The 84,607-nt window shown below is 72.3% G+C and carries 82 protein-coding genes and 2 pseudogenes; 47 read left to right on the forward strand and 37 right to left on the reverse strand.

The features are described from left to right. Window positions 1-223: 223 nt before the first annotated feature. From ACZ4VT_RS29495 to ACZ4VT_RS29510, 4 genes and pseudogenes are all read right to left on the reverse strand, one after another. A complete protein-coding gene (locus tag ACZ4VT_RS29495; protein WP_467954186.1) occupies window positions 224-1,099 on the reverse strand; it encodes an alpha/beta fold hydrolase in 876 nt (291 codons plus the stop codon). A 165-nt stretch (window positions 1,100-1,264) separates the two neighbouring features. After that, complete coding sequence (locus ACZ4VT_RS29500; protein ID WP_467954322.1) at window positions 1,265-1,981, reverse strand: SAM-dependent methyltransferase; 717 nt, start codon at window positions 1,979-1,981, stop codon at window positions 1,265-1,267. Window positions 1,982-2,020: 39 nt separating this feature from the next. Next, window positions 2,021-3,211: pseudogene (locus ACZ4VT_RS29505) on the reverse strand (glycosyltransferase); the annotation flags it as partial. Window positions 3,212-3,632: 421 nt separating this feature from the next. Continuing rightward, window positions 3,633-4,274, reverse strand: a complete 642-nt coding sequence (locus tag ACZ4VT_RS29510) for a hemerythrin domain-containing protein (protein WP_467954188.1) — start codon at window positions 4,272-4,274, stop codon at window positions 3,633-3,635. 130 nt (window positions 4,275-4,404) lie between these two features. Here ACZ4VT_RS29510 and ACZ4VT_RS29515 point away from each other — a divergent pair, with 130 nt between their 5' ends. Then, entirely contained in the window at window positions 4,405-5,298 is an 894-nt protein-coding gene (locus ACZ4VT_RS29515; RefSeq protein WP_467954190.1) for a LysR family transcriptional regulator, read from the forward strand. Between the two features lie 353 nt (window positions 5,299-5,651). Here ACZ4VT_RS29515 and ACZ4VT_RS29520 read toward each other — a convergent pair whose 3' ends face one another. The 3 genes from ACZ4VT_RS29520 to ACZ4VT_RS29530 all read right to left on the reverse strand — a co-directional run bounded on the left by ACZ4VT_RS29520 (window position 5,652) and on the right by ACZ4VT_RS29530 (window position 8,336). Beyond that, window positions 5,652-6,011 carry a hypothetical protein gene (locus ACZ4VT_RS29520; protein ID WP_467954192.1) on the reverse strand — a complete coding sequence of 120 codons (360 nt, stop codon included), beginning with the start codon at window positions 6,009-6,011 and terminating at the stop codon, window positions 5,652-5,654. Window positions 6,012-6,093: 82 nt separating this feature from the next. After that, on the reverse strand, window positions 6,094-7,449 hold the full coding sequence (gdhA, locus tag ACZ4VT_RS29525; RefSeq protein WP_467954194.1) for an NADP-specific glutamate dehydrogenase: 1,356 nt from the start codon (window positions 7,447-7,449) through the stop codon (window positions 6,094-6,096). 242 nt (window positions 7,450-7,691) lie between these two features. Further along, window positions 7,692-8,336 (reverse strand): dihydrofolate reductase family protein, encoded by a 645-nt coding sequence (locus ACZ4VT_RS29530; RefSeq protein ID WP_467954196.1) that lies wholly within the window; start codon window positions 8,334-8,336, stop codon window positions 7,692-7,694. 181 nt (window positions 8,337-8,517) lie between these two features. Between ACZ4VT_RS29530 and ACZ4VT_RS29535 the strand changes: the two genes are divergently transcribed. Next, window positions 8,518-9,609 (forward strand): PP2C family protein-serine/threonine phosphatase, encoded by a 1,092-nt coding sequence (locus tag ACZ4VT_RS29535; protein ID WP_467954198.1) that lies wholly within the window; start codon window positions 8,518-8,520, stop codon window positions 9,607-9,609. Window positions 9,610-9,631: 22 nt separating this feature from the next. Here ACZ4VT_RS29535 and ACZ4VT_RS29540 read toward each other — a convergent pair whose 3' ends face one another. The 6 genes from ACZ4VT_RS29540 to ACZ4VT_RS29565 form a co-directional block, all read right to left on the reverse strand. Continuing rightward, window positions 9,632-10,615 carry an NHL repeat-containing protein gene (locus tag ACZ4VT_RS29540; RefSeq protein ID WP_467954200.1) on the reverse strand — a complete coding sequence of 328 codons (984 nt, stop codon included), beginning with the start codon at window positions 10,613-10,615 and terminating at the stop codon, window positions 9,632-9,634. Window positions 10,616-10,802: 187 nt separating this feature from the next. After that, complete coding sequence (locus ACZ4VT_RS29545) at window positions 10,803-12,524, reverse strand: PKD domain-containing protein (RefSeq protein WP_467954202.1); 1,722 nt, start codon at window positions 12,522-12,524, stop codon at window positions 10,803-10,805. A gap of 105 nt (window positions 12,525-12,629) precedes the next feature. Then, window positions 12,630-13,016, reverse strand: coding sequence for an ArsR/SmtB family transcription factor (locus ACZ4VT_RS29550; protein ID WP_467954204.1), 387 nt, complete (start codon window positions 13,014-13,016; stop codon window positions 12,630-12,632). Window positions 13,017-13,180: 164 nt separating this feature from the next. Beyond that, window positions 13,181-13,555 carry a hypothetical protein gene (locus ACZ4VT_RS29555; protein WP_467954206.1) on the reverse strand — a complete coding sequence of 125 codons (375 nt, stop codon included), beginning with the start codon at window positions 13,553-13,555 and terminating at the stop codon, window positions 13,181-13,183. 165 nt (window positions 13,556-13,720) lie between these two features. After that, on the reverse strand, window positions 13,721-13,909 hold the full coding sequence (locus ACZ4VT_RS29560; protein WP_467954208.1) for a hypothetical protein: 189 nt from the start codon (window positions 13,907-13,909) through the stop codon (window positions 13,721-13,723). Between the two features lie 117 nt (window positions 13,910-14,026). After that, a complete protein-coding gene (locus ACZ4VT_RS29565; RefSeq protein ID WP_467954209.1) occupies window positions 14,027-16,345 on the reverse strand; it encodes an ADP-ribosyltransferase domain-containing protein in 2,319 nt (772 codons plus the stop codon). Window positions 16,346-16,631: 286 nt separating this feature from the next. On the opposite strand from ACZ4VT_RS29565, the gene ACZ4VT_RS29570 reads away from it, so the two are divergent. Further along, window positions 16,632-18,122, forward strand: a complete 1,491-nt coding sequence (locus ACZ4VT_RS29570) for an MFS transporter (RefSeq protein ID WP_467954211.1) — start codon at window positions 16,632-16,634, stop codon at window positions 18,120-18,122. Between the two features lie 17 nt (window positions 18,123-18,139). On the opposite strand, the gene ACZ4VT_RS29575 is transcribed toward ACZ4VT_RS29570, so the two are convergent. The 4 genes from ACZ4VT_RS29575 to ACZ4VT_RS29590 form a co-directional block, all read right to left on the reverse strand. After that, a complete protein-coding gene (locus ACZ4VT_RS29575; RefSeq protein WP_467954213.1) occupies window positions 18,140-19,294 on the reverse strand; it encodes a mechanosensitive ion channel family protein in 1,155 nt (384 codons plus the stop codon). Window positions 19,295-19,489: 195 nt separating this feature from the next. Next, the gene (locus ACZ4VT_RS29580) at window positions 19,490-20,764 is read right to left on the reverse strand and encodes a pyroglutamyl peptidase (RefSeq protein WP_467954215.1); all 1,275 of its coding nucleotides are present in this window, start codon (window positions 20,762-20,764) and stop codon (window positions 19,490-19,492) included. A gap of 215 nt (window positions 20,765-20,979) precedes the next feature. Beyond that, window positions 20,980-21,165 carry a hypothetical protein gene (locus tag ACZ4VT_RS29585; protein ID WP_467954217.1) on the reverse strand — a complete coding sequence of 62 codons (186 nt, stop codon included), beginning with the start codon at window positions 21,163-21,165 and terminating at the stop codon, window positions 20,980-20,982. Between the two features lie 85 nt (window positions 21,166-21,250). Then, window positions 21,251-22,168, reverse strand: a complete 918-nt coding sequence (locus ACZ4VT_RS29590; protein WP_467954218.1) for an NAD(P)-dependent oxidoreductase — start codon at window positions 22,166-22,168, stop codon at window positions 21,251-21,253. Between the two features lie 83 nt (window positions 22,169-22,251). On the opposite strand from ACZ4VT_RS29590, the gene ACZ4VT_RS29595 reads away from it, so the two are divergent. Beyond that, the gene (locus ACZ4VT_RS29595; protein ID WP_467954220.1) at window positions 22,252-22,614 is read left to right on the forward strand and encodes a winged helix-turn-helix transcriptional regulator; all 363 of its coding nucleotides are present in this window, start codon (window positions 22,252-22,254) and stop codon (window positions 22,612-22,614) included. Between the two features lie 88 nt (window positions 22,615-22,702). On the opposite strand, the gene ACZ4VT_RS29600 is transcribed toward ACZ4VT_RS29595, so the two are convergent. Further along, complete coding sequence (locus ACZ4VT_RS29600) at window positions 22,703-23,308, reverse strand: hypothetical protein (RefSeq protein ID WP_467954222.1); 606 nt, start codon at window positions 23,306-23,308, stop codon at window positions 22,703-22,705. 378 nt (window positions 23,309-23,686) lie between these two features. Between ACZ4VT_RS29600 and ACZ4VT_RS29605 the strand changes: the two genes are divergently transcribed. From ACZ4VT_RS29605 to ACZ4VT_RS29615, 3 genes are all read left to right on the forward strand, one after another. After that, window positions 23,687-24,172, forward strand: coding sequence for a hypothetical protein (locus ACZ4VT_RS29605; RefSeq protein ID WP_467954224.1), 486 nt, complete (start codon window positions 23,687-23,689; stop codon window positions 24,170-24,172). 440 nt (window positions 24,173-24,612) lie between these two features. Then, complete coding sequence (locus tag ACZ4VT_RS29610) at window positions 24,613-25,311, forward strand: hypothetical protein (RefSeq protein ID WP_467954226.1); 699 nt, start codon at window positions 24,613-24,615, stop codon at window positions 25,309-25,311. A gap of 49 nt (window positions 25,312-25,360) precedes the next feature. Beyond that, complete coding sequence (locus ACZ4VT_RS29615; RefSeq protein ID WP_467954228.1) at window positions 25,361-26,326, forward strand: GNAT family N-acetyltransferase; 966 nt, start codon at window positions 25,361-25,363, stop codon at window positions 26,324-26,326. 7 nt (window positions 26,327-26,333) lie between these two features. Here ACZ4VT_RS29615 and ACZ4VT_RS29620 read toward each other — a convergent pair whose 3' ends face one another. From ACZ4VT_RS29620 to ACZ4VT_RS29635, 4 genes are all read right to left on the reverse strand, one after another. Further along, complete coding sequence (locus ACZ4VT_RS29620) at window positions 26,334-26,978, reverse strand: response regulator transcription factor (RefSeq protein ID WP_467954230.1); 645 nt, start codon at window positions 26,976-26,978, stop codon at window positions 26,334-26,336. Continuing rightward, on the reverse strand, window positions 26,930-28,231 hold the full coding sequence (locus tag ACZ4VT_RS29625; RefSeq protein ID WP_467954232.1) for a sensor histidine kinase: 1,302 nt from the start codon (window positions 28,229-28,231) through the stop codon (window positions 26,930-26,932). The genes ACZ4VT_RS29620 and ACZ4VT_RS29625 overlap by 49 nt, the downstream gene beginning before the upstream one ends. Window positions 28,232-28,253: 22 nt before the next feature. Next, on the reverse strand, window positions 28,254-29,120 hold the full coding sequence (locus ACZ4VT_RS29630) for a lysostaphin resistance A-like protein (RefSeq protein ID WP_467954234.1): 867 nt from the start codon (window positions 29,118-29,120) through the stop codon (window positions 28,254-28,256). Window positions 29,121-29,295: 175 nt separating this feature from the next. Continuing rightward, a complete protein-coding gene (locus ACZ4VT_RS29635; protein WP_467954236.1) occupies window positions 29,296-30,045 on the reverse strand; it encodes an SDR family NAD(P)-dependent oxidoreductase in 750 nt (249 codons plus the stop codon). Between the two features lie 60 nt (window positions 30,046-30,105). Between ACZ4VT_RS29635 and ACZ4VT_RS29640 the strand changes: the two genes are divergently transcribed. Beyond that, on the forward strand, window positions 30,106-31,044 hold the full coding sequence (locus ACZ4VT_RS29640; RefSeq protein ID WP_467954238.1) for an NAD-dependent epimerase/dehydratase family protein: 939 nt from the start codon (window positions 30,106-30,108) through the stop codon (window positions 31,042-31,044). A gap of 47 nt (window positions 31,045-31,091) precedes the next feature. Here the strand turns inward: ACZ4VT_RS29640 and ACZ4VT_RS29645 are convergent, their stop codons facing one another. After that, entirely contained in the window at window positions 31,092-32,078 is a 987-nt protein-coding gene (locus ACZ4VT_RS29645; protein WP_467954240.1) for a ScbA/BarX family gamma-butyrolactone biosynthesis protein, read from the reverse strand. A 459-nt stretch (window positions 32,079-32,537) separates the two neighbouring features. On the opposite strand from ACZ4VT_RS29645, the gene ACZ4VT_RS29650 reads away from it, so the two are divergent. From ACZ4VT_RS29650 to ACZ4VT_RS29685, 8 genes and pseudogenes are all read left to right on the forward strand, one after another. Beyond that, window positions 32,538-33,827 carry a cytochrome P450 family protein gene (locus tag ACZ4VT_RS29650; RefSeq protein ID WP_467954242.1) on the forward strand — a complete coding sequence of 430 codons (1,290 nt, stop codon included), beginning with the start codon at window positions 32,538-32,540 and terminating at the stop codon, window positions 33,825-33,827. 194 nt (window positions 33,828-34,021) lie between these two features. Then, window positions 34,022-34,696 carry a ScbR family autoregulator-binding transcription factor gene (locus tag ACZ4VT_RS29655; RefSeq protein ID WP_467954244.1) on the forward strand — a complete coding sequence of 225 codons (675 nt, stop codon included), beginning with the start codon at window positions 34,022-34,024 and terminating at the stop codon, window positions 34,694-34,696. A gap of 235 nt (window positions 34,697-34,931) precedes the next feature. Then, complete coding sequence (locus ACZ4VT_RS29660) at window positions 34,932-35,594, forward strand: TetR family transcriptional regulator (RefSeq protein ID WP_467954246.1); 663 nt, start codon at window positions 34,932-34,934, stop codon at window positions 35,592-35,594. A 260-nt stretch (window positions 35,595-35,854) separates the two neighbouring features. Further along, complete coding sequence (locus ACZ4VT_RS29665; RefSeq protein WP_467954248.1) at window positions 35,855-36,739, forward strand: AfsR/SARP family transcriptional regulator; 885 nt, start codon at window positions 35,855-35,857, stop codon at window positions 36,737-36,739. 151 nt (window positions 36,740-36,890) lie between these two features. Beyond that, a complete protein-coding gene (locus ACZ4VT_RS29670) occupies window positions 36,891-37,631 on the forward strand; it encodes a ScbR family autoregulator-binding transcription factor (RefSeq protein ID WP_467954250.1) in 741 nt (246 codons plus the stop codon). After that, window positions 37,621-37,809, forward strand: coding sequence for a hypothetical protein (locus ACZ4VT_RS29675; protein ID WP_467954252.1), 189 nt, complete (start codon window positions 37,621-37,623; stop codon window positions 37,807-37,809). The genes ACZ4VT_RS29670 and ACZ4VT_RS29675 overlap by 11 nt, the downstream gene beginning before the upstream one ends. 340 nt (window positions 37,810-38,149) lie before the next feature. Then, complete coding sequence (locus tag ACZ4VT_RS29680; protein ID WP_467954254.1) at window positions 38,150-38,986, forward strand: AfsR/SARP family transcriptional regulator; 837 nt, start codon at window positions 38,150-38,152, stop codon at window positions 38,984-38,986. A 64-nt stretch (window positions 38,987-39,050) separates the two neighbouring features. Next, window positions 39,051-39,490, forward strand: a pseudogene (locus ACZ4VT_RS29685) (nucleotidyl transferase AbiEii/AbiGii toxin family protein); the annotation flags it as partial. Between the two features lie 28 nt (window positions 39,491-39,518). Here the strand turns inward: ACZ4VT_RS29685 and ACZ4VT_RS29690 are convergent. Continuing rightward, the gene (locus tag ACZ4VT_RS29690; protein WP_467954256.1) at window positions 39,519-39,809 is read right to left on the reverse strand and encodes a hypothetical protein; all 291 of its coding nucleotides are present in this window, start codon (window positions 39,807-39,809) and stop codon (window positions 39,519-39,521) included. A 441-nt stretch (window positions 39,810-40,250) separates the two neighbouring features. Here ACZ4VT_RS29690 and ACZ4VT_RS29695 point away from each other — a divergent pair, with 441 nt between their 5' ends. The 4 genes from ACZ4VT_RS29695 to ACZ4VT_RS29710 all read left to right on the forward strand — a co-directional run bounded on the left by ACZ4VT_RS29695 (window position 40,251) and on the right by ACZ4VT_RS29710 (window position 45,712). Beyond that, on the forward strand, window positions 40,251-41,543 hold the full coding sequence (locus tag ACZ4VT_RS29695) for a helix-turn-helix domain-containing protein (protein WP_467954258.1): 1,293 nt from the start codon (window positions 40,251-40,253) through the stop codon (window positions 41,541-41,543). A 64-nt stretch (window positions 41,544-41,607) separates the two neighbouring features. Continuing rightward, on the forward strand, window positions 41,608-42,570 hold the full coding sequence (locus ACZ4VT_RS29700; protein ID WP_467954260.1) for an SRPBCC family protein: 963 nt from the start codon (window positions 41,608-41,610) through the stop codon (window positions 42,568-42,570). Window positions 42,571-42,649: 79 nt separating this feature from the next. Beyond that, window positions 42,650-43,561 (forward strand): 4'-phosphopantetheinyl transferase family protein, encoded by a 912-nt coding sequence (locus ACZ4VT_RS29705; protein ID WP_467954324.1) that lies wholly within the window; start codon window positions 42,650-42,652, stop codon window positions 43,559-43,561. Window positions 43,562-43,621: 60 nt separating this feature from the next. Beyond that, complete coding sequence (locus ACZ4VT_RS29710; protein ID WP_467954262.1) at window positions 43,622-45,712, forward strand: condensation domain-containing protein; 2,091 nt, start codon at window positions 43,622-43,624, stop codon at window positions 45,710-45,712. 43 nt (window positions 45,713-45,755) lie between these two features. On the opposite strand, the gene ACZ4VT_RS29715 is transcribed toward ACZ4VT_RS29710, so the two are convergent. Both ACZ4VT_RS29715 and ACZ4VT_RS29720 read right to left on the reverse strand, forming a co-directional pair. Further along, window positions 45,756-46,577, reverse strand: a complete 822-nt coding sequence (locus tag ACZ4VT_RS29715) for an AfsR/SARP family transcriptional regulator (RefSeq protein WP_467954264.1) — start codon at window positions 46,575-46,577, stop codon at window positions 45,756-45,758. Between the two features lie 129 nt (window positions 46,578-46,706). Beyond that, complete coding sequence (locus tag ACZ4VT_RS29720) at window positions 46,707-46,880, reverse strand: hypothetical protein (protein ID WP_362810283.1); 174 nt, start codon at window positions 46,878-46,880, stop codon at window positions 46,707-46,709. 387 nt (window positions 46,881-47,267) lie between these two features. On the opposite strand from ACZ4VT_RS29720, the gene ACZ4VT_RS29725 reads away from it, so the two are divergent. From ACZ4VT_RS29725 to ACZ4VT_RS29740, 4 genes are all read left to right on the forward strand, one after another. Next, a complete protein-coding gene (locus ACZ4VT_RS29725) occupies window positions 47,268-48,482 on the forward strand; it encodes an aminotransferase class V-fold PLP-dependent enzyme (protein ID WP_467954266.1) in 1,215 nt (404 codons plus the stop codon). A 199-nt stretch (window positions 48,483-48,681) separates the two neighbouring features. After that, the gene (locus ACZ4VT_RS29730; protein ID WP_467954268.1) at window positions 48,682-50,256 is read left to right on the forward strand and encodes an acyl-CoA carboxylase subunit beta; all 1,575 of its coding nucleotides are present in this window, start codon (window positions 48,682-48,684) and stop codon (window positions 50,254-50,256) included. Continuing rightward, window positions 50,253-50,474, forward strand: coding sequence for an acyl-CoA carboxylase epsilon subunit (locus ACZ4VT_RS29735; RefSeq protein ID WP_362810292.1), 222 nt, complete (start codon window positions 50,253-50,255; stop codon window positions 50,472-50,474). Before ACZ4VT_RS29730 ends, ACZ4VT_RS29735 begins: the two co-directional genes overlap by 4 nt. A 65-nt stretch (window positions 50,475-50,539) precedes the next feature. Then, a complete protein-coding gene (locus ACZ4VT_RS29740; protein ID WP_467954270.1) occupies window positions 50,540-51,346 on the forward strand; it encodes an SDR family NAD(P)-dependent oxidoreductase in 807 nt (268 codons plus the stop codon). Between the two features lie 97 nt (window positions 51,347-51,443). Here the strand turns inward: ACZ4VT_RS29740 and ACZ4VT_RS29745 are convergent, their stop codons facing one another. Further along, window positions 51,444-52,442 (reverse strand): AMP-binding protein, encoded by a 999-nt coding sequence (locus ACZ4VT_RS29745; protein WP_467954272.1) that lies wholly within the window; start codon window positions 52,440-52,442, stop codon window positions 51,444-51,446. Window positions 52,443-52,773: 331 nt separating this feature from the next. Here ACZ4VT_RS29745 and ACZ4VT_RS29750 point away from each other — a divergent pair, with 331 nt between their 5' ends. From ACZ4VT_RS29750 to ACZ4VT_RS29765, 4 genes are all read left to right on the forward strand, one after another. Then, entirely contained in the window at window positions 52,774-53,592 is an 819-nt protein-coding gene (locus ACZ4VT_RS29750; RefSeq protein ID WP_467954274.1) for an NAD(P)H-binding protein, read from the forward strand. A gap of 179 nt (window positions 53,593-53,771) precedes the next feature. After that, complete coding sequence (locus ACZ4VT_RS29755) at window positions 53,772-54,407, forward strand: hemerythrin domain-containing protein (protein WP_467954276.1); 636 nt, start codon at window positions 53,772-53,774, stop codon at window positions 54,405-54,407. Next, complete coding sequence (locus ACZ4VT_RS29760) at window positions 54,404-54,895, forward strand: anthrone oxygenase family protein (protein WP_362812954.1); 492 nt, start codon at window positions 54,404-54,406, stop codon at window positions 54,893-54,895. Before ACZ4VT_RS29755 ends, ACZ4VT_RS29760 begins: the two co-directional genes overlap by 4 nt. A 184-nt stretch (window positions 54,896-55,079) precedes the next feature. Further along, window positions 55,080-56,078 (forward strand): AraC family transcriptional regulator, encoded by a 999-nt coding sequence (locus ACZ4VT_RS29765; RefSeq protein WP_467954279.1) that lies wholly within the window; start codon window positions 55,080-55,082, stop codon window positions 56,076-56,078. A 72-nt stretch (window positions 56,079-56,150) separates the two neighbouring features. Here the strand turns inward: ACZ4VT_RS29765 and ACZ4VT_RS29770 are convergent, their stop codons facing one another. From ACZ4VT_RS29770 to ACZ4VT_RS29795, 6 genes are all read right to left on the reverse strand, one after another. After that, window positions 56,151-56,852, reverse strand: coding sequence for a 4'-phosphopantetheinyl transferase family protein (locus ACZ4VT_RS29770; protein ID WP_467954281.1), 702 nt, complete (start codon window positions 56,850-56,852; stop codon window positions 56,151-56,153). Further along, window positions 56,849-57,685, reverse strand: coding sequence for an alpha/beta fold hydrolase (locus ACZ4VT_RS29775; RefSeq protein WP_467954283.1), 837 nt, complete (start codon window positions 57,683-57,685; stop codon window positions 56,849-56,851). Before ACZ4VT_RS29775 ends, ACZ4VT_RS29770 begins: the two co-directional genes overlap by 4 nt. Next, on the reverse strand, window positions 57,682-58,155 hold the full coding sequence (locus ACZ4VT_RS29780) for an SRPBCC family protein (protein ID WP_362812966.1): 474 nt from the start codon (window positions 58,153-58,155) through the stop codon (window positions 57,682-57,684). Before ACZ4VT_RS29780 ends, ACZ4VT_RS29775 begins: the two co-directional genes overlap by 4 nt. Window positions 58,156-58,249: 94 nt before the next feature. Next, complete coding sequence (locus ACZ4VT_RS29785) at window positions 58,250-59,776, reverse strand: FAD-binding protein (RefSeq protein WP_467954285.1); 1,527 nt, start codon at window positions 59,774-59,776, stop codon at window positions 58,250-58,252. A gap of 12 nt (window positions 59,777-59,788) precedes the next feature. Next, on the reverse strand, window positions 59,789-61,351 hold the full coding sequence (locus ACZ4VT_RS29790; RefSeq protein ID WP_467954287.1) for a flavin-containing monooxygenase: 1,563 nt from the start codon (window positions 61,349-61,351) through the stop codon (window positions 59,789-59,791). 10 nt (window positions 61,352-61,361) lie between these two features. Then, complete coding sequence (locus ACZ4VT_RS29795; RefSeq protein WP_362812974.1) at window positions 61,362-62,258, reverse strand: class I SAM-dependent methyltransferase; 897 nt, start codon at window positions 62,256-62,258, stop codon at window positions 61,362-61,364. A gap of 205 nt (window positions 62,259-62,463) precedes the next feature. Between ACZ4VT_RS29795 and ACZ4VT_RS29800 the strand changes: the two genes are divergently transcribed. The 3 genes from ACZ4VT_RS29800 to ACZ4VT_RS29810 are packed head-to-tail and all read left to right on the forward strand — an operon-like array spanning window position 62,464 to window position 64,465. Continuing rightward, window positions 62,464-62,718, forward strand: a complete 255-nt coding sequence (locus tag ACZ4VT_RS29800; protein ID WP_030390264.1) for a hypothetical protein — start codon at window positions 62,464-62,466, stop codon at window positions 62,716-62,718. Between the two features lie 11 nt (window positions 62,719-62,729). Beyond that, complete coding sequence (locus tag ACZ4VT_RS29805) at window positions 62,730-63,716, forward strand: 3-oxoacyl-ACP synthase III family protein (protein WP_362812977.1); 987 nt, start codon at window positions 62,730-62,732, stop codon at window positions 63,714-63,716. Beyond that, window positions 63,713-64,465 carry an SDR family NAD(P)-dependent oxidoreductase gene (locus tag ACZ4VT_RS29810; RefSeq protein ID WP_467954290.1) on the forward strand — a complete coding sequence of 251 codons (753 nt, stop codon included), beginning with the start codon at window positions 63,713-63,715 and terminating at the stop codon, window positions 64,463-64,465. Before ACZ4VT_RS29805 ends, ACZ4VT_RS29810 begins: the two co-directional genes overlap by 4 nt. Before the next feature lie 210 nt (window positions 64,466-64,675). On the opposite strand, the gene ACZ4VT_RS29815 is transcribed toward ACZ4VT_RS29810, so the two are convergent. Continuing rightward, window positions 64,676-65,593, reverse strand: a complete 918-nt coding sequence (locus tag ACZ4VT_RS29815) for an AfsR/SARP family transcriptional regulator (protein ID WP_362812983.1) — start codon at window positions 65,591-65,593, stop codon at window positions 64,676-64,678. Window positions 65,594-65,888: 295 nt separating this feature from the next. Between ACZ4VT_RS29815 and ACZ4VT_RS29820 the strand changes: the two genes are divergently transcribed. The 12 genes from ACZ4VT_RS29820 (at window position 65,889) to ACZ4VT_RS29875 (ending at window position 77,034) form a co-directional block, all read left to right on the forward strand. Further along, the gene (locus ACZ4VT_RS29820; RefSeq protein WP_351301108.1) at window positions 65,889-67,100 is read left to right on the forward strand and encodes an aminotransferase class I/II-fold pyridoxal phosphate-dependent enzyme; all 1,212 of its coding nucleotides are present in this window, start codon (window positions 65,889-65,891) and stop codon (window positions 67,098-67,100) included. A 43-nt stretch (window positions 67,101-67,143) separates the two neighbouring features. Continuing rightward, window positions 67,144-68,397: a beta-ketoacyl-[acyl-carrier-protein] synthase family protein gene (locus ACZ4VT_RS29825; RefSeq protein WP_467954292.1), complete on the forward strand. Its 1,254-nt coding sequence runs from the start codon at window positions 67,144-67,146 to the stop codon at window positions 68,395-68,397. Continuing rightward, window positions 68,394-69,251: a MaoC/PaaZ C-terminal domain-containing protein gene (locus ACZ4VT_RS29830; protein ID WP_467954294.1), complete on the forward strand. Its 858-nt coding sequence runs from the start codon at window positions 68,394-68,396 to the stop codon at window positions 69,249-69,251. The genes ACZ4VT_RS29825 and ACZ4VT_RS29830 overlap by 4 nt, the downstream gene beginning before the upstream one ends. Continuing rightward, a complete protein-coding gene (locus ACZ4VT_RS29835; RefSeq protein ID WP_467954296.1) occupies window positions 69,248-70,861 on the forward strand; it encodes an AMP-binding protein in 1,614 nt (537 codons plus the stop codon). Before ACZ4VT_RS29830 ends, ACZ4VT_RS29835 begins: the two co-directional genes overlap by 4 nt. After that, window positions 70,858-71,115, forward strand: coding sequence for an acyl carrier protein (locus tag ACZ4VT_RS29840; RefSeq protein WP_362812995.1), 258 nt, complete (start codon window positions 70,858-70,860; stop codon window positions 71,113-71,115). The genes ACZ4VT_RS29835 and ACZ4VT_RS29840 overlap by 4 nt, the downstream gene beginning before the upstream one ends. Window positions 71,116-71,159: 44 nt before the next feature. Further along, window positions 71,160-72,203, forward strand: coding sequence for a hypothetical protein (locus ACZ4VT_RS29845; RefSeq protein WP_467954298.1), 1,044 nt, complete (start codon window positions 71,160-71,162; stop codon window positions 72,201-72,203). Continuing rightward, a complete protein-coding gene (gene trpA / locus ACZ4VT_RS29850; protein ID WP_467954300.1) occupies window positions 72,196-73,098 on the forward strand; it encodes a tryptophan synthase subunit alpha in 903 nt (300 codons plus the stop codon). The genes ACZ4VT_RS29845 and trpA overlap by 8 nt, the downstream gene beginning before the upstream one ends. A gap of 75 nt (window positions 73,099-73,173) precedes the next feature. Next, the gene (locus ACZ4VT_RS29855) at window positions 73,174-73,548 is read left to right on the forward strand and encodes an ectoine synthase (RefSeq protein ID WP_030721055.1); all 375 of its coding nucleotides are present in this window, start codon (window positions 73,174-73,176) and stop codon (window positions 73,546-73,548) included. A gap of 57 nt (window positions 73,549-73,605) precedes the next feature. Continuing rightward, window positions 73,606-74,751, forward strand: coding sequence for an acyl-CoA dehydrogenase family protein (locus ACZ4VT_RS29860; protein ID WP_467954301.1), 1,146 nt, complete (start codon window positions 73,606-73,608; stop codon window positions 74,749-74,751). Further along, window positions 74,748-75,485, forward strand: a complete 738-nt coding sequence (gene trpF, locus ACZ4VT_RS29865; RefSeq protein ID WP_467954303.1) for a phosphoribosylanthranilate isomerase — start codon at window positions 74,748-74,750, stop codon at window positions 75,483-75,485. Before ACZ4VT_RS29860 ends, trpF begins: the two co-directional genes overlap by 4 nt. Continuing rightward, the gene (locus ACZ4VT_RS29870; protein WP_467954305.1) at window positions 75,482-76,204 is read left to right on the forward strand and encodes a beta/alpha barrel domain-containing protein; all 723 of its coding nucleotides are present in this window, start codon (window positions 75,482-75,484) and stop codon (window positions 76,202-76,204) included. Before trpF ends, ACZ4VT_RS29870 begins: the two co-directional genes overlap by 4 nt. Continuing rightward, window positions 76,201-77,034 carry an alpha/beta hydrolase gene (locus tag ACZ4VT_RS29875; protein ID WP_467954306.1) on the forward strand — a complete coding sequence of 278 codons (834 nt, stop codon included), beginning with the start codon at window positions 76,201-76,203 and terminating at the stop codon, window positions 77,032-77,034. Before ACZ4VT_RS29870 ends, ACZ4VT_RS29875 begins: the two co-directional genes overlap by 4 nt. 89 nt (window positions 77,035-77,123) lie before the next feature. On the opposite strand, the gene ACZ4VT_RS29880 is transcribed toward ACZ4VT_RS29875, so the two are convergent. The 3 genes from ACZ4VT_RS29880 to ACZ4VT_RS29890 form a co-directional block, all read right to left on the reverse strand. Then, on the reverse strand, window positions 77,124-77,759 hold the full coding sequence (locus ACZ4VT_RS29880; RefSeq protein ID WP_467954308.1) for a DUF6875 domain-containing protein: 636 nt from the start codon (window positions 77,757-77,759) through the stop codon (window positions 77,124-77,126). Next, on the reverse strand, window positions 77,756-78,358 hold the full coding sequence (locus tag ACZ4VT_RS29885) for a hypothetical protein (protein WP_467954310.1): 603 nt from the start codon (window positions 78,356-78,358) through the stop codon (window positions 77,756-77,758). Before ACZ4VT_RS29885 ends, ACZ4VT_RS29880 begins: the two co-directional genes overlap by 4 nt. Before the next feature lie 171 nt (window positions 78,359-78,529). After that, a complete protein-coding gene (locus ACZ4VT_RS29890; RefSeq protein ID WP_467954312.1) occupies window positions 78,530-79,924 on the reverse strand; it encodes a pyridoxal phosphate-dependent decarboxylase family protein in 1,395 nt (464 codons plus the stop codon). A 316-nt stretch (window positions 79,925-80,240) separates the two neighbouring features. On the opposite strand from ACZ4VT_RS29890, the gene ACZ4VT_RS29895 reads away from it, so the two are divergent. The 4 genes from ACZ4VT_RS29895 to ACZ4VT_RS29910 all read left to right on the forward strand — a co-directional run. Beyond that, window positions 80,241-81,704, forward strand: a complete 1,464-nt coding sequence (locus ACZ4VT_RS29895) for a multicopper oxidase family protein (protein WP_467954314.1) — start codon at window positions 80,241-80,243, stop codon at window positions 81,702-81,704. 198 nt (window positions 81,705-81,902) lie between these two features. After that, window positions 81,903-83,111: a methionine adenosyltransferase gene (metK, locus tag ACZ4VT_RS29900; RefSeq protein ID WP_467954316.1), complete on the forward strand. Its 1,209-nt coding sequence runs from the start codon at window positions 81,903-81,905 to the stop codon at window positions 83,109-83,111. 132 nt (window positions 83,112-83,243) lie between these two features. After that, entirely contained in the window at window positions 83,244-84,224 is a 981-nt protein-coding gene (locus ACZ4VT_RS29905; protein ID WP_467954318.1) for a carbohydrate kinase family protein, read from the forward strand. After that, window positions 84,221-84,607 (forward strand): homocysteine S-methyltransferase family protein (locus ACZ4VT_RS29910; protein ID WP_467954320.1); only part of this gene is annotated, 387 nt, incomplete at its 3' end. The genes ACZ4VT_RS29905 and ACZ4VT_RS29910, both read left to right, overlap by 4 nt.

Here is an 84,607-nt window from a genome sequence, read left to right on the forward strand (position 1 = left end):
GCGGCCGAGACGGCGAACATCGAGAAACGCTGCTTCCGAGAAGTGCGAGCCATGAGGATTACTCCAAATAAAGGGGGGTGGGGGGAAGATTCGAAAGACTGTGCCGAAATGTCTGGTTTGTCCTTCTGTTAAAAGACTGACCTCCGCACTTCACGACGCTGTCCGCCGACTGTCACAGCCGCGTGACAGGCCCCCTCCCCCTCCCCCCTTCACCCGGTTCCGGTCACGCCTGAGCGGACGGGGTCTGGGCCGGGAGCGTGGCGAGGTCGCCCAGGGCGCGGGCCGCCGGCGCCGGGTCGACCAGCCACTTCAGATGGCTGCCCTCCAGCGTGCGGACGTCGTACGGGTTGTCCGGCGTCAGCTCGTCGCCCTCGCGGATCAGCCGGTCCTGGAGGGCGAGGGGCAGGCTCGCGTCGTCGGCCAGGCGGATGTAGGTCCTCGGGATACGGCCCCAGGTGGCGGCCTGGGCCCGGTCGGCGGAGCCGCCGGCGTCCAGGTTCTCGTCGGGCTGGAAGGTGTTCAGGAAGGCGAGGAACTGCTCGTCGGTGCCGTCGGCGAAGAAGGCCGCCTTGAACGCCGCGAGCGAGTCCGGATTCGCGGTGCGGAAGTTGACGCGGAGCAGGCCGAGGTCGGCGGGGTTCCCGGCCAGCGCCGAGGCGAAGGCGGCGGGGTCGACCCCGGCCATCTCCGGCTCGGCGTAGTAGTCGCCGACGTCGAGGCGGACCGGGCACCAGGCCGAGACGTAGACGATGCGGTCGATCAGGTCCGGGCGCGCGTTGGCCGCGGCCGTGGCCGTGATGCCGCCGCGGCTGTGGGCGACGAGGATCACGGGGCCGTTGCGCTTGGCCCGCTCCAGGATCCCGATCAGGTGCGCGGCGTTGTCGGCGAGCGTGACGCCCTTGATCGAGCCGGGGGCGGTGGCGAGGCCTTCGGGGTTCTGCGGCGCCTGGTAGGCGGGGGTGAAGGTCGCCCGGAAGCCGTGGCCGGGCAGGTCGACGGCGACCGAACGGTGCCCGAGGAGGCCGAGCTCGGCCTGGAGGGGCGCGAAGGAGAAGGAGTTCGCGAAGGCTCCGTGGACCAGTACGTACGTCGGTTGCATCTGTGTGCTCACTTTCCGGCCGCCGCGGTTCGGCGTCGGCCATGGCGGGTTCCCGGCTCGGCGAGCCGGCTCAGGGCCGAGGAGCGGGTCGCTCGGCCCTGTGCGGTCAACGGCTGCGCCGGGCGGGCAAGGGGGTGGGACATCGTTGCCGGCGGCCCTACGCGATCAGTGCGATGTCCGGCGCAGGACCAGGCAGAGGAAGCCGAAGCTGTCCCGGTAACCGTGCAGCCACTCCGTGCGCTGGGTGGTGGCCGTCTCCAGTACCTGTGCGGCGGCCGGATCGTCGGGGTGGTCCAGAGCCCATGCGGCGAGCGTGCCCCAGCAGGCCCACTCGTAGGCGTCCAGCTCACTGCGGGTGCTGACATGGCCGTGGACGGGGGTCCATCCGTCGGCGACGACGAGGTCCACCGTGGTCGCCAGGTCGGCGAGGTCGCCGAACATCTCGACGGCCTCGGGTGACGGGGTACGGTCCCAGAACGACTCGCCGATCAGGACGCGGCCGCCGGGAGCCAGGTGCTCGCGGGCCGCCGCGAGGGTGGGGAGAAGACCGCCGAAGGCATGCGTGGCGCCGACGCTGATCACCAGGTCGAACGGCTGTGCGGAGACGTGGTCCGCGGCCTCCCGCAGGTGGAGGACCAGGCGCTCGTCGACTCCGAGTGCGCTCGCCGTCCGGCGGGCCCGTGTCAGGGCGGCTTCGGAGACGTCGACGCCCTCGGCGTGCAGCCGCGGGCGTGTGGCCAGGGCGCGCAGGAGCCATTCCGCGGTGCCGCATCCGAGGTCCAGGACGCGCTCGTCGCCCCGCGGCAGGCCGCGTTCGAGCAGCAGGGCCACCGATTCGTCGGCGAGCGGCGACTTTATCGGGTGGTCGGCGTGGGCGATCATGGAGATCAGTTCGCGGCTGACCGGCGCGGCGTGCCCCGTGTCGAGGAGCAGCTTCGCGGCGACCGCCGCCCCGTCGGTGCGGATCGTGTCGGCGACGGCTTTGGCCCGTGCTTGCGTCTCGGGGGTCAGGGCCGTGGTGAGTGCGGCCGACAGGGATGCGAAGGTCGGGGTGGGGCCGTCGTGTGCCGCGCCGATGCCCAGGTCGGCCACGCGGGCGGCCCAGTGCGGCTGGTCCACGAACTGGGGTACCACCACCTGGGGTGCACCGGCCTGGGCGGCGGTGGTCGTGGTGCCCGCGCCGCCGTGGTGGACGACGGCCGCGACCCGGCGGAACAGGCGCTGGTGGTTGACGTCGCCGACGGCGAAGCAGTCGTCCGCGTCGTCCGCCGGGCCCAGGTCTGCCCAGCCGCGGGAGACGAGCACGCGGCGGCCCTGCGCGCGGGCCGCCTCGACGGTGGTCCGGGCGATGTCGGTGGCCGTGCTCATGGGCATGCTGCCGAACCCGACGTACACGGGTGGGGTGCCGGCGTCCAGGAACGCCTCCAGGTCGGCGGGCAGGGGGCGTTCGTCGGGCAGGATCCACGCGCCGGTCTGCAGGAGGTCGAGGTTGGTCAGGTGCTGCCACGGGCCCAGGACCGGGTCCGCCGCCAGCCACGGCTGTTCGGTGAAGACGTGGTCGCGGACGTTGTCCACCGGGGCGAGGCCGATCGCCGTGCGGTGGGCGTTGAGGGGCTTGAGGTAGAGGGCGTTGACCTTCTGGGCGTCCAGGTCCCACAGGGCCTGGTGGTCGGTCAGGTCGGGCGGAGCCGGCGGGCCGGGGCGCGGCGACGGCCGGTAGTGCGCGGAGGGCATCTCGAACGGGTGGAAGCCGGCGTACACGTAGCGGATGCCCAGTTTCTCGGCCACGGAGCGGGCGCCGGCCGGCATGAGACCGCTCGCCACCAGCACGTCACAGCCCTCGGCCGCCCTGGCGACCGTGTCGAAGTGCGCGGCGACGAGCTCGGCCGCGAACGCGGCCGCGTCCGAGGGCGGTGCTCCCGTGCGCAGCGCGCGCACGTCGCGCCCGAAGGGCACCAGTTCCGCGCCGACGCCGGCCAGCAGTTCCGCGAACTCCTCGTCCGGTGGTGCGCACACGCGTACCTCGGCGCCGAGTGTGCGCAACTGGGCCGCCAGGGCCGCCAGCGGCGCGATGTCGCCGCGCGATCCGTACGCCATCAACAGCACGCGCATGTCGTGTTCCTCGTTTCTGTGGTGGGGGGAAGTGGCCTGTGGGTGAGGTCAGGTCGTGGGCAGGTCGAGCTGGAACTCGCGGGTGCGCCGGTAGGAGCGGAATGCACGCCGTCCGCCCCGGTGGCCAGCCAGGTCCGCCGGCGGCTGCCCGGGGCGGGCTGGGTGAGCTGGGCGTGGATCTGTCCGGGGGCGGGGGGCGGTGTTCCGGGCAGGTCGTGGGCCGTCGAGGCGGCGACGACCCGATGCCCTGCGGCGGCCTCGGCGGCCGAGGCGTGCCGGAGCTCGATGACGTGTACGGATTCGGGCAAGGTGAGGGCTTTCGTGGTCGGGGCGGGCCGGGGCGGTCGTCAGTCCGGCGGGGCGGCCGGGCGGTGGGGCGGTGGGGCGGCGGGGCGGCGGGGCGGCGGCTGATGAGGCGGTGTCAGGCCGTGGTGCCCGGACTCCAGCGGTCGAGCACGGCGTACGCCGGGATCCACCGGGTGGTGCAGGCGGTGTACGCGGGTGCGGGCAGTCGGGCGAGGAGCCTCTTCGCTGTCGGTGTGTCGGCGCCGTCCAGCAGCCACGGCAGCAGCAGCGGTGCGTCCCTGCCGATGTGCCGGGCCTGGACCCGGCCGAAGTGGCTCCCCTGCTCGGCTGTCAGCTCCCGTCGGACCAGCGGGAGGGCCGCTTCCTCCTCGTGCTTGAGGTGGCCGGCCAGGCCGCGGGTGAGCGCGTCGGCGAGCTGGCCCAACCGCAGCGAGCCGGCGCCGGGGTCGGTCAGCGCGCCGTCGATGGCCTCGATCACCGGGGTGATGGCGGCGTGTTCGGCCTCCATGACCTCCAGCAGCGCCAGGTCCTTCGGCCGGCCGGCCAGGTTCTGCCGCAGCGGCGGCCACAGTGCGTCGTCCTGGGCCGTGTGGTGGGCGTGGAGGGCCTTCTTGAAGAGCGTCCAGCCGGCAGCGGTGGCCAGCACCTGCCGCGGGTCACGGTCCGCGGCGGTGGTGACCCGGTCCAGGTGGGCCAGTTCCCGGCGCAGGGCCGTGTGCATCGCGTACGTCACGGTCAGGTCGATGACGTCGCTCATGGGCACACGAAGGGAGGGTCTTGCACGCGTGACTGCATGCCTTAAACGATCTTCCGGTTCGCACGTAAGATCAAGGAACACTTGTGCGCGGTTCGATAACCGCCGGGTTATCGATGGAGGGCCGGGGCCGGTGGAGCTGCGGGACATCGAGATCTTCCTGGTGCTGGCCGAGGAGCTGCACTTCGGCCGGACCGCGCAGCGGCTGCACGTCTCCCAGGCGCGCGTCAGCCAGGCCGTCAAGAAGCAGGAACGGCGCATCGGTGCCGAGCTGTTCGCCCGTACCAGCCGCACGGTGCGCCTGACGGAGGTCGGCCGCCAGTTCCGCGACGATCTGCAGCCGGTCTACGCGGGCCTGCACGAGTCGCTGGAGCGGGCCCAGTTGGCGGCCCGCGGCATCACCGCACAGCTCCGCGTTCACCTGATGCCGTTCAACGTCGTCGATCTGCACCCCTATTGGAAGGTGTTCCGGGCGCGGTACCCGCACTGGGGACTCCAGATCCGCCAGGCGACCTTCACCGATGTGTTCGGCCAGCTCCGCAGCGGTGCCATGGACGTCATCGTCGCCTGGCTGCCGGTGGAGGAACCGGACTTCACCGTCGGGCCGACCCTGTGCACCGATTCGCGGATCCTCGCGGTGGCCGCCGACCACCGGCTCGCGGAACGGGAGTCGGTGCCTCTGGAGCTGCTCGCCGACTTCCCTCACGGCACCGCCCGCGGCCTGCCGGACTACTGGGAGGACAGCTACCTGCCCTTCCACACCCCGCGGGGCCGGTCGATCGAGCGCATCTCGTCCGCGGCATCGGACAATGCCGATCAGCTGATCAACCACGTCGGCATGGGCGAGATCATCCACACCTTTCCCGGTCATGTCACCAGGCACTGGGGCATGCCGAACATCCGATGGCTTCCCCTGCCCGACATGGCGGCCATGCGCTTCGCCCTGGTGTGGCGGACCGAAGCCGAGAACGACCTCATCCGCGCTCTGGCCGGCACGGTACGAGACCTCGGCGTGTTCCGCTTCTGACGGGGCGGCTCATCCCTCCGGCGCCGCGGTCCCCCGGTCCAGTGCTGCCGAGACCGCGGCCATGAGCCTGTCTCCCGCGCGGTCGACGCTGCCGTTCTGCGCGCTGATCCGGGGCGCCTTCCAGGAGGAAGGCGATCTCCGCGGAGACGTCGTCGGGCGGGTGCGCGCCGGCCCGTGCGCACATGGCCGTGAGGCGGCGCCGCTGATCGGCCTTGTGGTTCTCGATCAGCCGGCGGGCCGGATGGCCGGGCTCGCCCAGGCCGGCGAGGGAGTTCACGAACGGGCAGCCTCTGCGGACGCTGTCCGGCAGCCCTTCGGTGACGAAGCGTGCCACGCCGAGCAGGAAGAGTTCCTCACGCCCGGCCCCGGCGACGCAGGGTGTGCAGGGCGAGGGCGGCGGTGGCCGCGGTGAGGATGCCCGCCGTCATGAATCCGTCGCGTGAGCGCCAGGAGAGCACCGACCAGCGGGACTGTGCGGACAGCATCGAGCCGGTGCTGAGCCAGGAGCCGGCGGAGAGCAGGGAGAGGGAGGAGCCGATGGACGCGGCGGAGAGGGCCGAGCCCACCGAGCCGACCGACAGGACCGAGCCGACGGATCCGATCGACAGCACCGAACCCACCGACCCGATCGACAGGATCGAGTCCTTGGACCAGAGGGAGAGGAAGGACCTGTCCTTGCGGCACCACGGGTTCGCCGACGCGTGTGGGAGCACGACATCCAGTGTGTCACGCGAGCGGTCCTGCGCATGTGCTGCCGCCGGGTGCGGCAGCACATCGGGTGGTGTGATCGTCGGGTCAGATGACGCCCTGTGCCAGCATGGCGTCCGCGACCCGTTCGAAGCCGGCGATGTTCGCGCCGGTGACGTAGTCGCCCGGGGCGCCGTACCGTTCGGCGGTCTCGTGGGCGACGGCGTGGATGGAGCGCATGATGGCGGCGAGCTCGTCCTCCACCCGCTGCGCGCTCCAGGCCACCCGGCCGGCGTTCTGGCTCATCTCGAGGGCGCTGACCGCGACGCCGCCCGCGTTGGCGGCCTTGCCGGGCCCGAACGCGACCCCGGCGTCCCGCAGGATCCGTACGGCCTCGGGGGTGGTGGGCATGTTGGCGCCCTCGGAGACCGCCTTGACGCCGTTCGCGACGAGTGTGCGGGCGTCCTGGGCGTCGAGTTCGTTCTGTGTCGCGGAGGGGAAGGCCACGTCCGCGGGGACCTCCCAGACGCTGCCGCCGGGCACGTAGCGTGCCGAGGACCCGCGCCGCTCGGCGTACTCGCTGACGCGCCCGCGCTCGACTTCCTTGATCTGCTTGAGCAGCGCGAGGTCGATGCCCTTGTCGTCGACGACGTAGCCCTGGGAGTCGGAGCAGGTCAGCGGGTTCGCGCCGAGCTGCTGGAGCTTCTCGACGGTGTAGAGGGCGACGTTTCCGGAGCCGGAGACCACTGCGGTCAGGCCGTCGAGGGATGCGCCGCGGACGTGCAGCATTTCGGCGGCGAACAGGACGCTGCCGTAGCCGGTGGCCTGGGGGCGGATCGCGGAGCCGCCCCAGCCCTGCCCCTTGCCGGTCAGGACGCCGGCCTCCCAGCGGTTGGTGATGCGCCGGTACTGGCCGAAGAGGTAGCCGATCTCGCGGCCGCCGACGCCGATGTCGCCCGCGGGCACGTCGGTGTGCTCTCCGATGTGCCGGTGCAGTTCGGTCATGAAGGACTGGCAGAACCGCATGACCTCGGCGTCGGAGCGGCCGCGCGGGTCGAAGTCGCTGCCGCCCTTGCCGCCGCCGATCCCGAGGCCGGTCAGCGCGTTCTTGAAGATCTGCTCGAAGCCGAGGAACTTCACCACGCCGATGTCCACCGAGGGGTGGAAGCGCAGGCCGCCCTTGTACGGGCCGAGCGCGCTGTTGAACTCGACGCGGTAGCCGCGGTTGACGTGGACCCGGCCCCGGTCGTCCTGCCAGGGGACACGGAAGAGGATCTGCCGCTCGGGCTCGGTGAGCCGCTCCACCAGGGCCACGGCCGGGTCGGCGTACTCGGGCCGGGCGGTGAAGACGGGGGCCAGGGTCTCGAGGACCTCCCGTACCGCCTGGTGGAACTCGGGCTGTGCGGGGTTGCGGCGCTCGATCTCGGCCCGCAGTGCTTCCAGCCTGTCCTTCGAGTCCTTCACGTGTGTCCCTCCAGGAAGTGCGCGGTGCGCGGACGACGGCAGGTGCATGATGCCCACGGGGCCGCGAGTTCCGGTCGATTTCGGGTGCAGCGCGCCCCGAACACGCACTTTCGGAAAAGTTTTTCCGGAGGGCGGCCCCCTTTGCGGAGGCTATCGCGCACGGCGCCGCTCTGGGGAAAGCTTCTGTCCCGCGGACAAAAACGTCCCCCCGCGCCGGTGCCCGTGCGGGCTGCCGTGAGCGCTCAGGCGCCGCTGGCGACGCCGCGGTCGGGTGCGCTCATGTCCCCAGTGGCGGGGATGCCGTCGGCGAGCCCGTAGCGCAGGTAGACGGTGCCCTTCGGGCCGGCTGCCGGGGGTGCGAGGAGCGTGAGGTTGGCGGGCACCGCGCCGTCCTCGAAGACCTTCTTCCCGACGCCGAGCACGATCGGGTGCACCCAGAGGTCGAGACGGTCGAAGAGCTTCTCGCGCAGGAGGGTCTGCACGAGGTTCAGGCTCCCGACGACCTTCACGTGCTCGTGCCGGTCACGGATCTCGCGCACCGCGCCGGCGAGGTCCGGGCCGAGCCGGGTGGACCCGGCCCACGGCAGGTCGGGCCTGCCGCGGGAGGCCACGTACTTCGGGACGCTGTTGAAGAGCGCGGCGATCTCGCCGTCCTCGCCGCCCTTCTGGCGGGGCCAGTAGGCGGCGAAGATGTCGTACGTCCGCCGGCCGAGCAGGAGGGCGTCCGTGCCCTCGTACGCGGCCCCGACCTGCGCCCCGGCGACCTCGTCCAGCAGGGGTGCCTGCCAGCCGCCGAAGGGGAACCCCGCCGGGTCCTCGTCGGGGCCGCCGGGCGCCTGCCCGACGAGGTCGAGGGTCGCGAACAGCTCGATTTCGATGAGGCCCATGGCGTGCTCCCGGTGAGTGGGTTGTCTCCGTCAAGAGACAGACCCGCGGTCGCCCGCGTACTCATCGCCGCGACGGGCCCCGGTTTCACCCGGCCGGAGGGCCCGGCCGGGGAGCGGGGGCGGGCGGCCGGCTCTGTTCGCCAAAGCGCTATGCCCTCATTGCGCACATATTCTGGGAAGTGTGATCGAGTCTGGACGGCCGCGGCCGCGTCGGCGCTACGGCCGGGGGTGGCTTGTACGGCTGTCGCCGGTCATTCTGACCGTCGTGATCGCCAGCCTGGCCTACGGCACTCCGCGGGAGATGGCCTTCAGCCGGCTCCTGCCCGCGGCGCCGGCCCTGGCCGCCGCCATGTGGCCGGTCCTGCCCACCGTCCTGCTCGGGACGGTCTGCCTCTTCCTGATGATCGGCCTCGGCTTCCTCTTCCCCGATCTGGGCACGTGGTGGACGGCCGCGGGCATCATCGCGGTCACCGTGGCCGCCGCGTACGGAAGCCACGTCCGGCTCCAGCGGGAGCGCACCCTCTTCCAGGTACGGCTCGTCGCCGACGCGGCGCAGCAGGTGGTGATGAGCCCCATGCCGCGCCGCCTCGGGAACATCGAGATCGAGTCGCTGTACCTGGCGGCCGCGGCGGAGGCCCGCATCGGCGGGGACTTCTACGAGGTGGTCGACACGCCGTTCGGGGTGAGGCTGCTCATCGGTGACGTGCGGGGCAAGGGCCTGCCGGCGGTGGGGGCGGCCGCGGCGATCGTCAACGCCTTCCGGGAGGCGGCCTACGGCGAGGTCGACATGGTCGACGTCGCGCGCAGGATGGATGCCAGCAGTACCCGTTACAACGCCGCCTTCGCCCCCGACGGGCCGCTGGAGCGCTTCGCCACGGCCCTGCTCGTCGAGGTTCCGCGCGAGGGCGGTCGTATCCACATCCTCAATTGCGGGCACCCTCCGCCGCTTCTTCTGAACCGGGGCAAACTCCGTGTCCTGGAGTCCGCCACCCCTTCGCCGTTGCTCAGCCTCGCGGAGCTGATCGGTGATCATTACACCGTCGACACCTTCGATTTCTCCTCCGGTGACCTGCTGCTCCTCTATACCGACGGGATCGCCGAGGCCCGCGCCCGCGACGGCGAGTTCTTCCCGCTGGCGGCGTGGATGGGCCGGCAGCCCCCGACACCGCCCCGTGAACTGCTCACGGCTCTTCACGGCGACCTCCTGCGCTACAGCAGAGGACGCCTCGACGACGACATCGCCGCCCTCGCCGTACGCCTGTGCGATCCCTGAGGGGTGGGGTCGCGGTGCACGGTCACCGGGCCGGGGCGGCCTGTGGGGTGCGGGGGCGGGTGCGGGTGTCCGGGGGGAGGGCCAGGCCGGTGGGGGTGTTGAGGCCGGTGGAGTTCAGGGTGCTCTGGGTGCCGTCGGGGCGGACGCGCAGGACGCGGTTGTTGAAGCCGTCGGCGACGTAGAGGGTGGCGTGGCGGTCGACCGCGAGGCCGAGCGGGCTGCTCAGGCCGGTGGTGGGGACGGTGGTCTGGGTGCCGGTGCCGGCGGCGATCCTCACCACGCGGTTGTTGCCGCTGTCGGAGACGTAGAGGTCTCCGGTGGCGCTCAGGGCCAGTCCGGTGGGCTGCGAGAGGCCGGTGGCGGGGACGGTGGTCTGGCCGGTGCCGTCGGCCGGCACCTTCACCACGCGGTCGTTGACGAAGTCGGAGACGTAGAGGTCGCCGTCGGGTTCCAGGGCCAGGCCCCAGGGGTGCAGCAGGCCGGTGGTGGGGACGGTGGTCTGGCCGGTGCCGTCGGCGGGCACCTTGACCACGCGGTCGTTGAAGCTGTCGGCGATGTAGAGGTCGCCGACGGGGTCGAGGGCCAGGCCCAGGGGGCGTGAGAGGCCGTCGGTGGGGACGGTGGACTGGCCGCCCCCGTCCGGGAGGAGCCGCACCACGCGGTTGTTGCCCGTGTCGGAGACGTAGAGGCTGCCCGTACGGTCGAAGGCCAGGCCCGTCGGGCGGACCAGGCCGTCCAGGGGGAGGGTGCTCTGGCCGCCGCCGGTGGGCAGGGTGACCACGCGGTCGTTGCCGTAGTCGGACACGTACAGCGGTGGGGAGGCGTGCGGGCGGGCGGTGTGCGGGCGGGTGTCGTGGGGCTGGGTGACGCCCACCGCGCGCGCGGGCAGTACGCACAGGAGGAGCAGTCCCGTGACGGCGGCGAGGCCGCGGGTCAGCGGGCGGCGGAGGCGGCGGGCGGGCTGCGGCGGTTCCTGTCCGTGTGAGTCGGCCGGGACGCGTTCCACGATGCACCCACCTCTTCCGCAAGGGCCGGCCGCCTGATCGTGCCGGCCCGGTTCCGCCGACCCTAGGCGGGGGCCGCGAGCCGGTCCGGAGCCACGCCATCGGCGGCGGCGCGGCCACTCCAATGGGCTGCCGCCCCTCACGTTCGCCGGTCGGGGTGGCCCGCCGGTACGGGCCACCCCGCGGGAATCACTTCGACTGGTAGACGCCGAAGACGTCGAGCACCAGGTCGGCGTCCTGATGGCCCTGGTTCCAGAAGGTGATGACGCCGTGGTCGCCGTCGCTCGCCTGCACCAGGTTCGGGACGGTCTCGCCGGCCGTCCAGTTCAGGGTGGAGGAGCCGGGGCGCGGCGCGGTGGGCGCGGCGGGGCCGCCTTCCGCCGGCAGCGGGTAGGGGCCCGGTGCCACCGAGAGGTATCCGGTGCCGCCGGTCTCGGTGACGGTGGTGTTCAGCACGTAGGCCTCGACGCCCGGCGGGGTCTCGCCCTCGGGTGTGAACCCCTGCGTGATGTACTCGCGGGCCCGGAACCGGCCGCCGGGCCAGCCGTAGGCCTCCTCGCGGGTGTCGAGCGTCCGGAAGGGGGTGAAGGGCAGGAAGGCGGCCTTGCTGTCCTTGCTGTAGTAGCCGACGACGTCGACCACCACGTGGGCCGGCATCCAGGACCCGTTGAACACCTTGACCGTCCCGTCCGCGGCCACCGGCACGATCACCGCGTTGGCCACCGTCTGGCCGGCCACGAAGTTCAGGTTCGACGCCGTGGGCACCGGCCCGGTGCCGGAGAAGGCGGTCAGGTGGCCCGGCCCCTGGGGCTCGGTCACCGTGACGTTCAGCGCCACGGCGGTGATGCCCTGGGGCACGCCCTGCAGGCCGCCGATCCGGGTCGTGAACGCGCTGCGCGCGGCGAGCTCGCCCCGGGGGGCGCCGACACCGTCACGGGTGTCCACGAACCGGGCGGGCGTCATCGAGGTGTAGCCGCCGGCCGAGGCCCGGGTGAAGTAGCCGGTGACGTCGGCGATCAGGTCGACCGGCTGCGGGCCGCCGTTGTAGAGCTCCACGTACCCGTCCTCGCCGACCGGCACGATCACCAGGTTCGGGACGGACCGGCCGGCCGTGTAGTTCAGGTTCGAGGTGCCGGGGCGGTCGTAGCCGGTGCCGGGCCAGGCGGTCACGTACCCGCTGTCGACGGTCTCGGTGACGGTGACGTTGAGGGCGACCGCGGTGACGCCGGCCGGGACGGCGGCGTTGCCGGCGATCTTCACCCGGGCGGAGCCCAGTCCGGGGACCTTGGCGGCGGCGGGTGCGCCGGTGCCGTCGCGGGTGTCGAGGAGCCGGGTGGGGGTGTGCGGGGTGAAGTCGGAGCCGGGGGTGAGGAAGGCGCCCCCGTTGGTGGCCTGGACGGCGTTGGCGGTGTCGGTCACCGTCACCTTCACCTGGTACTCGCCGGACTTGTCGTACGTGTGCGAGTGGCGCAGCTCGGTGGTGCCCTGGGCGGTGACCGTGTCGGTCTTCCCGTCGCCCCAGTCGATGACGACGCCGAGCGCGAAGTCGGCGCTCGCGATCAGGGTGGTGAGGTCGATCCCGTGGGCGGTGTGGCTGGTGCCGCTGACGTCCACCGCGAGGGCCGGGTTGGCTCCCGCGTCCGCCGCGTCCGCTGCGGCCTGCCCGCTCCGGGCGGTCTCGGCGGTCTCGGCGGTCTGCGGTGCGGTGGTCTTGGCGTTCGCCTTGCCGTTCGCCGCGGCGGTGGCGGGCAGGGTGGTGCGGATCGTGCGGTCGGCCGGGCTGTGGAAGCCCTCGGAGGTGGCTGCCTTGGCTATCGCCTCGGCCACCCCGGCCGCGACGGGTACGGGATCCGCCGCCTGCGCGGTGCCCGGGATGATGCCGAGACCGGCTGCCACGAGGGCAGCGGTCATTACGAGTCGGTGGTTGCGCACCGGCCCCCCAGTTGTGGTGATGAGCGAGAAGAGGGGCCAACGTATGTAAGGTTCCGGCCAAGGGTCACGGAATCCTGGCGGGATTCACTCCATAGGGGCCAAGGCTTTACCGGCTGTGCGGTTTGTGATCGACAGCTCGGGTGTGTCGGCGTGCCGGAGTTCGGCGAGCAGCTCGCTCTGTCCTGCCAGCAGTTCGGTGAGGATGCGTCGTGCGGCCCGCAGGAGTTCCGCGACGTCGCCGCCGGCGAGGGCATAGCTGACGGTGGAGCCGTCACGTATGGAGACCACGATCCCGGATCGGCGCAGTACCGCGAGCTGTTGGGAGAGGTTGGACGGTTCGATCTCGATCTCGTTCAGCAGTTCGCGTACGGGTACGGGGCCGTTCTGGAGCAGTTCCAGTACGCGGATGCGGACGGGGTGTCCGAGCATGCGGAAGAACTCCGCCTTGGCCTGGTACAGCGGCACCTGCATGCGACAACACTCCCACCCGGGTTCGGCTTTTCATGAGCTGGCGGCCAGACCTCCATCCTCCCGCCCCCTGGCTCCGGCCCGCCCCTCACTGATCACATTCAGATGTGCCGAGTTGAAGACTCTTTCAACTCGTGGGCATGCGGAGCCGGGAAGCGGAAGGACGGTTACAGCTCCAGTTCCGCCTCGATGCGCTTGAGCTGGTGCCTGGCCATCGCCAGGTTCGCCCTGCCCTTGTCCAGGACGATGTAGAGGAACAGGCCGTTGCCGCCGCGGCCCTTGATCAGCCGGATCAGGTGGTACTGGCTGCCGAGGGTGATCAGCACGTCCTCGATGTCCTCGTCGATGCCCAGCATCTCCATGGTGCGGAGCTTGGCCCGGATCACATCGGTGTTCCCGGCCGCGGCCACCGTGAGATCGAGGTCCTTGCCTCCGCCCAGCGTTCCGAGGGCCATGCCGCTCGTGTAGTCGACCAGTGCGGCCCCCACGCTCCCCTCGATCGAGGTCATCGCTTCCTTCAGAGACGTCTCGACACTCACCATCAGTACTCGCTCCTTCGGTTCTTGACGGCCCCGGCCGGCTTCACGGCTCCGGCCGGGTGATGACGGCCGACGCTATCGACTGGCCGCCGGGAGGGCGGGGAAGATCCGATATTCGGCGGGAAACGATCCCCCGCGCGGAGCCGGCCCGCCTTGACGGGGGCGCGGTCAGGCGCCGCCGTGCGGGCGGGGCGGGCGGCGGCGCCGGTGCGCTCCGTAGAGCACCAGCCCCAGGCCGATGGCGAGTTTCGCGCTCGCCGCGGCGGTCGACGGCGCGCTGTGGCGGGCCGGGGGCTCGCCCCCGGCCGGCAGCACCACGCACGCGATCACCACGACCAGGTTGGCGAGCCACGACAACAGGCACGGGTGGGTGGCAGGAGGCCCGCCGCGCCCGCTCAGCCGCCCCGCCCCTTGGCCTCCCCGAAGACATCGGCATCACCCGTGACGTCATCATGAGGGGCCCGGCCGAGCGGGTCAGGACACCAGGGGGGCGGCGTCCACTTCGGTCAGCCTGACCGTGTACAGGCCGCTGCGCTCGCTCTTCACGTCCGTCACCTTGAACTGCGTGCCCGGTGTGAGGATGTACTCCTCCTCCCCCGTGAAGGCGGAGAAGCTCCTGATCCCGACGGCCTTGGCGGGCGTCACCTCGAAGAGGGTCCGCTTGCCGCGGCTGCCCAGGAAGGACCGCGCCACGTTCAGCTGGGAGGTGCACGAGGAGACGCCCCACCAGGTGACCGTCCGGCCCACCGGGTACTGCGCCCGCAGGTCCAGCGACACGCCGCGCCACAGCGGCTGCGTGTGCGCGGGCAGCCCCGAGACCGCCGCGAACAGCAGGCGCAGGTACGGCAGGTAGGGCGTGACCCTGCTGCGGTCCGGGGAGCGCAGGACGGCGTTGATCTCGCGGTAGAACGCGGACTCGCAGGTGTAGAGGTAGAGGGCGGCGATCGCGTCGGCGGACAGGCCGCCGGACATCTCGTCCGCCCGCCGCTTGCCGAAGTCGCGTGAGCGGTCGATGTGTCCGGCGAGCCCGGACAGCGTCCGGGCGACCGGTGCGACGGCGTCCTGGAAGTCCATCAGCGGGGTGTCGAAGACGCCGGTGATCGCGGGGAGGACCAGGCCCTCGTCCTTGACGCTGGTGAGCCGCTCCAGGTACAGCTGGTGGAGGTTCATGGTCGACTCGATGAAGGCGCCCATGCGTGCCGCGACTCCCCCGTCCGCGCCGGCCGGCCCCGCGTTCCATCCCTTGCTGGGCAGCCAGTCGATGACGTCGGCGCCCAGCGAGGTGAGGGCCTCGTTCACCAGGGCGAAGTGGTCGCCCTCGCAGAAGATGTCGCCCTGCGCCGCCGGGTTCGCGTGGTCGATGTGCCGGACCTCGACGTCCGGGTACTTCTCCTGCAGTCGCAGGACGACCCTCTTCAGGTTGCGGGCGTGCGCCCCCCACCAGGCGAAGACGATCCCGCGGTCCTCCTCGTCGGCGTCCTGCTTGGCCTTGAGGATCTCCTCGACGATCCGTTCGGCGACGGGCCGCCAGAACGCCGTGTGCTGGTCGGCGCCCATCGCTCCGTCGCCGCTGGCGGTGAGCGAGGCGTTCAGCAGCAGCACGCCCTGGGTGAGCATCGCCTGGAACCACTCCGGCGGCAGGACGGTGTCCTGCTCCTTCAGCAGCGCGCGCACGTCGGCGATGGGCGTCTTCTTGGCTATGCCGTACTTCCACATCGCCGCCGCCTTGATGAGGCAGCGGATGCTGACGACCCTGCCGAACTGGCTGTCCTTCCAGTCGCTGAAGGTGTTGTCGAACATGGCGATGCCGGTCGCGCTCTCCGGCCGCGGGTAGGGGTTCTGGCCGAAGGCGACGACCTTCCACTTGTGCGGCGGGTGGGGCTTGAGGGCCTGGAAGGTCAGCTCGCGCACCGGGACGACCTCGGGGCTGCGGCCCTTCCCGATGAAGCGGGGGGCGTCCGGCAGCGCCTCGATGACCGGCTTCAGGAGCGGGAGCCAGGGCTCGCCGCCGCCGTCGAAGAGTTCGGTGAGAGCCAGGGGGTCGTTCGCGTCCGTCATGGCAGAGGGGCTCTCGTTCGTCGTGGTCGGGGCATGGACCGGGCCGGCGGGGTGGCCGGCCGGGGCAGACGGGACGGCCTTCGGCACCACGATGCGCACCCGCTCCTCGACGGGGGCGTTCTCGATGCCGTTCAGCTGCGTGACGATCGTGGCGCGCAGCTCGTCGTCGTCCTCGAACCAGTGGTCGTGGAAGAGGGTGTAGCCGGTCCACATGAGGTTGGCGCAGACCCTGGCCGGGACCCGGCCGGTCTGCGCGCCCATCCCGACCAGGGCCACGGAGCGGATGCTGCCCGGCTTGTGCCGGTTCTGCCGGTGGACGGCCTGGAACGCGGCGGCGCACGCCAGGGCCACGTTCAGTGTGGCGCTCACGTTCTGCGAGGACTGGACCATGGTCGGCGTCGATATCAGGTAGCGGGGGGTGGTCGCCCCCGAGGGGACGCAGACCGCGCTGCCCACCGGGAGGGCTCCGGCGAACCGATCGCGGATCGCGCGCTGCACGCGTACCTGGATGCCGGATCCGAGGTGGCGCTTGATGGCGGCGTCGACCCCGCCGTCCATCCGGCCCCGGGAGTTCGTCGGGGTGACCCAGGCGTCGACGTCCTCTTCGAGGATGGAGCCCCGGCGGATCTCGATGCCGGGGGTGTCCGCGAACGCCGCCCGCCATGCCTCCACCACGCGCTCGTTCACGTCGGTCAGCACCACCCTCAGCGTGGGCTGAACACTGCTGTCGGTCATCGTCCGCTCCTGTCGGGAAAGGCCCTTGCCACACTCCGAACGTAACCGCCGGCACTGACAACGGAGCTCCCGCGCGAGGGTGGTGACCAGCCGTCACAGCTGCGGAAACGTCCCGCCGGGACCGTTCGGGCCCCGCCGGGTGTGTCGCGCCGGGTGTGTCCGGAGCGTGCGCGCAAGCTGGGACGCGGCCACGGGCGGCCGTCCCGGCGTGCGCGGCCGCATGTCCGACCGGTTCGCGGGAACCCGGCAGGCGAGGGGGGCGTTCGAGAAGGAGGAACAGGGAGCCATGGCATCCGACTCGTCGCCGGTGCCCGTGCCGGCCACCACGGGCACCGTCACCACGGCCGTGCCGGCCCGCCTCGACCGCCTGCCGTGGTCCCGGTGGCACTGGATGATCGTGATCGGCCTCGGCACCGTCTGGATCCTCGACGGCCTCGAGGTCACCATCGTCGGCAACGTCGCCGGCCGCCTCGCCGAGGAAGGCAGCGGCCTCGACATCACCGCCGCCCAGGTCACCGGTGTCGCCGCCGCCCTCTACGTGGCGGGTGCCTGCTCCGGGGCGCTCTTCTTCGGCTGGCTGACGGACCGCTACGGCCGCAAGAGGCTCTTCATGGTGACCCTCGTCGTCTACCTGGGCGCGACCGCGATGACCGCGCTCTCGTTCGAGTCCTGGTGGTTCTTCCTCTTCCGCTTCCTCACCGGCTTCGGCATCGGCGGCGAGTACGCGGCCATCAACTCGGCGATCGACGAGCTGATCCCGTCCCTCTACCGGGGCCGTGTCGACCTCATCATCAACGGCAGCTACTGGCTGGGCGCGATCGGCGGCGCCCTGCTGTCCGTCGTGATGCTGGACACCGACATCTTCCCCAAGAACCTCGGCTGGCGGCTCAGTTTCGCCCTCGGCGTCGTCCTCGGCCTGGTCATCCTGCTCGTACGCCGGCACGTTCCGGAGAGTCCGCGCTGGCAGTTCATCCACGGCAGGGAGGAGGACGCCGAGGAGCTGGTGTCGTCGGTGGAGCAGCGGATCGAGCAGGAGAAGGGCGCGCCGCTCCCGCCGCCGGCCGGCGAGATCACCATCCACCAGCGCAAGAGCATCGGCTTCGGCCTGATCGCCAGGACGGTCTTCGGCCGCTACCCGCGCCGCGCCGTCCTCGGCCTGTCGCTCTTCATCGGCCAGGCGTTCCTCTACAACGCCGTCACCTTCGGCTTCGGCACCATCCTGACGACGTTCTTCGACGTGCCGACGGGCAGCACCGGCTACTACTTCGCCGTGATCGCCGCGGGCAACTTCCTCGGGCCCCTGCTGCTCGGCAAGCTGTTCGACACGGTCGGGCGCCGGATCATGATCTCGTCCACCTACCTGCTCTCGGGTGCGCTCCTGTTCGGCACGGCATGGCTGTTCGACCAGGGTTCGCTGACGGCGACGACCATGACGGCCTGCTGGTGCGTGGTGCTGTTCTTCGCGTCGGCGGGCGCCTCCAGTGCGTACCTGACCGTCTCGGAGGTCTTTCCCATGGAGACCCGGGCCATGGCCATCGCCTTCTTCTACGCCCTCGGTACCGCGGCCGGCGGCATCAGCGGCCCGCTGATCTTCGCCGACCTCACCTCGTCGGGCGTGGTCGGCGACACGGCGCTCGCCTTCCGGATCGGCGCCGCGCTGATGTGCGCCGCCGGCCTCGTGGCGGCCTTCCTCGCGGTCAAGGCCGAGCGCCGCTCGCTGGAGGACATCGCCGAGCCGCTTTCGGTGGCGAAGCCGGACCCGGCCTGCTCGCGGTGACCACGCCCTTCATCGGCCTAGCGGCCGCTGTCGGTGAGTTCGGTGAGTTCGGTGCGTTCGGTGCGTTCGGTGCGTTCGGTGGCGATCGAGGGTGACGCCCCGCGCTGGTGGGGTACGGGCGCGTGCGGGGGCGACGCGGGGTGCTCGTCGTGCCGGAGGGCGACACTGCGGGTCGGGGCGGGGATGGAGATGCCCTCCGTACGGAAGCGCCGGTGCAGGCGCTTGATGAACTCGTGCTTGATCCGGTACTGGTCGCTGAACTCGCCGACGCCCAGGATCACGGTGAAGTTGATGCGGGAGTCGGCGAACGTGTGGAAGCGGACGGCCCCTTCGTGGTCGGGGACCGCGCCGTTGATGTCGGCCATCACGCCGTCGACGACGTCGAGGGTGACCCGCTCGACGTGCTCCAGGTCGCTCTCGTAGCCCACGCCCACCTGGACCAGGATCGAGAACTGCTGTTCCGGCTGGGTGAAGTTGGTCATGTTCGTCCGTGCGAGACGCCCGTTGGGGATGATGACCAGGTTGTTCGACAGGTTGCGGACCACGGTGTTGCGCCAGTTGATGTCGACGACGTACCCCTCCTCGCCGCTGGTGAGCCGGATGTAGTCACCGGGCTGCACGGTCTTCGAGGCGAGGATGTGCACCCCGGCGAAGAGGTTGGCGAGGGTGTCCTGGAGTGCCAGGGCCACCGCCAGGCCACCCACTCCGAGGGCGGTGACCAGGGGCGCGATGGACACGCCGAGGGTCTCCAGGGCGACGAGGACGCCCATCACGAGGACCACGATCCGGGTGATGTTGACGAAGATGGACGCCGACGCGGCCACCCCGGTGCGGGTCCCCGCCACGGACTGGACCAGTCCCGCGACGACCCGCGCCGTGCTGAGCGTGGCGATGAGGATGAGCAGCGCGGTCAGGGACTGGTTCACGAACCCCGAGACCCGGTCGGTGAGCGGCAGGGTCGTGGCGGCCACCGCGGCGCCGGCGATGAGCGCGGCGCCCGGGGCGATGGTGCGCAGCGCGTCGACGATGACGTCGTCGCCCTTCCACCGGGTCCGCTCGGCGTGCCGGCCCAGCCATCGCAGGAGGGCGCGCAGCAGCAGTCCGGCGGCGGCGCCCGCCGCCAGGGCGATGCCCGCGACGAGCCAGTCGTGGAGGACGAGATCGCGGTTCAACGGACCTCCTCCGCTGCGCGTTCCCGGCCCGGGGGTGTGGCGGCGGGCGCTGCCGGGCGTCGTATGAGGTGTGTCGTCACCTTGTCACCTGTCAGTTCGTCGTGCTGTAAGCCGCGTTCGGGCGTGTGTACGCATCCGGAACGGGCTGCCATCCTGCCCCATGGCGGGGTGACGGACCGCAGGCGGGGGCGGCCACTACCGTCGTACGGCGGCGTGTTCGAGGATGGCGCGGACCTCGGCGGTGATCGCGCTCTCGTTGTGTTCGAACTCGGGGCCGGTCAGCAGCCGGGGGTCGGCCGGCAGGCCGGTGAGCACGGGGGTGTGGAGGTGGCCGCCGGGCAGGTGCGGGGCGAGTTCGGCGCGGAGCCGGTTGGAGCGGTAGGCGACCTCGTTGGACAGGTAGCCGCCTCCGCCGCCGGCCACGGCGCGCGAGCCGGGCGTCGGGCCGTCGGTGCGGTCCACGGGGGCGGTGGCGCCCGCGGGGATCTCGGTCACGTCGGGGTTGAGGAGGACCGGGTAGGGGGTCTGCACGGCGGCGGTCACCGCGTCGGCGGGGAGGGTGGTGCGGATGAACTCCGGGCCCGGGCCGAGGCCGGGGGCGGTCACCGGGCGTTCGCGGGTGCCGCCGGAGAGGGCGCGTACGTTGTCGGGGTAGGGGTCGGCGGACCGTGCCCGCCCGGCCCAGTCCTCCAGGGTGAAGATGCCGGGGTAGCCCTGGCTGACGGTGGTGATGATGTCGGCCGGGGCGGGGCCGGCGGCGAGGTGCGGGGCGAAGGCCCGTTCCACCATGCCGGCGTCGAAGTCGGCGTAGCGCACGGGCAGGACGACGGCGCGGATCTCGGCGGGGCTGCCGTCGGCGAGGGTCACGCGCCGGCCGTTGAGCTGGAGGGCGGCCGATCCGGAGGGGTTGGCGCGGCGGATCTCGGCGTCGAGTCCGAAGGGGTCGAAGCCGCTGATGAAGACGCGTCGTACGCCGGGTGCGGTCTGGAAGGCGTTGGCGGTGAGGCCGCGGGAGGCGTCTTCGAAGCGGGCGCGGAGCGCTGCCCGGTCGATGGTGAACTTCGGCTGCCAGCGGGCGAGTTCGGCGGTCATGGACAGGCGTGCCCAGTACAGCGGGCGGTCGTCCGCGGGGGCGAGGTCGCCGCCGGGCCGCTGGCCCTGGGCCCGGCGTACGGAGGCCTGCCAGAGGGCCTCGCCCCAGGACCGCAGGAGCCGTTCGGCCTCGGCGGGGCCGCGTGTGGTGCACAGGGCGGCGGGAAGGCGCCGTACGAAGTCCCCGAGCCCGCCTCGTTCGATCAGGGCGGTGGTGCGGGCGTCCGCGAGCCGTGCCTGTTCGGCGTCGAGCGCTGCGGTCGCCGGGGGGCGGCAGGTGGCGGCGCCGTCGGCGGCGTGTGCGGGCGGGGCGAGCGTCACGGGGAGGACGGTGACGAGGAGGGCGGCGGCCGATGCCGCGCGACGTAAGAACATCATGCGATGTGACATTACATAGCGGCTGTCACCCCCACCAGGGCACGGCTACGGACGACAACCCGTGCGGTCGTGACACCCCGTAGAACCCGCTGACCTCGCTCGCCGACGACGCCGAGCGCACCCGCATGATGGTCGCCGGAGGCGTTCGCGAACATCGCCCCGGACTCCGACGGCCACCTGTGGATCGAGCAGGACACGTTCCACGAGAGTTTCTGTCAGGACCTGTCCGCCGACGAGGCCCTGGTCATGGCGGTCACCCAGAAGGCGCCGCTCGCCTCGGCGTTCGGTGACACCGTGACGGCGCCCGCCTGGCGGGTCCTGTCGTCGACGTCGTCGAGAAGGCCGTCGACGAGCTCGCGGGCTGACGCGAGGGGCGAGCGGCGCCGGCATCTCAGCGGCATCGCGGGCGGGGGCGGGGGCGAGCGGCGGGACGGTCGGCCGATGGCCGGCCGACGGCCGGCGCGGCTCGCGATCGCTGCGGGTGGTTCAGGTGCGCCGGATGGCGTCGATGATGCGGGTCCAGTTGTCGCTGCCGTGTCCGTTGTCGATCGCGTGCCGGTAGTGGGCCTGCACGGCCAGGGGGAGAGCGAGGTCGAGGCCGAGTGACGCGCTGGTCTCCACGATGTGGTCGGCCGTCGCGCCCATCATGGTGACTGTGGCGAGGTCGCCGGGATACTCGCCGGCGTCCAGCGCGGCGCCGGGGCTCTCTTCGCCGGCCCTCAGGATGGCGCCGATCGAGTCGGCGAAGGCGAGCAGCTCCGGCAGTGTCTCCTTGGCCGCCATTCCCGCGGTGCCGAGCATGGCGGTGGCGTGCATCAGTGCGGACAGGGTGGTGAGGAACACCGCGAGCTGGGCCTGGTACATCATCTGGGCCAGGCCCGGATCCCCGCCCAGGTACTTCGGTGTGCCGAGCCGTGCCAGGGCCCTCTGGTGACGGTCCATCACCTCGCCGGGGCCGCTGTAGTAGACGTGGGCGGCCTCCGTGCCGACCATCGGCGCCGGGACCATGACACCGCCGGTGAGGAAGGCGGCCCGGTGGCCCGCCGCCCACGTCGCGGCCTTGCGGGTGCGGTCGGGTGTGTCCGAGCTCAGGTTGACCAGCGTCCGGCCGGCGAGTGACGCGGTGGCGCCGTCGAGGATGTCGTACATCGCCTGGTAGTCGGTGAGGCTGAGGATCACGAGGTCGCTCGCCTCGACCGCCTCGCCCGGTGTCGCCGCGAGCGTCGCCCCGTCGGCGACGACGCCGTCGGCCCGGCGGACGGTGCGGTTCCAGACGGTGACCGGGTGGCCGGCGGTAAGGAGGGTGCGGGTGATCGCCTGGCCCATCGGGCCGAGCCCGATGACGGTGACGCTGACGCTGACGGCGGTGTTCTGGCTGGTGGTGTGGTGCTGTTGTTCGTTCACCCCTCCATGCTCGGAGAGCGCCTCTAGTCTCGTAAGTACCCACTTTTTTCTGGGGTACTTACCTTTCAGTAAGGGGGATCGTGATGGCCAGGACGACGAGGCGGGGACCGTACATCTGCGGCATCGACGCCGCGCTCGATGTGGTGAGCGGCAAGTGGAAGGGGCTGATCCTCTGGGAACTCGACGCCCATCGCGTACGCCGCTTCGCCGCGCTCCGTCGCGGCCTGCCCGGGGTGAGCGAGAAGATGCTGACCCAGCACCTGCGGGAGATGGAGGAGGACGGGCTCGTGCACCGGGAGGTCTATGCCGAGGTGCCGCCGCGGGTGGAGTACTCGCTGACCGAGCACGGGCGCACGCTCAACCGGGCGCTCGGGGCGCTCGGCGCCTGGGGCGGTGAGCGGATGCGCCGCGAAGGCCTTGAGGTGGTCGACGTGGCCGGGGCCTGACACCGCTGAGGTCCCGGCCGCCGGGCGGCTGGGCGGCTGGGGCGGCTGGGCTGCTCCGGGCCGGTGGGCAGGCTCGGCCGGCGCCCCGTCAGGGGCGCAGGCCCGCCCGCCTGAGTGCGATCTCCGACAGGGCCGCGACGACTTGCTGGTCGCCGCGGCGCCAGGCGTCCGCGAGGCCGCCCGGCGGGGCGGGGACCGCCAGGAGGTCGCCCGGCGGTCCGGTGAGGGCGCGCAGCGCGAGCAGGTCGGCGCCTCCGGGTGCGTCCAGGAGGCGGCGGACGGTGGCGCTGCGCCGGATCCAGCGCAGGCGCAGGGGAAGCCACAGCAGGAGCACGAAGGCCACGGGGACGACGATCAGGACGACCGTGGCGAGGGTGGCCACCTGGCTGACGGCGTCCTGGAGCGACTGTCCGGCATCGGCGATCCCGGTGCCGGCCTCGGCCGCGGACTGGAACGGCCTCTTCAGCAGATCGCCGACCAGCGGCACGTCCGAAGCCGTCTCGCCGGCGTCGCCGAGGGCGGTGGCGAGGCTTTCGCCGGAGCTCTCCACCTTCCGTCCCGGCTCGGCCAGCAGCATGATCGCGTCGTGGACGGCCAGGGCGAACCTCACCGCGGCGGCGATCAGGACCACGGCGATCAGGTCCGCGAGGATCTGGCGGTTGCGGCGCGCTGGGGTCTGGGCGTAGAGAAGCATCGGCTGCTCCTGTTCCGGTCATGGCGTCGAGGGGCCGACCCCGGCCAGGTGTGCGGTGCCGGCGGCAGGGCTCGGCCGGTTGCTCGACCGTACGTCGGAATCGGCCGCTCCACCGGTGTTCACGGGTACACGTCCGCGAACCGTTGCCGGGTTGGCGCAGCGCCGGTGCCGCCGTGGCGGGGCCCGCCCGTGTCAGGAGGAGGCGGCGGGGGGAGCGCCAGGCCGGCCTCGGCCGGATCGCGTGCCGGGGCTGTGGGGTGCTCCCTGAAAACGCCTCGGGAGGTGGCCGGTTCGGCGGTGTGCCCGCATCCTCGGGCCGGCACTGACAACGGCCGCCGGTGTGACCTCGCTGTCCGGCCGCGTGCGAGGATCCGCACCATGGATCACGGGGCGGGGTGGACGACGTACGGGGCGGTGGGGTCCTCTGCGGGGCCCGGGGACGTGCTGCGCATGGTGCGCGGTGCCGCCCGGGTGGAGCCGGGCGGGCGCGTCGAGGCTCTGGTCGCCGAGTGCGTGCTGTGCGGTGCCGGAGCGGACGAGTTCGAAGTCGCCAAGGGCGAGTGCTTCTGCGTGGGTTGCTGCATACCGGTCGGCATCACGGACGGGGACATGCGCCCCGACGCGTACCCGTGGACGCTCGAACCGTCCGGGGCCCCGCTGCCGCCCGCCTCGCCGGGCCCCGGCTTCGAACCGTCGGACCTTCCCCACTGCCCCGCGGGGCACGGCGTGTTCCAGGTGGCGGTCGCGCTCGCGCTCACGGAGGACGGGGCGGTACGGGGCATCTCGGTCGGCCTGAGGTGCCCCGAGGACGGCGCGCTGTGTCTGTACGTCGACAACGCGCGCGTGGTGCCGGGCGCGCCCTGACCCGGCGTTGGCTGCCGGTCGGCCTCGCCTGCGTCGTCTACTTCAGCAGGCGGCCCGGGCCGGCCTCGCTCGTCTTGGCCGGTGACAGTCCGGAGGCGAGTCCCAGGACCTGCTGCTGCGCGTCCTGGACCGTCGGGGCGAGGAAGCGGAGCGACAGGAGGTTGTCCAGGCCGAGGGGACCGGCCAGGGCGCCGGTGCCGCCGGGGCGCGGTGCGGCCTGCGCGGCGGGAGCGCAAGCACCCGCCGCGGGGAGGCGTACCGCAAGGGGGCCTGCGGCCGATGTGGCCGGTGGTGGGGGTGGGGGAACCGTCGTTCGGTGGGTGCCGTCCGTAGGGAGCGGGGCGCGTTCGTGTCACGAGGGGGAGAACGACATGGCTCTGGAGACGGCGGAGCAGCCGGCGGGGGCGCGGGATCTGGCCCGGAGCCAGTGGTGAGGGGCGGTGGGCTGGGCGCTGCTGGGGGTGGTGCTGCTGGTGCTCACCGCCGCGGTGGGCAGCCTGATCACGGGTCGGATCGCCTACGAGAAGTCGTTCCTGGCGGCTCGGCCGTGCGCCGAGGCGCAGGAGGCGCGGGGGGCCGGCGCCTGCCTGCGTACGACGCGTGCCACCGTGCTGTCCGCTCAGGCCGCCAAGAGCGGCGCGAAGAAGGCGACCATCTTCCAGGTGCGGCTGCGGGGGCCCGTTCCGGCTCCGGCCGATCGGCCGTTCAACCTCGATCCGGATGGCGAGCTGTCGCGGCTCGTCAAGCCCGGTGCGGAGGTGGAGGTCGTCACCTGGCGGGACGTCCAGGTCTCCGTCCGCCACGGCGGTGTCGGTGAGACGCTGCCCGGGCTGCCCGATGAGGCGACCATGTACGTCGGGATCACGCTGGTCGGCGTGTGGATGACGGGGGTGGCCTTCATCGCCGCGTTCGGCGGTGCCCGCCGGGCCCGTTGCCATGCCACCGGCCGTCCGGTCACGCCGCGGGTCGGTTTCGGCATGGCGAAGATCCTGTGCGTGGTGGTGGTTCCTCTCGTCGTGTCGTTCTTCGCCCTCACGGTGTGGGACGCCTGGATGGCAGCGGGCATGACGGTGGCCATCTGGGCGCTCATCGCGTTCCCTGCCACGTTCGCCGCCCTGCGATGGGATCGCGACAGCTGAGGGCCGGCGCGCCTGACCGCCGGGTCCGGTACGGCCTATGGTCGGTGCCATGAAGATCAACATGTTGACGCTGCCCGTGGCCGAGACCGAGGTCGACTCCTGGCTGACGGTCCTGGCCTCCGCCGCGGCGGCCGATCTGCCGCAGTTGCCCGCTCCCTCGCGGACGGAGGTCGCCGGCCGGCTGCGGGTACCGTCGGGCCGCGGGCGGGCCGTGCTCTGGGCGGCGGAAGAGGGTGCGGGTGTGGCCGCTCTGGTGCTGTTCTCGGACGAGGCCAACCGGCACACCGCGTTCGTGGACGTGCTGGCCGTGCCCGCGCGGTCGCGGCGCCGGGGCGTGGGCACGGCCTTGTGGGAGCGGGTCCGTGAGGAGCTGGTCGCGGACGGGCGGACCTCCGTCGAGGCGATGGTGGACCTCGGCGGTGCGGGGCAGGCGTTCGCCGAGTCGCTCGGGTTCGTGAACGTGCTGCCGATGGCCTGGTACGAGCAGGAGCTCCCCGAGCGGCCCGAGCGGATCGCGCCGGTCCCGGCCACGCCCGGCTACGAGATCCTCACCTGGCACGGGCTGGTGCCGGACGCCTGGGCGCCGGCCGCGGCGGCGGCGCACGGCGCGATGGAGGACGCGCCGAGCGGGGAGATCGACATGCGGCTCGAGCCGTGGACCGCGCGGCGGCTGCACCTCGTGCAGCAGCTGGTCCTGGACCGGGGCGGGGAGCTGACCACGGTCGCGGCGGTGACCCCCGAGGGGGAGGTGGGGGCCTACACGGAACTGGTCCTGCCGGACCCCTGCGGCACGCGCGCGCTCCAGTACGACACGGTGGTCACCCCCCGCCACCGCGGCCGGGGGCTGGGCCGCGCCGTGAAGCTGCACATGGCGGCCCGTGCCGCCGGCCGGTACCCCGCGCTGCGCCGTATCGCCACCACGGTGGCGGACGAGAACACCCCGATGCGGACGGTGAACGAGTCCCTCGGCTACCGCCGCGAGCGCGGTACGGCGTACTTCCAGCTCAAGTTGTAGCCGCCGCCTAGCGTTTGAGGTAGGCCAGGACGGCCAGGACGCGGCGGTTGTCGTCCGCGGAGGGTTCGATGCGGAGCTTGGTGAAGATGGCGGCGGTGTGTTTGGCGACCGCGCTCTCGCTGATGAACAGGGCTTGGGCGACGGCGGTGTTGGAGCGGCCCTCGGCCATCAGGGCCAGGACGTCCAGTTCGCGCGGTGTCAGTTGGGCGGTGGTGCCGCGGGCGTCGCTGCGGGCCAGGAGGCGTGCGATGACCTGGGGGTCCATGACCGTACCGCCGGTGGCGACGGTGCGTACCGCGTCGATGAACTGGGTGGTGTGGGTGATCCGGTCCTTGAGGAGGTAGCCGATCGCGCCGTGGCCTCCGGCGAGCAGTTCGTGTGCGTAGAGCTGGTCGACGTACTGGGAGAGGACCAGGACGGGCAGGGTGGGCCGGGATCGGCGTGCTTCGAGGGCGGCTTGGAGGCCTTCGTCGGTGAAGGTGGGTGGCAGGCGGATGTCGACCACGGCCACGTCCGGTTCCTCTTCGAGGAGGGTTGTGAGCAGGGCGGGGCCGTTGTCGACGGCGGCGACCACCTCGAAGCCGTGTTCCCGCAGGGTGCGTGTCAGCCCGTCCCGGAGGAGGAAGAGGTCTTCGGCGAGGACGACGCGCACGGTATCTCCAAGGTCGCGGTGGTCGGGCCGCCCGGCGGGCTGTGCAGGACGAGGGTTCCGTCGAAGGGGTCCAGTCGGCGCCGTACGCCGCGCAGTCCGCTTCCGTGGGGGTCGGCGCCGCCGCGGCCTTCGTCGGTGACGGTGGCGCGCAGGACGCCGTCGGTGTGGTGCAGGCGGATGCGGACCGCGGGGGCGCCGGAGTGCTTGGCGGCGTTGGCGAGGAGTTCCGCGACGGCGAAGTAGCCGGCGGATTCCACGGCGGCGGGGAGCCGGCCGGGCAGGGTCGCCTCGATGTGCACGTCGAGGTGGCTGTCGAGGGCCAGGGAGCGCACCGCGTCGCCGAGGCCGCGGTCGGCGAGGACGGGGGGCAGGACGCCGTGGACGAGTTCGCGGAGGTCCTGGAGTGCCCGCTCGGAGGTGGCCCGTACGTCGCGCAGGAGTGCGCGGGCGGCCGGGGGGTCGCGGTCGAGGAGCCGGGTGGCTTCGTCCAGGGTCATGCCCAGGGCGACGAGGCGGGCCTGTGCCCCGTCGTGCAGGTCCCGCTCGATGCGCCGCAGTTCGGCGGCCTGGACGTCGAGGATGTCGGCGCGGGAGCCTGCGAGGTGTTCGATGCGGCGGACGAGTTCGGTGGTGTGCGGGGCGGCCAGCAGGCGTCCGCTCCAGCGTGCGTGCAGCCGCAGGGCGGCGGGGGCCAGCCGGATGCCGGCGAAGGTGAATGCGAGGCCGAGCAGGAGCGCGGCGAGCATCGCCGGGGTGGAGTCGACAGGGATGAAGGCGTACCAGTTGCCGTCGCCCAGGAGCCGCCAGACGAAGGGCTGCACGGCCGCGCCGAAGAGCCCGTACTCGATGAGGGCCAGCGGTACGGCGGCGAGCAGTGCGCCCGTCCACGGCTCCGCCCAGGCCCAGCGCAGGTCGTGCCAGAACCCGTCGTCGCCGAGGAGGGCGCGGGCCTGCCGGTGGCGGCCGGCCGCGCCGGCGGGTGCGGCTGGCCGGGGTGGGAGGGGCCGCGGCGGGCTGATCACGGTTCCCGTCCAGCGGGCGACGCGGGCGCGGTAGCGGTCGGACATGCGGCGCAGGAGTGCCGCGGCGGGCGGGAGCAGGAGGAAGCCGATGCCGACGGGAAGGAGCAGCAGCGACCCGACCACGAGGCTGCCGGCCCCGGACACGGCGAGCGCGGCGAGCGAGAGCAGCTGGCAGCGGCCGACGTCGGCGAGCGCGCCCCTGAGGCCGGGGCGTATGTCTGCCTGTGCCATGCCCACCTGTGGTTCCGTCATGTCAGCGTGCGGTGTGCGCTGTTGCGGCGGTGATCCTATCCGGCGCGGTCGCCGTTCGGCGGGCGCGGGCGAGCCATGGGAGGGCCGTGGCCAGGCAGGCGGCGCCGAAGACCGCCATCGGGGCCGCCGCCGGGGACGTCTCGTCCGTCACGAGCAGCATGCCGAGGTTGACCAGGGTGTGGAAGCCGCCCGCGAGGAGCAGCCGGTTGCTCCGTACGCGTTCCAGGGCCAGGCCGAGGATCACGGACATCGCGACGGTGGCCGTCAGGAATCCGGCCGCGTACGCCGGCCCTTGTGCGAGGGCGGGTACGTGCCACAGGCCCCAGGCGGTTCCGACCAGGGCGGAGGCGGTGACCGGGCCGAAGCGGGTGCGCAGCAGCGGCTGGAGGTAGCAGCGCCAGCCGATCTCCTCGGCGCAGGCGCCGAGGAGCTGGGCGGCCACGAGCAGGGCCAGGGGGTGTGCCAGGGTCCGGGGGCTGGTGGCGGGGAGCGTGCCGGAGGTGAGCAGGATGCCGCCTGCGGACAGGGCGATGATCACGGCGGGGGTGAGCAGGAGGGCCGCCCGGGCGGTGGTGGCCGGCAGCCGCGGTGGGTGGCCGGCCGGCCGGCCGCGGCGGGCGGGCAGGGTTCCCGCGAGGCGGTCCCTGATCCGGGCGGGCCACAGCAGGGCTGCGGCCGCCACGGCGAGGGCGGGGCCGAGCTGGGTCAGTTGGACCACCTCGGGTGGTATCCCGGTCGCGGGCTGGAGGGCTCCGCAGGCTCCCGCCGCGACGAGGGCGACGGCGAGGAACACCCCTGCCTGGGCCGCCCATCCGCCGCGTCGGGCCTTTTCGCGCGCCTGCGCCTGGTCCTGCTCGTGGTCCGGCATGCTGCCCGGCCTCCCCATGGGTCGATGGGGCGCGGCTGTCACGCCCCCGGTCCTCGACTCTGCCGGTGGGGGTGCGGTCCGTCCTTGTACGTGGATGCCGAGGGGGGTGTATCCAGGTACACCCCTCCCCTGGTTGCCGGGTGTTCGGCGGCCGGGGGGAGAGGGTGGTGCGGGGTCAGCGCGTTGTCCAGCCGCCGTCCACCGAGAGGGTCGTGCCCAGGACGAAGGAGGCGCGGTCGCTGCAGAGCCAGGCGGCCGCCTCGGCGATTTCCGCCGGGTCGGCGATGCGCGGGAGGGGGGCGGACTGGAGGAGGACGTCTTCCATCGCCGGGTTCTGCTGGAGCCAGTTGTCGATCATCTCGCTGCGGGTGGAGCCGGGGGCGATGGCGTTGATGCGGATGCCGTGGGTGGCGTACTCGCAGGCTGCGGCCTTGGTGAAGCCGAGGACGGCGTGTTTGGAGGCGATGTACGTCGCGGTGACCGGGGTGGCGACGAGGCCGGCGGTGCTGCTGTTGTTCACGATCGAGCCGCCGCCGGTTGCCAGCATGGCGCGGATTTCGTGGCGCATGCAGTTCCAGACGCCGCGGACGTTGGTGTCCATCACGGTGTCGTAGGCGTCTTCGTCCAGCAGGTGCATCGGCTGGGGGGTCGCGCCGACGCCCGCGTTGTTGAAGGCGGCGTCGAGGCGGCCGTAGGTGGCGACGGCCGCCTCGACGGCGCGGGCCACGTCCTCGGTGCGGGAGACGTCGGCGACGACGTACTGGGCCTGGTGGCCTGCGGCGCGCAGTTCCCCGGTGAGGGCGGCGAGTTGGGGTTCGCGGCGGGCCACCAGGGTCACCGAGGCGCCTTCGCGGCAGAAGACGCGTGCGGCGGCCGCGCCGATGCCCGCGCTCGCGCCCGTGATCAGCGCCGATTTGCCCGCCATCAGAGAATTGCTGGTCTCCCCCGTCACGGCGCGACCGTAACACGATGGGATGGGGGCGTGATGAGAAGAAGAGTGGTGCTGGTGACGGGTGCGGCCGGATTCGTCGGTTCCGCGGTGGTGGAGCGGCTGGTGAAGGGGGGCGTGGGAGTACGGGCGTTGACGCACCGCTCTGATGTGCCGTCAGGGGTGGAGGGCGTGCGGGGGGACCTTGTGCGGGCCGGGTCGCTGCGCGGGCTGTGCGAGGGCGTCGACTGCGTGCTGCATCTCGCCGCGCGGATCGGGGGCACGGCCGAGGAGTGCCGGGCCGTCAACGTGGCGGGAACGCGGGCGCTGTTGGCGGAGGCGGAGCGGGCCGGGGTGCGGCGGATCGTGCAGCTGGGGACGGCGGCCGTGTACCGGGAGGGGGCGCACCGGGGTGCGGTGGAAGGGGAGCTCGCCGAGGAGCCGGGGTCGGTGACCAGTGTGACCCGGCTCGTCGGTGAGCGGATGGTGCTGGCGGCGGGCGGGGCGGTGGTGCGGCCCCATCTGGTGTACGGGCGGGGGGACCGTTGGGTGGTGCCGTCGCTGGTGCGGTTGCTGGCGCGGTTGCCGCACTGGGTGGAGGGCGGGCGCGCTCGGATGTCCATGGTGTCGGTGGATGCGCTGGCCGGTGCGATCGCCGAGCTGGCCGTACGGGAGGAGGGTGTGGCCGGTGTGCTGCACGCGGGTCATCCCGAGCCGGTGACGGCGCGGGAGCTCGTGGGGACGGTGGCGCGGGAGCTGGGGTTGCCGCTGCCGAGGGGCGGGGTGGACCTGTCCGGGGCGCTGGAGCTGGTGGGGGGCCCGGACGGTCCGGATGCGGTGGTGCGGCGGCAGGTGTCGCTGCTGGCGGTGGACCACTGGTACGACAGCGGGCGGCTGTGGGGGCAGTTGGAGGCCTCCCCCGGGGCGCGGTTCTCGCAGGCGTTCGGTCAGTACGCCGCCTGGTACCGCGGTGAGGGCCGGGAGGTGCGCCGCTGACACGTCCCTGGGGGGCGCCGGCCCGGGCCGGGGCGGGGGTGCGCCGGTCAGCGCAGGGGGAACATCGCGTGGCTCTCTTCGTGGCGGCCGGTGACCGTCGAGGTGAAGACGGTGCTGCCGTCCTGGTGGCCGGTGATCTCGACGCGGCCGGGTGCGACGACGGTGGCGTCCACCCAGCAGGGGGCGTCCAGTTCCGCGTACTGGTGGAACTCGGTGGACAGGCCGGTGGGGGTGAACGTGCCGGGGAGGTGGAGTCCGCAGGCGGCTTGGCGGGCGGCTTCGACCAGGACCATGCCGGGATGGTGGTCGTTGGCGTGCTCGAAGAGGATCGGGTGGTCGAGGTCGGGGTTCAGCAGCCAGCGGCCGGGCCGGTCGGCGGGGGCGAGGACGACGTCGAAGGGCACGAGCCGGCCCGCGGAGGCGGCGGGTACGGGCGTGCGGCGGGCGAGCGGGCGCGTTGAGCCGAGGTGCCCGCGGTCGCCGCGCAGCCGGCGGTAGGTGCTGGGGGCGACGCAGGTGAAGCGGGCGGTGCCGGAGGCGGCGAGTTCGCCGCCTCGGTGGATGTCGACCTGGAGGAAGCCGGAGAAGCGGCTGCCCTTCCAGATGAAGTCCGTGCACCGGGCGGTCATGTCGAGTTCGCTCGGGCCTCGGCCTATGCGCAGTTGCTCGGGGCGGGAGGTGAAGTCCAGGCTCCAGAGGAGGACGTTGTGGCCGAGGGGGACTCCGTAGACGGCGTGGCAGAGGTAGAGGCCGGCCTGTCTGATGGTCTCGCCGGCCTGTACGGGGTCGTGGCCGCGGCCGTCGGCGCTGGTGAAGAAGGTGTGGGCGCGGGGCCACTGTCCGGTGAGGGAGAAGGTGTCGTCGCAGATGCGGTCGCAGCCGGTGAGGAAGACCTCGGCGAGTGAGCTGCGGTGGACGTACTCCCTTGGCACCGTGGTGGTCAGTACGGGGGCCTCGTTGCAGCGCGTCCAGGGTTCTCCCACTCCCCTGAGCGGGAGGGCGGGCGCGTGGTTCCGGGTCGTCAGCATGGTCATGGGACCTCTCCCGCAGAGCCGTTTGACGGATGGGACGGGTTGCGTACGCGAAACGCAAGATACGTACTCTCCGGTTTGGTTTGCAAGGTGCGGAGGGAGAGTGGATGTCGCTCGTGCGCCATGGCCGGGGGTGGCCGATCAAGACAGGGCGGGGCCGTCGTGACGTCGACCAGCGAATATCAGGATGGCGGCCGCCGCTCGCGACGCGGGGGATCACGGCCCAAGTGGGAGAAGGCCTTCCGGTCATATGCGCCGGTCCGGCAGGCCATCGTCACATGTTGTTCAACGGGCGACGTTCAGACTCTCCTTGAGTGGTCGTCATGTGGTCGAACCCGCCCGGCAAACCATTGGCAGGCGGGGTGGGGCAATGTCAGAATCGGGGCCGCCGCCGGTCACTAAAGAACCGGATGGATGGTTTCTGAACGCAGGGTGTCGGCAGTCCGCTGCCCCCTGTGACCGATGTTCGCCGCCATCCTGGAGAGCCGTCAGATGAACCGTCAGTGCCCCATAGCGATCGACCTCTCCGGAGCGGACGCGCACGCCGAGGCGGCGCGCATCCGGGAGCAGGCGCCGGCGACGCAGGTGCTGCTGCCCGGCGGGGTGATCGGCTGGGCCGTCAACCGGCATGCCGACATCCGCAGGCTGCTGGTGGATCCGCGGGTGTCGAAGGACGCCTACCGGCACTGGCCGGCGTGGATCAGCGGAGAGGTCGGCGCCGAGTGGCCGCTGGCGATCTGGGTCTCCGTGCAGAACATGATCACCGCCTACGGGGAGGAGCACACGCGCCTACGCAAGCCGGTCGCCGCCGCGTTCACCTCGCGGCGCGTCGCCGCCCTGCGGCCGAGGATCGAGGAGGTCGTGGACGGGCTGCTGGACGGCCTGGCCGAACTGCCGCCGGGCCAGGTGGTCGATCTGCGGGCGGGGTTCGCGCACGAGCTGCCGACCCGGATGGTCTTCGAGCTGTTCGGCATCCCGGAGCGGTCGTGGGCACCTCTGCACAAGATCATCAAGGGCTTCTTCGACACGACGATCACGGTCGAGGACGCGCAGCGCAACGCCGCGGACATGGACGCGACGATGGCCGACGTGGTCGCCTACCGGCGGGCGCACCCGGGGGACGACATCACCAGCGTGCTGATCGCCGCCCGGGACTCGGGCGGGGAGGAGGACGGGGTACCGCTCAGCGAGAAGGAGCTGGTCGACAACCTGATCCTGCTCTTCACGGCCGGGTACGAGACCACCGTCAACCTGATCTGCACCGCCCTGCACGAACTGCTGCGCCACCCGGGACAGCTGAAGTCCGTACGCGAGGGCCTCGGATCCTGGGAGGACGTGGTCGAGGAGGCGCTGCGCATCGAACCGCCGGCCTCCTACGGGCTGTTGCGGTTCGCGGTGGAGGACATCGACATGGGCGAGGGCGTGGTGATCCCGCAGGGGGACCCGATCCTGGTGTCCTTCGGCTCGGTCGGGCGGGATCCGCAGCTGCACGGGGCGGGGGCGGAGCGGTTCGACGTCACGCGCGAGACGCGCGGCCGGCACCTGTCCTTCGGTTTCGGGACGCACTACTGCCTGGGCGCGACCCTGGCGCGGGCGGAGTGCGCGATCGCCGTGGAGCGCTTCTTCGCGCGGTTCCCGGAGGCGGAGTTGACGGCTCCGCAGGGCGGGGAGCTGCCGCGGGTGGCGTCGTTCATCTCCAACGGGCTGCGGGAGCTGCCGGTGGTGCTCGGGGCCGAGAACCGGGGTGTGTGAGGCGCAAGGGAGGGAAGTGATGGGAGGGGGTGTGGGGTTTTGGTGGAGAGGTGACGGATTGTGATGCCCGGCTGGGGAGAGGCGCTTGACTAAAATACGGACCTTCTGGTTGGTTTTGATGAGGTGACGGATGATGGGGTGACGGATCCTGTCAGGGGATCCGTCAGGCACGACCCATGGACAACGGAGGCACCGTGGCACGGCAAGAGCGTGCGGTACGTACGCGTCGCGCGATCTTGGAAGCGGCGGCGGCGGTCTTCGACGAGCGCGGCTACGACGCGGCCACCATCGCCGACATCCTCGCGCGGGCGGGGGTCACCAAGGGCGCCCTCTACTTCCACTTCTCCTCCAAGCAGGAGCTGGCCCAGGGCGTGCTCGAGGAGCAGTTCGCCGAGGGCGGGGTGCCCCACCGGGAGAGCAAGCTCCAGGAACTGGCCGACGTCGCGATGGTGTTGGCGTACCGGATGAAGCACGAGCCGATGCTCAGCGCGGGGGCCCGGCTCTCCCTGGGCCCGGGCATGCGCGACATCTTCGGCGGAGGATCCGTACCGGGCTGGATCGAGTTCACGCGCGCCCTGCTCAGCGAGGCGAAGGAACAGGGCGAGCTGCTCCCCCACGTCGATCCCGCCGAGACGGCCTGGATCCTCTCCGCCTGCTGGACGGGCGCCCAGATCTTCTCGCAGACCCTCAACGACCGGACGGACCTCGAACAGCGGGTGGCCGCCGTCTACCAGCACATCTACCCGAGCATCTCCACGCCCGCGGTGCTCGCGCGGCTGGACCTGGGCCACGACCGGGGGCGGCGGGTGACCGCGGAGATGGGGATCGGGACCGACCCGGCGCAGGAGCCCGAGCCGGCGCTGTCCTGAGGCCGCGCCCGCGGCGAGCACCACGGCGAGCACCGCGGGGTGAAGACGCGCGGTGAAGACGCGCGGGGCCTGGGTATACGACGTGGGGGTGCGGCCGCAGGGCGGGTTGGCGTACGCCTCTTGCGCACGTCGGCTCCAGCGGGACACAAGCCGTGCTCCGGTGCGACCGCAGACTGTGGCCGACAAGATCTTGTACCCCCCTGGGCAAACCGCATTGACGGTTTGTGGAGACTCCATGGTCAAGCAGGAGCGTGCGGCCCGCACGCGAGAGACTCTGATCCGCGCTGCCGCGGAGGTGTTCGCCGAGCAGGGTTTCGTGACCGCGTCGATCGCGGCGATCAGTCGGCGGGCCGGTGTGAGCGCCGGCGGGCTGCACTTCCACTTCGGGAACAAGACGGTGCTCGCCCAGGCCGTCGAGGACCGGGCGGCGCAGGCGCTGCGGCAGGTCACCACCGAGCGGTGGGGCGGCGCGGCCGCGTCCGGGACGGTGGACGGCAACGCCCTGCAGGTGCTGGTGGATTCCTCCCATGCCCTGATGGCCCTGCTCGCGGCGGACGTGGTGGTGCGGGCCGCCTTCCTGCTGTGCGCGGACGTCTCCCGCAGGAGCGCGATCGACCTGCGCCGTCAGTGGCGCCTGTGGGTCGAGGCGCTCACGCGGGCCGCGGCGCGGCAGGGCGCGCTGGCCGAGGGGCTCTCCCCGCAGGACGCGGCGGGCGTGGTGGTGGCCGCCACCGTGGGGCTGGAGGCCCTGGGAGCCCGCGAACGGGACTGGCTCGCGCCCCACGTCCTCACCCGGTTCTGGGCGCTGACGCTCCCCCGGCTCGCGGCCGACGGCACTCTGGGCGGGCTGGTGGCGGAAGGCTCGGCCGGTGAAGCCGGCCGCGGTTCCCCCGCATAACGGGGCGCCGTACCAGACCTGATGGTCTGTTTGAAGGGCTACGGGAGTCGGTTCCGGGGCTCCCGGCGGGGGCGATCAAAGGGCGTGGAGACCGCCGCGCTATGGCCCACGGTCGGGTGAAATCGCAGGTGGGAGTGAGTTTTTGAGGGACGGTCAGATCGCGTCGATCCATAAAACAGCGCAACCGGTTTGATATTGACAAACCGTCGGTCCTGTTTTCTACTTGCTGTGCGACTCATCCAAGGACAGGGGAGTACGGCGTGGACATCGATGTACTGGGCGCGTTGGCTGTGCGGGAGAACGGGATCTCCATCACGCCGACCGCCCCCAAGCCCCGGCAGGTCCTGGCGCTCCTGGCCCTCCATGCCGACCAGGTGGTGCCCGTATCGGCGCTGATCGAGGAGCTGTGGGCGGGCGAACCGCCGCGCAGCGCGCGCACGACGCTCCAGACGTACGTCTTGCAGTTACGTGCCCTCATCGCGACCGCTCTGGAGCGCAGCGCTGCCGGCGGCGCGGAGGCCGGTGCGGATCCCCGCGATCCCCGCGATCCCCGGGATCCCGGCGATCCCGTGCGGACCGCGAAGGACATACTCGTCACCCTGCCGGGCGGCTATCTGCTGAGCAGCGGCGGCGGCGTCCTGGACGTGCGGGAGTTCGACCGGCTCGCCGGGACCGGCTACCGCGCCATGGACGCGGGTGACTTCCCCGCCGCCGCGCGGCTGCTGCGCGAGGCGCTGGCCCTGTGGAGCGGGCCCGCCTTCGCCGACGTGCAGGGCGGGGTCCAGCTGGACATGGAGGCCAGACGGCTGGAGGAGACGCGGCTGTGCGCCCTCGACCAGCGGATCGAGGCGGATCTGCGGCTGGGCCGGCACCGGGAGTTGCTGGCCGAACTGACCGTGCTGGCGAGCCGGTACCGCACGCACGAGAACCTGCACGGCCAGTTCATGCTCGCCCTGCACCGCTCGGGGCGGCGCGGCGAGGCGCTGGACGTCTACCAGCGGCTGCGCGGGACGCTGGTGCGCGAGCTGGGGCTGGAGCCGTCGGTGGCGCTGCGGCGCCTGCAGCGCTCGATCCTGATGGCGGGCCCCGAGGGCCTCGCCGAGCCGGGCGTCGAGCCCGGGGGCGAGCGGCTCGTACGGGTCTGAGGCGTGTGAGCTGTTGAGCTGTTGAGGTGTCGGGGCGTGTGAGGTGTTGAGGTCTCCGGGGCCTCAGGGGACTTCGCCCTCCGGCCTGTCAGGGGCCGTCGAGGTGTGCGGGGCCCTGTCGGTCGGCGGCGGGGCGAGAGGGGACGGCTCGGTGCAGGAAAGGTCGGAGCGAACCCGAAGGCGGCTGGTCCGTGCCGCGGCCGAGATGTTCCACCGCAACGGCTACGCCAGCGCGACGCTCGGCGAGATCGCGGGCGCGGCCGGGGTGACGAAGGGGGCGCTGTACTTTCACTTCGCCTCCAAGGACGAGCTGGCGGAGGCCGTGCAGCAGCGGGGATACACCCTGCTGCACGACGAGGTACGGGCCCTGCGCGAGTCGGGGGCCTCGCCGTTGCAGGCGCTGATCGACATCACGCACTGGCTGGCGGCGACGCTGTACGAGGATCCGGCGATCCCGGCGAGCTTCCGGATCACCAAGGAGTGCGGGGCGGGGCCGCGGGGGCCCGTCGGGGCGCAGTCGGTGGTGGTGGACTTCCACGCGGCGTGGATCTCGGCGGTCTGTACGTTGCTCCGGCTGGCGAGGGACGCGGGTGAACTGCCGGCGGTGGAGCGCGAGTGGGAGAGCGCGCAGGCGCTGGTGGCGGCCGTGGCGTGCGGGATCGAGGGCCTGTCCGGTACCGGGATGCCGTACGGGGAGCTGCAGCGGAAGGTGGCGGCCCTGTGGGCCCTGCTGCTGCCGAGCCTCGTGGCGGCCGAGAGCGTACGGAAGTACCGGGCGCGGGCGCCGGGTGGCGCGGCGGGCGGGCCGGGGTCCGGCCCAGCCGCGGAGTTCCTCGGGGCGGTGCGGGAGGGAGCGGGCGGTGGAGCGGGCGGAGCGGCCTGTGAGCGGTGAGACGGTGGTGCCGCTGTGGGCGGCGCCGCTGGGAGGGACGGCCCGTGGTGGCGGTGGCGGTGCGGCGGCCGTCGAGGGGAACGGGGACGGGGTGACGCCGCCGGGTGCCGTGCGGGCGGGCCGGGTGCCGCCCGGTGACGCGGACCGGGCCGACGCGGCGGGCGCGCAACTCCCGTAGAGGGGCGCGGTGATCGCGGTACGGAGCGGTGGGCGGGCGGGACGGGCGCCTCGGGGTGTGCCCGGCACGGGCAGTGCGTACGGAGGCCGGACGGGTACCTGACGTCCGGCGTTCGCGTTCCTCTTCCGGTGCGGCCTGCCCCCGGGTGAAGTGGTCCTTTCCCGGGCCGGGTTCGTGCGGTGTTCCGCCTGGGTGCGGGCCTGTTCCACGGCTGCGGGACGGGGGCGTGGAGAGGGGCTCGAAGGGGGCTTGAGAATCCGGTGAATTCGGTCAAGTACCGCTACCGTGCCCCGAGTCGAAGGCCGAAAAACGAGGGAGTCGACGACTTGCGGAGGAGACCGTGAAGATTAAGGTGCTGGGTCCGTTGAGTGCCGAGGTCAACGGGGGTTCGATCGTTCCGACCGCACGCAAGCCGCGGCAGATCCTGACGCTCCTCGCCCTCTACCCGGGCCGGGTGGTGCCGGTGCCCACGCTCATGGAGGAGCTCTGGGGCACCAACCTGCCGCAGAGCGCTCTCACGACCTTGCAGACGTACATACTCCAGCTGCGCCGGCAGCTCGGTACCGCCATGGGGCCGGGAGGTGGCGGTCCGGGCAGCGCCGGTGGCGCGAAAGAGGTCCTCGTGACGCGGCACGGCGGGTACCTGCTGCAGATCCCGCCGGAGGCGGTGGACGTCCACGAGTACGAGAGCCTCGTGTCCCGGGGCCACAGCGACTTCGAGCAGGGCGACGACGAGAGCGCGGCAGCGATGCTGCGCGCGGCGCTCACGCTGTGGCAGGGGCCCGCGCTGGTCGACGTACGGGTGGGGCCGATCCTGGAGATCGAGGTGATGCGGCTGGAGGAGAGCCGGCTGGTCACCGTGGAGCGGCGGATCGACGTGGACCTGCGGCTGGGCCGGCACACGGAGCTGCTGGCCGAGCTCACCGAGCTGATCGCACGGCATCCGCAGCACGAGGGGCTGCACTCGCAGGCGATGGTGGCGCTGTACCGGTCGGGGCGCCAGGCGACGGCCCTGGACGTGTACCGGCGGCTGCGGGGCCGGCTGATCGAGGACCTGGGGGTGGAGCCGTCACCGCAGCTCCAGCGGCTGCACCAGGCGATGCTGACGGTCGATCCGGCGCTGGACGTGCAGGCGGGGCCGAAGCGGGGGTCGACGTTCGACCTGTACGCGGTCTGAGCCCGCGGCCCGGCCGGCCCGGGTGGCGGGGCCGGCGGGCTGGCGGGGCTGCGGGTGTCGGTCGGTGGACTCGCTGTCGGCCCGGCTCATGGCTGCCGACCCGGACACCGGTGAGCAGTGCGAGGTGGACGTCCTCAAGGAGCACTTCTGGACGCCGCCGACCCAGACCGCGTACGGGCCGGTCCTCGCCTTCGACTCCGTCATCGGGACGAAGGTCCGCGCCCTGGCCGACCGCGGCGCCGTCCGCGACCTCATCGACGTACACGCCGCCTCCCATCATCGCACGGCCCGTGAGCTGGAGAGTCTCGGCGTGCGGCACGGTCGGGACGAGTTCCGCCTCCACGACCTCCGCGACCGTCTCGCCGGCGCGGACTGGGCCGACGACGAAGAGTTCACCGCTACGGCCTCACCGAGGACGAGACGGCTGAACTGCGGGGCCGGGCCCAGCGCTGGGTGAGCGATCTCGACCAGCGCCTGCACGACCACGACCGCGACGAGGTCTGACGGTTCCGGGGTGGTGCCTGGCGGGGCGCTACAGGCCGAGGATGAGGCCCACCGCGGCGGCGGAGCCGAGGTGGGCGGCGGTCAGCATGAGCCATTCGATGATTCCCATGCGCCGGCGGCTGCGCGCCTGCGCCCGCCACTCGAGGACGATGCCGGTGACGGCGGCGGCGAGCAGGGGGGCCCACAGCAGGGCCCACCAGGACCAGACGCCGCCGAAGCGGAGCACGGCGCACGCCGCGCCGGTGAGCGGCACCATCAGCGACCAGGAGGGCGTCTGCCGTGTGTCGTGGGGATGCGCGGCGGTTGAGGGGTCGTTCACTGCGGGTGGCCTTTCGTGCCGGCGGTGTCCGTGGCTGTGCCCGCGAACGTATCCCGGCTCGGTGGTGTCCCTCAAAGGGTTGGCGCCGCGGGCGTGTTCACGAACGGATCCACCGTGGGCCGGGTCCGGCGTCTGGGCCAGCCGATGTCGTCGTCCGGGTGGGTCTTCTCGGCCGGGTCGGCGGGCCGGGGGGCTGGGGACACCGATGGCCTCATGATCGACTCCAAGGCGCTGAATGCGAGAAGAGCGGGCTCCGGCCGGTGCCGGGGCCGGGTTCTGGAGAGTCTGCCTCGGTCGGTTCGAGGAACGCTTGAGGAACGCATGACGTGCGCATGAGAGCCGTGGCGAACCCCTGGCAAAGGTTTGCCCGCGTGTTGCCGGGCGCCCTACGCTCGATGGCGGTTCCCGACAGATTTCTTGCCCGCGACCTCAGGGATGCTCATGCTGCGACAGCCCGCGTTCGGACACCGCCTGAGAAAGCTCCGGATGGCCCAGGGCCTGTCCCAGACGGCGCTGGCCGGCGAGGGCATGTCCACCGGCTACCTGTCCCGTCTGGAGTCGGGCGCACGGCAGCCGACCGAGCGGGCCGTGGGGTACCTGGCCGGCCGGCTGGGCCTGGAACCGGCCGACTTCGAGGAGCCGGCCACCGGCTCGCTGGCGCATGCGCTCACCCTCGCGGCGTCCACCGGCTCCCCCGACGCCATCGAGGCCCTGCGCCAGGCGCTGGCCGCCGAGGGGCACGAGCCGCCGGTATTGCGCTGGCAGGCGCTGTGGCTCCTCGCCCGGGCCGCCCGCGTCCAGGGCGACCACGCGCTGGAGCTGGACCGGCTCACCCGGCTGGTGGCGCTCGGCGAGGAAGTGGGTGTGTGCGAGCTGCGCGTGCGGGGCCTGACCCGGCTCGCCCGCTGCCTGCGGTCCGTCGGTGAGATCAACCCGGCCCTGGACGCCGCCGTCGAGGCCCACCGGATCGCGCTGGGCGAGGAGTTGGGGGTGGAGGACCGGGCCACCGCCCTGCTGGCGCTGGTGTCCGTACAGGCCGAGGCCGGCCGGATCGGCGACGCCCGGGTGCATGCCGACGAGCTGACCGTCCTCGTCGGGGGCCGCTCCGACGCGCTGTGGGCCGAGGCGATGTGGACGGCCGCGGCCGTGCGGATGCGCCAGGGCGACTACCCGGGCGCGCAGGCGTTCCTGGACGACGCCCTCGACCGGTTCGGCAGCCAGGAGGATCTGGTCCTGTGGATCCGGCTGCGGCTGGCCACGGCCCGGCTGCACCTGCAGAAGCTGCCCGCCGATCCGGAGCAGGCACGCCGGCGCGCCGCCGAGGCCGAGGCCGCGCTCGCATTCGTGGGCACGCCGGCCCTGCGGCAGGACCTGACCGCGCTCAAGGCCGACCTCGCGTTCGCCACCGGCCGGTACGACGACGCGCGCGCCCTGCTCGGCCAACTGGCCGCCGACCAGCCGAGGATGACCTACCGCGGCCGGGTGCGGCTGGAGATCCTGCGTCATCAGCTGCTGATCCTCGGCGGCGACCCCTCCGGGATCCAGGGCCTGCGCGATCTGGCCCAGCAGGCGCAGGAGGACGCCAACATCGACCTCGCCGCCGAGATCTGGCGGGTGCTGGCCGACGCACTGACCCAGGCCGGACAGGCGGGACAGGCCGTACAGGCCGCCGGACAGGGCGGGCAGGGCGGGCGGGTGGGGCGGCTCAGCGGGGCCTCGACCGTCGGCGGTTGAGGAAGGCTCAAGTCCCCTGGTGCAGCCTGGAACGCATCGCAGGAACGATCAGGGGGTACGTCTCATGCCGTCGCAGCGCGTGCACGCGAGCGAGCGGACGGCGTGGGTGGCCGCCCCGGCCGGCGTGGTCTACGGACTGCTGGCCGACGCCGTCCGCTGGCCCCTTCTGCTGCCCTCGCACGTCCACGTCGAGCGGATGGACTTCGACGGGGTCCGGGAACGGCTGCGGGTCTGGGACGTGCGCGACGGGAGGGTCCGCTCCTTCCACGTGCGCCGGGTGCTGGACCCGCACGCCAGGACCGTCGGGTTCGAGGAGGAGGACACCGCCCGTCCGGGCGTGCCCACCGCCGGCGTGTGGACGGTCGAGGCGCTCGGCGAGACCGAATCACTCCTGACGCTACGTCAGGAACGTACTCTGGAGGGGCTTCCCGCCGCCGCGAGCGAGCGCAGCCGGCGGGAGTGGGAGGCGGAGCCGGCCGAGCGGCTCGCCCACGTGAAGGGGATCGCCGAGCGCTGGGAGCGCCTGGACCAGCTGGTGTTCTCCTTCGAGGACAGCGTGCGCGTCGACGGCCCCGCCGAGCTGGTCTACGACTTCCTCTACCGGATCGGGGACTGGCCCGAGCGCGTCCCGCACGTGGAATCGGTCGGCGTGATCGAGGACGTACCCGGGGTGCAGCTGGCGACCGTGGACACCTGCGCCGCCCCCGGCGGGGCTACGGTCACCACCCGGTCGGTGCGGCTGTGTTTCCCCTCGGCCGCGCGGATCGTCGACAAGGAGCTGACGACGTCCCGGCTGCTCGCCGCGCACAGCGGCGAGTGGTCGCTGGTCCCGGACGGGGGCGGCGTACGGGTCGTCTGCGCCCGGCGGGTGATGCTGCGGGAGGAGGCGGTCGAGGAGGTGCTGGGGGCGGGGACCGACCTCGTGGAGGCCCGCCGGTACGTACGGACGTGGCTGGGGCGGGCCGGTACGGAGACGCTGCGCCTGGCCAGGTGGCACGCCCAGAGCGCCGTACGCCGTCTGCGATGAGCCACGAGCCCCCGCGCCCCCGCGCCCGCGAGTCCGCGATCCGCGAGTCCGCGATGAGCACGAGAAGGAGGTCGTGACCATGGTTGCCGCCCGGTCCCGCCCGGAGGCGCTCGGCGCGCCGCTGCACATCGCCGGTCCCGAAGGCCCGTGGGACGAGGTGGGCGACCGGCTCGACGACACCGGCCGGGCGGTGATCTGCACGACGTGGGGCCAGTGGCTGGCCGCCGTGCTGCTCGACCCCGCGCTGCGGCCCCTGCTCGGGCGCGACTGGCCGCGCTACCGGCAGACGGCGGCCGCGGCCGGCAGGATGCGCTTCGCCGTCTCGCGGTTCGTGGTCAAGCACGCCGCCGCGGCCGCGCTGAACGTTCCCGTGGACACCCTGGAACTGGGCTACGAGCCGGACGGGCAGCCCCTGGTGCGGGGTGCGGGCGAGGACCTCGCGGTGAGCCTGGCGCACACCGGTGAGCTGATCGTGGTCGGTGTCAGCCGTAGCGGTCCGATCGGTGTGGACGCGCAGCCCGCGGACCGTGACGTGGCCGTCGAGGTGCCGCCCGAGCGGTGGTGCACCGCGGCGGAACGCGCGGCACTGGCCGCCCTGCCCGAGGGCGAGCGCCGGGCCCGGCTGCTGTGGCTGTGGACCCTGAAGGAGGCCCGTACCAGGGCGCTCGGGCACGGGCCGCGCGGCGGCTTCCCCGCCGTCGGGTTCGACCGTGATGAGCGGGGCCGTGTCGCCTTGGTGGGCGTGCCGGATGAGGAGGGGGACGCGGGCGGGGAGTGGACGTTCACCGCCCATCGGGTCCTGGAGCGCCATCTGGTCGGCGCCGCGCACCGGCGCCGGCCCGCTCTGCCGGCGGACGGGAAGGCGCAGGTCGACACCGGTTCGCGAAGCGCTGCAGCACCACTTGAGGAAAGGGGAACCGGGCCCCGGGACCACTTACCCTTTCTGCGACCGGTGACCTCCGGGTGGGGCGAGGGAAGGCGGACGCCGTGAACGCAGGGGAACGCTCCGCGGTGCCCTTCGCGCCGGTTTTCCCGTGTCGTGTCCGTGTCGGTGACTGACAAGAGCGCGGACGGGCCCGGGCCGGTCCTCGCGGTGGTGCACGAGGCGGGCCGCGCCGCGCCCGGTTCCGCGCTCGTCCTCGGCCTGCGGGGGCTGCGCCACGACGCGGACGCCGAGTTGTTCGCCGCCCGCATCGCCGAGCGCCACCGCCGCTTCCGGGTCACCCTGGAGGGCCACGGGCCGGGCCGGCACACCCTGCGCCTGCTGCCGGACACCGGCGCGCCCGGTCCCGCGTCGCCGAGCCCGGCGTCGCCGGGTCCCGCGGATCTGAGCGCCGAGCTGCTGGCGGACCTGCTGGGCCCGTACCCGGGCGCCGGTGAGCCCCTGGCCCTGGCCGGGGACCGGCGCGAACTGCTCGCGGAGGCCGTCACCCGTGCCGACGGGCCGGACCGGTACCTGGAACAGGTCCACTGGAACTGGTCGGGCCCGCTCGACCGGGCCCGCTTCGACGCGGCCTGGCAGTCCGTCTGCGGGCGGGAGTCGATCCTGCGGGCCGCCTTCGACTGGACGGCGGTGCCACGGCTGCTGCTGCATCCGTACGCCGAAGTCGAGATCGTCCACCGTACCCGCGCGGACACCACCTGGCGGGAACTCCTCGACGCGGACCGGGCGCGGGGGTTCGCCCTCAACCGGCCGCCGCTGCTGCGCCTGACCCTGCTGGAGGGGGACCCGGGGGCGCCCACCCGGGTGCTGCTGACCTGCCACCGCGCGCTGCTCGACGAGCACGGCGTCCACCTCCTGCTGCGCGCGTTCTACCGCGCCTACCTGGCCGCGGGCGCCCTGCCCGGCGGTGAGCGCCGCCCCGACCTGCGCGACCACGCGCGCTGGCTGGCCCGGCAGGGCACCGAGGGGGCCCGGGAGCTGTGGACGCGCGCGGCGCCCCCGCGCGGCGCCGCGACCGCGCCGGGACGCCCCGGCGCGGACACCCGCCAGAGCGGCGAGGGGCGCCTGCGCCGGCGGCTGGAGGACCCGTACGGGCCGCGGCTGCGTTCCTGGGCCGCGGCGCGGGGGGCCGGCGAGAGCAGCGCCCTGCACATGGTGTGGGCGCTGCTGCTGTACCGGGCGGCCGCGGCCGAGGGTCCGCTGGCGGTGAGTTTCGGCGTGCGGGTCTGCGGCGGTGACATCGCGCTGCCCGGAGCGGCCGGTATCCCCGGGCTGCTGGGCAGTGCGCTGCCGATGACGGTGCGGGTGGATCCGGCGGCCCCGCTGGCCGCTCTGCTGCGGCAGGTGCACGACGCCCGGCTGGACATGGGCGCCTATTCGTGGGTGTCGGCCGACCTCATCCGCGAGTGGAGCGGCCGGGGGCCGGGCGAGCGGCTCACCGACAGCGTCATCGTCTTCGACGGTCCGGCCGATCCGGGGGCCGGCGTGGGGCGTGAACTGCAGGCGCAGGGCGTCGGCGTGGACGCGCCGCGGACCGTCGGCGCCGGCGGTGGTGTGCCCGTCACGGTGGTCGCCCGGCACGAGAGCGGCGGCGCGCTGGTGCTCGACGCCGTGTACGACCGGGCGCGTCTGGCGGACGCGGACGCCGCCGCCGTCCTCGGGCAGTGCGTCGGCCTGCTGCGGGCCCTGACCGATCTGCCGGACCCTGATCCCACGGTCGGCGGGGTGCTGGCCCTGCTGGCGGACGCGGAGGCCCCGTCCATGGCCGCCCGGCCGCCGGCGGTGCGGCGTACCGCGCTCCGCACGCTGCGCGGCGGGGCGTCTTCGGCGGAGGTGATCTGTCTGCTGGCGGTCCCGGGGGTGGTGGGCGGCTGCTACGAGCGGTTCGCCCGCGACCACCAGGGCCCGCAGACGATCGTGGTGTGGGACCTGGACGGCCCGCCCGGCCCTACGGTGCCCGGCCCTACGGTGCCCGGCGCGGTGGTGCCCGCGGCCCTCGCCGAGCTGCTGGCCTGCGGCAGGCGGCTGGTGCTGGGCGGGTGCGGGCCGGGCGCGGGGGCGGCGTACGAGCTGGCGCGGGTTCTCGCGGACGGGACCGGATCGCCGGTGAGTGTCGTCATGACCGGGCTCGGCGGTCCCCGGAGCAGCGCGGAGGCGCTCGCCCGGGGGCTCGCGGGTGTGGCCGTGCGGCGCGACTGAGCGGGGCCGCCCTCCGGCGACGACGGGAGTTTGACGTCAGGCCCTAGGCGGCGTAGAGGTCGAAGGTGGAGGTGCGGCGCGGTCCGGCGAGGACGTCGAGCTGCGGGTCGACGGCGAGCATGGCCTGGTGCAGTCGCTGGAGTTGGGGTGACGGTTCGACGCCCAGGTCCTCGATCAGCCGGCCGCGCAGCCGGCGGTACACGTCCAGGGCGGTGGCCTGCCGGCCCGAGCGGTACAGGGCCACCATGACCTGCGAGTGGAGTCCCTCGTGCTGGGGGTGACGTGCGGTCAGCTCGGTCAGCTCGGCGATCAGTTCCGCGTGCCGGCCCAGCCTCAGGTCGGCGTCGATCCGCCGCTCCACGGTGACCAGGCGGCTCTCCTCCAGGCGCATCACCTCGATGTCGAGGATCGGTCCGACGCGTACGTCGACCAGGGCGGGGCCCCGCCACAGGTCCAGGGCGGCCCGGTAGCGGGCGGCGCAGACCCGGCTGTCGCCGGATTCGAAGGCCGACTGGCCCTCGCCGGCGAGGCGTTCGTAGTCGTGCACGTCGACGCCGTCCTCGGGTATCTGCAGGAGGTAGCCGCCGTGCCGGGTGACGAGTACTTCCTTGGCGCCGCCGGGGGCGTCGGGGCCCATGGCGGTGCCCAGTCGTCTGCGCAGTTGGAGGATGTACGTCTGCAGGGTGGTCAGCGCGCTCTGGGGCGGCGCGGTTCCCCAGATCTCCTCCATGAGGGTGGGAACCGGTATGACGCGCCCTGGATAGAGCGCGAGGAGCGACAGGAGCTGTCTTGGTTTGCCCGCGGTCGGAACGATGGATCCCCCGTTGACCTCTGCGCTCAGCGGACCCAGAACCTGAATTCTCACGGTCTCCTCCGTACTTCCTTGGCTCTTTTCCTCCGGTGGCCAAGGAGCTGCCCCCGTTCGAGGCACGCTAGCCGGGGTGGATGTGCTCCATCTCTTTCCTGTAGTGGCTTTCGAGCCGCCGCCGAGCGGTTACGGCCAGTCGATCAGGGCGGTGGCGGGTCCGGCGGCGGCCGGGGTGCCGGCCGAGGTCGGGGGGACCGGCCAGTCGATGGCGCCGCCGTCGGCGTGGGCGGCCGCGCCCGCGGTCAGGACGGCGGTGGCGACGAGGGCGGCGGTGGCGACGACGCGGGCGATGTTCTTCATGGTGGCTCCTCCGTGGCAACGTTTTGAATCTTCTTGGCAAGTCCTCTGCCAAGAAGATTGGCAACGCCTGCTTGGGATTTGCTCGTCAATCGCTTGAGAAAAGCTGGAGGGAAGGGCGGGCACCGCCCGCCGGCCTCCCTTTGTGAAGGTCAGGCACCTTCATGAATTGCCGTGACCTGCACGGACGTTGATATGCCAGGGGGCGAGTGGGGATTTGCCAGGAGTTGCCAAGGAGCCGGAACTTGAGCATCGCCGGAGCGGGCATTGCCAAGACCGCCAAGCAATAGGCAATGTATTGCCAAGCGTTCTGGCAATACATGGAACACAGGGTCGTGGCGACGTGCCACGGCCCCGACAGCGGGGGGAGGCCCCTGAATGAATGCGCCGATGAATGCGCCGACGTACGACACGGAACGAACGGCCCACCTGGACACGGCGGGCACGGGCCGGATGCCGGACGGTGTGCGGGCCGTGCTCGCCGCCTGCACGGCCCGCGACGACCGCTTCGGGAGCCGCGCGCTGAAGGAGCACCTCGGCGCCGTCCTGGACACCGAGGTGCACGACCGTCTCGGCGGCCTGCTGGGTGTCCCGGCCGGCGACACGGTCCTCACCACCGGCGCGGCCGCGGCCTTCGACGCCTTCGTCTCCGCCACGGAGCTCGGCCCCGGCGACCGGATCTGGACCACCCCGCACGAGGGCGTGGACCACCTGACCACCCTCTACGCCCTGCGTGACCGCACCCGTTGCCGGCTGGAGGTGGTCCCGCTGCGCGCGGACGGCGACCTCGACCTGGACTGGATGCGGGCCCACATCGACGAGGACGTCGCCCTCGTCTCGGTGGTCCACGTCTCCTCGGCCTGCGGCACCGTCAATCCGGTCGAGCGGGTGGGCCGGCTCCTGGCCCCCCACCGGGCCCGGTACGCCGTCGACGCCTCCCACTCCGTCGGCCAGCTCCCCGTCGACGCCGCGCGCACCGGAGCGCACCTGGTCACGGCGGACGGCTGGAGGTTCCTGCGCGGCCCGGACGCGGTGGGCTTCGCCTACGCCGCGCCCGGGGTGTGGGGCGGCCGTCCGCCGGCGCCCGCCCCGGCGGCCGTGGCCGCGCTGAACGCCGCCCTCGCCGACCACGCCGGCGCCTCCCGCCTCCCGCGCGAGGACCTGCTGCCCCGGCTGCGCGCGGTCGTCGAGCGGACGCCGGGGATCGAACTGCTCGCGCCGGGCCGGGAGCAGGCCGGGATGCTGGCGTTCCGTCACGGCGAGGTCCCGGCGGCGCTCATCCGGCGCGGCCTGGCCCGGCGCGGGGTCGTCCTGCGCAAGAGCGTCGCGCAGGAGAACCCGCTCCACCCGGCCGTCCGGGACGGCGCCACCGCCGTCCGGGCGTCCGTCCACCACGACAACGGCGCCCAGGACATCGACCGCTTCGAGCAGGCCCTGCGGGAGGTCCTGCGGGAGGAGCGGGAGAGGCGGGAGTGCACCGGCGCGGCCTTCGCCGCGGCACCTGCCGCGGTCGGCGCCGCCGTCGCGGACGGCTCCGGCGGGCCGTCGCCGTACCGGGCGAAGCCGGCCGGCCGCCGCCACCTCACCCTGCACCGGGCGACCTGAGCCCTGCCGCACCCGGGCGGGGGCCCCACCCCGCCTCAGGCCACCCCGTCCTCAGGCCGCCGGGCCGACCGGCGCCGGGCCCGCGTGCCGGGCGGCGCCAGGACCACGTCTCGTACGGGGTTCGAGCGTACTTCCACGGCGTCTTGAGCCCCGCGCGCGACGGTGGCCGCAATCCGGTCTTCAGATCTGGAGGATCCACATGACCATCAGTGACGTGCCCACCCTGCCGGGCAGAGACCCTGCCGCGGAACTGGCCGGCATCAAGGCCCTGGCCCTGGCCGGCCCCGACGAGCGGGCCACCGAAGCGCAGCACGCCAAGGGCAAACTCACCGCCCGCGAACGCATCGCGCTGCTGCTGGACGAGGGCTCGTTCCACGAGATCGAGGCGCTGCGCCGGCACCGCGCGAGCGGTTTCGGGCTGGAGCAGAAGCGGCCCTACACCGACGGCGTGGTCACCGGGTGGGGCACGGTGGGCGGCCGCACCGTGTTCGTGTACGCGCATGACTTCCGCATCTTCGGCGGGGCGCTGGGCGAGGCCCACGCGGAGAAGATCCACAAGGTGATGGACCTGGCCGAGGCGGCCGGCGCCCCGCTGGTCTCGCTGAACGACGGTGCCGGTGCCCGGATCCAGGAGGGTGTGTCCGCGCTGGCCGGTTACGGCGGCATCTTCCAGCGCAACACCCGCTCCTCCGGGGTCATCCCGCAGATCAGTGTGATGATGGGCCCGTGCGCGGGCGGGGCCGCCTACTCCCCCGCGCTCACCGATTTCGTCTTCATGGTCCGCGGGACCTCGCAGATGTTCATCACCGGCCCGGACGTGGTGCGTGCCGTCACGGGTGAGGAGATCACCCAGAACGGTCTCGGCGGCGCCGATGTGCACGCCGCGGTCTCCGGGGTGGCCGCCTTCGCCTACGACGACGAGCAGAGCTGCCTGGAGGACGTACGGCACCTGCTCTCGCTGCTGCCGTCCAACAACCGTGAGACACCGCCGCGCGAGTACGGTGATGACCCCGCTGACCGGCGTACCGAGGCGCTCTCGGGCATCGTCCCCGCCAATCCGCAGCAGGCGTACGACATCCGCCGGGTCATCGAGGAGGTCGTCGACGACGGCGACCACTTCGAGGTGCAGCCCGGCTGGGCGGCCAACGTGGTGTGCACGCTGGCCCGGATGGACGGGCACGTCACCGGTTTCGTCGCCAACCAGCCCGCGAGCCTGGCCGGGGTCCTCGACATCCACGCGAGCGAGAAGGCGGCGCGCTTCGTGCAGTTCTGCGACGCCTTCAACATTCCGCTGGTCACCCTGGTCGACGTGCCCGGTTTCCTGCCGGGTGTCGGCCAGGAGCACGGCGGGATCATCCGGCACGGCGCCAAGCTGCTGTACGCGTACTGCAATGCCACCGTCCCGCGGATCTCCCTGGTGCTGCGCAAGGCGTACGGCGGTGCCTACATCGTCATGGACTCCCGTTCCATCGGCGCGGACCTCGCGCTGGCCTGGCCCACGAACGAGATCGCCGTCATGGGCGCCGAGGGCGCGGCGAACGTCATCTTCCGCCGGGAGATCGCCGCTTCCGCCGACCCCGACGCGACGCGCGCGCAGAAGATCAAGGAGTACACGGCCGAGCTGATGCACCCCTATTACGCCGCCGAGCGCGGTCTGGTCGACGACGTCATCGACCCGGCCGAGACCCGCTCGGTGCTCGTGGGGGCCTTGGCCATGCTGCGTCCCAAGTACGCCGACCTGCCGTCGCGCAAGCACGGCAACCCGCCGGTATGACGGCCGGGGAGGCGGCGGCCGCACCGGGGGCGGGGGCGGAGCCGTGGAGGATCGTGCGCGGGCGCCCCGACGCGGCGGAGACGGCCGCCGTGCTGGCGGTCCTGAGCGCCCTGCTGGGCCGGCGCGCGGTCGAACGGCCCGATCCGCCGCGCACGGAGGCGGCCGGATGGGACCGCGCCGGCGGGTTCCGGCGTGCGGGAACCTGGCGCGAGCGCTGATCCGTCGCGCCCCGAGTGCCCTGCGGCACGCTCGGGACGTCTGGTGAGCGACGGAGGGAACAAGCATGAGCGTGAAGACGAGAGAGATGTCTCCCGAACGGCCCGTGGCGCTGGTCACCGGGGCGACCAGCGGCATCGGGCTGGCCGTCGCCCGGGATCTGGGCGCCCGCGGCCACCGGGTGTTCGTCTGCGCGCGTACCGAGTCCGCGGTCAAGCAGACCGTCGCCGACCTGCAGGGCGAAGGGCTGAGCGTGGAGGGCGCGGCCGCCGATGTGCGTGACCGCACGGCCGTACGGTCGCTGGTCGCCTCGGCGGTGGCGGCGTACGGGGCCCCGGTCAGTGTCCTGGTCAACAATGCCGGGCGCAGCGGCGGCGGCGTCACCGCGGAGATCACCGACGAGTTGTGGCACGACGTCATCGACACCAACCTCAACAGTGTGTTCCTGCTGACGCGGGAGGTCCTCAACAGCGGTGGCCTCGGCGTGCAGCCCTGGGGCCGCATCGTCAACATCGCCTCCACGGCGGGCAAGCAGGGGGTCCTGCTCGGTGCCCCCTATTCCGCGTCCAAGCACGCCGTGGTCGGGTTCACCAAGGCGCTCGGCAAGGAACTCGCGCCGACCGGGACCACCGTCAACGCGGTCTGCCCCGGATATGTGGAGACGCCCCTGGCGGCGCGCGTGCGCAGTGGCTACGCGCAGGCGTGGGAGACCACCGAGGAGTACGTCCAGGACCAGCTGGAATCCAGGATCCCGCTGGGCCGGTACTCCACGCCCGAGGAGGTGGCCGCTCTGGTGGGCTATCTGACCACCGATCTGGCGGCCTCCATCACGGCCCAGGCGCTCAACGTGTGCGGGGGGATGGGGAACTACTGACGCCGGCCGCCGCCGGGACCGGCGGCAGGAGGGAGGGCCGTGGACGGTCGGTCGTCCGCGGCCCTCCCCTCGTGCCGCCGGTCCCGGCGGCGGCGGCTCACAGGACGGTCGGCGGCCCCGAAACGTCCCAGACGACGGCCTGTGGGGCGATCCGGGCGTCCCGCCAGTCGGCCAGGGCGGCGGCGTGCACCTGCTCGTCCGAGAGCAGTACGTGGCGCAGCGCCGGCAGGTTGGCGCGGCTCGCGCGGGCGGCCGTGGCCAGCCGGGCGAAGGCGGACGGCAGTTGGGTCACCACGCTCACCTGCCGTTCGGCCAGCAGCCGGGCGAACGCGCGGGCGTCGCGGGCGGTGTCGCGGTCCACGACGACGGCGTGGGCGCCGCTGAGCAGGGGGGCCCAGATCTCCCTCATGCCCAGGTCCAGGCTGAGGGAGTGGAAGTAGGTCCACACCTCGTCCGGTCCCGACTCCAGCATCGGGACCACGGTGTCCACCCACGAGAGGATGTCCCGGTGGGTGACGGGCCGGACGGTGAGGGTTCGGCCGGGATCGCCGCCGGCGGGCAGGGCCAGGAAGGCCGTGTCCGGCGGGATCTCGCGGCCGATCGCCGTCTCGGGGCGTGCCGCGATGACGAATCTGCCCGCCTTGGCCAGCGGGATCTCGTCGCGCAGCAGTCCGCTGTCGGAGAGGACCATCTCGACGCCGGCGTCGCGCATCAGGCGTTCCTGGAGGCCCGGGTTGTGTCCGGGTTCCAGTGGCAGCACGGCGGCTCCGGTGCGCAGTGCGCCGACCACGGCGGCGGGGACGGTGCAGGAGCGCTGTGTGCGGACGGCGACGGCCGCGCCGGGTCCCGTCCGGCCCGACAGGCGGCGTGCGATGTCGTCGGCGCGCCAGTCCAGTTCGAGGTAGGTCGTCTGCTGTCCGGTGTCCCGGGTGCAGAGTCGGGTGGGGTGGCGGGCGGCGGCGGCCGCGAAGCGGATGTCGATGCGGTCCCGGCGCGCGGGCCGCCCGGCGGCCGGGTCGAGCCCGATCCGTCCGTGCAGAGCGGCCAGGTCGGCGGACAACCGGTCGAGCTCCGGATGATCCGGAGTGGCGTTCATGCGGCCTCCCAGCGGCGGGTCGTGACTCCGGGGCCGATGGTGTCGCAGGGGACCGGAAAACGGCTCAAGTCCCGCCGCAGAGGAGGGCTCGACGGTCGGTCAGAATCCGCTGGGCGGCTGCTGGACGGCTGCTGGACGGTCGCTCGACGAGCCCTCAAGGGTCGCTCGGGACGCCTGGCCCGCCCCGTGGGGGCATGCCTACGATTCTGGGGCTCACGCCGAAGCCACACTCTCTCCGTCGCGCTCCGAGGTGACCACTCGTAGACGCAGGCATATGGAACTGAGCTTTGTGGCTATGGCCCGTCTCGCGAGACTGGACTTGACTGTACTCATGACTCAGAACACGCAGATCACCCTCGTCATCGGCGGTCACGGCAAGACCGGCCGGCGCGTCGCCGAGAAGCTTTCCGCCCTGGGCCGCCAGGTCCGGATCGGTTCCCGTAGCGGCCGGCCCGCCTTCGACTGGCACGAGCCCGCCACCTGGGGTCCGGCGCTGGAGGGCGTCGACCGGGTGTACGTGACCTACTACCCCGACCTCGCCTTCCCGGGCGCCGCCGAGCAGGTCCGCGAATTCTCCAAGGTGGCCGTCGCGAACGGTGCGCGCCGTCTGGTGCTGCTGTCCGGCCGCGGTGAGGAGGCCGCGGAGGTGTCGGAGGAGAACCTGAAGGCCTCCGGCGCCGACTGGACCATCGTCCGCTCCAGTTGGTTCAACCAGAACTTTAACGAGAGCTTCTTCCTGGAGCCCGTACTGGCCGGCGAGATCGCCCTGCCGACCGGTGACGCGGTGGAGGCCTTCGTCGACGCCGACGACATCGCCGACGTCGTGGTGGCCGCGCTGACCGATGACAAGCACATCGGCAAGACGTACGAGCTGTCGGGCCCGCGCCTGCTCAGCTACAGCGATGTGGCCGCCGAGCTGACCAAGGCCACCGGGCGCGAGATCAAGTACATCTCGGTCACCAACGAGCAGTACCGTGCGGTGCTGCGCGAGAACGGCCTGCCCGAGGAGTTCGCGGACCTGTTCACCATGATCCTCGACGGGCGCAACGCGCACCTGGTGCACGGTGTCGAGGAGGCCCTGGGCCGCAAGCCCAAGGACTTCTCCGACTTCGCCCGCGACGCCGCGGCGTCGGGGGTCTGGAACGTCTGACGGCGCGAGCCCTCACGGCTGCGTCCCTCATGGCTCCTTGACCGGGCGGCGACTCTGGTACGGCCGCCGCCCGGTACTCGGGGTTCGGGGGACGCGCGCCCGCGCACCCGCACCACCCGCACACCCGCACCACCCGCACACCCGTGCCACCGCGCTCGGCAGACCGGCAGGAGGCTCCCGTGCCAGCTCCCCCGTCGTATTCCAGCGAACACGGACTGGAACACCTTCCCCCGCACTTCCACGGCTTCGCCCTGATGCACGTCGCGATGCGGCGCGACGCGGCCCGGCTGCGCGCCGCGGCCCCCGCGTGGAACGGCGCGGGCACCGAGTGGTGGCAGCGGCTGCGCCAGGTCATCGAATGGCACCACACCAGCGAGGACGACGTGCTGTGGCCGGGACTGCGCCGCCGGGACGCCGACTTCGACGCGCAGGCACGCGAACTGCACGAGGACCACGAGGAACTGGACGCCGCGATGGCGGCCGTCTCGACGGCGATCGCCCGCCGCGGTGACGGCCTGGTCCGGGCGGCGCAGACCTTCGAGGGTGTGCTGCGCGACCATCTGCGCGACGAGGAGCGGATCGTCTTCCCCGTCTTCGACCGGCTCGGCGAGCGGGCCTACCTGGCCGAGGAGCGCAAGGTCGTCTCCAGCGCCCCGATGCGCGTGATGACCTACCTCCAGCCGTGGATGTTCGACGGTGCTTCCCGGCAGTCGGTCGCGCACGTCGCGGCCACCATCCCGCCGCCCGTCCGGCTGATCGGCGCGACGCTGCTGAACCGGCGCTACGAGCGCACGTTGAAGGGAATCCTGAATTGAGCAGCACGACCACGCAATCGGTGACGCTGGTGGCGGCGACGGTGGGGACCGGGCTGATGGCCGGGCTGTACTTCGCCTTCGACATCTCGGTGATGCCGGGGCTGGGCCGCGGCGACGACCAGACGTACGTGACCGCGATGCGGAACATCAACGAGGCGATCGACAACGGCCTGTTCGGGCTGCTCTTCCTGGGCGCCTTCCTGGCGACCGGGGTGGCGGCCGTGCAGCAGCAGCGTGGCGGGCGCCCGGACGCGGCGCGCTGGGGCTGGCTGGCGTTCGCGCTCTACGGGCTGTCGCTGGCCGTCACCGCGATCGTGAACATCCCCCTCAACAACCAGCTGGCCCGGGCCGGCGCCGACGTGGCGGCGGCCCGCTCCCGCTTCGGCGGCCGGTGGGCCTCGGGCAACATCGTGCGTACGGTGGCCTGTACGGCGGCTCTGGCCGCGCTGGGACGGGCCCTGACGCTGCACGGCCGCGCGTCGGTGTAGGCCCCCCGGCCGCGGCGAGACCGGCGGCGGTGGCAGACGCTGTGGCGCTGCGCCGCTCCTCCCCCCGCGAACGGCGCCCGCTCTCTTCTCCGTCCCCCGCGGGAGAGCGGGCGCTTCGCCGTGTGCGGACACCGATGCGGGTGGCGGGCCGGGGGCATGACGTTCGAGGCGAGAGGATGTACGCATGGACACGCTGACCGGACTGCTGGAGGGCCCCAAGGCCCGGGGGGCCTTCCTGCTCAAGTCCGTCTTCAACCCGCCCTGGTCGCTGCGCGTGGAGGACCGGGCGCCGCTCTCGGTCGTCACGATGGTGCACGGCGACGCGTGGCTGCTTCCCGGGCACGGCACCCCGGTGGTGATCCGGCCGGGCGATGTGGCCGTCGTGCGGGGCCCCGATCCGTACACGGTGGCGGACTCCCGGGACACGCCGGTGCAGATCACGGTCGGCCCGGAGCAGCGGTGCAGTACCGAGGAGGGCGAGGACGTCACCGAGACGATGGCGCTCGGTGTGCGTACCTGGGGCGACGATTTCCAGGACGCCGGCTCGGCGGTGATGCTGAGCGGTACCTACCAGGCGCCGAGTGAGATCGGCCGGCGGCTGCTGAGCGCGCTGCCGACGATTTTGGTGCGGCCGGCCGAGGCCGCCGACACCACTTTGGTCGCTCTGCTCGCGTCGGAGATCTCCAAGGACGAGCCGGGCCAGGAGATCGTGCTGGACCGGCTCCTGGACCTGCTGCTGATCGGGGTGTTGCGGACCTGGCTGGCGGCGCCGGGCAGCGGCGCGCCGTCCTGGTACCGGGCCCAGAGCGATCCGGTGGTCGGGCCCGCCCTGCGGCTGCTGCACGAGAATCCCGCGCACGGCTGGACGGTCGAGGAACTCGCCCTGAAGGTGGGGGTGTCGCGGGCCTCGATGGCGCGCCGGTTCACCGATGTGGTGGGTGAGCCGCCGGTGGCCTATCTGACGGGGTGGCGTCTGGCCCTCGCCGCGGATCTGCTGCGGGAACCGGACGCCACCATCGCGACGGTGGCCCGGCGGGTGGGTTACAGCTCGGCCTTCGCCCTGTCGACGGCGTTCAAGCGGGTGCGGGGCATGAGTCCCCAGGAGTTCCGTTCGGGCGCGCACCCGGTTGCCGCGCCGCAGGCCCCGCAGCGGGCGCACACGGTGGTGCTGCCCGGGCCCTGACGGCCGGCGGTGACGCGGGTCCGGGCGCCGGGGACACGGACACCGGCCCGGGCCCGGGCCGGTGTCCGTGTCCTAGCGGGGGGCCGCCGAGGAGGTCAGTGCGGGTGCGGCGGCCTTCTCGGGTGGCCGGGGGCCCTCGCGTGTGACGGCGGTCAGGACCAGGTCCGGGCCGGCCAGCCAGCGGCCCCGGTAGTGGGGGTCCACGGGCGGGGGCGGCTTGGGGTGCATGGTCGCCGTGAAGGCGCCGTCGGGGAAGAGGGTGAGGGTGGCGTCGCGGAAGCCGAGCCAGATGCCGGTGGCCGGGTACCAGGCTTTGTAGGCGGCCTCCTTGGCGGAGAAGAAGACGCGGTCCCACGGGACGGTGGGGTCGGCCGAGGCGAGGGCGGCCACGTGGGCGTGCTCCTCCTCGGAGGCGATCAGGGCGAGGACGCCCCGGGGCAGCGGGCCGGCCGGTTCCGCGTCGATGCCCACGGCGGCCATCACGGAGGCGGGGGCCGCCACGGCAGCGCGGTAGCCCTCGCAGTGGGTGATGCTGCCGACCACCCCGGAGGGCCACCGGGGGGCGCCGCCCGGTCCGGGGAGCAGGGCGCCGGTGGGGCGGCCGAGGTCGGACAGGCAGCGGCGGGCGCAGGCCCGGGCGGTGGCGAACTGGGTGCGCCGGTGGGCCCGGCGGCCCTCCATCAGGGCCGCCTCGGCCGGGAAGAGAGGGGCGGGCGCCGCGTCGTCGAAGGCTTCCGATGACGTGACGCCCGGGGGAAGGAGTTCCTCGATCATCGCGCGGCGAGCTCGGTGACGGCGGCGACCGCGAGGAGCGGGCGTTCCAGTGCGAGCATGTGGCCCGCGCCGGGTACCGGTTCGAAGCGGGCGCCGGGCAGGACCTCGGCGAGGGTTTCGGCCAGTGCGATGTCGATCACCTTGTCGCTGTCGCCGTGCAGGACGACGGCGGGGGTGGTGACCGACTTCAGGGCCTCGCGGACGTCCCAGCCCCGGGTGCAGCGGAAGAAGTCCGCCCGCACGCGGGGCGTGGTGGCGGCGAACATCTGCCGGTTGACGTCGCGCACGACGGGGTCCACGTCCTTGCCCAGGGTGGAGCCGAGCAGTTTGCCTCCCAGCCAGGGCCGGCGCAGGGCCCGGGAGAACAGCTCGCTGCCCATCATCTTCACCTCGCTGTCCGGGGTGTCCTGGCCGTGTGCCGCGGTGCCCAGGAGGACCAGGCCGCGCAGCCGGCTCGCCGAGGGCGAGGTGGCGGCGTAGGACAGGGCGGTGAAGCCGCCGCCCGAGTGGCCGACGAGGACGGCCTCGCGGGCGTCGGTCTCGCCCAGGACCGCGGCCAGGTCCGCGCTGAGGCGCTCCACCGAGACGGGGGTGCGGCCCAGGGTGGACGCGCCGTGGCCGCGCTGGTCGTAGACCACCACCCGGTGTCCGGCGCGGATCAGGCGGTCGGTGACGGTGCCCCAGGCGCGGCGGGTGTGTGCCCAGCCGTGCAGCAGGACCACGTCGGCGCCGCGGGGTGTCCCGTGCAGGGGGGCCAGTACGGTCACGGCCAGTTCCGCGCCGTCGTCGGTGCGGACCGTCAGTTCGCCGGCGGTCTGGGGGGCGGCGGTCACCGGGGTACCGCCGACAGCTGCCGGTCCAGTGACGCGAAGGCGGCGAGTGTGGCCTTGGAGTGTTCCGCGCCCAGGTCGGCGACCTTGGCCAGGGCCTTGAGCCAGCCGTGCGGGCTGCCGGTGAAGTGCATCGAGACGCGGGTGCGGCCGCCGGGCAGCGGTTCGAGCAGGAAGGTGCTCGGGCCGCGGAAGACGCCGTCCACGTATTCGATGTCGAGTCGGCGGCCGGGTTCCACGGCCACCGTGCGGGAGGTGAAGCGCAGCTTCAGCCCGCCCTTGTCGACGCCCTTGGTGTGCACGACCACGCCCACCGTGCCGCCGACCTCGTCGGGGGCGCCGGAGACGGCGGTGAACGTGTTGTGCGGGACCCACCACTTCTTGGCGCCGCGGAATTCGGCGACGAGGGCGTCCCAGACGGCATCCGCCGGGGCGTCGATCACCGCCTCGTCGATCAGGTCGTACGTCGTCATCTCGCAGCCTCCACTCGCTATGGGAAAGGCGGTGGGGGCGGGGTCCCTCTCCCCTGCCCCCACCGCCGGGTCTTCACGGCCGGCCGGCCTGCCGTCAGGCGAAGAAGCCCTGGCCGGGCGTGAAGATGTTGTTGGGGTCGAACTTCCGCTTGGCGTTGACGAAGCCGGTCCAGCGGTTGCCGAAGTGCTTCTGCCAGTCGGCGCTCGTCATCGGGATGGAGCCCACCAGGTAGCGCTTGGCGCCGCTGGCGACCGCGATGTCGTACAGGCGGCGGTTCTGGTCGATCATGCCCTGGATGTTGGGCTCACCCGGGTTGGGGAAGCGCAGCAGGTCGAAGAGGTAGACCACGGACTCGTTGGGCATCACCGCCAGCGGCCGCTTGATCTTCGAGGTGTAGAACGGGTAGAAGAGCAGGAATCCGCCGCCGAGGGAGCTGTCGTCCAGTTCCTGCTCGACGAGCTTCATGAACGCCTTGGTCTTCGAGGCGGGCAGGAACATGCTCAGCCACGGCTTGGGCGTGTACCAGTGGCCGCCCTCCTTCAGGTACGCCTCGTAGGCGTCGAGGCGGAACATGTAGTCCCGGAAGGAGACGTCCTCGATGACGGCGTCGGCGCGGACGTCCTTGAGGTCGCACACGAGCTTGGTGCGGTTGGGCGGCGTCGTGTTGTAGGTGGCGCCGACCTCCAGCTTGTAGCGCCAGCCGGAGTTGTCCGGGGTGCGCAGCATCTCGCCGGCGTGGACCTGGAAGCGGCCGTCGGCCAGGACCTTCTCCGAGTCGGCGAGGTACTGCTCGACGTTGCTGTAGAACAGGCTGAAGATGACGGCCCGCTTGGGGGCCGGGATCAGCTTGACGGTGGCGCGGACGATGATGCCGACCTGGCCGCCGCCCGACAGTGCCGCGTTGAACAGCTCCGTGCGCTGGGTGGCGCTGGCGGTGACGAGCCTGCCGTCGCCGGTGACGATGTCGATGGACTGGACGGTGTCGCAGAGCAGGCCGTACTTCTGGACGGTGCCGCCGATGCCGCCGATGCTGATGGTGCCGCCGATGGAGATGTAGAGGTAGTCGGGGAGCGCCGGCGGGGTCTTGCCCACCTGGAGGGTGGCGTCGGTCAGCTGGCCCCAGGTCACTCCGGCTTCGACGACCGCGGTGTCGTTGCCGATCGAGATGATCTTCGACATGCCCTTGGCGTCGATGGAGATGCCGCCGGGGACGCGTGCCTGGCCGTAGACCGAGTGGGACTCGATGTCGTTGCCGGTGCCGCCCTGGCCGTTGACGGCGACCTTGATGTTGTTGGTGCGGGCGTAGTCGACGATCTTGACGATGTCGTTGGTGCTGCCGGGGCGCAGCACCGCCCACGGCTTGCTCGCGGCGCCGTCGAAGAGGTGCCCGAAGTCGTTGGCGAAGGCGTCGACGACGCCGGGGGTCGTCTCCAGGGTTCCGGCCAGTCCCGGTACGGGGACGACGTCGGCGTTGCCGGCGGCCTCGGCGGCCGTCGCCCAGGTCTGGGACACGGTGTTCCAGCCGACGACCGCGACGGCCGTGGTCGCGATCCCGCCCAGGACCCGGCGGCGGGACGGCTCGGCCGGGGTGCCCGCGGCAGTTCTGTGGGTGCTGCTCATCTCGTGCGTCTCCTACTGGTGAGGTACCGGCTTGGTGCTGCGCACCCGGGAAGCGAGCTGGTACTCGCTCAGGTCGAGGCGCTTGGTCCCGCGACGGAAGCGCCAGGTGTAGGTGGGGAAGACCGTCGTGTTGCGGCCGTTTGCGTCGAGGTACCAGCTCTTGCAGCCGCCGGACATCCAGACGGTGCCCTCGAGGTGCTTGTCGAGTTTCCGGTTGTAGGCGTCCTGGGCCTCCCGGCGGACCTCGATGCTGGCCAGGCCGCGCTTGTCCGCCTGCTTCAGGGAGTCGACGACGTACTGGACCTGCGCCTCGATCATGACGGTCTGCGAGGAGTGGCCCAGGGCGGTGTTCGGGCCCAGGAGCATGAAGAGGTTGGGGAAGCCGGCGATGGTGGTGCCCCGGTGGGCGGCCATGCCGTCCTTCCAGGCCTCGCGCAGTCGGACGCCGCCCTTGCCCCAGATCCGGCGGGCGACCGGGCGGTCGGTGGCCTGGAATCCGGTGCCGAGGATGATGGTGTCGACCTCGCGCTCCACACCGTCGGCGGTGACGATCGACTTGGGGCGGACCTCGGCGATCCCGTCGGTGACGATCTCGACGTTGGGCTGCTGGATCGCCGGGTACCAGGTGTTGGAGAACAGCAGGCGCTTGCAGGCCACCAGGTAGTCGGGGGTGAGTCTGGCGCGCAGCGCCTCGTCCGCCACCGACTTCTTCAGGTGGTCGCTCGCCATCTTCTGGACCTTCTCGGCGAGCTTGGGGCGCTTCCAGAAGAAGGCCAGGATCTCCCGGCCCCACATGTTGAAGCCGCGCCGGAACTGCTGGTAGCCGGGCAGCGAGCGGAGCAGCTTGGTGTGGAGCTCGCTGTTGGCCTTGTCGGGCTTGGGGCCGATCCACGGGGGCGTGCGCTGGTAGAGGTCCAGCTGTCCGACCTCGGGCTGGATCTTGGGTACGAACTGGATGGCGGAGGCGCCCGTGCCGATGACGGCGACGCGGCGGCCGGCCAGGTCGTGGTCGTGGTCCCAGTTCGAGGAGTGGAAGATCTTGCCCTCGAAGTCGGTCAGTCCCTTGATGTCGGGGACGGCGGCCTCGCTGAGGTAGCCGGTGCCGGTGACCAGGAACTGGGCGGTGTACTGGCCCTGCGAGGTCTCGATCTTCCAGTGCCGCTCGCCCTCGTCCCAGCGGGCGGCCTCCAGTTCGTGCCCGAACCGGATGTGCGGGCGTACGCCGAAGCGGTCGGCTGTGTCGCGCAGGTAGGCGTACAGCTCGTCGCGGGAGGCGAACGTCGACTTCCAGTTCGGGTTGCGGGCGAAGGAGAACGAGTAGAGGTGGGACATGACGTCGCACGCACAACCCGGATAGCTGTTGTCGCGCCAGGTGCCGCCGACCTCGTCGGCCCGCTCGAACACCAGGAAGTCGTCGATGCCCGACTGCAGCAGTCGGATGGCGGTGCCCAGGCCCGAGAAGCCGGTGCCGATGACCGCGACCCGCAGGTGCCGGGTGGGGCCGCGGCCGCCGGGGGCGCTCTCGGTGCCCGTGCGTGCTCCGCCGTCCTTGGCCGGCTCAAGAATGCTCGTCACGTCGACCTCCTCAGCGGCGCGTGATGGTGACGCGGAAGTTGTTGAAGAACTTGTCCTCGAGCGTGTACGCGAAGATGTCGAGGTAGCGCTCGAAGCGGGAGACGACCTCTTCGCCCTCCAGGGCCACGGCCTCGTCGCGGCGCTCGGCGAGCAGGACCAGCCAGGCGCGGCAGGCCATCGCGAAGGACTCGCGCTCGTTGACGATCTCGTCGATCTCGAAGAGGCCCTCGGCGGCGGCGGACAGCTCGCTCAGGTGGGGGATGTGGCAGCCCTCGAACTCGGAGCGCTGGAGGAACTTCAGGTCGTCCAGGAGCGCGCGGTTCATCGGCAGCGCCTCGGCGGTCATGGTGTGCAGTACGAACTTCGCGCCCGGGTTGAGGGCGTTCGCGACCTGCTGGAAGAAGTACCGGTAGCGCTTGGTGCGCTCCTTCGGCGGCAGGTTGGAGGAGACGAAGTGCTCCAGGGCGTTGATGCAGAACGCGGCGTCGTACTTCTCGCTGTCGTCGGCGACCTTGTAGTCGGCCCAGCTCTGGACCAGCGTGGTGATCTTCGGGTTGTTCAGCCCGTCGATGAACGCTTCCTGGGTGCGGGAGAGGGTCAGGCCGACGGCCTGCTCCGCGCCGTGCACGGTGGTGAGGCGGTTGAGCATGGTGCCCCAGCCGCAGCCGATGTCCAGGACGCGCTTGGTGGTGCCGGCGCTGACGTTCGCGAGTTCGGCGAACTTGTCGAGCTTGCGCTCCTGCGCCTCGTCCAGGGTGGCGACCAGGTCCTCGCCGTCCTCCCAGTAGCCGCCCGAGTACATCATCGTGGGGCCCAGCAGGAGTCGGTAGAAATCGTTGCTGACCTCGTAGTGGTGCCTGATCGCATCGACCTCGGGGTCCACCGACTTGGGGGCGACCGTTGTCATCCTGATCCTCTTTCCTGCGTGTCCGGCGGGCCTTGTTTCCGAATTCGCGACCGAGAAAACCCGATGCCCCGCAAGGCGTGCGCAAGAGGGCCCGGATTCTGGATCCGGTGCGGTGTTGCGCCTTCCTTGCGGGGGCGGAGCTTTTATCGCTCTCGAAAACAAGACACGCACTGCCGAGTTGCATTGCCGAGAGAGGACCGACCCCATGTCGCTGCCCACCATCGAAGAACTGGCGAGCCAGCTCGAGGCCGTCTCGGGTGCCGCGGAGGTCAGCCCCGACGCCCCGCTCCAGCACATCGCGGACGTCGACTCGCTGGACCTGATGGAGTGGCTGTACGGATTCCAGAACCAGTACCCGCACATCCCGGCCGACGAGTCCCTCTTCGCGGACCTCGACGACACGACCACGCTGCGTGACGTCTACGCGAAGATCGTCGATCTCGTCCCGGCTCAGGCGTAGCGAGGGGTGACGTGACCGGCTTCGACATCACCGGGTGGGGCATGTCCGTACCCGAACGCATCGTCACCAGTGCGGAGCTCGCCGAACGGTTCGGCGTGGATGAGCACTGGGTGGTCAGCCGCTGCGGCATCCGCGAGCGGCGGGCGGTCAATCCGGGGCAGACCACCGCCTCCCTGGCCGTCGAGGCCGGCCGGCGTGCGCTGGAGAAGGCGGGGCTGACCGGCGCCGACATCGCCCACCTCATCGTCGCGACCGCCACGCCCGAGCAGCCTTCCCCGGCGACGTCCGCGTTCGTCCATCACGAACTGGGCATCTCGGGGAGCGCGCACGACGTCAACTCCGAGTGCGCGGGCTTCGTCTACGGGCTGGTGTCCGCGATGGCGCTGATCGCCATCGACCCCCGCCCGATCCTGCTGATCGGGTCCGACACCCACACGCTGACGGCCAACCCGGCCGACCGCGACCTGTCCATCCTCGTCGGTGACGGGGCGGGCGCGATCGTCCTGCAGCCGGGCGCGGAGAACCGGGTCAAGGCGTGGAACCTGGGCGCGGACGGCGCCTGCACCGGCTCGCTGAAGGTCCTGGCCGGCGGCAGCCGGATGCCGACCACCCAGGAGACGCTGGACGCGGGCCTGCACTACGCGCAGATCAACGGCAACGAGATCTACCTCAACGCCGTCCGCTACACCGTCCGTACGGTGCGCGAGACGCTGGAGAACGCCAAGGTGGAGGCGGCCGACGTGGACCACGTCGTTCCGCACCAGGCCAACATCCGGATCATCAACTCGATCCTGTCGCACACCGGCCTGCGCCAGGAGGCGCTGATCACCAACCTTCAGAAGTACGGCAACACGGCTTCGGCGTCGATCCCGATCGCGCTGACCGAGGCTCTGGAGGAGGGCCGTATCAAGGCCGGTGACAAGGTCCTGCTGGCCGGCTTCGGAGCGGGCATGACCTGGGGTTCGATCCTGATGGAATGGGGCGGTGTCGCGGCATGAGCAAGAACGGTGCGGGACAGCGGCCCGAGTCCCCGGTCGCGCTGGTGACCGGTGCCTCGGGCGGCCTCGGCCAGGCCCTGGCGCTCGAACTCGACGCGCTGGGCTGTCGGGTCGCGGTCCACTACAACAGCGCCCGCCAGGCCGCCGAGGCCGTGCAGGAGAAGCTGGTGAACCCCTCGGTGCTGGTCACCGGGGACGTCGGTTCGTGGGAGGCCACCCAGGCCCTCCACGAGCGGATATCCGCCGAGCTCGGCCCGGTGGACGTCCTCGTCAACAACGGGGCGATCCGCAAGGACAGCCTGATGGCGATGCAGAACCCGCAGGACTGGGCGCAGGTCATCCAGACCAACCTGATCGGGTCGTTCCACACCGCCCGGGTCTCGGTGCCGCACATGCTGCGGCAGCGGTGGGGCCGGGTGATCAACATCGTGTCGCCGTCGGGCATCATCGCGACGGCCGGGCAGACGGCGTACTCCGCCTCCAAGGCGGGTCTGATCGGCTTCACCCGTACCCTCGCGTCGGAGTGCGGGCGGCGCGGGGTGACGGTGAACGCGCTGTCCCCCGGGTTCATGATCACGGGTATGACGAACACGCTCCCGGACCGGGTCATCGAGGGCATGGAGGGCAAGGCCCCCATCCCCCGCTTCGTCACGGTCGAGGAGGTCGCCCGCAGCGCCCGTCTCTTCCTGGAGCAGGACTGCATGACGGGCCAGGTCATCAGCATCGACAGTGGTGTGTCCATCACCTGATCCCTCTGGCCTCCCCTCCCCCGGCCCCGGCCTCCCACCCCCAGGGGAGGCCGGGGCCGCTCGCCGTGCCCCGGCGGCCGCAGACGGCACCTGCGGCACGGGCCGTAGGGCCGTACGGGCCGTACGGGCGGTATGGCTTCGGGGCCGGCCTGGGGTGGGCAGGGCGAAGGCCGCCGCGGGGTCCGCGGCGGCCTTCGGCGTGCGAGGGGGTCAGGCGGCGGGGAACGAGGTGACGGGGTGGGTGACGGGGTGGGTGACGCAGCCGTGGTCGGCCAGGGAGCAGGGGCGGGGGGCCGAGGCGCGGTGGTCCATCTCGAAGACGCCCATGAGCACCGGGTCCAGGCCGGCCGCGGAGCGCGGGGCGAACGCGCGGGGTTCGGGGGTGCGCAGCAGCTCCAGGTAGGCCGCTTCCGTCTCCGGCGCGGGATCGATCCCGAGCTCCTCGGCCAGTACCTCGCGCAGCTGCTGGTAGCTGCGTAGTGCCTCGGCCCGGTTGCCGGCCCGGGTGTGGGCCGCCATCCGGCAGCGGTAGGCGCTTTCCCGGAAGGGGGCCCGGCGCACGGCCTCCTCCGCGTACCTCAGGGCGTGGTGTTCGTCGCCCAGGGCGGAGGAGGACAGGCTCGCGGTCTCCAGTGCCTTCAGGCGGACCTCTTCGAGCTGCTCGCGCATGGCGTTGACCCACTCGCCCTCGTGGGAGGGCAGGAAGGAGCCGCGCAGGTTCGACACCGCGCCGGCGGCGAGCTGTTGTGCCACGGCGTAGGCGCCCTCCGCGTACGCCTCCGCGGCCTCGGTGACGGCGGTCTCCGCGCATTCCACGTCGACGGCAGCGTCCTGCGGTATCCGCAGGAGGTACCGGCCGCCCTGGGCGACCAGCGGGGTCACTCCCGGCTGGTCCTGTGGCGTGGTGACGAAGGTGCGGACGCGGCTCACGAGGCTGCGCAGCGCGGAGGCCCAGGTGTCCGGCAGGCCTTCGGGCCATATGGTCTCGGCCAGTTGGTCACGGTCCGTGCCGCCGGTCCGCTCGAGGATCAGGCGGGCGAAGGCCACTTGCGCCTGGGCGCTCGACAGGTGTTGCGGCGCTGCTCCGTCCGGCTCGATCGTGACAAGACCTATGAGTCTGATCAGCACTATGCACTCTCCGAAACGGTCGGCTTCCGGCCGTGTCCCCCCTAGCTCGTGCGATTCAGAGGATACCGGCGGGCCGTCTTGGCATGTCAACAGCGACCGGCAAAACATTCCTTCGCGAATGAAAGCCGAGGTCCGGGGATTGTCCTTCGCTTTTCGAGTACGGCCCTGTCCTTCCTCTTGCGGCGCTATTGCGCCCCCCGAGTCTTAATGGAATTCCACTAGAGCCCCGCCGGAACAACGGCGGAGCACCGATGGAGTTCCGGGTCCGCCGGACGATCGCGACGAGGAGAAGCACGTGAACGCATCCGCCGCCTGGAGCCGACTCGAGCCGAAGCTGGCCTACTTCCGCGACCGTGTCCGGTCGCTGGAGTACGAGCCGAATCGCAAGAACAGCTTCGTCGCCTACACCGTCGAGCGGGATTCGGCGTACGCGGACCAGGACGGCCGGCGGCTGCTGATGATGTCCGGGTACAGCTACCTGGGTCTGGCCGGTGACGAGCGGGTGGTGTCGGCGGCCAAGGCCGCCGTCGACCGGTACGGCACGGGCAACCACGGGGTGCGGGCGCTGGCGGGTTCCACGCCGCTGCACGAGGAACTGGAGGCCGAGGTCGCCAAGTTCGCGGGCCGTGAACAGGCGCTGGTGTTCGGTTCGGGTTATGCGGCGAACGTGGGCACCGTGGGTGCCATCGTCGGTCCCGGCGACACGGTCTTCATCGACAAGTACGACCACGCGAGCATCGTCGACGGCTGCAAGCTCTCCGGGGCGACCGTCACCCGCTTCCGTCACAACGACGTCGCCCACCTGGAGCGGCGGCTGGCCGCCGCCCCCGACACCGGTGTCCGTCTGGTCATCGTCGACAGTGTCTACTCGATGGACGGTGACATCGCCCCCCTCGTCGAGCTGCGCAAGGTGTGCGACGCCCACAACGCGCTGCTGATGGTCGACGAGGCCCACGCGCTCGGTGTCATCGGTGCCACCGGCAAGGGCATCGAGGAGCACTTCGACTACGAGGTGAAGGTCGACGTCAAGCTCGGCACCCTCTCCAAGGCCATTCCTTCCATGGGTGGTTGGGTGGCCGGCTCGGCCGAGCTGATCCACCACCTCAAGTACGCGGCCCGCCCGTTCCTCTTCTCGGCCGCGCTCGGCCCGGCCCAGAGCGCGGCGGCGCTGGAGTCCCTGCGGATCCTGCAGCGCGAGCCGGAGCGTGTGGAGTTCATCCAGCGCGAGTCCGAGCGGTTCCGCACCACCTTGCACGAGGCGGGCATCAGCACCGTCGACAGCGAGACCGCCGTCGTCCCGGTCATCGCCGGATCCGATACCGCCGCCTACGACTACGCCACCGTGTGCCGCAAGAACGGTGTCATCGGCCTCCCCGTGGTCACCCCGGCCGTCCCCAACGACCTGGCCCGGCTGCGCATCGCCATCACCGCGGCGCACACCAAGGCCGACCTCGACTTCGCGGCCGAGGCGTTCATCAAGTCGGCGCGCGAGTGCCGCATCATCTGACCCCCCTCACGACGACCGCCCTCACCGCCTTTAGGGAGCAGACATGCCTGGACCGTCCAGGGGCAGTTCGGCGCTTGTGCCCGTCGCCATCACCGGCATGGGCGTGGTCACCCCCGGCGGGTGCACCCCGGACGAGCTGTGGGACACGCTGCGGGCCGGCCGGTCCACCGCCGCCGAGCTGACCCACTTCGACCTCGGCCGCCACCGGGTGCGGATCGGCTGCCGGGTCCGCGGCCTCGAGGGCCTCGCCGGGCTCGTCCCGGCCAAGGAGGCCCGCCGGATGGACCCCTTCGCCCACTACGGCACGGCCGCCGCGCTCGCCGCGCACCGCGACGCGGGATCGCCCACCGCCGAAGCCGGCCGCACCGCCATCGTGGTGGGCAACGCGGTGGGCGGCCGGGCCACCAGCGACCTGGAGTCCGCCCACTACACCGAGGGCGGGCCGGCCCGGGTCAACCCGCTGATGCCGCTGATGACCATGCCCAACGCGGCCGCCGCGCACATCGCCATCCGGCTCGGCTGGACCGGTCCCGCGCTGACCGTCGCCAACACCTGCGCCAGCGGCGCCGACGCGGTCGGGCACGCCCTGATGCTGCTCCAGACCGGCCGCGCCGATCTCGTCATCGCCGGCGGCGCGGAGCACACCCTCACCCCGGTCACCCTGGCCGGCTTCGGCAACCTCAACGCGGTCTCCTTCCGCAACGACGACCCGGAGCACGCCTCGCGCCCCTTCGACAAGGACCGCGACGGCTTCGTGATGGGCGAGGGCGCGGGCTTCGTCGTCATGGAACGGCTGGAGGACGCGCGGGCGCGCGGGGCCCGGACCTACGGCCTGGTCGCCGGGTACGCCGCCACCGCCGACGCCCACCACCTCGCGATGCCGCTGCCCGACGGCGCGGGAGCCGCGGCCGCCATGGCCTCGGCCATCGCCGACGCCGGCCTCGACCCGTCCGACATCGTCCACGTCAACGCCCACGGCACCTCGACCCCGCACAACGACCGGTCCGAGGCCGCCGCCCTCACCAAGGTGTTCGGCTCCGCCCAGCCGCCCGTCACCGCACCCAAGTCGGTCATCGGCCATCTGATCGGCGCCGCCGGCGCCGTGGAACTCATCGCCACCGTGCAGGCCATGCGGCACTGCGAGGTACCGCCCACCGCCAACCACGAACAGCTGGAGCCAGGAATGGACATCGACGTCGTCCACGGTGCACCCCGCGCCGTGCGCCCGGGACCCGCGATCACGAACTCCTTCGGGTTCGGCGGCCACAACTCCTCCGTGGTGGTGACGCCGGTATGACGCTGCTGACCCTGCCCTCCCCCCTGCGGACGCTCACCGTCACCGAACCCGAGATCACCGACTACCGGGGCGCGGCCCGGCGGGGGCTGCCCACCGCCCGGCCCGGTCAGGCCTCCCCCGTCCACACCTTCGTCCTCGCCCACACGGTGGCCGAGCAGACCGTCGCGGCGCTGACCGCCGCCGAGCCCGGCCCGGTCTCGGTGGTCCACCTCGGCCAGGACATCCGCACGGTGCGGCCGGTCCGGCCGGGCGAGCAGGTGAGCGTGGCCCTTGAGGTGGCCGGCATCCGCAAGGAGCCGCGCGGCGCCCGGATCGCGCTGCGGGTGCACCTCGTCGGCGAGGACGGCCCCGAGCCGTTCGCGGAACTGACCATCTCCGCCCTGCTGGTCGGTGCGACGCTGCTGGAGCCCTTCGGTGACATCGGCGTCGGCCCGGCCGCCCCCGCCCCGGCCGGCGCGGGCGAGCCGCAGACCGCGGTGCACGCGCTGACCACCGACTGGATCACCGCGTACGCCCACGCCTCCGGTGACCTCAACCCCATCCACCTCGACGCGGACGCGGCCCGCGGGGCCGGTTTCGACACCGTCATCGCGCACGGCATGAGCGTGGTCGCCCTCGCCGTGGAGGAGGCCGTGGACCGCTTCGCGGCCGGCGACTGCGCCCGGGTCCGCGGCCTGGGCTGCCGCTTCTCGGCCCCGGTGCCCCCCGGTATCCCGCTGGAGATCGTCCTGCAGCCCGACGCCGAGGCCCGCGTCGTCCGCTTCACCTGCAAGACGCCGAGGGGCGCGGCCGTGAAGTCGGGCTGGATCGAGCTCGCGCAGCCGGCGCCGCAGGAAGGAGAGGACCGGCCATGACGACGAGCGTCCCGGCCGCCCCGGCCGCCCCGGCTGTCGAACTCGGTTTCCTGGGAGGGTTTTTGACCCAGGTCCGCGACCGCCCGCACGCCACCGCGCTGCTCTTCAACGGGGAGGAGACCAGCTATCGCGAGCTGTACGAGCTCGCCGGCCGCGAACGTGACCGTCTCGCGCGCCTGGAGCTCGCCCCCGCGGTGCCGGTCGGTGTCCTCGCCGACAAGTCGCCGGCCGCCGTGGCCCTCGTACTGGGCTGTCTGCTGGCCCGCCGGCCGCTGCTGCTGCCGTCGCCGGCCCTCGCCGACACGCTGCTCGCCGATCTCTTCGCCCAGGCCGGCTGCGCCCGGGTGCTGGCTCCCGGCGGTCAGCCGGCCAGGGTCACGCCCAACCCGGCCGTCCGGGCCCAGCCGCTGCCGGCCGAGGAGGCCGCGGACGTGGCGTTCATGCTGACGACCTCCGGCTCCACCAGCCTGCCGAAGATCGTCCCGCTGAGCCTGGACGCCGTGGACCGCTTCACCCGCTGGGCCGGGAACGCGTTCGGGATCGGCCCCGACCGCACCGTCTTGAACTACGCCCCCCTCAACTTCGACCTCTGTCTCCTCGACGTGTGGACCACCCTGGCCCGCGGCGGGCGCGTCGTCCTCGTCGACCCGGCGCTGGCCGCCCACGGACGCCACCTGCGCGACCTGGTCCTGCGCCACGACGTCCACGTCGTGCAGGCCGTCCCGATGGCCTTCGGACTGCTCCAGGACGCGGCCGACAAGACCGGCGACACCTTCCCCGGCGTCGAGCACGTCATGTTCACCGGCGACGCCATCCCCGACCGCACCCTCGGCGCGCTGCCCGCCCTCTTCCCCAAGGCCCGCATCCACAACATCTACGGATGCACGGAGACGAACGACAGCTTCGTCCACGAGGTCGAGGCCGCCGACTCCTCGGCCGGCGCGCTCGCGCCCGTCCCCATCGGCCGCCCGCTCCCGGGCGTGGGGGCCCTGATCCTGGACCCCGACACCGGGGTGCTCGTGGACGGGCCGGGCAGTGGGGAGCTGTATGTCTCCACGCCGTTCCAGACCCGCGGCTACCTCGACCGGACCCGGCACGCCGACAAGTTCACCGCCCACCCGCTGGGTTTGGACGGGCGGCGCTGGTTTCGCACCGGCGACCTCGTACGGCGCGACGCGGCCGGCACCCTGCACCTGAGCGGACGCACCGACTTCCAGGTCAAGGTGCGCGGGGTCGCCGTCAACACGGCCGAGATCGAACGGGTCCTGCAGGAACACCCCGACGTGCTGGAGGCGGGCGTCGCGGCCCTGCCCGACCCGATCGCCGGCAAGCGGCTCATCGCCGCCGTCCGGCGCGCCCCCGGCTCCCCCCTGACCGGCCTGCAGCTGCGTACGCACTGTGCCCGGCACCTGCCCAGGGCGGCGGTCCCCCACCAGCTCACGCTGACCGACGCCCCGCTGCCGAAGACCGCCACCGGAAAGGTCGACCGCAAGGCGCTCGACCAGCTCGACCAGCCGGCCTCCCCCACGGCCGCACCCACCGCCACGCCCGTACCGGCACCTGCCACGACATCCGTCGCCACACCTCTCGCCGAAGGAATCCCGTCATGAGCAACATCGACACCATCAAGAACTTCGTCATCACCGAGTTCCTCCCGGGCACCCCGGCCTCCGAGCTCGCGGTCGACCACGACCTGCTCAACGACGGGGTCATCGACAGCCTGGGCGTCCTCAAGCTGATCGCCTGGGTCGAGGACCGCTTCGAGCTCGCCATCGGCGACGCCGACCTGGACCCCAACAACTTCCGCAGTGTCGAGGCCATCGACACCTTCATCGCCGAGGCCCGCCGCACGGCGGCCGCGTAGAACCACCCACCACCACCCCGACGCAGACGAGACGGAGAGCGACCGTGCACGACGCACTCACCGGCCTGCTGGAGCAGCGGGCCCCGGTCGGCCGGGAGACCTGGCGGTCCTGGTGGGACCAGCTCGGCGACGGCCAGCTAGACAAGAGCGAGGTCGTCGCCCTGCTGGCCTCCCTGGCCAGCCGGCTCCCCGACCACCAGACCCTGCGCCACCTGCTGGACTCGCTCGCCGAGCGCCGGCCGGCGGCGACGGTGACCACCTCCTGGGAGGGCACCGTGAACGTCGTCGGCACCGGCGGCGGGCCCAAGACCTTCAACATCTCCACCGCTTCGGCCTTCGTGGCCGCGGCCGCGGGGGTCAAGGTCGTCAAGACCGGGTCGCGGGCCTACACCAGCTCGCTGGGCTCCGTCGACCTGCTGGAACGGCTCGGTGTCCGTCTCACCTCCTCCTACGCGCAGACCGAGGACACCCTCGCCGCCCACGGGATCGCCTTCGCCGGGCCCTTCGTCTATCCGGCGCAGCTGACCCGGCTGGCGCGGACGGTGGCCCCGTACTCCATGAAGCCGTTCGGCCGCTTCCTGAACGCACTGGGCCCCTTCCTCGCCGACCTGCCGGTGACCGCCCAGGTCACCGGGGTCTCGGCGGCCGCTCCCCTGGACACCCTGCGCCGGCTCGCCGCGACCACGACGACCCGCCGGATCTGGCTGACGTCGAACGACACCGGCGCGGACGAGCTGCTGCCCTTCGCCACCAACACCGTCCACGGGCAGCAGTCCCTGACGCGGATCATCCGGCCGGGCGAACTCATTCCGGGCGACGGCTCCTTCGGGGACCTGCGGCCGGCTTCCGAGCCCGCCGCGGCCGTCGACCACTTCCTGGCCGTCCTGGCCGGCACGGCGGGCCGGGTGGCCACCCACACGGTCTGCCTGGGCGCGGCCGCCCTGGTGGTGGCCTCAGGCCTGCGCCGGGACTGGTCCTCGGCGGTCGCCCTCGCCGAGGGCGCGGTCCGCTCCGGCGAGGCCCACGACCTCGCACGGCGCCTGGCGGGGACATCCGCGGTCCGTACGCCGGCGGTGGCCCGTGTCTAGGCCCGCGGCGCCGGCCGCGCAGCGGGCGGGGACCGCCCCGGCCCCGACCCCGGCGGCCCGTCGCACCCAGGCGTCGCCGGCAGGGGGCCCCGCGCCCTTCTTCGCGACCCGGCGGCCCGGCACCGCCCCCGGCCTGGCCCTGTTCCTCAACGCGGGCGACCCGCCGCTGCCGGTCCTGCGGGACCTGGTCCTGATGCTCGACGAGGAGGGCGTGGACTGCCTGGAGCTGGCCGTCCCGTTCCCCGACTCGGTCACCGACGGCCCCGTCGTGCGGCGCTCCGCCGGCCGGGCCCTGGAGCGTGGCGGCGCCGGCCTGGACGATGTACTGGCCTTCATCGCCGGCGTACGGCCGCACCTGGCGCACCTGCGGATCGCCCTCCTCGCCGACTGGAGCCACTCCCTGAGGCACCGCGATCTCGCGGCGACCACCGGCGAGATCGCCGCGGCGGGCGCGGACGGACTCCTCCTGCACGCGCTGCCCCCGCGGCTGCGCGAGGCGCACCTGGAATCGGCCCGGGCGGCCGGGCTGGCGGTGGTCACCACCTGCTACGCCAGCAGCCCGGCCGAGGTCCGGGCCCAGGCCGCCGCCCAGGCCCGCGCCTACCTCTATCTCGTCGCCCACTACGGACGCAGCGGGACCGCGCCGGCGGCCGGCCATGCCGCGCTGGCGCAGACCGTCACGGATCTACGGGCGCACACGGCGTCCCCGATAGCCGTCGGCTTCGGGGTCAGCACACGGCAGGACGTTCAAGCCGTCGGCGCATCCGGCGCCGACGCCGCGATCATCGGCTCCGCCGCGGTGGCCGCCGTGGAGCGGGCGCAGGAGAGCGGCCTTGATGTGACCGCCGCCTTCCGCACGTTCGTCCGCTCGGTCCTGCCCGAAGGGCCGCACTGACCTTCCCTGCCAGCGGAAGCGAGCTCCACCCCTCATCAGCACCATCCGTGCACCACCTCACACCGGGAGATTGCCATGATCGTTCGCGACATCGAGTCCGTGAAGACCGTCGAGTGGGGCAACGGCCTCAGCCGCCGCTTCCTCCTCGCCGAGGACGGCCTGGGCTACTCGCTCACCGACACCACGGTGCTCGCCGGCACCAAGTCGCGTCTGGAGTACGTCAACCACCTGGAGGCCTGCTACTGCATCGAGGGCTCCGGTGAGGTCATCGAGCTCGACGGCACCTCGCACGAGATCGTCCCGGGCCGGATGTACGCCCTCGACCAGCACGACGCCCACTTCCTCGTCGCCAGCCCGCACGAGGACCTGCGCCTGGTCTGCGTGTTCTCGCCGGCCCTGCGCGGCGACGAGGTCCACAGCCTCGACGCCCACAGCTCCTCCGCCTACTGAGACGCGCCCGGCGCGCCCCGCTCGTCCGAACCGTCAGCCGAATCAAAGGGGTCCCTCGTGATCCGTTGGAACGCCGACCAGGCAGATCTGCGCGAAGGCCTGGAGCGGTGGGGAGACGCACTCAGCGCAGACCACATCGAACTCGACGAGCAGTCCGCCTTCTCGCAGGACAAGTGGAAGCTCGTGCAGAAGACCGGGATCCTGTCACTGCCCTTCGACGAGGACCACGGAGGCCTCGGACAGTCCCTCCTGACCACCATGTACGTGCTGGAAGGCCTCGGCGAGTTCAACCGGGACTCGGGCCTGAGCTTCTCGGTCACCACGTCCATCTGTTCCACCGGGATCCCGATCCAGCAGTTCGGCACCGTGGATCAGAAGGAGCGCTACCTGCCCGGGATCTGCTCGGGCGAGATGATCGGCGCGCACGCCATCACCGAGGCCGAGGGCGGCTCCGACGCCATGGCGATGGCCACCAGGGCCGTGCGGGACGGGGACGACTTCGTCCTCAACGGCAGCAAGGTCTTCGTCAGCAACGGGCCGATCGCGGACGTGATCGTGGTGTACGCCCGGACCCATCCGGACGGCGGCCCGCTGGGGACCACCGCGTTCCTGGTGGACCGGAACACTCCCGGGGTGAGCGCCGGCAAGCCCATCAAGAAGATGGGGCTGCGGACCTCTCCGCTGAGCGAGCTGTTCTTCGACGACGTACGGGTGCCCAGGACCGCGGTGCTCGGCAGGGTCGGGGGCGGGTTCCTCGTCCTGGACCACGTGATGAAACGGGAGATCCTCTTCTCGTTCATCGTCAACGTGGGCGAGATGCAGCACCGGCTGCAGCGGTGTGTCGACTACGCGAAGACGCGCAAGTCCTTCGGAAAGGCGATCGGTTCGTACCAGACGATCGCCAACAAGATCGTCGACACGAAGATCCAGCTGGAGACCGCCCGCAAGTGGCTCTACGACACCGGGGAGAAGCTGGAGGCGGGCGAGAACGTCACCGTGGACCTGGCCATCGCCAAGCTCGTCACGAGCGAGAGCAACCTGGCCACCAGCATCACCGCCGTGCAGATCTTCGGCGGCCACGGCTACATGTCGGAGTTCGGCCTCGAGCAGGACGTGCGCAACGCCCTGGGCGGCACGATCTACTCGGGGACGAACGAGATCCAGTACAACCGCATCGCCTCGATGCTGGGACTGGGCAAGTGAGCACCACCCGCCCGCTGTCCCGGACGCTGCTGAAGGTCTGCGGGGCCACCGGCCCCCGCGACATCGAGGCGGCGGCGGCCGCCGGGGCGGACTGCGTCGGCCTCTGGCACGGCGTACCCGGCGGCCCTTCGGAGCTCGATGCGGACGGGCTCGCCGCCCTTGTGGCGGCGGCCCGTCCGGCCGGGCTCCTGCCGGTCCTGGTGACGTTCCTGGCCGATGCCCGCGAGCTGGCCGCGATCGTGCGGCGCACCCATGTCGCCTGGGTCCAGCTCCACGCCTACCAGCCGCCCGCCGTCGTACGGGCGCTGCGCGAGGCACTGCCCGCGCACGTCGGCCTCGTCAAGGTGCTGCACGTCGACGAGGGGGGCGGCTGTGTGGAGCGCCCGCTGATCGGCGCGTACGAGCGGGCCGGCACCGACCTCTTCCTCCTCGACACCGCCACCGGGGACGGCCGGATCGGCAGTACCGGCGCCGCGCTCGACCCGGCCCGTCTCACGTCCCTGCTGCCCCGGCTGAGGCGTCCCTTCCTCCTGGCCGGCGGTCTGAGCCCAACCAACCGTCCCGCCTACGAGGACGTCGTACGCCACCACGGTTTCCGCGGCATCGACGTGGACACGGCGGCACGCGACAAGGCGAGTGGTCGCTTCGGCGTCCCGGAGATCGCCGCCCTGGCCCGCGCCTGGCGCACGGGCACCCCTGTTCCCGACCCTCCCCGGCTGGAGCTTTCGCGATGACGAAGCAGAACCGGAACGGCTTCCCTTTTCTCGAGGCCCTCCTGGCCTCGCCGACCCCCGTGGTGATGGAGGTGAAACGGCGCGACGCCCACGGCTACGACATGCTCGGCGGCCGGACGCCCGCCGCGATCGTGGAGGCGTACGAGACGGCGGGCGCCCCGTGCATCTCGGTGGTGACGGGCCGCTGGTTCGGCGGCTCGCCCGCGCTGCTGCGGGACGTGGCCGCGCTCAGTGGCCTTCCGCTCCTCCAGAAGGACTTCATCACCAGGAAGGACCAGATCCGCACGGCGAGGGAGCTCGGCGCCTCGGCGGTGCTGCTGACGGCGGCGCTGCTCCCCGCGTCGAGCATGCGGACCCTGGTCACGGAGTGCCTGCTGGCCGGCCTCACCCCGTTCGTCGAGATCACGACGGAGGCCGAACTCGAGGCGGTCCACCACCCCCAGGAGTGTGTGATCGCGGTCAACAACAAGGACATCAGGACCCGCGAGCGGGGCGCCGGCGACCTGGGGCGCTCCCTCGACCTGCTGCCGGCGGTCCTCGCCGCCGGCGCCGCCTGCCCGGTGAGCGCGAGCGGCATCGACGGCCCGGTGACCGCCGCCCACCTCCTGGACGCCGGGTTCGGCGGTCTGCTGGTGGGCACCTCGCTGCTGCGCACCGGGGCACCCGTCGAGTGGGTGGACACGATGGCGGGCGCGCGGAAGGGGCTGGCCCTGCGATGAGTTCGACGACGGGCGGCGCACGCCCCCACACCCTGAACGCCGCGGGCATTCCCCTGTCGGGGCTCTGGGCCCTGCCCGAGGGCCGGGAGGTCCGCTCCACGATCCTGGCCGTCCACGGCCGCGGCATGCGGGCCGCGTACTGGAACGCCCTCATCCCCCTCGCCACCGGCCTGGGCCACGCGGTCCTGGCGCTCGACCGGCCGGGCTACGGCGACTCGGCGGACCTGCTGCCCGAGGGCCAGAGCCTGGCCGGCCAGGCGGAAACCCTCCACGCGGCCCTCAAGGAGCACGCGGCCGGGCACGCCATCGGCGCCGGCGTGTTCCTCCTGGGCCACTCCGACGGCGGCAAGGTGGCCCTGCACACGGCGGCCACCGACGGCGCCGTCCCCCTGCTGGGCCTGGACGCCTCCGGCGTCGGCCACCAGTACAACCCGCGGGCCCTGCACTTCCCCTCCACCCTGGGCGGCGGTGCCTCCACACTCAACTGGGGCCCCCTGAACCTCTACCCGCGCGGCACCTTCCAGGCCAGCCGCGCCCTGCTCGCCCCGACCCCGCCGCGCGAGTCCGCGGAAACCGCCTGGTGGCCCGGCCAGTACGAGGAACTGGCCCCCCGCGTCCGCGTCCCGGTCCGCCTCACCTTCGCCGAGCACGAGGCGTGGTGGCACCTGGACGAGCCGGCCCTGGCATCGATGGCGGCCCTGCTGACCTCAGCCCCGCACGTCAGCGTGGAGCACCTGCCCGCGGCGGGCCACAACATCAGCCTCGGCCACGCGGCCACCGCCTACCACCTGCGCGTCCTGGCCTTCCTGGAGGACTGCCTGCGGCTCTAGGAAACCGCCCCGCCGCCCCGCGACGCCGATCGGCCGCACCCCTCGTGAGGGGGTGCGGCCGATCGGCGGTCAGCGGGACGGCGGGGCGCTCAGGCGGCCACCACCCGGCTCACCAGCTGGTCGCGGATCCGGGCCGGGAGCGCCGGCGCGAACCGCTGGAGATAGTGGTCCATGTGGGAGTCGTCGCTCACCAGGAAGGGAAGGTCGAAGACCAGGAGCTTGCGGACCGCCAGCAGCGGCAGCGGGGCGCGCAGCGGGCGGAACGACTCGTTGTACAGGCCGGGTTCCTCACAGACCGGGTGGAACTGCCCGATCATCAGCCCCTCGGCGACGAACTCGTCCTTGGCCTTGCGCTGGAGTTCGTCCAGCTCCACGGAGTCCGTGGGGTCGAAACCCGGCAGGACCAGCAGGATGGTGAGGAGTTCGCGGTCCTCGGGCGAGAGCGGTTCGCAGAGGACCGCGTGGCGGGTGCGCAGCGAGTCGACGGCCATGGCCAGGTCCTCGCATCCGGCGGACGGCAGGGCCAGGTGGAAGAGGTCCTTGCGCAGCGAGGGCTGGGTGTAGGGGCACACGGGTCCGGTGCGGCCCAGTTCGGGGTGGCTGGAGACGAGGAAGTCGCGGCTCCACATGAGGACTTGCAGGAGCGGGCCGATGGCTTCGGGCGGTGCCTCGCCGCGGGCGACCTGGCTGCTGGTCCACGACTGGATCAGGTCGTCTCCCCTCATCGGGGGTTCCTCCACATCGGTCGGAGTACGGGTCCGCCGTCGGGCAGGGTGATGTCCGCGCCCAGGCGGTCGAAGCCGGCGCGGCGGGTGACGGCTTCGCCGCCCGGTGAGCTGGCCTCGGTGTAGGCGCCGACGCCGTCGGCGTCGGCGCGGGCGGCGATCTCGGCGAGGAGCCCGGACATCAGGCCGCTCTGCTGGTGGCCGGGGCGGACGGCGCCGAAGGAGGCGTAGTAGTGCGGGCTGTGCGGGTGGCGCTGTGCCTGGAGGCGGGCGATGGTGCGCAGGGCGTCGGTGTGCTCGCCCAGGGCGTGGGCGAAGGCGGCGTCCAGCGCCTGTTCGTCCGGTTCGGCGCCGGGCGGCAGGAACAGCAGCACCGCGTCGCCGTCGGGGGTGGTGAGGATCCCGTCGTGGGCGGCGGAGAGTTCGACGAAGACCCGGAAGAAGCCGGGGAGCAGCTCGGCTCGCAGCCGCTCGTCGGGGATCATCCAGCGGGTCAGCGCGTCGTCGTGGAAGGCGGCGGACATCAGGGCGGACAGGTGGTCGGCGGACGGCCGGTGGGGCCGGGGTAAGGCGGTCGGGCTGGACGCGTTCGGGGACAAGGCGAGGACCTCCGGTCGGAAGGACGGGGCGGGAAGGAACGGGAAGAGAAGGGACGGGAAGGGGGCGGGAAACAGCGGGAAACGGCGGGAAACGGCGGGGAGAGGGGTGGGGAGAGGGGTGGGGAGTTTCGCGTGGGCGGCTTCGGCCGCCGGCAGTCGGGGGGTTGGCCGTCAGGACGCCGTGCGGCCGCGTGCGGCCAGTTGCTCGACGCGGGCGTGCAGGGTCGCCAGGTAGTGCTCGGATTCCGGCTTGATCAGGACGCTGCGGATCACCCGGGCCGCCTGCGCGTCCCGTGCCACGTGCGGGTGGCGGCGTACGAAGGCGTCCGCGTCCGCGCGCAGCACGCTCAGGAACACGGGGTCGGCCTCCGCCGTCATGCCGTCGCGCAGCAGGCGGTCGGATGCCGCGTCGATCGAGGACAGGCTCATGCCGGGGGATGTGGGGAAATAGGTGACGATGTCGAGGTCCGGGCGCTGGTAGAGCTCCAGTTCGTCGGAGGCGGTCAGCAGGTCGGCCCAGCGCAGTGCGGCCCGGCGGTTCGCGGCGAGGATCCCTCCGAAGCCGTCGGGTGTGAGGGGCAGCAGTTGCAGGGTCAGCCACAGGGCCGCGGCGGCCGCGCCCGCGCGTGAGCACTCCAGGCTGATCTCGCCCAGGTGCAGGTCCGCGTCGGTGAAGTAGGTGTAGGGCGAGTCGTGTGCAAAGTGCCGGCCGGCGCGCGGGTCGGGGAAGAGGACGGCGCCGCAGCCGTAGGGCTGCAGGCCTTGTTTGTGCGGGTCGACGACCACCGAGTCGCAGGCGGCGATCGCCCGCCAGGGGGCGGGGTCGATGCCGCCCGTGCCGGCCCGGCCCAGGATCGCGTAGAAGCCGCCGTACGCGGCGTCGACGTGGACCCGTGCCCCGTACCGGCGTGCCAGTGGCAGGACTTCGTGCACCGGGTCGACCGCCCCGAGGCCGGTGGTTCCGGTGGTGACGACGACGGTGCCGATGCGTCCCGCGCGCAGCGCGCTCTCCAGCGCTTCGAGGTCGATGCGGCCGCCGGCGTCGGTGGGGACGCGGTGGCCTTCCATGCCCAGGACGTGGCACATCCGCTCGTGGGTGTAGTGGCATTCGCCGCTGTAGGCGACGCCGCGGTCCGGGTGGAGCTGGCGGGCGACGTAGAGGGCTTCCAGGTTGGCCATGGTGCCGCTGGTGGTGAGGTGCCCGATGTGGGCGTCGAGTCCGAACATGGCGGCGAGGTCGGCGACGGCCTCGCGTTCCATCTCGGTGGTGGCGGGTCCGCCCTCGGCGGCGTGGTTGTTGGGGTTGAAGAGCATGGCGGTGAGGTAGCCGGTGACGGCCGCCGGGTGCGGCGGCTTGACCATCTGTCCGGCGTAGCGCGGGTGGAAGAACGGGTAGTTGTGGTCCATCCGCTTGGCGAGGCGGTCGAAGGCCTCGTCGAAGGCGTCGGGCCGGACGCGGTGCGCGTCGTGGGTCTCGTACGGGCCGAACTGCCCTCCCCACCGCTCCGCCACCGTGAGTGCGCGCGGCAGCCAGTCGCGTAAGTCGTGCAGGTCGTGCAGGTCCACGGGAGCCTCCCCCAGCGGCCGCCCGGTCGGCGGCACGAGTCGGGCGTACGCGGTCGTACGTACGCATGAGGAGGGTTACGAAGGCCCCGCAAGGCCCGCGCAACGCCTGACGCCCGCACACCATCTGGGCTCGAGTGATGCGCTAGGCGCGTCTGGTCCACTCGCGGCGCGACGGCCATGCGGGGCACTGCCCCGCCGGCTGCCCGCAGGCACCGGCACACCGGCCGCCGCACGCCGGCCGCCGCCCGTTCTCGGGGCGCCCGGTGCCGCTTTCGGGCGTCCGCGCCCGCACACACCCTTCCCAGGAGGACATCCCATGGTCACCAGACGCAGTCTGCTCGGCGGTGCCGTCGCCGCGACCGGCGCCGGTCTGCTCACCACCGGGGGGCTGACGCCGTTGCTCAGTTCCCGGACCGCCGAAGCCTCCGGCGCCGGCGGGGGCAAACCGGTCACGGTTCCGCCGCCGTTCACCGTGCGGATGCCGACGCCGGCGGTGCTGCAGCCGATATCCACGCTGGGCGGCCAGGACACCTATGCCGTCACCATCAAGGAGGTGGGCCGGGAGATCATCCCCGGTGTGCAGACGAAGGTGCTGACCTACGACGGCCAGTTCCCGGGGCCGGTGCTGCGGGCCCGCACCGGGCGGAAGGTGGTGATCCGGCACCGCAACAACCTCACCATGCCGGTCTCGGTCCACCTGCACGGCGGCAGCGTCTCGCCGGAGAACGACGGCGGCCCGATGGACACCTTCGCGCCGAACACCTCGCGGACCTACACCTACCCGAACCAGCAGCCGGGCGCCGGCCTGTGGTTCCACGACCACGCGCACCACATGGAGTCGGAGCACGTCTTCAGGGGGCTGTCGGCCACCTATCTGCTCTCGGACGAGACGGAGCGGTCGCTGCCGCTGCCGTCCGGCCAGTACGAGGTGCCGATCGCGCTGCGCGACGCCCGCTTCGACGAGGCCGGGCAGCTGGTCTACGTGATGGACGACGTGTTCGGCCGGACCACCATCCTCGCCAACGGCCGCCCGAGCCCGTACTTCGAGGTGGCGGCCCGCAAGTACCGCTTGCGGCTGCTGAACTCCTCCAACATGCGCTTCTTCCAGCTGCGCCTGTCGGACGGCGGCCAGATGATCCAGATCGGTACGGACGGCGGTCTGCTGGAGCACCCCTTCACGACGGACTCCATCGGGCTGTCGCCGGCGGAGCGGGCGGATGTGGTCATCGACTTCTCCCGCTACCCGGTCGGTACGAAGATCGTCCTGGAGAACATCATGGGGCCCGGCAGTCCCGACCAGGTGGGCAAGGTGCTGCGCTTCGACGTCGTACGCACGGCGCCCGACGCGAGCCGGGTGCCCGAGACGCTGCGCACCCTGCCGGCCATGGCGAGCGCGACGGTCCAGCGCACCATCGTCCTCAACATGGACGAGGACGGCCGCGAGGAGCCGCGGGGGCTCATCGACGGTCAGGTCTGGGACTACCAGCGCATCGACCAGACCATCGCCCACGGCAGTTCGGAGATCTGGACGGTCACCAACGCGAACAAGATCATTCCGCACAACTTCCACATGCACCTGGTCCAGTTCCGGGTGCTGGAGCGCAACGGGGCCCCGGTGGCGCCGGGTGAGGCCGGGCTGAAGGACACGGTCCGCCTGTTCCCCGGTGAGACGGTGAAGCTGCACGCCACCTTCGACACGTTCAAGGGGACGTACGTCTACCACTGCCACCTGCTGGACCACTCGGCGATGGGCATGATGGCCAACCTCCGTATCCGGTAGCGGGGCCCGCCGGGGAGGGGTCGCGTCGAGCGGGGGTGGGGGAACCGGCCAGCTCCGCTCGACGCGCTCTCAAGGACGGGCCGAGGACCGGGCGGCAGGATCCTCGGCAACAGACCATGTCCGGCCGTGTCCCCCACGTCCGACCTGCCCGTGTGACCTGCCCGTGCGACCACCCGTCCCCACACCACCTGGAGTGAGATGTCCCGCCGCCTGTTCACCTCGGAGTCCGTGACCGAGGGACACCCCGACAAGATCGCCGACCAGATCAGCGACACGATCCTCGACGCGCTCCTCTGCGAGGACCCGACCTCGCGCGTGGCCGTGGAGACCCTCATCACCACCGGTCTCGTGCACATAGCCGGCGAGGTGACGACGAAGGCCTACGCGCCGATCGCGCAGCTCGTCCGGGACAAGATCCTCGAGATCGGCTACGACTCCTCGCAGAAGGGCTTCGACGGCGCCTCCTGCGGCGTGTCGGTGTCCATCGGCGCCCAGTCCCCCGACATCGCGCAGGGCGTCGACACCGCCTACGAGAGCCGTGTCGAGGGCGAGGAGGACGAGCTCGACAAGCAGGGCGCCGGCGACCAGGGCCTGATGTTCGGCTACGCCTGCGACGAGACGCCCGAGCTGATGCCGCTTCCGATCCACCTCGCGCACCGGCTCTCCCGCCGGCTGTCCGAGGTCCGCAAGAACGGGACCATCCCCTACCTGCGCCCCGACGGCAAGACCCAGGTCACCATCGAGTACGACGGTGACCAGGCCGTGCGTCTGGACACGGTCGTCGTCTCGACCCAGCACGCCTCGGACATCGACCTGGAGGCCCTGCTGGCCCCGGACATCCGGGAGAACGTGGTCGAGTACGTGCTGCGCGGGCTCGACGAGGACGGCATCAAGCTGGAGACCAAGGGCTACCGGCTGCTGGTCAACCCGACCGGCCGGTTCGAGATCGGCGGCCCGATGGGCGACGCCGGCCTGACCGGCCGCAAGATCATCATCGACACCTATGGCGGCATGGCCCGCCACGGTGGCGGCGCGTTCTCCGGCAAGGACCCGTCCAAGGTCGACCGCTCCGCCGCCTACGCGATGCGCTGGGTCGCCAAGAACGTGGTCGCCGCCGGTCTCGCCTCGCGCTGCGAGGTCCAGGTCGCCTACGCCATCGGCAAGGCCGAGCCCGTCGGTCTCTTCGTGGAGACGTTCGACACCCACACGGTGCCGACCGACCGCATCGAGCGGGCCATCGCCGAGGTCTTCGACCTGCGCCCGGCCGCCATCATCCGCGACCTGGACCTGCTGCGCCCCATCTACGCGCAGACCGCCGCCTACGGCCACTTCGGCCGTGAGCTGCCCGACTTCACCTGGGAGCGCACCGACCGCGCCGAGCGGCTGAAGGCCGCCGCGGCCGCCTGAGCAGTCCGGGCGTGCGCCGCCCGCGCCACCGGGCATCCCCCCACCCCCCGCCGTATCCCGCCCCTCCCCGCCCCGCCCCGCTCCGCCCCGCCGGCATCAGACCAGTTCACAGACCAGTTCACAGGAGTCCACGTGCGTATCGCGGTGACCGGATCCATCGCCACAGATCACCTCATGGCCTTCCCGGGCCGGTTCGTCGACCAGCTCCTCCCCGACCAGCTGGAACACGTCTCGTTGTCCTTCCTCGTCGACACCCTCCAGGTGCGGCGGGGCGGAGTGGCGGCCAACATCGCCTTCGGCCTCGGCGGCCTCTTCCTCGAACCGCTCCTGGTGGGCGCCGTGGGCCCGGACTTCGCCGAGTACGAGGTCTGGCTCAAGGAACACGGCGTCGACACCGGCTCGGTGCATGTCTCCGCCGAGCATCAGACGGCCCGCTTCATGTGCATGACCGACCAGGATTCCAACCAGATCGCCGCCTTCTACGCGGGCGCCATGTCCGAAGCCGGGCGCATCGACCTGCACGGCGTCCATGACCGCACCCCCCTCGACCTGGTGCTCGTCTCCCCCAACGACCCCGGCGCGATGGTCCGGCACACCGAACAGGCCCGGGAGCTGGGCATCGACTTCGCCGCCGACCCCTCGCAGCAGCTCGCCCGCCTCACCGGCGCCGAGGTGCACAGCCTGGTCACCGGAGCCCGCTGGCTGTTCACCAACGAGTACGAGTCCGCGCTGCTGCGCGAGCGGGCCGGGTGGAGCCACGCGGAGGTCCTCGACCGTGTCGGCACCTGGGTCACCACTTTGGGCGCGCAGGGTGTCCGGATCGACCGCAAGGGCGAGCCGGCCCTCACCGTCCCCGCCGTCCCCGACGTCCCCGCCGAGGACCCGACCGGCGTCGGCGACGCCTTCCGCTCCGGCTTCCTGGCCGCCGTCGGCTGGGGGCTGCCGCTTGAGACCGCCGCGCAGCTCGGCTGCGCGATGTCCGCGCTGGTCCTGGCGACCGTGGGCTCCCAGGCGTACGAGATCCGGCCCGAGCGCCTGCTCGCCACCGTCCGCGCGGTGTACGGGGAGCAGGCGGCCGGGCTGCTGGCACCGAAGCTGGAGCGGCCGGCATGACGACGAACTCACAGACGCGGGCCGATGCCCTGCGTGAGGCGCTCGCGGCCCGTGTGGTCGTCGCCGACGGAGCCATGGGAACAATGCTCCAGGCGCAGGACCCCACGATGGAGGACTTTCAGCAGCTGGAGGGCTGTAACGAGGTCCTGAACGTCACCCGTCCCGACATCGTGCGCTCGGTCCATGAGGCGTACTTCTCGGTGGGTGTGGACTGCGTCGAGACGAACACCTTCGGTACGAACTATGCGGCGCTGGCGGAGTACGACATCGCGGAGCGCAACTTCGAATTGTCGGAGGCGGGTGCGCGGATCGCCCGGGAGGTCGCGGACGAGTTCACGGCGTCGACGGGGCAGCAGCGCTGGGTGCTGGGGTCGATGGGGCCG

This window comes from Streptomyces sp. NPDC029164 (genome assembly GCF_055563995.1).

Excerpts from the sequence above, each read along its gene's own strand:
- ACZ4VT_RS29625 (WP_467954232.1), bottom strand. The coding sequence starts at position 28,231 with ATGGCACAGGCAGACATACGCCCCGGCCTCAGGGGCGCGCTCGCCGAC.
- ACZ4VT_RS29510 (WP_467954188.1), bottom strand. The coding sequence starts at position 4,274 with ATGAGCGACGTCATCGACCTGACCGTGACGTACGCGATGCACACGGCC.
- ACZ4VT_RS29605 (WP_467954224.1), top strand. The coding sequence starts at position 23,687 with ATGGATCACGGGGCGGGGTGGACGACGTACGGGGCGGTGGGGTCCTCT.
- ACZ4VT_RS29830 (WP_467954294.1), top strand. The coding sequence starts at position 68,394 with ATGACGCTGCTGACCCTGCCCTCCCCCCTGCGGACGCTCACCGTCACC.
- ACZ4VT_RS29840 (WP_362812995.1), top strand. The coding sequence starts at position 70,858 with ATGAGCAACATCGACACCATCAAGAACTTCGTCATCACCGAGTTCCTC.
- ACZ4VT_RS29565 (WP_467954209.1), bottom strand. The coding sequence starts at position 16,345 with ATGACCGACAGCAGTGTTCAGCCCACGCTGAGGGTGGTGCTGACCGAC.
- ACZ4VT_RS29725 (WP_467954266.1), top strand. The coding sequence starts at position 47,268 with ATGAATGCGCCGACGTACGACACGGAACGAACGGCCCACCTGGACACG.
- ACZ4VT_RS29835 (WP_467954296.1), top strand. The coding sequence starts at position 69,248 with ATGACGACGAGCGTCCCGGCCGCCCCGGCCGCCCCGGCTGTCGAACTC.
- ACZ4VT_RS29630 (WP_467954234.1), bottom strand. The coding sequence starts at position 29,120 with ATGCCGGACCACGAGCAGGACCAGGCGCAGGCGCGCGAAAAGGCCCGA.
- ACZ4VT_RS29735 (WP_362810292.1), top strand. The coding sequence starts at position 50,253 with ATGACGGCCGGGGAGGCGGCGGCCGCACCGGGGGCGGGGGCGGAGCCG.
- ACZ4VT_RS29530 (WP_467954196.1), bottom strand. The coding sequence starts at position 8,336 with ATGGGCCTCATCGAAATCGAGCTGTTCGCGACCCTCGACCTCGTCGGG.
- ACZ4VT_RS29700 (WP_467954260.1), top strand. The coding sequence starts at position 41,608 with ATGCCGTCGCAGCGCGTGCACGCGAGCGAGCGGACGGCGTGGGTGGCC.
- ACZ4VT_RS29645 (WP_467954240.1), bottom strand. The coding sequence starts at position 32,078 with ATGACCATGCTGACGACCCGGAACCACGCGCCCGCCCTCCCGCTCAGG.
- ACZ4VT_RS29595 (WP_467954220.1), top strand. The coding sequence starts at position 22,252 with ATGGCCAGGACGACGAGGCGGGGACCGTACATCTGCGGCATCGACGCC.
- ACZ4VT_RS29780 (WP_362812966.1), bottom strand. The coding sequence starts at position 58,155 with ATGACGACGTACGACCTGATCGACGAGGCGGTGATCGACGCCCCGGCG.
- ACZ4VT_RS29870 (WP_467954305.1), top strand. The coding sequence starts at position 75,482 with ATGACGAAGCAGAACCGGAACGGCTTCCCTTTTCTCGAGGCCCTCCTG.
- ACZ4VT_RS29580 (WP_467954215.1), bottom strand. The coding sequence starts at position 20,764 with ATGATGTTCTTACGTCGCGCGGCATCGGCCGCCGCCCTCCTCGTCACC.
- ACZ4VT_RS29570 (WP_467954211.1), top strand. The coding sequence starts at position 16,632 with ATGGCATCCGACTCGTCGCCGGTGCCCGTGCCGGCCACCACGGGCACC.
- ACZ4VT_RS29640 (WP_467954238.1), top strand. The coding sequence starts at position 30,106 with ATGAGAAGAAGAGTGGTGCTGGTGACGGGTGCGGCCGGATTCGTCGGT.
- ACZ4VT_RS29745 (WP_467954272.1), bottom strand. The coding sequence starts at position 52,442 with ATGAACGCCACTCCGGATCATCCGGAGCTCGACCGGTTGTCCGCCGAC.
- ACZ4VT_RS29660 (WP_467954246.1), top strand. The coding sequence starts at position 34,932 with ATGGTCAAGCAGGAGCGTGCGGCCCGCACGCGAGAGACTCTGATCCGC.
- ACZ4VT_RS29855 (WP_030721055.1), top strand. The coding sequence starts at position 73,174 with ATGATCGTTCGCGACATCGAGTCCGTGAAGACCGTCGAGTGGGGCAAC.
- ACZ4VT_RS29615 (WP_467954228.1), top strand. The coding sequence starts at position 25,361 with ATGAAGATCAACATGTTGACGCTGCCCGTGGCCGAGACCGAGGTCGAC.
- ACZ4VT_RS29695 (WP_467954258.1), top strand. The coding sequence starts at position 40,251 with ATGCTGCGACAGCCCGCGTTCGGACACCGCCTGAGAAAGCTCCGGATG.
- metK (WP_467954316.1), top strand. The coding sequence starts at position 81,903 with ATGTCCCGCCGCCTGTTCACCTCGGAGTCCGTGACCGAGGGACACCCC.
- ACZ4VT_RS29750 (WP_467954274.1), top strand. The coding sequence starts at position 52,774 with ATGACTCAGAACACGCAGATCACCCTCGTCATCGGCGGTCACGGCAAG.
- ACZ4VT_RS29545 (WP_467954202.1), bottom strand. The coding sequence starts at position 12,524 with ATGACCGCTGCCCTCGTGGCAGCCGGTCTCGGCATCATCCCGGGCACC.
- ACZ4VT_RS29635 (WP_467954236.1), bottom strand. The coding sequence starts at position 30,045 with ATGGCGGGCAAATCGGCGCTGATCACGGGCGCGAGCGCGGGCATCGGC.
- ACZ4VT_RS29770 (WP_467954281.1), bottom strand. The coding sequence starts at position 56,852 with ATGATCGAGGAACTCCTTCCCCCGGGCGTCACGTCATCGGAAGCCTTC.
- ACZ4VT_RS29600 (WP_467954222.1), bottom strand. The coding sequence starts at position 23,308 with ATGCTTCTCTACGCCCAGACCCCAGCGCGCCGCAACCGCCAGATCCTC.
- ACZ4VT_RS29765 (WP_467954279.1), top strand. The coding sequence starts at position 55,080 with ATGGACACGCTGACCGGACTGCTGGAGGGCCCCAAGGCCCGGGGGGCC.
- ACZ4VT_RS29895 (WP_467954314.1), top strand. The coding sequence starts at position 80,241 with ATGGTCACCAGACGCAGTCTGCTCGGCGGTGCCGTCGCCGCGACCGGC.
- ACZ4VT_RS29800 (WP_030390264.1), top strand. The coding sequence starts at position 62,464 with ATGTCGCTGCCCACCATCGAAGAACTGGCGAGCCAGCTCGAGGCCGTC.
- ACZ4VT_RS29705 (WP_467954324.1), top strand. The coding sequence starts at position 42,650 with ATGGTTGCCGCCCGGTCCCGCCCGGAGGCGCTCGGCGCGCCGCTGCAC.
- ACZ4VT_RS29795 (WP_362812974.1), bottom strand. The coding sequence starts at position 62,258 with ATGACAACGGTCGCCCCCAAGTCGGTGGACCCCGAGGTCGATGCGATC.
- ACZ4VT_RS29730 (WP_467954268.1), top strand. The coding sequence starts at position 48,682 with ATGACCATCAGTGACGTGCCCACCCTGCCGGGCAGAGACCCTGCCGCG.
- ACZ4VT_RS29555 (WP_467954206.1), bottom strand. The coding sequence starts at position 13,555 with ATGGTGAGTGTCGAGACGTCTCTGAAGGAAGCGATGACCTCGATCGAG.
- ACZ4VT_RS29825 (WP_467954292.1), top strand. The coding sequence starts at position 67,144 with ATGCCTGGACCGTCCAGGGGCAGTTCGGCGCTTGTGCCCGTCGCCATC.
- ACZ4VT_RS29810 (WP_467954290.1), top strand. The coding sequence starts at position 63,713 with ATGAGCAAGAACGGTGCGGGACAGCGGCCCGAGTCCCCGGTCGCGCTG.
- ACZ4VT_RS29550 (WP_467954204.1), bottom strand. The coding sequence starts at position 13,016 with ATGCAGGTGCCGCTGTACCAGGCCAAGGCGGAGTTCTTCCGCATGCTC.
- ACZ4VT_RS29650 (WP_467954242.1), top strand. The coding sequence starts at position 32,538 with ATGTTCGCCGCCATCCTGGAGAGCCGTCAGATGAACCGTCAGTGCCCC.
- ACZ4VT_RS29720 (WP_362810283.1), bottom strand. The coding sequence starts at position 46,880 with ATGAAGAACATCGCCCGCGTCGTCGCCACCGCCGCCCTCGTCGCCACC.
- ACZ4VT_RS29585 (WP_467954217.1), bottom strand. The coding sequence starts at position 21,165 with ATGCCGCTGAGATGCCGGCGCCGCTCGCCCCTCGCGTCAGCCCGCGAG.
- ACZ4VT_RS29875 (WP_467954306.1), top strand. The coding sequence starts at position 76,201 with ATGAGTTCGACGACGGGCGGCGCACGCCCCCACACCCTGAACGCCGCG.
- ACZ4VT_RS29880 (WP_467954308.1), bottom strand. The coding sequence starts at position 77,759 with ATGAGGGGAGACGACCTGATCCAGTCGTGGACCAGCAGCCAGGTCGCC.
- ACZ4VT_RS29740 (WP_467954270.1), top strand. The coding sequence starts at position 50,540 with ATGAGCGTGAAGACGAGAGAGATGTCTCCCGAACGGCCCGTGGCGCTG.
- ACZ4VT_RS29500 (WP_467954322.1), bottom strand. The coding sequence starts at position 1,981 with ATGATCGCCCACGCCGACCACCCGATAAAGTCGCCGCTCGCCGACGAA.
- ACZ4VT_RS29785 (WP_467954285.1), bottom strand. The coding sequence starts at position 59,776 with ATGAGCAGCACCCACAGAACTGCCGCGGGCACCCCGGCCGAGCCGTCC.
- ACZ4VT_RS29495 (WP_467954186.1), bottom strand. The coding sequence starts at position 1,099 with ATGCAACCGACGTACGTACTGGTCCACGGAGCCTTCGCGAACTCCTTC.